At 66.2% G+C, this 114,084-nt stretch carries 114 protein-coding genes and 1 tRNA gene (1 of these 115 running past the window's edge); 29 read left to right on the top strand and 86 right to left on the bottom strand.

What is annotated here, in order from left to right; genetic code table 11:
* Positions 1-646 carry the final stretch of an InlB B-repeat-containing protein gene (locus LWC34_RS22995; protein WP_233727231.1) on the top strand. 1,571 nt of this gene lie to the left of the window's left edge, so 646 of the gene's 2,217 nt are visible here — the last part of the coding sequence; the start codon falls outside the window, past its left edge; it ends in the stop codon at positions 644-646.
* Between the two features lie 4 nt (positions 647-650).
* Here LWC34_RS22995 and LWC34_RS22990 read toward each other — a convergent pair whose 3' ends face one another.
* Entirely contained in the window at positions 651-1,196 is a 546-nt protein-coding gene (locus LWC34_RS22990) for an SDR family oxidoreductase (RefSeq protein WP_233727230.1), read from the bottom strand.
* Between the two features lie 299 nt (positions 1,197-1,495).
* On the opposite strand from LWC34_RS22990, the gene LWC34_RS22985 reads away from it, so the two are divergent.
* Complete coding sequence (locus tag LWC34_RS22985; RefSeq protein ID WP_233727229.1) at positions 1,496-1,705, top strand: hypothetical protein; 210 nt, start codon at positions 1,496-1,498, stop codon at positions 1,703-1,705.
* Positions 1,702-2,106, top strand: a complete 405-nt coding sequence (locus LWC34_RS22980) for a PIN domain-containing protein (RefSeq protein WP_233727228.1) — start codon at positions 1,702-1,704, stop codon at positions 2,104-2,106. Before LWC34_RS22985 ends, LWC34_RS22980 begins: the two co-directional genes overlap by 4 nt.
* A 181-nt stretch (positions 2,107-2,287) precedes the next feature.
* Here the strand turns inward: LWC34_RS22980 and LWC34_RS22975 are convergent, their stop codons facing one another.
* Complete coding sequence (locus tag LWC34_RS22975; protein WP_233727227.1) at positions 2,288-2,845, bottom strand: SDR family NAD(P)-dependent oxidoreductase; 558 nt, start codon at positions 2,843-2,845, stop codon at positions 2,288-2,290.
* Positions 2,846-2,934: 89 nt separating this feature from the next.
* Positions 2,935-3,015: transfer RNA gene (locus LWC34_RS22970), tRNA-Tyr, on the bottom strand.
* Between the two features lie 116 nt (positions 3,016-3,131).
* Between LWC34_RS22970 and LWC34_RS22965 the strand changes: the two genes are divergently transcribed.
* Together LWC34_RS22965 and rfbA are read left to right on the top strand one after the other, a co-directional pair.
* The gene (locus LWC34_RS22965; RefSeq protein WP_233727226.1) at positions 3,132-3,623 is read left to right on the top strand and encodes a YajQ family cyclic di-GMP-binding protein; all 492 of its coding nucleotides are present in this window, start codon (positions 3,132-3,134) and stop codon (positions 3,621-3,623) included.
* On the top strand, positions 3,623-4,507 hold the full coding sequence (gene rfbA, locus LWC34_RS22960; protein WP_233727225.1) for a glucose-1-phosphate thymidylyltransferase RfbA: 885 nt from the start codon (positions 3,623-3,625) through the stop codon (positions 4,505-4,507). The genes LWC34_RS22965 and rfbA overlap by 1 nt, the downstream gene beginning before the upstream one ends.
* Here the strand turns inward: rfbA and LWC34_RS22955 are convergent.
* The 6 genes from LWC34_RS22955 to ddaH all read right to left on the bottom strand — a co-directional run bounded on the left by LWC34_RS22955 (position 4,493) and on the right by ddaH (position 8,892).
* On the bottom strand, positions 4,493-5,437 hold the full coding sequence (locus tag LWC34_RS22955) for a maleylpyruvate isomerase family mycothiol-dependent enzyme (RefSeq protein ID WP_233727224.1): 945 nt from the start codon (positions 5,435-5,437) through the stop codon (positions 4,493-4,495). The genes rfbA and LWC34_RS22955 overlap by 15 nt on opposite strands.
* Positions 5,434-5,892: an RNA polymerase sigma factor gene (locus LWC34_RS22950; protein WP_233727223.1), complete on the bottom strand. Its 459-nt coding sequence runs from the start codon at positions 5,890-5,892 to the stop codon at positions 5,434-5,436. The genes LWC34_RS22955 and LWC34_RS22950 overlap by 4 nt, the downstream gene beginning before the upstream one ends.
* Positions 5,893-5,938: 46 nt before the next feature.
* On the bottom strand, positions 5,939-6,802 hold the full coding sequence (gene htpX / locus LWC34_RS22945) for a zinc metalloprotease HtpX (protein ID WP_233727222.1): 864 nt from the start codon (positions 6,800-6,802) through the stop codon (positions 5,939-5,941).
* Positions 6,803-6,876: 74 nt separating this feature from the next.
* Positions 6,877-7,641 (bottom strand): siderophore-interacting protein, encoded by a 765-nt coding sequence (locus tag LWC34_RS22940; RefSeq protein WP_233727221.1) that lies wholly within the window; start codon positions 7,639-7,641, stop codon positions 6,877-6,879.
* 70 nt (positions 7,642-7,711) lie between these two features.
* Positions 7,712-8,008, bottom strand: a complete 297-nt coding sequence (locus LWC34_RS22935; protein WP_233727220.1) for a hypothetical protein — start codon at positions 8,006-8,008, stop codon at positions 7,712-7,714.
* A 59-nt stretch (positions 8,009-8,067) separates the two neighbouring features.
* A complete protein-coding gene (gene ddaH / locus LWC34_RS22930; protein WP_372496569.1) occupies positions 8,068-8,892 on the bottom strand; it encodes a dimethylargininase in 825 nt (274 codons plus the stop codon).
* A gap of 75 nt (positions 8,893-8,967) precedes the next feature.
* Here ddaH and LWC34_RS22925 point away from each other — a divergent pair, with 75 nt between their 5' ends.
* The 4 genes from LWC34_RS22925 to LWC34_RS22910 all read left to right on the top strand — a co-directional run bounded on the left by LWC34_RS22925 (position 8,968) and on the right by LWC34_RS22910 (position 13,401).
* Positions 8,968-9,417: an Lrp/AsnC family transcriptional regulator gene (locus tag LWC34_RS22925; RefSeq protein WP_233727219.1), complete on the top strand. Its 450-nt coding sequence runs from the start codon at positions 8,968-8,970 to the stop codon at positions 9,415-9,417.
* Positions 9,418-9,483: 66 nt separating this feature from the next.
* Positions 9,484-10,233 carry an enoyl-CoA hydratase gene (locus LWC34_RS22920; RefSeq protein ID WP_233727218.1) on the top strand — a complete coding sequence of 250 codons (750 nt, stop codon included), beginning with the start codon at positions 9,484-9,486 and terminating at the stop codon, positions 10,231-10,233.
* A gap of 208 nt (positions 10,234-10,441) precedes the next feature.
* Positions 10,442-12,349, top strand: coding sequence for a 2-oxoacid:acceptor oxidoreductase subunit alpha (locus LWC34_RS22915; RefSeq protein WP_233727217.1), 1,908 nt, complete (start codon positions 10,442-10,444; stop codon positions 12,347-12,349).
* Positions 12,346-13,401, top strand: coding sequence for a 2-oxoacid:ferredoxin oxidoreductase subunit beta (locus LWC34_RS22910; RefSeq protein WP_233727216.1), 1,056 nt, complete (start codon positions 12,346-12,348; stop codon positions 13,399-13,401). The genes LWC34_RS22915 and LWC34_RS22910 overlap by 4 nt, the downstream gene beginning before the upstream one ends.
* A gap of 55 nt (positions 13,402-13,456) precedes the next feature.
* Here LWC34_RS22910 and LWC34_RS22905 read toward each other — a convergent pair whose 3' ends face one another.
* The 19 genes from LWC34_RS22905 to LWC34_RS22815 form a co-directional block, all read right to left on the bottom strand.
* Entirely contained in the window at positions 13,457-14,224 is a 768-nt protein-coding gene (locus tag LWC34_RS22905) for an ESX secretion-associated protein EspG (protein ID WP_233727215.1), read from the bottom strand.
* 54 nt (positions 14,225-14,278) lie between these two features.
* Positions 14,279-15,448, bottom strand: coding sequence for a GGDEF domain-containing protein (locus LWC34_RS22900; RefSeq protein WP_233727214.1), 1,170 nt, complete (start codon positions 15,446-15,448; stop codon positions 14,279-14,281).
* A 67-nt stretch (positions 15,449-15,515) separates the two neighbouring features.
* Complete coding sequence (locus LWC34_RS22895) at positions 15,516-17,084, bottom strand: sunset domain-containing protein (RefSeq protein WP_233727213.1); 1,569 nt, start codon at positions 17,082-17,084, stop codon at positions 15,516-15,518.
* Between the two features lie 61 nt (positions 17,085-17,145).
* The gene (locus LWC34_RS22890) at positions 17,146-18,165 is read right to left on the bottom strand and encodes a polyprenyl synthetase family protein (RefSeq protein ID WP_250109449.1); all 1,020 of its coding nucleotides are present in this window, start codon (positions 18,163-18,165) and stop codon (positions 17,146-17,148) included.
* A gap of 305 nt (positions 18,166-18,470) precedes the next feature.
* Positions 18,471-20,039: an NADH-quinone oxidoreductase subunit NuoN gene (nuoN, locus tag LWC34_RS22885; RefSeq protein WP_233727212.1), complete on the bottom strand. Its 1,569-nt coding sequence runs from the start codon at positions 20,037-20,039 to the stop codon at positions 18,471-18,473.
* 1 nt (position 20,040) lies between these two features.
* On the bottom strand, positions 20,041-21,642 hold the full coding sequence (locus LWC34_RS22880) for an NADH-quinone oxidoreductase subunit M (RefSeq protein ID WP_233727211.1): 1,602 nt from the start codon (positions 21,640-21,642) through the stop codon (positions 20,041-20,043).
* Positions 21,642-23,540, bottom strand: coding sequence for an NADH-quinone oxidoreductase subunit L (gene nuoL / locus LWC34_RS22875; protein WP_233728836.1), 1,899 nt, complete (start codon positions 23,538-23,540; stop codon positions 21,642-21,644). The genes LWC34_RS22880 and nuoL overlap by 1 nt, the downstream gene beginning before the upstream one ends.
* A gap of 65 nt (positions 23,541-23,605) precedes the next feature.
* On the bottom strand, positions 23,606-23,905 hold the full coding sequence (nuoK, locus tag LWC34_RS22870; RefSeq protein WP_042182552.1) for an NADH-quinone oxidoreductase subunit NuoK: 300 nt from the start codon (positions 23,903-23,905) through the stop codon (positions 23,606-23,608).
* Positions 23,902-24,735, bottom strand: coding sequence for an NADH-quinone oxidoreductase subunit J (locus tag LWC34_RS22865; protein ID WP_233727210.1), 834 nt, complete (start codon positions 24,733-24,735; stop codon positions 23,902-23,904). Before LWC34_RS22865 ends, nuoK begins: the two co-directional genes overlap by 4 nt.
* Positions 24,732-25,262, bottom strand: coding sequence for an NADH-quinone oxidoreductase subunit NuoI (gene nuoI, locus LWC34_RS22860; protein ID WP_233727209.1), 531 nt, complete (start codon positions 25,260-25,262; stop codon positions 24,732-24,734). The genes LWC34_RS22865 and nuoI overlap by 4 nt, the downstream gene beginning before the upstream one ends.
* Positions 25,249-26,541, bottom strand: a complete 1,293-nt coding sequence (gene nuoH / locus LWC34_RS22855) for an NADH-quinone oxidoreductase subunit NuoH (protein ID WP_233727208.1) — start codon at positions 26,539-26,541, stop codon at positions 25,249-25,251. Before nuoH ends, nuoI begins: the two co-directional genes overlap by 14 nt.
* Before the next feature lie 85 nt (positions 26,542-26,626).
* Complete coding sequence (locus tag LWC34_RS22850; RefSeq protein WP_233727207.1) at positions 26,627-29,071, bottom strand: NADH-quinone oxidoreductase subunit G; 2,445 nt, start codon at positions 29,069-29,071, stop codon at positions 26,627-26,629.
* The gene (nuoF, locus tag LWC34_RS22845; RefSeq protein ID WP_233727206.1) at positions 29,071-30,369 is read right to left on the bottom strand and encodes an NADH-quinone oxidoreductase subunit NuoF; all 1,299 of its coding nucleotides are present in this window, start codon (positions 30,367-30,369) and stop codon (positions 29,071-29,073) included. The genes LWC34_RS22850 and nuoF overlap by 1 nt, the downstream gene beginning before the upstream one ends.
* On the bottom strand, positions 30,366-31,229 hold the full coding sequence (gene nuoE, locus LWC34_RS22840; protein ID WP_233727205.1) for an NADH-quinone oxidoreductase subunit NuoE: 864 nt from the start codon (positions 31,227-31,229) through the stop codon (positions 30,366-30,368). The genes nuoF and nuoE overlap by 4 nt, the downstream gene beginning before the upstream one ends.
* Complete coding sequence (locus LWC34_RS22835; protein WP_233727204.1) at positions 31,226-32,569, bottom strand: NADH-quinone oxidoreductase subunit D; 1,344 nt, start codon at positions 32,567-32,569, stop codon at positions 31,226-31,228. The genes nuoE and LWC34_RS22835 overlap by 4 nt, the downstream gene beginning before the upstream one ends.
* A complete protein-coding gene (locus LWC34_RS22830; RefSeq protein WP_233727203.1) occupies positions 32,566-33,306 on the bottom strand; it encodes an NADH-quinone oxidoreductase subunit C in 741 nt (246 codons plus the stop codon). Before LWC34_RS22830 ends, LWC34_RS22835 begins: the two co-directional genes overlap by 4 nt.
* Before the next feature lie 4 nt (positions 33,307-33,310).
* A complete protein-coding gene (locus LWC34_RS22825; protein ID WP_233727202.1) occupies positions 33,311-33,871 on the bottom strand; it encodes a NuoB/complex I 20 kDa subunit family protein in 561 nt (186 codons plus the stop codon).
* A gap of 10 nt (positions 33,872-33,881) precedes the next feature.
* Complete coding sequence (locus LWC34_RS22820; protein WP_372496659.1) at positions 33,882-34,298, bottom strand: NADH-quinone oxidoreductase subunit A; 417 nt, start codon at positions 34,296-34,298, stop codon at positions 33,882-33,884.
* A 784-nt stretch (positions 34,299-35,082) separates the two neighbouring features.
* Positions 35,083-36,372, bottom strand: a complete 1,290-nt coding sequence (locus tag LWC34_RS22815; RefSeq protein WP_233727201.1) for a geranylgeranyl reductase family protein — start codon at positions 36,370-36,372, stop codon at positions 35,083-35,085.
* A 97-nt stretch (positions 36,373-36,469) separates the two neighbouring features.
* Between LWC34_RS22815 and LWC34_RS22810 the strand changes: the two genes are divergently transcribed.
* From LWC34_RS22810 to LWC34_RS22795, 4 genes are all read left to right on the top strand, one after another.
* A complete protein-coding gene (locus LWC34_RS22810; RefSeq protein ID WP_233727200.1) occupies positions 36,470-38,464 on the top strand; it encodes a hypothetical protein in 1,995 nt (664 codons plus the stop codon).
* Complete coding sequence (locus LWC34_RS22805) at positions 38,457-39,908, top strand: hypothetical protein (RefSeq protein WP_233727199.1); 1,452 nt, start codon at positions 38,457-38,459, stop codon at positions 39,906-39,908. The genes LWC34_RS22810 and LWC34_RS22805 overlap by 8 nt, the downstream gene beginning before the upstream one ends.
* Before the next feature lie 79 nt (positions 39,909-39,987).
* The gene (locus LWC34_RS22800; RefSeq protein WP_233727198.1) at positions 39,988-42,534 is read left to right on the top strand and encodes a hypothetical protein; all 2,547 of its coding nucleotides are present in this window, start codon (positions 39,988-39,990) and stop codon (positions 42,532-42,534) included.
* 159 nt (positions 42,535-42,693) lie between these two features.
* Positions 42,694-45,297 (top strand): alpha/beta hydrolase family protein, encoded by a 2,604-nt coding sequence (locus LWC34_RS22795; protein WP_233727197.1) that lies wholly within the window; start codon positions 42,694-42,696, stop codon positions 45,295-45,297.
* Here LWC34_RS22795 and LWC34_RS22790 read toward each other — a convergent pair.
* From LWC34_RS22790 to LWC34_RS22775, 4 genes are all read right to left on the bottom strand, one after another.
* The gene (locus LWC34_RS22790) at positions 45,294-45,980 is read right to left on the bottom strand and encodes a demethylmenaquinone methyltransferase (protein WP_233727196.1); all 687 of its coding nucleotides are present in this window, start codon (positions 45,978-45,980) and stop codon (positions 45,294-45,296) included. The two genes, LWC34_RS22795 and LWC34_RS22790, sit on opposite strands and share 4 nt — an antisense overlap.
* A 798-nt stretch (positions 45,981-46,778) precedes the next feature.
* Complete coding sequence (locus LWC34_RS22785; RefSeq protein ID WP_233722400.1) at positions 46,779-48,167, bottom strand: IS1380 family transposase; 1,389 nt, start codon at positions 48,165-48,167, stop codon at positions 46,779-46,781.
* Positions 48,168-48,630: 463 nt separating this feature from the next.
* A complete protein-coding gene (locus LWC34_RS22780) occupies positions 48,631-49,740 on the bottom strand; it encodes a glycosyltransferase (RefSeq protein WP_233727195.1) in 1,110 nt (369 codons plus the stop codon).
* The gene (locus LWC34_RS22775; protein ID WP_233727194.1) at positions 49,740-50,843 is read right to left on the bottom strand and encodes a glycosyltransferase family 4 protein; all 1,104 of its coding nucleotides are present in this window, start codon (positions 50,841-50,843) and stop codon (positions 49,740-49,742) included. The genes LWC34_RS22780 and LWC34_RS22775 overlap by 1 nt, the downstream gene beginning before the upstream one ends.
* 154 nt (positions 50,844-50,997) lie before the next feature.
* On the opposite strand from LWC34_RS22775, the gene LWC34_RS22770 reads away from it, so the two are divergent.
* Entirely contained in the window at positions 50,998-51,843 is an 846-nt protein-coding gene (locus LWC34_RS22770) for an inositol monophosphatase family protein (protein ID WP_233727193.1), read from the top strand.
* Here LWC34_RS22770 and LWC34_RS22765 read toward each other — a convergent pair.
* From LWC34_RS22765 to menD, 3 genes are all read right to left on the bottom strand, one after another.
* Positions 51,800-52,279 carry a DUF3592 domain-containing protein gene (locus LWC34_RS22765; RefSeq protein WP_233727192.1) on the bottom strand — a complete coding sequence of 160 codons (480 nt, stop codon included), beginning with the start codon at positions 52,277-52,279 and terminating at the stop codon, positions 51,800-51,802. The genes LWC34_RS22770 and LWC34_RS22765 overlap by 44 nt on opposite strands.
* 119 nt (positions 52,280-52,398) lie before the next feature.
* A complete protein-coding gene (locus tag LWC34_RS22760; protein ID WP_233727191.1) occupies positions 52,399-53,925 on the bottom strand; it encodes a M1 family metallopeptidase in 1,527 nt (508 codons plus the stop codon).
* A 115-nt stretch (positions 53,926-54,040) separates the two neighbouring features.
* A complete protein-coding gene (menD, locus tag LWC34_RS22755) occupies positions 54,041-55,717 on the bottom strand; it encodes a 2-succinyl-5-enolpyruvyl-6-hydroxy-3-cyclohexene-1-carboxylic-acid synthase (protein ID WP_233727190.1) in 1,677 nt (558 codons plus the stop codon).
* On the opposite strand from menD, the gene LWC34_RS22750 reads away from it, so the two are divergent.
* Entirely contained in the window at positions 55,718-56,647 is a 930-nt protein-coding gene (locus tag LWC34_RS22750) for a 1,4-dihydroxy-2-naphthoyl-CoA synthase (RefSeq protein ID WP_235729627.1), read from the top strand.
* A complete protein-coding gene (gene menE / locus LWC34_RS22745; protein ID WP_233727188.1) occupies positions 56,647-57,771 on the top strand; it encodes an o-succinylbenzoate--CoA ligase in 1,125 nt (374 codons plus the stop codon). Before LWC34_RS22750 ends, menE begins: the two co-directional genes overlap by 1 nt.
* Here the strand turns inward: menE and LWC34_RS22740 are convergent.
* Entirely contained in the window at positions 57,734-58,141 is a 408-nt protein-coding gene (locus tag LWC34_RS22740; protein ID WP_233727187.1) for a hypothetical protein, read from the bottom strand. The two genes, menE and LWC34_RS22740, sit on opposite strands and share 38 nt — an antisense overlap.
* A gap of 75 nt (positions 58,142-58,216) precedes the next feature.
* Between LWC34_RS22740 and LWC34_RS22735 the strand changes: the two genes are divergently transcribed.
* Together LWC34_RS22735 and LWC34_RS22730 are read left to right on the top strand one after the other, a co-directional pair.
* Complete coding sequence (locus tag LWC34_RS22735; RefSeq protein ID WP_235729862.1) at positions 58,217-59,254, top strand: DUF8814 domain-containing protein; 1,038 nt, start codon at positions 58,217-58,219, stop codon at positions 59,252-59,254.
* Between the two features lie 17 nt (positions 59,255-59,271).
* Entirely contained in the window at positions 59,272-60,147 is an 876-nt protein-coding gene (locus LWC34_RS22730) for a 1,4-dihydroxy-2-naphthoate polyprenyltransferase (protein WP_233727185.1), read from the top strand.
* Here LWC34_RS22730 and cds1 read toward each other — a convergent pair.
* Complete coding sequence (gene cds1 / locus LWC34_RS22725; RefSeq protein WP_233727184.1) at positions 60,142-61,233, bottom strand: L-cysteine desulfhydrase Cds1; 1,092 nt, start codon at positions 61,231-61,233, stop codon at positions 60,142-60,144. The two genes, LWC34_RS22730 and cds1, sit on opposite strands and share 6 nt — an antisense overlap.
* 70 nt (positions 61,234-61,303) lie before the next feature.
* On the opposite strand from cds1, the gene LWC34_RS22720 reads away from it, so the two are divergent.
* On the top strand, positions 61,304-61,702 hold the full coding sequence (locus LWC34_RS22720; RefSeq protein WP_233727183.1) for a hypothetical protein: 399 nt from the start codon (positions 61,304-61,306) through the stop codon (positions 61,700-61,702).
* Here LWC34_RS22720 and LWC34_RS22715 read toward each other — a convergent pair.
* Genes LWC34_RS22715 through LWC34_RS22695 form a run of 5 tightly spaced genes read right to left on the bottom strand, consistent with a single transcriptional unit; the run spans position 61,675 to position 64,950 of the window.
* Entirely contained in the window at positions 61,675-62,661 is a 987-nt protein-coding gene (locus tag LWC34_RS22715; RefSeq protein ID WP_233727182.1) for a mechanosensitive ion channel family protein, read from the bottom strand. The genes LWC34_RS22720 and LWC34_RS22715 overlap by 28 nt on opposite strands.
* A 57-nt stretch (positions 62,662-62,718) precedes the next feature.
* Complete coding sequence (locus tag LWC34_RS22710; RefSeq protein ID WP_233727181.1) at positions 62,719-63,855, bottom strand: RNA polymerase sigma factor; 1,137 nt, start codon at positions 63,853-63,855, stop codon at positions 62,719-62,721.
* Positions 63,852-64,193 carry a YciI family protein gene (locus LWC34_RS22705; protein ID WP_233727180.1) on the bottom strand — a complete coding sequence of 114 codons (342 nt, stop codon included), beginning with the start codon at positions 64,191-64,193 and terminating at the stop codon, positions 63,852-63,854. Before LWC34_RS22705 ends, LWC34_RS22710 begins: the two co-directional genes overlap by 4 nt.
* Positions 64,194-64,231: 38 nt before the next feature.
* Positions 64,232-64,492 (bottom strand): DUF4229 domain-containing protein, encoded by a 261-nt coding sequence (locus LWC34_RS22700; protein WP_233727179.1) that lies wholly within the window; start codon positions 64,490-64,492, stop codon positions 64,232-64,234.
* A 5-nt stretch (positions 64,493-64,497) separates the two neighbouring features.
* A complete protein-coding gene (locus LWC34_RS22695; protein WP_233727178.1) occupies positions 64,498-64,950 on the bottom strand; it encodes an Lrp/AsnC family transcriptional regulator in 453 nt (150 codons plus the stop codon).
* 274 nt (positions 64,951-65,224) lie between these two features.
* On the opposite strand from LWC34_RS22695, the gene LWC34_RS22690 reads away from it, so the two are divergent.
* The 3 genes from LWC34_RS22690 to LWC34_RS22680 all read left to right on the top strand — a co-directional run bounded on the left by LWC34_RS22690 (position 65,225) and on the right by LWC34_RS22680 (position 66,132).
* A complete protein-coding gene (locus tag LWC34_RS22690; RefSeq protein ID WP_308200165.1) occupies positions 65,225-65,581 on the top strand; it encodes a VOC family protein in 357 nt (118 codons plus the stop codon).
* 49 nt (positions 65,582-65,630) lie between these two features.
* Positions 65,631-65,843, top strand: a complete 213-nt coding sequence (locus LWC34_RS22685) for a BldC family transcriptional regulator (protein WP_233727177.1) — start codon at positions 65,631-65,633, stop codon at positions 65,841-65,843.
* 100 nt (positions 65,844-65,943) lie between these two features.
* A complete protein-coding gene (locus tag LWC34_RS22680) occupies positions 65,944-66,132 on the top strand; it encodes a hypothetical protein (RefSeq protein WP_233727176.1) in 189 nt (62 codons plus the stop codon).
* A gap of 9 nt (positions 66,133-66,141) precedes the next feature.
* On the opposite strand, the gene LWC34_RS22675 is transcribed toward LWC34_RS22680, so the two are convergent.
* From LWC34_RS22675 to LWC34_RS22575, 21 genes are all read right to left on the bottom strand, one after another.
* A complete protein-coding gene (locus tag LWC34_RS22675) occupies positions 66,142-67,719 on the bottom strand; it encodes a MinD/ParA family ATP-binding protein (protein ID WP_233727175.1) in 1,578 nt (525 codons plus the stop codon).
* Between the two features lie 61 nt (positions 67,720-67,780).
* Positions 67,781-68,746, bottom strand: a complete 966-nt coding sequence (gene ccsB / locus LWC34_RS22670; RefSeq protein ID WP_233728831.1) for a c-type cytochrome biogenesis protein CcsB — start codon at positions 68,744-68,746, stop codon at positions 67,781-67,783.
* Positions 68,743-70,275, bottom strand: a complete 1,533-nt coding sequence (resB, locus tag LWC34_RS22665; RefSeq protein WP_372496568.1) for a cytochrome c biogenesis protein ResB — start codon at positions 70,273-70,275, stop codon at positions 68,743-68,745. The genes ccsB and resB overlap by 4 nt, the downstream gene beginning before the upstream one ends.
* Positions 70,272-71,042 (bottom strand): cytochrome c biogenesis CcdA family protein, encoded by a 771-nt coding sequence (locus LWC34_RS22660; protein WP_233727174.1) that lies wholly within the window; start codon positions 71,040-71,042, stop codon positions 70,272-70,274. Before LWC34_RS22660 ends, resB begins: the two co-directional genes overlap by 4 nt.
* Before the next feature lie 109 nt (positions 71,043-71,151).
* Positions 71,152-71,727, bottom strand: coding sequence for a TlpA family protein disulfide reductase (locus LWC34_RS22655; protein WP_233727173.1), 576 nt, complete (start codon positions 71,725-71,727; stop codon positions 71,152-71,154).
* Positions 71,724-72,332 carry a histidine phosphatase family protein gene (locus LWC34_RS22650; RefSeq protein ID WP_233728827.1) on the bottom strand — a complete coding sequence of 203 codons (609 nt, stop codon included), beginning with the start codon at positions 72,330-72,332 and terminating at the stop codon, positions 71,724-71,726. Before LWC34_RS22650 ends, LWC34_RS22655 begins: the two co-directional genes overlap by 4 nt.
* A gap of 17 nt (positions 72,333-72,349) precedes the next feature.
* The gene (gene hemL, locus LWC34_RS22645) at positions 72,350-73,660 is read right to left on the bottom strand and encodes a glutamate-1-semialdehyde 2,1-aminomutase (protein WP_233727172.1); all 1,311 of its coding nucleotides are present in this window, start codon (positions 73,658-73,660) and stop codon (positions 72,350-72,352) included.
* A gap of 313 nt (positions 73,661-73,973) precedes the next feature.
* Positions 73,974-74,465 carry a hypothetical protein gene (locus LWC34_RS22640; RefSeq protein WP_233727171.1) on the bottom strand — a complete coding sequence of 164 codons (492 nt, stop codon included), beginning with the start codon at positions 74,463-74,465 and terminating at the stop codon, positions 73,974-73,976.
* 12 nt (positions 74,466-74,477) lie between these two features.
* The gene (locus LWC34_RS22635) at positions 74,478-75,674 is read right to left on the bottom strand and encodes an ABC transporter permease (protein WP_233727170.1); all 1,197 of its coding nucleotides are present in this window, start codon (positions 75,672-75,674) and stop codon (positions 74,478-74,480) included.
* Positions 75,671-76,378, bottom strand: a complete 708-nt coding sequence (locus LWC34_RS22630; RefSeq protein ID WP_233727169.1) for an ABC transporter ATP-binding protein — start codon at positions 76,376-76,378, stop codon at positions 75,671-75,673. The genes LWC34_RS22635 and LWC34_RS22630 overlap by 4 nt, the downstream gene beginning before the upstream one ends.
* On the bottom strand, positions 76,375-77,568 hold the full coding sequence (locus tag LWC34_RS22625) for an efflux RND transporter periplasmic adaptor subunit (RefSeq protein ID WP_233727168.1): 1,194 nt from the start codon (positions 77,566-77,568) through the stop codon (positions 76,375-76,377). Before LWC34_RS22625 ends, LWC34_RS22630 begins: the two co-directional genes overlap by 4 nt.
* Before the next feature lie 65 nt (positions 77,569-77,633).
* The gene (locus LWC34_RS22620) at positions 77,634-77,972 is read right to left on the bottom strand and encodes a hypothetical protein (RefSeq protein ID WP_233727167.1); all 339 of its coding nucleotides are present in this window, start codon (positions 77,970-77,972) and stop codon (positions 77,634-77,636) included.
* Between the two features lie 13 nt (positions 77,973-77,985).
* Positions 77,986-78,420: a transport-regulating membrane protein Mce1N gene (gene mce1N / locus LWC34_RS22615; protein ID WP_233727166.1), complete on the bottom strand. Its 435-nt coding sequence runs from the start codon at positions 78,418-78,420 to the stop codon at positions 77,986-77,988.
* A complete protein-coding gene (locus tag LWC34_RS22610) occupies positions 78,417-78,896 on the bottom strand; it encodes a hypothetical protein (RefSeq protein WP_233727165.1) in 480 nt (159 codons plus the stop codon). The genes mce1N and LWC34_RS22610 overlap by 4 nt, the downstream gene beginning before the upstream one ends.
* Positions 78,897-78,907: 11 nt before the next feature.
* Positions 78,908-79,354: a hypothetical protein gene (locus LWC34_RS22605; RefSeq protein WP_233727164.1), complete on the bottom strand. Its 447-nt coding sequence runs from the start codon at positions 79,352-79,354 to the stop codon at positions 78,908-78,910.
* Positions 79,355-79,370: 16 nt separating this feature from the next.
* Positions 79,371-80,348 carry a porphobilinogen synthase gene (gene hemB, locus LWC34_RS22600; protein ID WP_233727163.1) on the bottom strand — a complete coding sequence of 326 codons (978 nt, stop codon included), beginning with the start codon at positions 80,346-80,348 and terminating at the stop codon, positions 79,371-79,373.
* Positions 80,348-81,880 carry a bifunctional uroporphyrinogen-III C-methyltransferase/uroporphyrinogen-III synthase gene (locus LWC34_RS22595; protein ID WP_233727162.1) on the bottom strand — a complete coding sequence of 511 codons (1,533 nt, stop codon included), beginning with the start codon at positions 81,878-81,880 and terminating at the stop codon, positions 80,348-80,350. The genes hemB and LWC34_RS22595 overlap by 1 nt, the downstream gene beginning before the upstream one ends.
* Before the next feature lie 16 nt (positions 81,881-81,896).
* Entirely contained in the window at positions 81,897-82,868 is a 972-nt protein-coding gene (hemC, locus tag LWC34_RS22590) for a hydroxymethylbilane synthase (RefSeq protein WP_233727161.1), read from the bottom strand.
* Between the two features lie 2 nt (positions 82,869-82,870).
* Complete coding sequence (locus LWC34_RS22585; RefSeq protein WP_233727160.1) at positions 82,871-84,175, bottom strand: glutamyl-tRNA reductase; 1,305 nt, start codon at positions 84,173-84,175, stop codon at positions 82,871-82,873.
* Complete coding sequence (locus tag LWC34_RS22580) at positions 84,172-84,960, bottom strand: redox-sensing transcriptional repressor Rex (protein ID WP_372496567.1); 789 nt, start codon at positions 84,958-84,960, stop codon at positions 84,172-84,174. Before LWC34_RS22580 ends, LWC34_RS22585 begins: the two co-directional genes overlap by 4 nt.
* Positions 84,961-85,818: 858 nt before the next feature.
* Positions 85,819-87,324, bottom strand: a complete 1,506-nt coding sequence (locus LWC34_RS22575; RefSeq protein WP_233727159.1) for a molybdopterin-dependent oxidoreductase — start codon at positions 87,322-87,324, stop codon at positions 85,819-85,821.
* 130 nt (positions 87,325-87,454) lie between these two features.
* Between LWC34_RS22575 and LWC34_RS22570 the strand changes: the two genes are divergently transcribed.
* From LWC34_RS22570 to LWC34_RS22560, 3 genes are read left to right on the top strand one after another with little or no spacing between them, the layout of a single operon-like run.
* On the top strand, positions 87,455-87,859 hold the full coding sequence (locus LWC34_RS22570) for a hypothetical protein (RefSeq protein WP_233727158.1): 405 nt from the start codon (positions 87,455-87,457) through the stop codon (positions 87,857-87,859).
* 16 nt (positions 87,860-87,875) lie between these two features.
* Positions 87,876-88,253 carry a hypothetical protein gene (locus LWC34_RS22565; protein WP_233727157.1) on the top strand — a complete coding sequence of 126 codons (378 nt, stop codon included), beginning with the start codon at positions 87,876-87,878 and terminating at the stop codon, positions 88,251-88,253.
* The gene (locus LWC34_RS22560) at positions 88,250-88,840 is read left to right on the top strand and encodes a hypothetical protein (RefSeq protein WP_233727156.1); all 591 of its coding nucleotides are present in this window, start codon (positions 88,250-88,252) and stop codon (positions 88,838-88,840) included. The genes LWC34_RS22565 and LWC34_RS22560 overlap by 4 nt, the downstream gene beginning before the upstream one ends.
* Here the strand turns inward: LWC34_RS22560 and LWC34_RS22555 are convergent.
* Together LWC34_RS22555 and LWC34_RS22550 are read right to left on the bottom strand one after the other, a co-directional pair.
* The gene (locus tag LWC34_RS22555) at positions 88,827-89,066 is read right to left on the bottom strand and encodes a glutaredoxin family protein (RefSeq protein ID WP_233727155.1); all 240 of its coding nucleotides are present in this window, start codon (positions 89,064-89,066) and stop codon (positions 88,827-88,829) included. The two genes, LWC34_RS22560 and LWC34_RS22555, sit on opposite strands and share 14 nt — an antisense overlap.
* A gap of 9 nt (positions 89,067-89,075) precedes the next feature.
* Positions 89,076-90,506 carry an AMP-binding protein gene (locus LWC34_RS22550; RefSeq protein WP_233727154.1) on the bottom strand — a complete coding sequence of 477 codons (1,431 nt, stop codon included), beginning with the start codon at positions 90,504-90,506 and terminating at the stop codon, positions 89,076-89,078.
* Positions 90,507-90,703: 197 nt separating this feature from the next.
* Between LWC34_RS22550 and LWC34_RS22545 the strand changes: the two genes are divergently transcribed.
* Positions 90,704-91,330, top strand: a complete 627-nt coding sequence (locus LWC34_RS22545) for a sigma-70 family RNA polymerase sigma factor (protein ID WP_233727153.1) — start codon at positions 90,704-90,706, stop codon at positions 91,328-91,330.
* Between the two features lie 67 nt (positions 91,331-91,397).
* On the opposite strand, the gene LWC34_RS22540 is transcribed toward LWC34_RS22545, so the two are convergent.
* The 14 genes from LWC34_RS22540 to LWC34_RS22475 all read right to left on the bottom strand — a co-directional run bounded on the left by LWC34_RS22540 (position 91,398) and on the right by LWC34_RS22475 (position 104,494).
* On the bottom strand, positions 91,398-92,330 hold the full coding sequence (locus tag LWC34_RS22540; protein WP_233727152.1) for an HAD family hydrolase: 933 nt from the start codon (positions 92,328-92,330) through the stop codon (positions 91,398-91,400).
* A 27-nt stretch (positions 92,331-92,357) separates the two neighbouring features.
* Positions 92,358-93,395, bottom strand: a complete 1,038-nt coding sequence (locus LWC34_RS22535; RefSeq protein WP_233727151.1) for a DUF5667 domain-containing protein — start codon at positions 93,393-93,395, stop codon at positions 92,358-92,360.
* 48 nt (positions 93,396-93,443) lie between these two features.
* Positions 93,444-94,430 carry a lysophospholipid acyltransferase family protein gene (locus tag LWC34_RS22530; RefSeq protein ID WP_233727150.1) on the bottom strand — a complete coding sequence of 329 codons (987 nt, stop codon included), beginning with the start codon at positions 94,428-94,430 and terminating at the stop codon, positions 93,444-93,446.
* Positions 94,423-95,451: an NAD-dependent epimerase/dehydratase family protein gene (locus LWC34_RS22525; RefSeq protein WP_233727149.1), complete on the bottom strand. Its 1,029-nt coding sequence runs from the start codon at positions 95,449-95,451 to the stop codon at positions 94,423-94,425. Before LWC34_RS22525 ends, LWC34_RS22530 begins: the two co-directional genes overlap by 8 nt.
* A gap of 133 nt (positions 95,452-95,584) precedes the next feature.
* Positions 95,585-95,686: a 30S ribosomal protein bS22 gene (locus LWC34_RS22520; protein ID WP_076993459.1), complete on the bottom strand. Its 102-nt coding sequence runs from the start codon at positions 95,684-95,686 to the stop codon at positions 95,585-95,587.
* Positions 95,687-95,791: 105 nt separating this feature from the next.
* Complete coding sequence (locus LWC34_RS22515; protein WP_233727148.1) at positions 95,792-96,007, bottom strand: helix-turn-helix domain-containing protein; 216 nt, start codon at positions 96,005-96,007, stop codon at positions 95,792-95,794.
* A 509-nt stretch (positions 96,008-96,516) separates the two neighbouring features.
* Positions 96,517-97,326: a pyrroline-5-carboxylate reductase gene (gene proC / locus LWC34_RS22510; protein ID WP_233727147.1), complete on the bottom strand. Its 810-nt coding sequence runs from the start codon at positions 97,324-97,326 to the stop codon at positions 96,517-96,519.
* 19 nt (positions 97,327-97,345) lie between these two features.
* The gene (locus tag LWC34_RS22505; RefSeq protein ID WP_185845850.1) at positions 97,346-98,149 is read right to left on the bottom strand and encodes a thioesterase family protein; all 804 of its coding nucleotides are present in this window, start codon (positions 98,147-98,149) and stop codon (positions 97,346-97,348) included.
* Between the two features lie 20 nt (positions 98,150-98,169).
* Entirely contained in the window at positions 98,170-99,087 is a 918-nt protein-coding gene (locus tag LWC34_RS22500; protein ID WP_233727146.1) for a proline dehydrogenase family protein, read from the bottom strand.
* A gap of 384 nt (positions 99,088-99,471) precedes the next feature.
* Entirely contained in the window at positions 99,472-100,302 is an 831-nt protein-coding gene (locus LWC34_RS22495) for a sugar phosphate isomerase/epimerase family protein (protein WP_233728823.1), read from the bottom strand.
* Positions 100,299-101,600: an Rv0497 family membrane protein gene (locus tag LWC34_RS22490; RefSeq protein ID WP_233727145.1), complete on the bottom strand. Its 1,302-nt coding sequence runs from the start codon at positions 101,598-101,600 to the stop codon at positions 100,299-100,301. Before LWC34_RS22490 ends, LWC34_RS22495 begins: the two co-directional genes overlap by 4 nt.
* Before the next feature lie 49 nt (positions 101,601-101,649).
* Positions 101,650-102,579, bottom strand: coding sequence for a Ppx/GppA family phosphatase (locus tag LWC34_RS22485; protein WP_233727144.1), 930 nt, complete (start codon positions 102,577-102,579; stop codon positions 101,650-101,652).
* A gap of 50 nt (positions 102,580-102,629) precedes the next feature.
* Entirely contained in the window at positions 102,630-103,319 is a 690-nt protein-coding gene (locus LWC34_RS22480) for a response regulator transcription factor (protein WP_233727143.1), read from the bottom strand.
* On the bottom strand, positions 103,316-104,494 hold the full coding sequence (locus tag LWC34_RS22475) for a sensor histidine kinase (RefSeq protein WP_233727142.1): 1,179 nt from the start codon (positions 104,492-104,494) through the stop codon (positions 103,316-103,318). The genes LWC34_RS22480 and LWC34_RS22475 overlap by 4 nt, the downstream gene beginning before the upstream one ends.
* Positions 104,495-104,670: 176 nt before the next feature.
* Between LWC34_RS22475 and LWC34_RS22470 the strand changes: the two genes are divergently transcribed.
* Positions 104,671-105,282, top strand: a complete 612-nt coding sequence (locus LWC34_RS22470; RefSeq protein WP_233727141.1) for a helix-turn-helix transcriptional regulator — start codon at positions 104,671-104,673, stop codon at positions 105,280-105,282.
* Between the two features lie 74 nt (positions 105,283-105,356).
* Here the strand turns inward: LWC34_RS22470 and LWC34_RS22465 are convergent, their stop codons facing one another.
* The 7 genes from LWC34_RS22465 to LWC34_RS22435 form a co-directional block, all read right to left on the bottom strand.
* Positions 105,357-106,097, bottom strand: coding sequence for a phosphoglyceromutase (locus tag LWC34_RS22465; RefSeq protein ID WP_233727140.1), 741 nt, complete (start codon positions 106,095-106,097; stop codon positions 105,357-105,359).
* 404 nt (positions 106,098-106,501) lie between these two features.
* Entirely contained in the window at positions 106,502-107,371 is an 870-nt protein-coding gene (locus tag LWC34_RS22460; RefSeq protein ID WP_233727139.1) for a DUF4349 domain-containing protein, read from the bottom strand.
* Positions 107,372-107,850: 479 nt separating this feature from the next.
* The gene (locus LWC34_RS22455; RefSeq protein WP_233727138.1) at positions 107,851-108,330 is read right to left on the bottom strand and encodes a type III secretion system chaperone family protein; all 480 of its coding nucleotides are present in this window, start codon (positions 108,328-108,330) and stop codon (positions 107,851-107,853) included.
* A complete protein-coding gene (mshA, locus tag LWC34_RS22450; protein WP_233727137.1) occupies positions 108,327-109,601 on the bottom strand; it encodes a D-inositol-3-phosphate glycosyltransferase in 1,275 nt (424 codons plus the stop codon). Before mshA ends, LWC34_RS22455 begins: the two co-directional genes overlap by 4 nt.
* Before the next feature lie 3 nt (positions 109,602-109,604).
* Positions 109,605-110,471, bottom strand: a complete 867-nt coding sequence (locus LWC34_RS22445) for an alpha/beta fold hydrolase (RefSeq protein ID WP_233727136.1) — start codon at positions 110,469-110,471, stop codon at positions 109,605-109,607.
* Entirely contained in the window at positions 110,435-111,613 is a 1,179-nt protein-coding gene (locus tag LWC34_RS22440; protein ID WP_233727135.1) for a L,D-transpeptidase, read from the bottom strand. The genes LWC34_RS22445 and LWC34_RS22440 overlap by 37 nt, the downstream gene beginning before the upstream one ends.
* A gap of 80 nt (positions 111,614-111,693) precedes the next feature.
* The gene (locus LWC34_RS22435; RefSeq protein WP_233727134.1) at positions 111,694-112,782 is read right to left on the bottom strand and encodes a UDP-N-acetylmuramate dehydrogenase; all 1,089 of its coding nucleotides are present in this window, start codon (positions 112,780-112,782) and stop codon (positions 111,694-111,696) included.
* Positions 112,783-112,807: 25 nt separating this feature from the next.
* On the opposite strand from LWC34_RS22435, the gene LWC34_RS22430 reads away from it, so the two are divergent.
* Together LWC34_RS22430 and LWC34_RS22425 are read left to right on the top strand one after the other, a co-directional pair.
* On the top strand, positions 112,808-113,299 hold the full coding sequence (locus tag LWC34_RS22430; RefSeq protein WP_233727133.1) for a DUF2505 domain-containing protein: 492 nt from the start codon (positions 112,808-112,810) through the stop codon (positions 113,297-113,299).
* Positions 113,278-114,084, top strand: coding sequence for a class I SAM-dependent methyltransferase (locus LWC34_RS22425; RefSeq protein ID WP_233727132.1), 807 nt, complete (start codon positions 113,278-113,280; stop codon positions 114,082-114,084). The genes LWC34_RS22430 and LWC34_RS22425 overlap by 22 nt, the downstream gene beginning before the upstream one ends.

The raw sequence follows: 114,084 nt of genomic DNA, 5'->3' as shown, positions 1-114,084 counted from the left end.
CGTACGACTCAACGCCACAGCCGCGCAGGACTACCAGTTCTCCGGTTGGTCCAACGCGTGCACCGGTACCGGTCCGTGCACAGTGGAGATGTCCAGTGCACGTGCGGTTTCGGCGGCGTACAAAGCGACGATCGCGAACATCACGGTCGAAGTCAGCGGCACCGGTTCGGTGAACTTCAACGGAACGAACTGCACCACAACGTGCAAGAAGACACTGCCACTCGACAGCGAGATCAACTTGTCGGCCACCGCGACCGGCGACAACGAGTTCGTGTCCTACACGGCACCCTGCGGCGCCTCATCGACATGCAAGACGACCGCGACCGGCACGAAGACGATCAGGGCGACCTTCAAGGCCAAACAGAAGCAAACCTTGACCGTGAAAATCGAGGGCTACGCGCACGAGCTCTACAAGGTCACCCTGAAAACCCCGGCGAAGGCCGAAACCTGCCCCGGCGCCAACCGCACGTGCACCTTCAGCTTCGTCACGGACACCGAGGTGGAACTGACCGGGGTGGCCAGCGGCGGCGACTACTTCCATTACTGGTCTGGGGCATGCCAGGCCGCATACCAGTACAAGAACCCTTGCTACCTCAAGATGACCGGCCCGTTGACCACAACTGCGGTCTTCGGCCGAGTCAACTGACCGCTCAGGCGGTGTGGCCACCGTTCGAGTCGATCACGGCACCGGTGCTGTACCCGGCACCAGGCCCGGCGAGGAACGTAACCACCGACGCCGTCTCAGCCTGCTCGATGGACAGGTTGGCCACCATCTGATCGAGCGCTTCGGCTGACGGCGGCGTCATGGCGGTGTCCATCAGCCCTGCTTGCAGCATGTTGACCGTGATCCCACGAGACGCCAGGTCGCGCGCGGCACCCTTGGTGTAGCCGACAATCCCGGCCTTGGTGGCGGCATAGTCGGCGAACCCAGGCCCGCCCGCGCGAGACGCGATGCCAGACCCGATGTTGATGATTCGGCCGCCATCCCGAATCATCGGCGCGGCGGCCCGAATGATCGCGATAACGTCGTCGATCAGCTGCGGGGCAGAGCTTGCATCGGCTTGGTCCGATTGGAAGGCGGCGGCTTTCACGCCCCTCGCTTCGAACTCCTTGACCGCAACCACGCTGAAAACCCCAAGCCCCAAAATGCTGGTCAAACCCCAAGCAACCAGCGCTGGGTCATAAGGAGCACGCACCGTGGGGGTCTGGGGCTCGGCCCCCCAAAATAAGGGGTCTGGGGCTCGGCCCCCAAAATAAAGCGGCCGTGGCGGGTGACGGATTTGAACCGCCGTAGCTTGCGCGGCTGATTTACAGACTCCCACGCGGTGACGTCATGACCTGCGGAAACCCTGGTTTGAGACTGTGTGGCGCCGCCGCAGGGAACGAATAGGGAACACTATCCCGACCGCGCGTCACGGCTGGCGGTGGCTCAGCAGGTCGCCAGGGTGCGATACTTGTGACAACGGCCGAGTTGCCACAGGTGGAGGTGACCACGATGAGCGAGAGCGCACAGCACGCGACCGGCGGCACTCCGTACGTGTCACCCCGAGGGCGCGCCCTGGTCGACCAGCTCTTGAGGGACAAGAACGTCCAGCCTGTCCAGTCGGCTGATGACCTGGCATGCGATGGTCTGTTCGAGACAGACGAGGAACTGGCTGAGTTCCTGGAGTACACCTACACCGAACGGCGCGCCAACCTCGTATGACGGACCCGGTCGTTCTAGACACTGACGTCGCATCGAAGAGCTTCAAGCGGGAACTTCCGCCGACCTTGCTGCGCCAGCTCATCGGGCGCCACCCGGTCATTACGTTCGTGACCCTGGCCGAGATGACGCACTGGATGGAACGGCGCAGGTGGGGCCGTCAGCGGCGAGACCTGCTCAACCGCTGGCTTGACGGTATCGCCGTGATTCCGGGAACCGACGACGTCGCGCGGATGTGGGGCGAAATCTCGGCCCGTGCCGTTCTACGCGGCCAACCCCGTCCGCAGAACGACACGTGGATAGCGGCGTGTTGCCTGACAACTGGACTTCCCTTGGCGACGTTGAACATGAAGGACTTCGAGGTCTTTGCTGACCACGACGGGCTCACGATTGTTAGCTCGTGACCGCGATCGTCACGGACGACGAGCCAGCACTCTGGGCGCGGTAACTCCGGTAACCGAGTAACAACGCACGTCACGGCTAGTTTCGCCCAGAATCATCACGATAACCCGGTAACCAGTCGGGCCACCGGTTACCACAGTTACGGAGGCAGTTACCGCCCCAAACACGCGTTGACCTGCACAGTTACCGCCAAGCGCTCTGCGTCGGCGACGGCTTGTCCTCGTCGCAGCGTTCCGGTGTGGGCGGCGAGCTGCTCGGAGTCAGGCGGGGCGCGTGTCCGCCGCTTGACAGGCTAAGCGGATGCAACGACTTGCGGGGGCACCGGAATCGCCTACCGGGAGACGCACGTCTACTGAACGGCACGGCACCCTTGGTGTAGCCGACAATCCCGGCCTTGGTGGCGGCATAGTCGGCGAACCCAGGCCCGCCCGCGCGAGACGCGATGCCAGACCCGATGTTGATGATTCGGCCGCCATCCCGAATCTTCGGCGCCGCCGCGCGGATGATCGCGATGACACCCGTGTAGTTGGTGGCGTGCATGCGATCGAGCGCTGAGTTGTTCGCGGTCGTGTCATCGATCAGCTGCGGGGCAGAGCTTGCATCGGCTTGGTCCGATTGGAAGGCGGCGGCTTTCACGCCCCTCGCTTCGAACTCCTTGACCGCAACCACGCTGAAAACCCCAAGCCCCAAAATGCTGGTCAAACCCCAAGCAACCAGCGCTGGGTCATAAGGAGCACGCACCGTGGGGGTCTGGGGCTCGGCCCCCAAAATAAAGCGGCCAAGCCCCCTGCGAAGTTGCGAAGCAACGAGCAGGGGGCTTGGCTTGGCCGTGGCGGGTGACGGATTTGAACCGCCGTAGCTTGCGCGGCTGATTTACAGTCAGCTCCCTTTGGCCACTCGGGCAACCCGCCGTGGTGAGCAAACTGTACCGAACCCCCTAAGTCGCGTGCCAACGGGTATCCCGTCGCGGGTTCAGCGGTAGCATCGCCTGGGCTTTTTCCCTGGATCGACTCGGAGGTGCGGTGACGTGGCGGACCCGTCGTTCGACGTGGTGAGCAAGGTCGACCGGCAGGAGGTGACCAACGCGATCAACCAGGCGGGCAAGGAGCTGACGACCCGGTTCGATTTCCGTGGCACCGGTGCGGAGATCGACTGGACGGGTGAGGAGACGATCTCCATCCAGGCTGAGACCGAGGAGCGGTGTCTTGCCGCGATCGAGGTCTTCAAGGAGAAGTTGATCAAGCGGAACATCTCGTTGAAGGCGTTCGAGGCGGACGAGCCGAAGCCGTCGGGCAAGATCTACAAGGCGTCGGGCAAGATCCTGCAGGGCATCGCGGCCGACAAGGCCAAGGAGATCGCCAAGGCCGTACGTGACGAAGCTCCCAAGGGCGTTCAGGCGCAGATCCAGGGTGACCAGCTGCGGGTGTCCGGCAAGAAGAAGGACCACCTGCAGGATGTCATCGCCTTGTTGAAGAACAAGGATTTCGGGATCGCTCTCCAGTTCACCAACTACCGCTGATGCGCGGGATCGTCCTCGCTGGCGGCAGCGGGACCCGGCTGCATCCGATCACGCAGTCGATCTCCAAGCAGCTGCTGCCGGTGTACGACAAGCCGATGATCTACTACCCGATCTCCGTGCTGATGCTGGCAGGGATCCGGGACATCCTGATCATCTCGACGCCTGCCGACCTGCCGAATTTCCGGCGGCTGCTCGGTGACGGGTCGCAGTTCGGCGTGAACTTCTCGTACGCCGAGCAGGCCGCGCCGAACGGGCTGGCTGAGGCGTTCATCATCGGTGCCGATTTCGTTGGCGACGATTCTGTCGCGTTGGTGTTGGGCGACAACATCTTCTACGGCCAGGGATTCTCGAAGATCTTGCGCAACGAGGCGTGGGCGCTGGATGGCGCCACGCTCTTCGGTTATCCGGTCAAGGATCCGCAGCGGTATGGCGTCGGCGAGGTGGACAGCGACGGCACTCTGATCTCCATCGAGGAGAAGCCGGCGGTGCCGAAGTCGAACAAGGCGATCACCGGCCTGTATCTCTACGACAACCAGGTCGTGGAGATCGCCAAGGGGTTGTCGCCGTCACCGCGCGGTGAGTTGGAGATCACTGACGTCAACACGACGTACCTGCGGCAGAGCCGCGCGAAGCTGGTCGACTTGGGCCGTGGCTTCGCCTGGCTGGACACGGGCACGCACGATTCGCTGTTGGAGGCTGGCCAGTTCGTCCAGGTGATCGAGCACCGGCAGGGCGTGCGGATCGCATGCCTCGAGGAGATCGCGTTGGTGATGGGAAACATCACAGCCGACGAGTGCCACGCTCTCGGCGCGAAGCTGGGCAAGTCGGGTTACGGCGAGTACGTGATGGCGGTCGCCAAGGCGGCTGGGTCAACGGGGAGCTAGTGCTGGGCCTGCGTCCAGCAGGTCGTAGCCGAGTTCGACGTCGCCGCGGATCATCACGTCGACCGCGCGCGGCTCCCGCCTGTCCGCCATGAGCAGGCAGAACTGGATCACGTCCATGGTCATCTCGACTGTGACGCCAACGTCCTGGCCACCAAGCGGCAGCGTCCACGTGCCGCCGCCTGGTCCGGCCAGGACGAGCCGGACGGCGTTGCCTGGCCGTGCGACGCGGCGATAGGCGGCGGCGTGTGGGAGCAGGCGCGCGGCGAAGTCCGCGATGATGTGCAAGTGATCCGGCGGCGGTGGCGGTAGGTCTTTGTGCGTCACCGCCGCGATGTCTCGCGCGTGGATCCAGGTTTCGTACGCACGCGAGAGCATCAGGTCCGGCGGTAGCGTGCTGTTGGTCAGCGCCTGGCAGATCGCTTCGGCTTGTTCACGCCAGTCCCGCCACGCCATGTCTTGGCTGCGCGGGATGGCCAGCAACACTTCCGTGCGTGAGTCCGGGTCCTCGCCTGGTTGCACCGCAGGATGCACGGGCAGCCCGAGGTGATCGGCGACGAGGTTGTCGGTCGCGGTCAGGTGCACCACCAGATCCAGCACACTCCACGGTTCGTGCGCCACAACTCCGGTCCATTGGTGCGCGTCGATTTCCTTGAGCAGCGCGTCAAGTGCGGCGACAGTGGCCGCGTAAGCCTTGGCGTGACTCGGGATGTCGAGTGGCGCCGCGACCGCGATCACCTTGTCCCGCACCTGCGTTGGCGGCAGGGTTCCTTTACCGGCAAGGGATTGAGCGGCTTCGGCGAGCAGCCGGACCTCGGCGCGGCACGTCTCGCAGGTGTTCAGGTGAGCTTCTACGGCATCCGATTCGTGCCGGTCGCACGCGTACATCGTCCAGGCAGCAAGCAGTGATGACACTGCCGCGTGGTCACTCACAGCACCGCCGCCAGCTCACGCAGACCGGCCCGCAACCGGGATTTCGCCGTGCCAGCCGGGATGCCGAGCTCGATCGCGATCTGCTGGTACGTGCGGCCGCTGAAGTAGGCGAGCTCAACGGCCTGCCTGGTCAGGTCGGGCAGCGAAGCCAGCGCGACCGGCCGGTCGACGATCACCCGCTGAGCGGGAATGGTGTTGTGCCGCAACCATTCCACCGCGCGCCGATGCGCCATCATGGCCAGCCAGCACTGAAGGCTCGCCTGGCCGGGGTCGTAGGACAGCGGACGGTTCCACAGGCTCACGAACACATTGACGGAGATGTCCGCGGCGACCGTTGCATCACCCGTCACGCTGAGGGCGACCGCGTACACCGTTGGGCTGTACAGGTCGTACACCTCGGCGAGCGCGTCGTGGTCGCCGTAGGCCAACCGTCGCCGGATGTCACCGTCCACCATGACTCGGACCATCCCAGTGCGAGCGGTCCGGTCACACCGCCAGACGTCACAGTCCGCGACGTGCCATGTCCTCCAGTCGCCGGATTCGCTCGGCGATCGGCGGATGTGTGTCGAACAGCCGTGCAAGTTGTTCACCCGGCCGGAACGGGTTCGCAATCATCAGGTGCGACTGCGACGCGATGGCGGGCTCCGGCGCCAGCGGTGCCTGCTGCGTGCCGATCTCCAGCTTGCGCAATGCCGACGCCAGAGCGAGCGGATCACCGGTCAACTCGGCACCGGACTGGTCAGCTTGGAACTCTCGCGAACGGCTGATCGCCATCCGCACGACGCCTGCGGCGACCGGGCCGAGAATCGCGATCGCCAGCATCGCCAACGGATTCGGCCGGTCATCGTCGTCCCCGCCGAAAAGGCCGAAGAACATCGCGAAGTTGGCCAGGAAGCTGATCACGCTGGCCAGCGCGCCCGCGACACAGGAGATGAGGATGTCGCGGTTGTAGACGTGCGACAGCTCATGCCCGAGGACGGCACGCAGTTCACGCTCGTTCAGGATCTCCAGAATCCCTGTGGTGCAACACACTGCGGCATTGCGCGGGTTACGACCCGTGGCAAACGCGTTGGGCGCCTGCGTCGGGCTGATGTACAGCCGTGGCATCGGCTGGCGCGCGGCGTTCGCGAGCTCACGCACGATCCGGTACATCGCAGGCTGTTCCCATTGGGATACGGGGCGTGCACGCATGGCCCGCAGGGCGATCTTGTCGGAGTTGAAGTACGCGTAGGCGTTGACTCCGAGCGCGATCAGCAACCCGATGACCAGTGCGGTGCGCCCGAACAGCGAGCTGATCAGCAGGATGAGAGCACTCATGCCGCCCAGCAGGAGCGCGGTTTTCAGGCCGTTGTAGTGACTGTGCACGGTGAGATGCCCTCCTTCCCGGGTCTTGTGACGTCTCTTCGAAAACAACGCTCTGGTAGGAAAGGAAGTTCCTGTTAGGACCCGGCGTGGCCGAGCCGCCAGTAGCTGGCCGGTCGCACGCTGGCCCGGTCGACACCCCGCCCGACCAAGACCTCACGGACAGCCTGCATGACCTGGCGCTCACCCGCGGCCCAGACAGCAGGCCTGCCCTGTGGGAACTCAGCTGCCTCGAGCGCCTTCACCAACGGCTCAGGACTGCCCGCGGGAACACCGTTTCGATGCACCCAGACAACGTCGAGATCCTGTTCCTCGGCAGCGTCCTCGATCTCGACGAACGCCTTGATCTCGGCGGTGGGCAGCGCCTGCATGATGGCGCCGATAGCGGGCAGGGCGGTCTCGTCCCCGATGAGCAGATGCCAGTCGGCGTCCGGATTCGGCTGATACGCGGGCGACGGACCGACAAAGATCACCTCGTCACCCGGCTTGGCATTGGACGCCCACTTGGACGCCGGACCATGATCGCCATGCAGCACGAAGTCGAAATCGATCTCATTAGCTGCCGGGTCATGCCTGCGGATGGTGTAGGTGCGCATGTACGGCCGGACCCGTGACATCGCGACTCGCGCGGACTCGAGGGTGAGCGGCTCAGGCAGTTCGGCACCGGGCTCGTAGAGGTAGAGCATCACGTTCTCGTCCGTGCCCGCGCCCGCGAAGTCCTCGATCTGCGGGCCGCCGACCGTGATCCTGGCCATCCTCGGAGTGATCCGCTGGGTGCGAACCACCGGCACCCGCCACAGTTTGGTGGGCTGCCTGCGTGCCCGCCGCCGTTCAGTACTCATCGCGCCCAATGTAAGCCGCCCAGCGCACCCGAGGGCACTGCGGGTTGCGTGGGCGGCGATGGGTGAGTGTCTATTTTTCGGGTAGACGATCGAGTACCTGGCCGACCATCTGAGTCAGCGATCGAAGCTGACTGTCGACCGAGTCGAACCGGGCGTCGTGCTCCTGCAGCTTGGCGCTGTGCTCGTTCAGAAGCGCCGTGTGCTCGTTGAGCACCGTCGTGTGAACCTGCTGAGTCGCCTTGACCTCACGGAGATCCTCACGCAGTTCTTTGACGTCGTCGTCCAACCGCAGCGTCAGCCAGCGGGTCTCGGCGTGCTGGACTTCCAGCTTCCTTACCTTCCGCTCAAGGCTTTCGTCTTCGGCCATGAACCTAGTGTCGCACAATCGAACACATGTACGGCAGATCACAGTCGGGTGATTTCCGATCAGCCGCGGATCTCCATCGTGCAGCACTTCGGGCCGCCGCCGGACTTCTTCAGCTCTGAGATGTCCACGAAGATCGGCTCATAACCTCGCGTGGCCAACTGGGCCGCCAGGCTGGTGGACTCTGTGGGCAGGATGACGTTGCGGCCGTCGGATACGGCGTTCAGGCCGAAGGTTTCCGCGTCCTCCGCTGTGGCTATGACGGCCTGGGGGAACAGTCGGCGCAGGACTCGCTGGGATCCTTCGGAGAAGGCCTCCGGGTAGTAGGCAACGTTGGGTTCGTCCTCGTTGAGTACGAACAGCGCCGTGTCCAGGTGGTAGTAGCGCGGGTCCACCAGGTGCAGCGAGACCACGGGCACGCCCAGGACTTCCTGGGCCTCGGCGTGGGCTCCTGGGTCAGTTCGGAAACCGGTACCCGCCAACAGGTACCTGCCTGTCCACGCGAAGTCGCCTTCGGCTTCGTTTATGCACGTGGGCATCACCACGTTGTGGTAGCCGTTTTCGTTGAACCACCTGCGGTAGTGATCAGCCTCCGGCGCACGCTCCGCCGCGCGGAAGCGGGCGCCTAGGACGCGGCCGTCGATCACTGTCGCCGAGTTCGCGGCGAAGACCATGTCGGGGAGGCCTGGTTGGGGCTCGATGGTCTCCACTTTGTGGCCCAGTTCGGCGTAGGTGTCGTGCAGCTTTTGCCACTGCGCCAGCACCAGGTCGTGGTCTACCGGCTTCGTTGGGTCCATCCACGGGTTGATCGAGTAGGCGACCTCGAAGTAGGTCGGCGCACACATCAGATACCGCCGTGTCGTGGGCATCCGGTCCGCAGATGTCATGGATCGAAATGTAGGACCCGCATCCACAGGCGATCAAGCTCGTAGTATTGCGCTTTGGCATGCAGAATGTTGCGTGTGGACTCGATAGATCAGCGAATCGTTTCGCAGCTCGTGGCTGACGCCCGGTCAAGCTATGCCGAGATCGGCAAGGTTGTCGGCTTATCCGCTCCCGCGGTCAAGCGGCGGGTCGATCGTCTGCTTGACCGGGGCGTCCTTCGTGGATTCACCGCGGTTGTCGATCCGGAAGCACTCGGATGGGGGACGGAGGCGTTCGTCGAGGTCCGCTACCGGGGCAACGTCTCACCCGGACAGATCCGCGCCAGCCTCGAACCGCTGCCTGAGGTCGTCGCCGCGTACACGGTCTCTGGCGCGGCCGATGCGATCGTGCACCTGCGGGCCGCGGACATTCACCATCTCGAGGACGCGCTCGAACGGCTGCGTGGCGTCGACATGATCGACCGGACGGTGTCCACTGTGGTGCTGTCGACTCTGCTTGAACGGTCGCCGACGCCCGAGCCGCGTTGACACTCCCGTCCAACCGGGCGGAACGTCGAAGCGGCCGACGGACGGGCACCTCGTACCGTTCTTGCTATGACCGAAGTGGTGCTCGAGCGTGAGGACGGCGTCGCTGTCGTCACGCTCAACGTCCCGGAACGGCGTAACGCGTTGACGTTGGCCATCTCCGACGCCCTCGTCGACGCGGTCCAGACCTGTGAGAACGACGAGAGCGTGCACGCGATCGTTGTCACGGGCGCGCCGCCCGCGTTCTGCGCGGGCGCGGATCTGTCCACGCTCGGCGATGCGCAGGAAGAGGGGCTTCGCAGGATCTACGCGGGTTTCCTCGCGTTTGCTGACTGCAGCCTCCCGACCATCGCCGCGGTCAACGGTGCCGCAGTTGGCGCGGGGCTGAATTTGGCGCTCGCGTGTGACATGCGCATCGCTGGTCCGAACGCAAGGTTTGATGCGCGGTTCCTACAGATTGGGATTCACCCCGGTGGCGGCATGACCTGGATGCTGCAGCGGGCCGTCGATTCCCAGACAGCCGTCGCGATGACGTTGCTCGGGTCCGTTCTCGACGCGGAAACCGCTGTTCAGAAAGGCCTTGCATGGCGGTTGGCCGACGATCCGGTCGCCGCGTCCGTCCAGTTGGCGGCCGGTGCCGTGAACGCTCCACGTGGTCTCGTGCGTACAACGAAACAAACTTCGCGAGCGACTTCCGGCAATGTCGATCATGCGACGGCCGTTGACATTGAGATACGAGCGCAGGTGGCGTCTATGACCTCATCGGAGTTCACGCAGCGGCTGGACAAGCTGCGAACGCGGATCACCGGCCGGTCGTAGGTGTTACCGGCGGTAACATATACTTATGGCATGTGACGTAGACCGCTTAGGCAGTACCGGTCCAAGCCCGGTATCTACCTTTGGTAACAGGTAAGGACTAGTCCGTCTGCAGCTAGGTGCGAGGCCGACGCGAGGTTCGAGGACTAGGCTCGAAGCGGGGCAAGCAACTGAATTCACGGTTGCGACAGAGAGGGATCAGGCGAGCCCAATGAGCACAGGTGTCGAGGGTGAAACCAACGGCCACGCGCTGAAGACGTCAAGGCACACCGAGATCACGAAGCTCGACCGCGTGGTCATCCGGTTCGCCGGCGACTCTGGCGATGGCATGCAGCTCACCGGTGACCGCTTCACATCCGAGGCCGCGGCCTTCGGCAACGACCTCGCGACGCTGCCGAACTTCCCGGCCGAGATCCGCGCTCCACAGGGCACGTTGCCCGGTGTGTCGAGCTTCCAGCTGCACTTCGCTGACTACGACATTCTCACGCCAGGCGACCGGCCGGACGTCCTCGTCGCGATGAACCCCGCCGCGCTGAAGGCCAACATCGGCGACCTCCCACCAGGTGGGACACTGATCGTCAACACCGACGAGTTCAACAAGCGCAATCTCCAGAAGGTCGGCTACGACGCCGACCCGCTGGAAAACGAGTCGCTCGAGTCCTACCAGGTGCACAAGGTCGCGATGGCCACGATCACCCGTGGCGCGCTCGAGGAGACCGGCCTTTCCAAGAAGGACGCCGAACGCGCGAAGAACATGTTCGCGCTCGGCCTGCTGTCCTGGATGTACCACCGGCCGACCGAGGGCACCGAGCAGTTCCTGCGGGAGAAGTTCGCCAAGAAGCCGGACATCGCCGAGGCCAACATCTTTGCCTTCCGCGCGGGCTGGAACTACGGCGAGACAACGGAATCCTTCGCGACGACCTATCAGGTCGCGCCGGCCAAGCTGAACAAGGGCACGTACCGCCAGATCACCGGGAACACCGCGCTGGCATACGGAATCGTCGCCGCTGGGCAGCGCTCCGGGCTGGAGATCGTGCTCGGCACGTACCCGATCACACCAGCGTCGGACATCCTGCACGAGCTGTCCCGGCACAAGAACTTCGGCGTGACGACCATCCAGGCCGAGGACGAGATCGCCGGTATCGGTATGGCGCTCGGCGCCTCCTACGGCGGCGCGCTCGGCGTGACCTCGACCTCCGGTCCCGGTATCGCGCTGAAGTCCGAGACGATCGGCCTCGGCGTGATGACCGAGCTCCCGCTGGTCGTGATCGACGTCCAGCGCGGTGGCCCGTCGACCGGTCTGCCGACCAAGACCGAACAGGCCGACCTGTTGCAGGCGATGTTCGGCCGCAACGGTGAATCGCCGGTGCCGATCATCGCGCCGCAGTCACCCGCGGACTGCTTCGACGCGGCCGTCGACGCCGCGCGGATCGCTTTGGAGTACCGCACTCCCGTGCTGCTGCTGTCGGACGGCGCGATCGCCAACGGTTCGGAGCCGTGGCTGATCCCCGATGTCGAGACGCTGCCGGACCTGCGCGTGACCTTCGCCTCCAAGCCGAACGCGACCGACGGCTCGGACGAGCACTGGCCGTACGTACGCGATCCGGAGACGTTGGCCCGCGAGTGGGCGATCCCGGGAACACCCGGCCTGCAGCACCGGATCGGTGGTCTGGAGAAGCAGGACGGAAAGGGTTCGATTTCCTACGATCCGGCTAACCATGACTTCATGGTGCGGCTGCGCCAGCGCAAGATCGACGGCATCAAGGTGCCCGACCTCGAAGTGGACGACCCGTCCGGCAAGGCACGGGTGCTCGTGCTCGGCTGGGGATCGACGTTCGGGCCGATCGGGGCGGCCTGCCGTCGCGTCCGCAAGCTCGGGCAGGCCGTGGCACAGGCACATTTGCGGCACCTCAACCCGTTCCCGGCGAACCTGGGTGACGTGCTGCGCTCGTACGACCGGGTAGTGATCCCGGAGATGAACCTCGGCCAGCTCGCCCTGCTCCTGCGGGCCAGGTACCTGATCGACGCGATCAGCTACACCAAGGTCGCTGGCCTGCCGTTCAAAGCCGAGGAGCTGCAAGGGGTGCTCACAGACGTTGTGAAGGGGGTCTCGGCATGACCGCCATCGACCTCGGTTTGCCCGGCCTTGCCGGCATTCCGACCACTGACGAGAAGCAGACCGCCAAGGACTACAAGTCGGACCAGGAGGTCCGCTGGTGCCCTGGGTGCGGTGACTACATCGTGCTGAACGCCGTGCAGGCGTTCATGCCGACGCTTGGCCTCAAGCGCGAGAACATCGTGTTCGTGTCCGGGATCGGCTGCTCATCGCGGTTCCCGTACTACATGAACACCTACGGCATCCACTCGATCCACGGCCGTGCGCCGTCGATCGCGACCGGTCTCGCGGTGGCTCGCCCCGACCTGTCGGTGTGGGTCGTGACCGGCGACGGTGACGCGCTGTCCATCGGTGGCAACCACCTGATCCACGCACTGCGCCGGAACGTGAACCTGAAGATCCTGTTGTTCAACAACCGGATCTACGGCCTGACCAAGGGGCAGTACTCACCGACCTCGGAGACCGGCAAGATCACCAAGTCGACGCCGATGGGGTCGCTCGACCACCCCTTCAACCCGATCTCGCTGGCGCTTGGCGCCGAGGCGACGTTCGTCGGGCGCGCGCTGGACTCCGACCGCAAGGGCCTGACCGAGGTCCTGCAGGCCGCGGCGCAGCACCGGGGTTCGGCACTGGTGGAGATCTACCAGAACTGCCCGATCTTCAACGACGGCGCGTTCGACGTACTGAAGGACCAGGGCGAGAAGGAGCGCAGGCTGATCCCGCTGCGGCAGGGTGAGCCGGTGCGCTTCGGCCCGGACGGCGACTACGGCTTGGTGCGCGCCGGATTCGGCGGCCTGGAAGTGGCCAAGGTCGCGGATGTCGGCGAGGAGAACCTCGTCGTGCACGACGCGACCATCGAGGACCCGACGTACTCGTTCGCACTGTCCCGGATCGGTGGCGAGGACCTGTCCCACACGGTCACCGGCATCTTCCGCAACGTGCAGCGGGCGACGTACGACGACCAGGCGCGCCACCAGGTCACCACCGCCAAGGCAGCGAAGCCCGCGAACCTGCAGGCCCTGCTGAACGGCCGCGACACCTGGACCGTCGACTAAGAACCTCGTGAGTGGTTATTCGGGTTAGAACCCGAATAACCACTCACGAGGTCTTTCAGCTCACGGACTTCAGGAGTTCGTTGAGCTGGTGGATCATTCGCTGGCTGTCGGCCGGGAAGTACGTGCCGCCTTCGACTTCGTCGCTGTCGATGGACTGGACGAGGTAGCGACCCGCGTCCGTGTCGATCCAGCCCAGGTTCGGCTCCTGCGTGATGTGACCGTTGCGATCCCGGCCGAGCACCGCGAAATGGCCTGAGCCGAGGCGTTTGCGGCGCAGCATCTCCTCGGCGCCACGCAGCTGGGCCGGGTTCACGGTCTGGACCGGGCGCGCGACCGGCTGACGGAAGCCGCCCTCGTCGTCCGTGGGCGCTGGATGGGCCTTGGGGCGCGTCACGGTCACCGACTGGCCAGGACCCGCGTTGAGGGGCGGCAGGAGCGCCGCGATGCTGCGTGCCAGGCCTTCCGGCCGGATCATCTCGAACTTCAGCAGCTGGTCGTCCTGGACGACCACCATGCCGCGCCTCGCCGTGACCGCTCCGCGCGCGTAGACCTTCCGGCCGCCGTCGACATCGCCCATCACAGCGATCGCGACTTGGAAGTCGTTGAACAGCCGCAGTGCGGCCGTGACCTCAGGGCCGAGGCCTTGGTGGTCCGCCAGGCCCCGGTTGATCAGATCGTCCTTGATCGCGCCCGCGATCCGTACCCGGTCGTCCGCGAATTCGCCGAAACTCGGGATGGTGAACGGGTAGACCCGGCAATTGAGCTCAAGTCCCTCAGACAAGATGTCGATCGCCGCGAACGACAACCCGAACGTCGTGGGCATTTCCCGCCAATCTGCTGCTGCGCTCTCCCCCGCAGCACGTTACCAACCGGCGTGTCACGGGGCAGCGAAAAGCAGGGTTCGGTTGCGGCCAGCGGCCTTGGCGGCAAGCAAAGCGAGATCCGCCGCGTTCATGACCTCTTCAAGGCTTGTGCCGTGGTCAGGATGGGCGGCCACACCGACCGACACGGTCACGGCGTCTTCGACGGCGAACCTTTCGACGCGGCGGCGGATGCGTTCGGCGACGGCCATCGCGTCCTGCTGCGAGGTCGCCGGTAGCAGGATGACGAATTCCTCGCCGCCGAACCTGCCGAGGATGTCCGTACCGCGGACTTCGGCCCGCAGCACCTCGGCGACTCCTTTCAGGTGTTTGTCGCCGACCAAATGGCCGTATCGGTCGTTGATCGACTTGAAATTGTCGAGGTCGAGCATCAGCAGTGCCGCTTTCTCGCCACGCTTGAGGTGGGCTTCGGCATCGTTCGACCACGAGGCGGAATTCAGCAGACCCGTTTTCGGATCCGTCCGCGCCTGATCCCGGAACTGCACACTTCGATGCATCACAAGGGTTATCCCGATGATCAACAGCAGTACAAACGGCCAGTCGACAAGTGCCCACCCGACCACGATGCCGAGCGCGATCGTCGACGCCTCCAAGGCGTAGTCCCCAGGCGTGGCGGTCGCGTGGCAGAAATAGCACAACGCCCATTTGAAGATCAGGAAAACCAAGCCAGCGCCGACAACGAGACTGAATGACACGATGTCGCGCGGCGCGTCATCGAACTTGCCGTGACTCAACACCGCGTAGCCCGCGCTGGCCGCGTAACCTGCGACGATCGTGGCCGATGCGAAGAAAGCCTTGCGGTACAGCCGGTCCGGCCGGACACGAACCCATTGCGCGAAGTACGAAACCGCGATCACCACCGCCGACAGTGCCGGGTGCAGCAGCAGGATCGCCGCGAACATCCACACCGCATTCAGGTCGATGAACGGCCGGGAGATCCTCGACCGTTCGATCGGCCGAGACAGTTCCGGGTAAACCAGCGCACAACTGATGAGCAGCACAAACGGAAGCAAATCGGCGGACGGTACCGGAATCAGCGACAAAGCGAAGACGACACCCGTGACCGCGAGTATGTCGACGGCAAGCACATATCCAATCCGGGCACGGTTGGACAGCTGCCACAAAGCCCAGCGCCGAACCCCCATACGGCCGATCTGGTCCGCCATGCAGGAACCGTAACGGACCCCATCGTGTGCGTCACTCCGACATTAGGGGCATGGATTCTTGTTAACGCTACGACAGAACACGGAAACCAACACGTTCAGCATCACTCGGCGACCGGAACCACACCTCCGCCACAATCCGGTCAAACTGCGGGTTGTCCTGCGTGCAGTACCGAAGTGCGGTCACGCTGGCCTTGACACTGAACTCAGGCGCCGGGGCGCCACCGCCGGGCAGAGGCATCGCGGACCCTGGGCCGAACGGTCCGGGTGGGACGAACTCGTCACCGGCTTCTTCCCCTTGCTCGCCGGGGACCGGGAGGACGGGTTCGAAGAGGGACCGGCTCGAGTCGTGCTGTGGCTCGGCGTCCGCGGGTGGGGCCACGGGCTCGAAGCGCTGCGTCGGGCCCGGCTCGACGGGGATCACCGGGTCGGGATCCGGCAGCTTCGGGGGCTCGATGCGGTCCGGCAGCTCAGAGTCGAAATGCTGGGTGGCCTCGGGCTGGTAGTGCGGCGCGGGCTGGGGCTCGTAGTTCTGCTCGGGGTCCGGCAGAGACGGGTCATAGTGTGGGACGGGTTCGGGTTCCGGCAGCTTCGGTGGCTTGATGGGCTGCGACGGCTCCTCGAAATGCTGGCCGGACTCGAAGTGCGCGGCCTGAGGCTCGTAGCTGTGACCGGGCTCGGGCAGCGGCGGGTCGAAATGCTGGGTGACCTCGGGCTGGTAGTTCTGAGCGGGGTCCGGCAGAGGCGGGTCATAGTGCTGAGCGGACCCCGCTGCGGCCGATTCGTAGCTCTGGACAGGCTCCGGCAACGGCGGGTCATAGTGCTGAGCGGACCCCGCTGCGGCCGGTTCATAGCTCTGAGCAGCCTCCGGCAACGGTGGGTCGTACTGCTGCGCCGGGTCCGGCTCGTGGTCCTGCGAACGGATCATCCCATCCGGGATCGGCGTCGTGTGCTGGGCGAAGATCGTGCCCCGCGCGTCGACCTGCTCGTCGTCCTCGACGTCGGTGATCAAGTGCGGGTCCGGGTCTTCTTCCTTCGCGAACCAGTCATCCCCCGACGACTCAGCCTTTTCCGGCATCCGCAGGTCCGCGGGCGGCACGAAAACCGTCGTGCTCTCGGTGAACTGGCGGAACGGGCTGTCCGACAGCTCGGTGTCGCTCTCGTCCGGGATCGGCGGCTCGGGTGGAGCCTGCGGATCCAACCGCGACGAGAAGGGCTGCGGAGCGAATGGGCTCGGCTGGTCCTGTGGACTGCCGAGGCCCGGCTGCGCGGCGATCGTCATCGGCGGCGGAGGCAGCTCCGGAGGCGCCGTCAGACCGGGCTGCGCGGAGGCTGGCATTGGTGGTGGCGGCAGCTGTGGCGGGCGGATCGGCTGGTGGGGCGTGCCCTGGGGCTGCGGTGTTGCCTTAGGCGTGTTGAAGAGGTCGTCGAGGAACCGGTCCGCTTCTTTACCGGTCGGCGGACCGACCGGCTCGGCGACCCGAGTCGGCTGCTTGACCTCACGCGGCCGGTTCTCGCCAGCTTCCTCCAGCTCGATCACGCGCTTGCGCATCGGCCGGACCAGCAGCAACCACGTGAACAAGACACCAAACAGGAACGACCCTAGGCTCCATAGCCAGACCTGGCCGAAGATCTGCATGCACTCGCTCCCTCGTGGACCCCACCCCTTTTCAACACTACGGGGTTAATGGATCACAGACTTAGCGGGTCCGCTCGATGACGTACCGCGTCAGCAGCTCAAGGGCATCGCGGGCGGGGCGGTCCGGCAGTACCGCGAGCGCGGTCTGCGCACGCTCAGCGTACTGCTCGAGCGTCTCCCGTGCCCGCTGCATGCCCGTGGAGGCGCGCAGCAGCTCGAGTGCTTCCTCGACCTCGGCGTCGTCGGAGATCGGCCCGGCGAGCAGCTCGTTGAGGCGGTCGTTGCCGTCCACGGCCAGTGCGTAGATCATCGGCAGGGTTTTCACGCCTTCCCGCAGGTCCGTACCGGGGGTCTTGCCCGATTCGGCTGCTGGCGACGCGATGTCGATGATGTCGTCGGAGATCTGGAAGGCCGCGCCGATGATCTTGCCGTAGCGGTGCAGGGCCTCGGTCTGCTCGGGTGTCGCGTTGGCGAACATGCCCGCGTAGCGGCCTGCCGTCGCGATCAGTGAACCGGTTTTCTGGCCGATCACCGACAGGTAGTGCTCGACGGCGTCCTCGCCGGGCGCTGGGCCCACCGTCTCCCGCATCTGGCCGGTGACCAGCTCGGAGAACGTTTCGGCGATGATCCGGGCGGCATCCGTGCCAAGGTCGGCGACCAGGCCGGACGCGTGGGCGAACAGGAAGTCGCCGGTCAGGATCGCGATGGTGTTGTCCCACCGGGCGTTCACGCTGTCCGCGCCGCGACGCATGGTCGCTTCGTCCATCACGTCGTCGTGGTACAGCGTTGCGAGGTGTACCAGCTCGACAGCCGCGGCCGCCGTGATGACGTCGGGCAGCGGGCCGTCGGCGATGTGCGAGGAGATCAGGGTGAAGAGCGGACGGAAGCGTTTGCCACCCGCGTTGACCAGGTGCAGGGCGGCCTCGTCGATGAACGAGACATCGCTGTCCGCGACCCCGTGCAGGATCTTCTCCACATCGGAGAGGGCAAGGCCAACGGCCTTCACCAGGTCAGGATCCGCCGCGCTCAGCCCCAAGGGCAGGCGCGGGTCTCCAACGGCCGGCGTCTGTTCGGCTGTCACGTCGTTGTCGCTCCCCGGCAGCAGTTTTACCAAGTCCCCTCAGCGTAAACGCTGAGGGGACCATGAGGCTGTCCAGTCAGGGGGACCGTGGTGTACAGCACTGTGTTGAATTGCCTCGCTCCGCTCGGCGGGCTTGGTCGCCAGAGCCAAACTGTCACATTCCGACCCCCTACGGGGGCCGCCCACCCCCAACCGCAGGTCCACCACGCCCCACGCGACCAGCATCGCTCACGCGCTGGTCGACAGCGTAGGCGGGGCGATGCTGGGCGTGTTGCGTGGCGTAAATGATCGGCGCGACCAAGCCGTTAGAACGCGAAGGTCCCCGTGCTGGCCCAGTCCAGCGCGAACGCGGGCACCAGGCCCAAGACCAGCGTGACCAGCACGCCAAGGGTGATCGCGACTGTCGTGAACATGCCAGGCACGGTCACGGACGGGCCGTCGGGTGCCGGGTCGCTGAAGTACATCAGCACGATCACCCGCAGGTAGAAGAACGCGGCCACGGCCGAGGCGATCAGCGCGATCACCACGAGCGGGGTCATGCCCTCCTGGATACCCGCCTGGAACACCACGAACTTGCCGATGAAGCCGCTGGTCAGCGGGATGCCGGCCATGGCGAGCAGCAGGAACGTGAACACCGCGGCCAGCACCGGCGACCGCTTGGCCAGACCAGCCCACTTGGACAGGTGCGTGGCCTCGCCAGCGGAGTCACGCACCAGGCTCACCACACCGAACGCGGCCAGCGTGGTGAAGCCGTAGGTCAGCAGGTAGAACAGCGTGCCCGACAGGCCTTCCTGGCCCAGCGCGATCGCACCGACGAGCAGGAAGCCCGCGTGCGCGATCGACGAGTACGCCAGCATCCGCTTGACGTCGGTCTGGGTCAGACCGAGGACCGCGCCGATCACCATCGACGCGATGGCCACGACCCACAGCACACCGCGCCATTCCCAGCTGGTGGACTCGAACCCGACCGTGAGCACACGCAGGATGCCGCCGAACGCGGCGACCTTCGTGCACGCGGCCATGAAGGCCGTGATCGGGGTTGGCGCGCCCTGGTACACGTCCGGCGTCCACGCGTGGAACGGACCGACCGATGCCTTGAACAGCAGACCCACGACCAGCAGACCGAAGCCACCGAACAGGAGCGTGTCGGACGCTGCCGAACCGGCCGCCGCGTTGGCGATGTCGGCCAGCTTGACCGAGCCCGCGTAGCCGTACAGCAGGGCCAGGCCGTACAGGAAGAACGCCGAGGCGAACGCGCCGAGCAGGAAGTACTTGACCGCGGCTTCCTGCGAGATCAGCCTGCGACGCCTGGCGAGACCGCACATCAGGTACAGCGGGAGGCTGAGCACCTCGAGTGCGATGAACATGGTCAGCAGGTCGTTGGCCGCGCAGAAGATCATCATCCCGGACAGCGCGAACAGCGTCAGCGGGAAGACCTCGGTCTGCATCCCGCCGGACTGGGCCTGCACCCGGTCCTGCACGGTGCCCGGCCGGATGCCCGCGGTCGCGACGAACGCACCTCCGCGCTCCACGGTCCGGTCGGCGATCAGCAGGACCGCGCCGAGGCCGAGGGCCAGCAGCGTGCCCCACAGGAACAGCGCTGGCCGGTCGACCGCGATCGTCCGGTACAGCGTGGTCAGCCCACGCTGTGGCGGCGCGTCGGTGACGTAGAAGATGAACGACGCGCCTGCCGCGACGATCGCCAGCAGCGACAGGGTGACCTGCGCGGCCCACCGGTTCGCCTTGGACACGAACGCCTCGACCAGCACCCCGGCACACGCCGCGCCCAGCAGGATCAGGATCGGCAGGATCGCCGAATACTCGATCTCCGGCGCGCCGATCGGTGCCTGCGTCGGTGGTTGTAGAGCCAACACGTCACTTGCCTCCCACTGGGTCGGCCAGGCCGACCGACTGCAGCGTTGCGTCCACCGTCGGCTGGAGCACGTCCAACACCGGCGCCGGGTAGAAGCCCAAGAAGATGATCAAGATGACCAGCGGGGCCAGTACGACCTTCTCGCGCACGCCAAGGTCCTTGATGCCGACCTTGGCCGGGTCGGTCGCGGTCCCTGGGCCACCGGCGACGCTGACCAGCGCGTTGCCACGCACCGGGCCCTGGAAGACCCGCTGGTAGGCCCACAGCACGTACGCCGCGGCCAGGATCATGCCGACCGCGCCGAGGATCGCGTAGACCGGAGCGTTCGGGTACGACCCGACCAGCACGAGGAACTCGCTGACGAACGAGTTCGTGCCGGGCAGCGACAGCGCCGCGAGACCACCGAACAGGAACAGCCCGGCGAGCAGCGGCGTGACCTTGGAAAGGCCGCCGTAGTCGGAGATCAGCCGCGAGTCACCACGCGCGATCACCATGCCGACGACAAGGAACAGCATTCCGGTCGCCAGGCCGTGGTTGACCATGTAGAGCGCCGAACCGGCGATCGACTGGGTGGAGAAGGCGAAGATGCCGAGTCCGATGAAGCCGAAGTGGGCGATGGAGATGTACGCCATCAACCGCTTCATGTCGTTCTGGCCGGTCGCCAGGATCGCGCCGTACAGCAGGCCAAGCACCGACAGGATGAGCACGAGCGGCGCGAGTTCCTTGCTGGCCGCGGGGAAAAGCGGCAGGCAGTAGCGCAGGAAGCCGAACGTGCCGATCTTGTCGAGCACACCGACCAGCAGCACACCGGTGCCGATCGGAGCCTCCGCGGTCGCGTCGGGCAGCCAGGTGTGCAACGGAACCAGCGGCGCCTTGATCGCGAACGCCACGAAGAAGCCGAGGAACAGCCAGATCTGGGTGCTCAGCGGCGCCTGGTCCATCACGTTCGACAGCGTCTGCCAGTCCAGCGTGCCGACGCCGCCGTTGTAGTCCTTGCTGACCACGAAAAGGCCGATCACCGACGCGAGCATGACCAGCCCGCCGAGCAGTGAGTACAGGAAGAACTTCATCGCCGCGTACTGCCTGCGCGGCCCGCCGAAGCGGCCGACAAGGAAGTACATCGGGACGAGCACGGCCTCGAAGAACACGTAGAAGAGGAACACGTCGGTCGCGGCGAACACGCCGACCATGCCGGTCTGCATCACCAGCAGCAGCGAGTAGAACCCTGCCGCGCCACGGCCTTCCGGCAGTTTGTCGGCCCACGACCCGCCGATCACGATCGGCGTCAGGATGCCGATCAGCGCGATCATCGTCAGCGCGATGCCGTCGATGCCGAGCGAGAAGTGCACGCCGAACGACGGGATCCAGTCGGCCGAGAGGGCCAGCTGGATCCGGGAACCGTTGGGCACGAAGGCGATCCACGCGGGGACGACGAGGACCAGCTCGATCAAGGAGACCGTCAGCGCGGTCACCTTGGCCATCCGGTCGTCCTTCATGAAGGCAACCACGATGCCGCCGAGCAGCGGCAACAGCAGCAGGGCCAGCAGGAAAGCCGCGCCGCTGCCAGAAGTGCCCGCAGCCATTGGGGCCGGCACAGTGTTCATCAGGAGAACCTCACCATCAGCAGCGCGGCGATCACGAGGATCCCGCTTGCCAGCATGCTCAGCGCGTAGGAACGCACGAACCCGGTCTGCAGACGGCGAAGTCTGCCTGAGCTACCGCCCAACGAAGCCGCGATCCCGTTCACCATGCCGTCGACACCCTTGTTGTCCACATAGACCAGTGCGCGGGCGAGCCACGTGCCCGGCCTGGCGACCAGGGCCTCGTTCAAGGCGTTGCCGTACAGGTCGGCACGAGCGGCGCGGACCACCGCGGACACCCTGGCCGGCTTGACCACCGGAACGTCCTTGCGGCCGACAATGAGCCAGGCCAGCAGGACACCGAGGACCGAAAGGCCGATCACCAGGATCTGAATCGTGCCGTGCGACAGGACGCCGTGCTCGACTTCCTGTAGCGGCTGCAGCGACGGGGCCAGCCAGTTGACGAACCGGTCACCGCTGGTGAAGAAGAAGCCAGCGCCGATCGAGCCGATCGCCAGGATGATCATCGGAACGGTCATCACGGACTTGGCCTCGTGCGGGTGGAAGTCCGAGCCGTCCTCGGCCTTCAGCTCCTTCCAGCGCTGCTTGCCGAAGAACGTCATCAGCACCAGCCGCGTCATGTAGAACGCGGTCAGCCCCGCACCGAGCAGTGCCGCGCCGCCGAACACCCAGGCGCGCCAGCCTTCCTGGCCGAACGCGGCCGCGATGATCGCGTCCTTGGTGAAGAAGCCGGAGAACGGCGGAATGCCGATGAGGGCGAGGTAGCCGAGCAGGAACGTGCCGAACGTGACCGGCATGATCCGCCACAGGCCGCCGTACCTGCGCATGTCCACTTCGTCCTTCATGGCATGCATCACCGAACCGGCCCCGAGGAACAGTCCGGCCTTGAAGAAGCCGTGGGCGACGAGGTGCATGATGCCCAGCGCGTACCCGAACGGGCCGAGGCCGACCGCCAGGATCATGTAACCGATCTGCGAAACGGTCGAGTACGCGAGGACTTTCTTGATGTCGTCGTACGCGCACCCGATGATGCACCCGATCAGCAACGTGATCGCGCCGATCACGACCACGACCAGGCGGCCGTCGGCGGTCAGGTTGTAGAGCGGGTTGGCACGGGCGATCAGGTAGACGCCCGCGGTTACCATCGTCGCGGCGTGGATCAGGGCCGAAACCGGAGTCGGGCCCTCCATCGCGTCCGGCAACCACGCCTGCAGCGGGAACTGGCCGGACTTACCGCAAGCACCCAGCAGCAACAGGATCGCGATCGCGGTGACCGTGGCGGGCGACAGCTCGCCGACCCGCGCGAACACCTCGGTGTACTGCGTGGTGCCCAAGTTCTTGAACAGCAGGAAGATCGCGACGGCCAGACCGACGTCACCGACGCGGTTCATCAGGAACGCCTTCTTCGCGGCGGTGGCCGCGGACGGACGGTTCTGGTACCAGCCGATCAGCAGGTAGGACGCGAGGCCCACGCCTTCCCAGCCGAGGTACAGCGTCACGAAGCTGTTTCCGAGCACCAGGATCAGCATCGCCGCGACGAACAGGTTCAGGTAGCCGAAGAACCGGCGCCTGCCGTCGTCATCGGCCATGTAGCCGACCGAGTAGATGTGGATCAGCGAACCGACACCGGTGATCAGCAGGACGAACGTGATCGACAGCGGGTCGAGTCGCAGTCCGAAGTCGACAGTCAGCGCGTTCACGTCGATCCAGGTGAACAGCTTGGCTTCCTGGATCTGGCTGCTGCCCGAGTCGAAGAACAGCGCGATGCCGTACGCGAACGACGCGACGATCGTGAGGATGCCGAGCAGGTGGCCCCACGCGTTGGTGCGACGGCCGCCTACCAGCAGAACGAGAGCGCCGATGGCGGGCAGCGCGATGAGAAGCCACGCCGAGCTAGCCAGTCCGCTCGCCGGGATCACCTGCTCGGCGGCGGCAAGGCTGAGTTTCTGGGACACCTGCTACCCCTCTAGTACTTCAGCAAGTTCGCGTCGTCGACCGAGGCCGTGCGACGGGTGCGGAAGATGGACATGATGATCGCCAGGCCGACGACGACCTCGGCCGCGGCGACGACCATCACGAAGAACGCCATCACCTGGCCGTCCAGCGAACCGTTGATCCTGGCGAAGGTCACCAGGGTCAGGTTCACCGCGTTGAGCATCAGCTCGACGCACATGAACACCACGATCGCGTTGCGCCGGACCAGCACGCCCACCGCGCCGATGGTGAACAGCAGCGCGGAGAGCAGCAGGTAGTACGTGGGGGTCACTCGTCACCCTCCTTTGAGGACGCCTTGAGCGCGTGGGCGTCGGGGCCGGGGGCCGAACCCGCGACGGACTCGACGTCCTCAGCGAGCTCGCGCGAGGCCGTGGCCTCGATGATCGCGGAGACCGACTCCGGCGCGATCGAACCGTCCGGCAGCAAGGCCGGAACCGCGACCGAGCTGGCCGTCGCGTACACACCGGGACCGGGCAGCGGGCTCGGCCGGTCGTGCTCGCCGCGGAAGCGAGCGTCGGCCAGCTCACGCTGGGTCGCACGCTTCTTGCCGGTGTAGCCGAGGACCATCGCGCCGACCGCCGCGGTGATCAGCAGTGCGGAGGTGAGCTCGAACGGGAACAGGTAGTCGCTGAAGATCGCGCGACCGATGTTCGCGACGTTGGCACCGCCCGCGTTCTGCTCGTTCAGCCCGACCGGCCGGACCGAGGTCAGCGCCTCGGCCACGCCGGAGACCAGCAGACCAGCCAGGCCGATGCCGAGGATCGCGGCCCAGACCCGTTGCCCGCGAAGGACTTCCACGACCGAGTCGGAGGAATCTCTGCCGACGAGCATCAGCACGAACAGGAACAGCATCATGATCGCGCCGGTGTAGACGATGATCTGCACGAAGCCGAGGAACGGCGCCTGCTGGATCATGTACATGATGCCGAGCGACAGCATGGTCATCACCAGGAACATCGCCGAGTGCACGGCGTTGCGGGCGAAGATCATGCCGAGTGCGCCGGCCAGCGCGAGCGGGGCGAGGATCCAGAACGAGATCGCCTCGCCCTGCGACACCTTGGCCACCTCGGCGGCCTGTGCGAGCAGCAACGGGGAGTTCACTTGGCCTCCTCCTGCGCCTGCTTGGCCAGCTCAGGACCCTTCACGTAGTAGTCCTGCTCGTTGTCGCCCAAGCGCATCGGGTGCGGCGGCATCTCCATGCCGGGCAGCAGCGGGGCGAGCAGGTCTTCCTTGGTGAAGATCAGTACCTGGCGGTTGTCGTTGGCCAGCTCGTACTCGTTGGTCATGGTGAGCGAGCGGGTCGGGCACGCCTCGATGCACAGGCCGCAGCCGATGCAGCGCAGGTAGTTGATCTGGTAGTCCGCGCCGTAGCGCTCACCGGGGGAATAACGCTCCTCGTCGGTGTTGTTGCCACCTTCGACGAAGATCGCGTCCGCCGGGCAGGCCCACGCACAGAGCTCACAGCCGACGCACTTCTCCAGCCCGTCCGGGTGCCGGTTGAGCTGGTGCCGCCCGTGGTACCGAGGCGCGGTGACCTTCTTGACCTCCGGGTACTTCTCGGTGGCCACCTTCTTGAACATCATCCCGAAGGTGACGCCGAAACCCTTTACCGGATCAAGAAACCCCATCGTCGCCCTCCTTTGCGCCAGCCGCGACGGTCTGACGCCTGCCGGCACGCGAGCGGGCCTGCTTGGTCCGCCTCGGTTTGCTCGGAATCTGCAAGTCGATCGGCGGCACCGGGAAGCTGCCGCCGGACATCGGCACGCGGCCGTACCGTGGGTCCCTGCGGTCCGGGATCATCATCACCAGCGCGATCAGCAGGAGGACGGCGAACCCGCCGATGATCAGCCATCCGGTGACGGTCATCTGGTCGGCCACGTTGACAACGGTGAGCGCGACGATGAACACCAGGCTGATCGGCACGAGGAACTTCCAGCCCAGCTTCATGAACTGGTCGTAGCGGTAACGCGGGAGCGTGCCGCGGATCCAGATGAAGAAGAACAGCGCGAGGCCGATCTTGCCGATGAACCACAACATCGGCCACCAGCCGGTGTTGAAGTAGCCATTGTTGATCTGGTCGATGCCCCACGGCGCCTTGTAACCGCCAAGGAACAGCGTCGCGCCCATCGCCGAGACAACGATCATGTTGATGTACTCGGCGATGTAGAAGATCACGAACTTCATCGAGCTGTACTCGGTGTGGAACCCGGCGACCAGCTCCGACTCGCCTTCCGGCAGGTCGAACGGGGCCCGGTTGGTCTCACCGACCATCGCGATGATGTAGATGATGAACGCGGGGAACAGCGAGAGGCCGAACCACAGGCCGTGCTGGCCGTCCACGATGTCGCCGAGCGACAACGAGTGCGTCTGCAGGATGACCGCGACGATCGCCAGGCCCATCGCGATCTCGTACGAGATCACCTGCGCGGCCGACCGAAGGCCACCGAGCAGCGGATACGGGGTGCCAGACGACCAACCCGCGAGCACGATGCCGTACACACCGACCGACGAGGCCGCCAGCACCACGAGCACGCCGACCGGCAGGTCGACCAGCTGCAGCACGGTCTGCTCACCGAAGATCGACACCTGCCCGCCGAACGGCATCACCGAGAGGCCGATCAGCGTCGGCGCCAAGGCGAGCACCGGAGCCAGCCGGTAGGTCACCTTGTCCGCGGTACGCGGGATGACCTCTTCCTTGAACGGCATCTTGATCGCGTCGGCGATCGGCTGCAGCAGACCGAACGGACCGACCCGGTTGGGGCCTGGCCGGTTCTGCATCCGGCCGATCAACCGCCGCTCGGCCCACACCGTGATCATGGCGGTGAGCAGCGCGAACAGGAAGATGAACAGCACCTTCAGCAGGATCAGCCAGATCGGGTCGTCGGCCAACAGCTCTGCCCTGGTCATGCCACATCTCCCCAGGTCATCAGTCGTGAGTGGTTATCAGTGTTAGAACACGGATAAACACTCACGAGGTTTTCAGGGCCCTTGGTCATGCGGTCCCTCCTGGGTGGACGTTCACAGCGCTGCCGTGAACGGCTCCGAGAGTGCGGCGAACCGTTACGTCGCCGGAGTTTCCTGGTAGCCACACGACGCCGTCAGGCAGGTCCGCGTACTCGAACGGCACGGTGACCGCACCACGGTCGGTCGAGACCGTCACGGTTTCCACCTTGTCGACACCGAGGACCGCGGCGGTGTGCTCGGACAGCCGGGCCACGACCTTGCGGGCAGTGCCTGCCAGGTGCGGCTCTTCCTCCTGCAACGAACCGTTGTCCAGCAGCTGGCGCCAGGTGGCGAGCAGAGCTTGGCCGTCGCTGTGCGGCAGGCTCTGCTGGCGCGACTCGACCTCAGGCGCGGATGCCTTGGCAGTGCTCGTGGTTCCGAGTCTCGCCAGGTCACCGGCGGCTGCGGCGGGCGTCTGGGTGAACAGGTCCGCGTCCATCTCGACCGCGAGCGTGTCCAGCACCCGGCAGTCCGGCAGTGCGCCGGTTGCGTCCAACGTGGTGCCGAACTCGCGGCGACGGCCTTCCCAGTTCAGGAACGTTCCGGCCTTCTCGACCGAGGGAGCGATCGGCAGGACGACGTCCGCGAACGCGGTGACCGCGCTTTCCCGCAGTTCCAGGCTGAGCACGAAGTCCGCTGTCTGCAACGCTTCCAAGGCCCGGTCCGGGTCCGGCAGGTCGTACGGGTCGACACCGCCGACCACCAGCGCGGTCAGCTCGCCATTCGCGGCAGCCTCAATGATTCCGCTGGTGTCACGCCCTGGTTGCGAGGGCAGCGAACCGGCCTCAAGGCCCCATGCCTGCTCAACCTCGGCACGAGCCGCGGCGTCGGCGACGAGCCGACCACCGGGCAGCAACGTCGGCAGCGCGCCGACCTCGACCGCACCACGCTCGCCCGCGCGCCGCGGGATCCACGCGATCTTGGCACCGGTCTTGGCCGACAACCGAAGCAGCGCCGAGAACAGGCCCGGGATCTGCGCGGCACGCTCGCCGACCAGAACAACCGAACCCGGCTTGCCGAGACCGTCGGTCACGTCGGCCGCGTGCTGGTCGAGCGCGTCCACCGCGGCTGCCTCGCCGCCGGGCGGCGTGGCGAGCAGCGTGCCGAAGGTCTTCTCGACACCTGGGGACGTCCACTGTCCAATGTGGAACACCTTGGTCCGGCCCCTGCGAGCCGCTTTGCGCAGCCGCAGGAAGACGATCGGTGCTTCCTCTTCCGGCTCGAACGCCACGCACAGCACGGTCGGCGCGTTCTCGATACCGGTGAAGGTCACGCCGGTCTCCGGCGTCGTACCGACGACAGTGGACGACAGGAACGCTAGCTCCTCGGCCGAGTGCGGCCGAGCGCGGAAGTCGATGTCGTTGGTGCCCAAGGCTATCCGAGCGAACTTCGCGTACGCGTACGCGTCCTCGACGGTCAACCGGCCACCGGTGAGCACACCGGCGTTGCCACGGGCCTTGCTCAGCGCCACCGCGGCGACCTGCAGTGCCTCGGTCCACGAGGCGTCCTTCAGCTCACCGGTCGCCTTGTCCCGCACCTTCGGCCGCAGAACGCGGTTGGGGGCGGTGGCGTACCGGAACGCGAAGCGGCCCTTGTCGCAGATCCACTCTTCGTTGACCTCGGGGTCGTTGCCGGCGAGCTTGCGCATCACCTTGCCGCGCCGCCAGTCCGTGCGCTCGGCACAGCCGGAGGAGCAGTGCTCGCACACGCTCGGCGTGGACACCAGGTCGAACGGCCGCGACCGGAACCGGTACGCGGCGCTGGTCAAAGCACCGACCGGGCAGATCTGGATGGTGTTGCCGGAGAAGTACGACTGGAACGGCTTCTCCTGCGCGATACCGATCTGCTGCTGCGCACCACGCTCGAGCAACTCGATGAACGGGTCACCGGCGATCTGCGCGGAGAACCTCGTGCAGCGCTGGCAGAGCACGCAGCGCTCGCGGTCGAGCAGCACCTGGGTGCTGATCGGGATCGGCTTCGGGAAGGTCCGCTTCGTGTCGTGGAACCGGGAGTCCGCGCGGCCGTGCGCCAGTGCCTGGTTCTGCAGCGGGCACTCGCCGCCCTTGTCGCAGATCGGGCAGTCCAGCGGGTGGTTGATCAGCAGCAGCTCCATCACGCCCTGCTGCGCCTTGTCCGCGACCGGGGACGTGACCTGGGTCTTGACGACCATGCCGTCGGCGACCGTGATGGTGCACGAGGCCTGCGGCTTGGGCATCGGCCTGCCGCCCATCTCCACCTCGACAAGGCACTGGCGGCAAGCGCCTGCCGGGTCGAGCAGCGGGTGGTCGCAGAACCGGGGAATCGTGATCCCCATCCGCTCGGCGGTCCGGATCAGCAGCTCGCCCTTGGGAGCCACCACCTCGATACCGTCGATGACGAGCTTCACGTGCCCTTCCGGGACAACAAGCTCGTTCTTCTCGGGTGCAACGGTCATCAGTTCGCTCCCGCCAGTGCAGGCTTACGGTTCTTCTCGCGGTTTTTCTGGCAGAGCGCGAGGAACTCGTCCCTGAAGTACTTGATCCCGCTCTGGATCGGGCTCACCGCACCGTCACCGAGCGCGCAGAACGACCGGCCGAGCACGTTGTCGCAGACGTCCAGCAGCGTGTCGATGTCCTCTTCGGTGCCGTTGCCGTCGACCATCCGCTCGAGGATCTGCGTCAGCCAGTACGTGCCCTCCCGGCAGGGAGTGCACTTGCCGCAGGACTCGTGCTTGTAGAACTGGGTCCACTTCATCACGGCCCACGGCACGGACACGGTCTCGTTGAAGACCATCACGGCCGTCGTGCCGAGGATCGACCCGGCTTCCACCGCGCCCTCGAAGTCCAGCGGAACATCGAGGTGCTCGGCGGTGAACATCGGAGTGGACGAGCCACCGGGCGTCCAGAACTTCAGCGGGATGCCGTCCTTCATGCCACCGGCCATGTCCAGCAGCTGGCGAAGGGTGGTGCCGAGCGGGGCCTCGTACTGGCCCGGCTTCTCGACGTGGCCGGAGATCGAATAGATCTTCGGGCCCGGCGACTTCTCGGTGCCCATCTTGCGGAACCACTCGGCGCCGCCGTTGATGATGAAGGGAACCGACGCGATCGTCTCGACGTTGTTCACGGTGGTGGGTGCGGCGTAGAGCCCTGCCGCCGCCGGGAACGGCGGCTTCAGGCGAGGCTGGCCACGGCGGCCCTCCAGCGAGTCGAGCAGAGCCGTCTCCTCGCCGCAGATGTACGCGCCCGCGCCCGCGTGCACGGTGATCTCCAGGTCGAAGCCGGAGCCGAGGATGTCCTTGCCGAGATACCCGGCGGCCTTAGCCTCCGCGACGGCCTGGTTGAGCCTGCGGATGCAGTGGATGACCTCACCGCGTACGTAGATGAAGCAGTGGTGGGAGCGCATCGCGTAGGACGCGATGATGCAGCCTTCGATCAGCGAGTGCGGGTCCGCCATCATCAGCGGGATGTCCTTGCAGGTCCCCGGCTCGCCCTCGTCGGCGTTGATCACCAGGTAGTGCGGCTTGTCCTCGTTGGGCGGCATGAAGGACCACTTCAGGCCGGACGGGAAGCCAGCGCCACCGCGACCGCGCAGCCCGGAGTCCTTGACCACCTGCACGATCTGCTCCGGCGTTGCCGCCAGAGCCTTGCGTACGGCGGTGTAGCCCTCCAGCTGCTCGTAGGTCTGGATGGACCAGGAGCGGGGAGACAGCCAGCGCTTGGTGAGTACCGGCGTCACCGGGTCGACTGTGCTCATTTCTTCTCCAGGTCGGGGAACGCCACGTTCGCCGGCATGACCGGCGCGGTCCAGCCGCGGTCCTGCGCCAACTGCGCGCCCGCGAGCGTCTCCGTCGCCTGCGACGGGCCGTCCACATCGGACTCTCGCTCGAAGAAGCCTGCCAGCTGCAGCGACACGTCCTTGAAGTCGGTCAGCGGGGCGCCCCGGGTCGGCGCGGGCTTCTCCCCGCGCCGCAAGGCATCCACCAGCTCGACCGTCTTCTCCGGCGTCTGGTTGTCGTAGAACTCGTAGTTCACCTGGACGACCGGCCCGAGGTCGCAGGCCGCGAGGCACTCGGCGTGCTCGATCGTGATCGAGCCGGGTTCGCCTGGTGTGCCGACGGTTTCCTCGTGGCCCAGCGGCTTGCCCGGCTCGCCGAGGTGCTCACGCAGCTTGGCGTAGATGCTGTCGCCGCCGAGCGCCGCGCACAGGGTGTTCGTGCACACGCTGACCAAGTGCTCGCCGCATGGCTTGCGCTTGTACATCGTGTAGAACGTGGCCACCGCGCTGACCTCGGCCGCGGCGAGCTCCAGCTGAGCCGCGCAGAACTGGATCCCCGCCTGGCTGACGTAGCCCTGTACCGACTGCACCAGGTGCAGCATCGGCAGCAGGGCCGAGCGGGACTGCGGGTAGCGGGCGATGATCGCCTGCGCGCGCTCCACGATCCCGTCGAAGACGCTCAGGTCCTCGGCGATGTCGGTGACCAGTTTCTTGGTCTGATCTTCGGAGAGCACGGACGCGACCGTGGCTTCCCGTGAGTCGTCCACAGTCGACTGGAAAGTGGGCTCGCTGCCGACGGTGGAACCGCCGTAGGTCTGCCCAGGTCCAGAAGTGGTCATCGGTCCACACCACCCATGATCGGATCGATCGAGGCGACCGCGGCGATCAGGTCCGCGATCAGCCCGCCCTCGGCCATGGCGGGCATCGACTGCAGGTTCACGAAGCTTGGTTCGCGGGCGTGCACGCGCAGCGGCCTGGTGCCGCCGTCGGACACCAGGTGGTAGCCCAGCTCGCCGCGTGGCGACTCGATCGGCATGTACACCTGGCCCGCAGGCACGTGGAAGCCCTCGGTGACCAGCTTGAAGTGGTGGATCAGCGACTCCATCGACTGACCCATGATCTTGCGGACGTGCTCGAGCGAGTTGCCCATCCCGTCCGGCCCGATCGTCAGCTGCGCGGGCCAGGCGATCTTCTTGTCCTCGACCATGACCGGGCCCGGCTCATCGAGCAGCTTCATCGTCTGCTTGATGATCTTGAGCGACTCGTCCATCTCCCACATCCGCAGGAGATACCGCGACCAGCAGTCCGCGCCGGTGTCGGTCGGCACCTCGAAGTCGACCTCGTCGTACGCCAGGTACGGCTCGATCTTGCGCAAGTCCCACGCCAGACCGGCCGACCGCAGCACCGGGCCGGTCACCCCGAGCGCCAGCGCGCCGTCCAGCGGCAGGTACCCGACGCCCTTGAGGCGGTTGCGCCACACCGGCTGTCCCGTGAACAGCTTGTGGTACATCGGGATGCGCTCTTCCATCGTCTTGACGAACTTCGTCAGGTATTCCTTCCAGTCAGCCGGAAGGTCCTGAGCGACGCCGCCCGGCCGGATGAAGCCGTGGTTCATCCGCAGGCCGGTGATGTACTCGAGCGTGTGCAGCAGCACCTCGCGCTCACGGAAGCCGAGGGCGGCAGCCGTTGTGGAGCCGAGCTCCATACCGCCGGTGGCCAGGTAGACGAAGTGCGACGAGATCCGGTTGATCTCCAGCAGCAGCTGGCGGATCAGCTGGGCGCGGCGCGGCGCCTCGATGCCGAGCAGCTTCTCGACACCCATGCAGTACGCGGCCTCGTGCGACAGCGGCGCGAGGTAGTCGGTGCGCGTGATGAACGTGACCGCCTGCGTCCAGGTCCGGAACTCGCAGTTCTTCTCGATCCCGGTGTGCAGGTAGCCGATCACCGAACGGGCCTGGGTGACGGTCTCGCCCTCGATCTCGATCACCAGGCGGAGCACGCCGTGCGTGGACGGGTGCTGCGGGCCGAGGTTGATCACCATCCGCTCGTCGTGCGTGGCGTCCTCGAGCACCTGGTCCCAGTCGCCACCGGTCAGGTGGTACACCGGTCCCTCGGTGGTCTGCCTCGACTCGGCCTCGTACGGGTCCGTGGTGGTGGAGTCAGTCGGGTTCGTGGTCACGAGTAAGACCTCCGCTGGTCGGGCGGGGGGATCTCCGCGCCCTTGTACTCAACCGGGATGCCGCCGAGCGGGTAGTCCTTGCGCTGCGGGTGGCCGTCCCAGTCGTCCGGCATGAGGATGCGGGTCAGTGCCGGGTGGCCGTCGTAGACGATCCCGAACATGTCCCAGGCCTCGCGCTCCTGCCAGTCGGCCGTCGGGTAGATCCCGACGACGCTCGGCACGTGCGCGTCCTCGACATCCAGCGCGACCTCGAGGCGGATCCGGCGCCGGTAAGTCATCGATGTCAGGTGGTAGACCGAGTGCAGCCGCTGCGGCACGTCGACGCCGTAGTCGACGCCGGACACCGAGCTGCACAGCTCGAAGCGCAGCGCGGGCTCGTCACGCAGGGTCTGGCAGATCTTCAGCAGGTGCTCACGGGCCACGTAGTACGTGATCTCGCCGCGGTCGACCGTGACCTGAAGGATCGCCTCCGCCGGGACGTTGCGACGGGAGAACGCCGCCATCATCTCGTCGGTGAACTCGTCGAACCAGCCGCCGTACGGGCGCTCGGCCGGGGGCGGGCTGTACGCGGGCAGCTGCAGACCGCCGAAGCCGGAGGTGTCACCGGAACCCGTGACACCGAACATGCCCTGCCGGGACTTGCCCGCGACCACACCTGGTTGTGGTGCGGCGTCACGGGTTTCGAGGCCCTCCTCGGGCCGTTCGGCACTCGACTGCTCGTCGCCTGGGGTAGTCACCCGCTCAGCCCTTCTTCTTGGCGTAGCGCTCGGACGACGGGATCAGCTCGGCCTTCTGGAAGCCCTGCTCAACCAGCGTCGCGGCGCGGCGGGCACCGAGCGGCTCCTCGGAGATCCGCTGGTGCAGCTTGAGGATCGCGTCGAGCAGCATCTCCGGGCGCGGCGGGCACCCCGGCAAATAGATGTCAACGGGCACGACGTGGTCGACGCCCTGCACCACCGCGTAGTTGTTGAACATGCCGCCGGACGAGGCGCAGACACCCATCGCGATGACCCACTTGGGCTCGGGCATCTGGTCGTAGATCTGGCGAAGGACCGGGGCCATCTTGTTGGTGACCCGGCCGGCCACGATCATCAGGTCGGCCTGCCTAGGGCTGGCGCTGAAGCGCTCCATGCCGAACCGCGCGTAGTCGTAGCGGGCACCGCCGACGGTCATCATCTCGATCGCGCAACACGCGAGACCGAACGTGGCAGGCCACACGGAGTTCTTCCGCGCCCAGTTCACCAGCTTTTCCAAGCCGGCCAGCATGACTCCGTTGGGGAGGAGCTTCTCTTCGATTCCCATGCTTGCCCCTCTAGTTCCAGTCCAGCCCGCCGCGGCGCCAGACATACGCGTACGCGAAGCCGACGGTCGCGATGAACAGAACGATCTCCACCAGGCCGAACACGCCGAGAGCGTCCGCGGTGACCGCGAACGGGTAGAGGAAGACCATCTCGATGTCGAAAAGGATGAACAGCATCGCGGTCAGGTAATACGCGACCGGGACACGCCCACCGCCGACGACCGGCTGCGGTGACGGCTCGATGCCGCACTCGTAAGCCTCTAGCTTCGCCTTGTTGTAGCGCTTCGGCCCGACAAGGGCGCCGAGCGTGGCCGAAACCCCCGCGAACAGCGCACCAAGTGCGAGCAGGAACACCAAGGGGAGGTACGAGCCAAGCTCAGAACTGCCACTCTGGGCCAAGGTCTGGGCCAACTCGGTCTGGGCCACCACTCCCACGCCGCCGACCATTGACAACGCCGTCCTTTCCCCGCGCATCGATCGCCCTCGTCGGCACCCTAAGGGGTCTTCCTCACACCCCTGGTGGTTAGGCACGCCTAACAAAACATGCCTCAGCCAGCCCATTCAGGCACCGACCAGCGCGAACGCTTGCCGCCGAGCTTGTGAAAGTCTTCACAAGCTGTCTCATGACTCTGTGAAGCGATTCACAAGACGTGACGGAAGTGTAGGACTTGCCTCACAAGAAGGAACCCCCAGGCCTGTGAAGCGCGGATGTGAGGCGTACCACCGAACAACACAACGCAGGCCCGCGAGCGAAGCGAGCGGGCCAAAAGTAAGTGAGGGGGGCCGCCAGACCAGCGCGTGTCTGCCGCTCCGGCATGGCGTATTGAACCCGCGAGCGGCGCAACGTGGCGGGTGACCCGGCTGGTGGCGAGTCGAGCAGTTTGACACGCCGCGCCGGTGGGGCGGACACGCGGTAGTTCAACCTATCCAACCCTGCTGGAGGTGGAAGCCAGTCGGACGTGGGCCTGTCGGTCAGGCCGGGCCTGAAAGGATCGGGGCTCGGCACTTCAGGGCGTCTTCCTTCGCCCGCGAGCCGGCGTGTGTCCACCATTCCTTCACGGTGAGTCAAACTGCTCGACTCGCTTCCAGCCCTGCTGGTACCCGCCGGGCGCCGCTCGCGGGTTCAACTCACCACAAGGAATGGTGGACACACGCGCTGTCGCGGGGTATCCCGTCGCTTCGCTCCGGGGGTTTGGGGCCGCACATCCAGTGGTTATCGGAGGTTGGGGGCGATCTTGCTGGCTACTGCGATCATTCTGTCCACTACGTCCCCGTCTTTGGGGTCGAAGCAGCCTGATAGGCCTTTGTGGATCAAGGGGATCAGGGAGTTCACGCGCAGGCCGTACTTGGTGGCCGCGCGCATGATTTTTGGTTTTCCGATGATTTTCGCGAAGATGTTGCCCAGACGGTAATACCCGCCGTAAAGGTCACGCATCGCGACCGGGTAGGCCTCAAGCGCGCGTTCCCGCGACGGCCCTTCCGCCCGGGCCAAAGCCTGAACAACGATCTCGGATGCGATCTTGGCCGACTCCATCGCTGACTGGATGCCTTCGCCGTTGAACGGGCTCACCATTCCGCCCGCGTCGCCCAGCAACAGCATTCCGTCTCGGTAGTGCGGGGTTCGGTTGAAGCCCATTGGCAGTCCGGCTCCGCCGACTTTTCCGATCGCGTTCTCTTCTCGGAAGCCCCATTCTTCCGGGGTTCCGTCGAGCCATTGGCGGAGCAGGGCTCGGTAGTCCGTGCTGCGGAAGGAGGATGAGGTCGACAGCATTCCCAGGCCTACGTTGACCGTGCCGTCGCCGAGGGGGAAGACCCAGCCGTAGCCCGGGAGCAGTTTCGGGTTCGCTGGGTCGCTTCGGTCCCACAGTTCCAGGTGGCCTTCGATGAAGTCGTCTTTGGAACGTGGCGACGAGTAGTAGCGGCGGACCGCTACTCCCATCGGGCGATTTTCGTGTTTGTCGATTCCGACCGACAGGGCCAGCCGGGCGGACACGCCGTCGCACGCCAACACCAGCGGCGCCGAGTACGTCACCTCGGTTTTGTCGCGACCGACGCGGGCACGGACCCCGGTCACGCGACCCGTGCGATCTTGCACGGCTCCGGTCACCGTCGTGTTCTGCTGCAGGCGGGCTCCGTCGCGCTCGGCCACTTTTGCCAGTAGCTCGTCGAAGTCCTGACGGGTGCGGGAAACGCCATAGGGCGGCATCGAGGACAGCTCGGGCCATGGGAGGTGCAGCTGCAGGTCACCGGTGATGATCCGCAGGGCGTTGTTGTGCACCCAGCCTGCTTCTTCGCTGGTGTCGATGCCCAGGTCGATCAGTTGCTTCACGCCTCGCGGGGTCAGGCCGTCGCCGCAGACCTTCTCGCGGGGGAATTGGGATTTCTCGAGCAACAACACGTCCACGCCTGCTCGGGCCAGGTAGGCCGCGGCGGTTGAGCCGGCTGGGCCTGCTCCGACGACGATCACTTCGGCGTCGTCGCCCTGCCGTCGTCGCGTACCCACAGCGGCTCCCTTGTGAACGGTTTCACGATCTCCCCTTCGCGCAATTCTAGCTGCGCTACCGACGTGACCTGGGACACGATGGTGCACGGAGGTACCCATGACCCTGGACCGGTTGCGGTCGGCGTTGTGGCAGACGCCGATTCCGACCTCGCCCCTGCCCCACAACAGCTACCAGGAGGCCCTCGGTCTGAACCTGCTCGCGTTGGCGTTGCGGCTCGAACACGTCGACCGGATGACCGAGGCACTCACATTGGTCGACTCCACCCATATGACCCGCTCGGTCAGCATCGACATCAACCTCACCGTCCTGACACCCGACCAGATCCAGGCGTTGCGGACCGACCCCAACGCCGTCAAAGCTCCGGAAACCGTGTGGCTGCCTGTCGCGCGTCAGGCCCGCACCGATCAGGCGCCCGTTGTCGTGCGGGACGCGACCAACGTCGTGCTCCCGCGGGCGACCCATGAGGAGACCGCGGGCGCGTTGATCCAAGGCATGTCCAAGGCGTTCCGGATGTTCCTCGAAGCCGATCCGCGTACCGGCGACCCCGGCGAGACGCTCTACAGCGTGCGGCACGAACTGCATCGCTCCCGCTGGCTGATCCAGGCCGCGATCGCGAACATGATCGACAAAGGCGTTCAGCCGCCGAGATCGCATGCGGAGCAAGCCTCACGCCGGGGCGCGACCGACTCCGAGAGCATCAGGGAACGAGCCGAGCAGGCGATCAACGACCTGTTCCCTGAAGACAGCGCTTTCCTTCGGCTGCTTGACATCGCTTCGTCTGAGTACCTGCTGGTGACCGAGGTCCCGACGAACAAGCCACAAGTGTTCATGCAGTTCGACGCGCCCGTCATGCCTGCACGCTCACAGGACTTACGGGACCGCGCGACGATCCGTCGCGGCCTGACTCCCCGGCACGAGTTCACCGTGCGGTACCAGACGGTCATTCCACGCGCGGTGGACTCGTATCACGTGACCATCGAAGTTCCGTCGGAAATCGCGGTACGGCGGTTCTTCCTGACCAGCGATGTGGACGGGCCCGCGCTGAGCACGCTCGTCGATGACATCCGTGCCGTCGCCGACGAGTACGACGAGCTCAAATCCGTGTCGCCCAAGCTGCTTGAACAGGAGTTGCAGAGCATCGGGTCGCGGCTGGCCGAGTTCGGCCGCAGGCGCCAGCGGGATCTCGACTCGTTCAAGACGTACCTCGAGGAGTGCTACGCGGGTTTCACCAACCGCCGCCCGACATTTCCGGAGAACGGGCAACTGATCGGCTGGCTTGCCGAGTTCTCCCGCAAGTACGAGGCCGACCACTACCGCAAGCTGGCGGACGGCGTGTTCACCGCGCCGATGTTGCGGCAACTGGCCGACGACCTCGAATCGTCCGATGTGGACAAGGACTTGTACGTGGACAACGACCCGAGGGACAACGCCGGGCACGCGCACTGGCGGCGCAGGCCGTTCGGGTCCGATCCGCAGTCGGTCGAGCCGGTCGAGGCCAACCTGTACATCGCGCTGGTCGACGATCCGCCGTCGCTGGCCACGAACGTGTCCAAGATGCTGCTCGCGGTCACCCTGCTGGTACTCGCGTTCGGAGTGATCCTGCAACCCGATCTGTTCCGCGGGATTCTCTTTCTCGACGATTTCGGCGACAACCTCAAACCGGCCTTTGACGAGCGGTCCCCGGTTTCCTCAGCGGACGCCATCGTCACTGTTCTGTTGCTTGTGCCGGGCCTGTTGCTGGCCAGGCTGGACATCCCGTCGGCGCGGTCGGTACTCGGTCAGCTCAGGCTCTTTCCCAGATATATAGCGTATCTCTCGATGATCATCGCGGGTGCGCTCGCGCTGTTCGTTGCCGCCGCGCAGGCGAACGCGCTGGGGCTGCCGTTCGAGGTCGCCATCTGGCTGCTTGCGGTGCTGGCCGCCTCGATGGTCGTGAACAACATCATCAGCTCGGTGAAACGGCGAAGCCGGGTGCCGTTCAGCACGGTCAGCCCGAACTGGCTGATCACCGAGCTGACCGGCGCGGTCAAGCGCCGGAAACGGGACTGTGTCGTGAACTTCTCGACTTTGGGGCGTGATGCGCGTGTCTGACGTGACCCGCCAGTACCCCGCGCTGGCCAAGATCGCCGCACGGGCCGCCGGGTCGGCGAGCGCGGCGATCCAGTTCAGCGTGGGACATTTCGCGGACGAGCAAGCCGACTACGAACCGCCGGACCACGAACCGCCGCAAGGCATCGGCGAGATCATGACGGTCCGGATCGGCGGTGTCGGCTTCGAACTGCACACCTGGTCGCCAGTAACACCAGGTCACCCGCCTGCTGGTGTGCTGGCGGACGAGCTCGGCGCTGGCCGGTTCGGCGGCAGCGTGATGATCAACCCGGATTTCCTGTACGACTCCGCGTACAGCACAGAGATCCTGCTGACGCTGGGACACGACCCGTGGCGCCCGGACTACGCGGACTCGCTGATGGTCACGTTGGCGTACAAGGTGATGACCACGGCAGCTGGCGGCGACGTGCCGATCTTGTTCCTGCAATCGCCCGTGGCGCCGTTCAAAGATCCGCCGCCGCGCTTCCGGGTCGACGGTTCCGGCGAGGCGCCACGCGTGTCGAACGGCCTCGCGCTGCGCATGCTGATCGCGCTGGACACCAGCAATCCGCGGAAACGCCTGGCACTGGTCCGCAATATCGCCTGGGTAGCGGCCGAGTACGGGATGGGATTGCAAGTCACTGACCGCCGGTTCGGCCGGGTGCGCGGCGAATGGTGGTCGGTGTTGCGCCACGAACCGGACATCTATCAGCGTAAGAAGACCGAGCTGTTCGGGTGGGCGCCAGACGGTGTGCCGGATTGTGCTCAGCTGCTGACGTTCGTCGGACCTGCGCGGATCGGCGCTTCCGCGGCGATCGCGGCCGACCTGCTGGCACGCAACGTGGGGCTGCTGTCCATCTCGGAAGCCACTTTGCAAGAGGTCGCGTTTGTCAACGTGGTCGTGCCGGTTGCCCCGGCACGCAAAGGACCCACTGCGGCGAGTGGCAAATGTTTGCCGATCGGTGCCGGGCTCGGCGCGCTTGCCCGCGATTGTGGGCTGACAGCACGGCGTGGCGCCCGGCGTACCGGCCCGATCGAGGACACGCCCGCGACGGACTACCAGTTGCTGCGAACCGGCCCGGTCGATCCGCGGGTTGGCGAGCCGGATGACGCGGTCTACCGGCCAATTTGGGTCTCGTGGCAGCTGTCCTCGGCGCGTGACGTCCCTTCGCTGGTGCTCGCGCATCTGTTGGCCGACAAGCACGTCGTCGACGGACGCGTGGACTACACCCGTGCCAGGGCTGCCCCGAACCGCCAGATCCGTGGCAGAGCAAAGATTTCCGTCGCGCTCGACCCGGTGATCGACCGCGTCGATGTCCCAGGTCGGTTGTCCGACTTGTGTTCCCGCGCGGAACGCGACGTCGTCACGCACCTGCTCGGGGAAGGAGTCATCCTGCGGACAGTCGAACTGGCCATCGCGTGGCGGGAGCGTTGGATCAGCCGCTGACCACGCGATGCCGAACACTTTGTGACCGATTGCGCAAGTGGATACCGGGGACCGGAAGGACGAGACCGGAGGGATCCACTTGCGTTCGCTCACATGGGCGCTGCCTGTGCTGCTCGCCATCGGACTGGCAACACCGGCACAGGCAGCTCAGCCGCCCACAAGGGAGAAATCAGGCTTCATCGTGCAGGACGGCACATTGGTGTGGCGTGCACCGAAGCCGCTGCCGATCGGTGACGCCGCGGTCGAGTTCTGGGACGGCGACCGTCTGCTCGGCAGACCACGTGCGTCATTCGACCACCGCACGTTCACGCTCGACGACACGACAGTCGCCAACCCGCAGGCACCACAGGTGCGGGTGGGCGGAAAGCGTGTTGACGTCGAGGAAAAGCCGCGTCCACGGGCGTTGGCCCCAATGCAGGCACCCGCTGCCCCGCTACCTGCGGCGCAGGTCGACCCAGGCACGCCAGGGCCGTTCAAGACCACGTCCGGCGAGTACACGCTGGACCCGGTCACGCTGCCGAACTATCCGACGTCTGTCGAGATGCAGGCGCTTGTGGTCGCGCCGGTCAACGCACCAGGCAAGCGTTTACTGGCGCTCTTCCTGCACGGCAGGCATGGCACGTGCTACATCCCCGGTGGCGCGGAGGGTTTGTCGTGGCCATGCCCGCAAGGCATGAAGCCCACGCCGAGCCACAAGGGGTACCAGCAGGCCCAGCAGCTGCTCGCCTCGCAGGGTTACGTGACCGTCTCGATCTCCGCCAACAGCATCAACGCGCAGGACGGCGGCATCATGGACGCTGGCTCGCAGGGACGTTCTTCCCTGGTACGCCAGCACCTGAGCCGATGGGCCGATTGGGCTGACACCGGACGCGGTTCCGCGCCCGAGATCGTCAAGGCCGCACCGGTCGCCGACCTGTCGAACGTGTTGCTGATGGGCCACTCGCGCGGCGGCGAGGGCGTCAACCGCTCGGCGGTGGACAGCCTCAGCCCGCCACCCGGCGAGAACCTGCCGACCAGATGGAACATCCGTGGTCTTGTGCTGATCGGTCCGACGGCGTTCGGCCAGAACCCGGCAGCCGACGTGCACGCGGTGACGTTCCTGCCTGGCTGCGACGGTGACGTGTCCGACCTGCAGGGCCAGGAGTACGCGGATGCCAGCCGTGGGGTCAGCCGGGGCAAGGCGCTGCACAGTTCCCTGTACTTCGCGGGCGCGAACCACAACTTCTTCAACACGGAGTGGACGCCTGGCCAGGCCGAAGCGCCTGCGTACGACGACTTCCCCGGCGGCGACGCCGTGTGCTCGGAAGGAACGCCCACCCGGCTGACCCCGGCGCAGCAACAGACCGCCGGTGCGACGTACATCGCCGCCGCGGCAAGGCTTTTCATCGGCGGTGACCAGCGGGTCCTGCCGTTGGTGGACGGCACGGGAGTCCGTGCACCTTCGGCGGACCCAGCACGCGTGATCAGCCAGGCAGTCGGTGGCGCGCGCGTTCCGTTTGTCGTGCCCGAGAACACGACGCAGGTCAGCGGCGGGGCAAAACTGTGCAAGCTGGTCACCATGGGCGCCGACTCGTGCTTCGACCCGGCGATCGCCCAGTTCGAGCCGCACTCGACGCGGCTTCAGGGCTCGGTCAGCGAGGACCCGGACCGGGTCGCGGTGACGTTGGCCGGTTCCGGTGCCGTTCGTCCGGCCAACACGGTTTCCCTTGCCGGCTCCCGGAATCTGGCGCTGCGATTGATCGTTCCGCCGAACACCAAAGACAACCAGTTCGCTGTCGCCATCACGGACAGCAACGGCCGTAAGGCACAGCTGGGCACGGTCAAGCTGGACGGGTTGACCGCGACCGAGAAGATGGTGTCGCTCTGGGCGCAGGAAGTCCGCGTACCGCTGCCGGTGTACGGGATCGACCTGCGGCAAGTCGCGTCGCTCGAGATCGTTCCGAGCGGCACCGGCCAGGCATGGCTGATGGACGCGTACGGCTGGAACACCGGCTTGCCCGAGCCGGAACCGGTGGCGTTGTCCCGTGTCGACGTGAGCGATCTGTTCGTGCCGGAAGGCGACTCCGGCACGCGGACCTTCCAGGTCAAGGTCACTGCGTCGGGCAACACCGCAGGCACCGCACGGCTGTTCGTGTCCGACGGCGCAGGCGGGTACACCACCCGCGTCATCACTGTCCAACCTGGACAGCAGACAGTCGACGTCCCGTTCGCCATCACCGGCGATACCAAGTGGGACCCGTTCTCGATACGGCGGTCGGTCTTCGCCAAGGCGCTGCACGGCGTTGTCGCCGCGGACTATGCCGGTGGCCTGATCGTGCAGAACGACGACCCCGAGCCCGCGATCACGGTCACGCCGATCACCGACAAGGTAACCGAGGGCGGGACGTTGGCATGGCGGGTGACGCTCGCTGCCCCGATGGATTTCCTGTACGCACAACGGGTCCAGGTGGTGGCGCCAGCGTCCGGCACGGAGCTGTCCAGTACGGACGTCAGCACGGAGTGGTTCGCCCAGTGGTCAGGGCAGAATCCGCAGCCGTCACGGCCGCTGTCGGGCACGGACCCGCATCCCCACCGGGCAGCTGACCGCGGACTTCACCATCCCGACTGTCGTGGACAGTGCCGCTGAAGGCACGGAAACCGTCCGGATCGCCGTGATCAGCCCGTACACCGGCGACGTCAGGGCCGAGGTGGCCGGCGAGGTGAGCGACCCGACGTAAGCCTCTTGTTGACGCATGATCACCGACGGTAGAACCAGTTGCCGAGGGACAACTGGAGGGAAAATCACATGCGTCTGCTCAGGCTCACGCTTCCTGCGCTGGTCGTGGCGGCTCTTGCCACACCAGCGCAGGCAGCACAACCGCCGACTGGCCCACCATCAGGTTGGTCGGTCACCGGCAACGATCTGATCTGGGAGTCAGCCGAACCACTGCCGGTCGGCGACTCGGCCGTCGAATTCTGGGACGGCGAAACGTTTCTCGGCCGCCCGATCCCGTCGGGCGATCACCGCACATTCACACTCACGACAACGAGCGTGGTCAACCCGCGTGACCTGTCCGTTCGCGCGTCTGGCAAACGGCTTGACATCGAAGAACAGACACCGCCGCTGAAGACACAGCCAGTGTCGCCGCCCGCACCACTTCCGGCGAGCGCTGTCGATCCCGGTACGCCTGGGCCGTTCAAGACGACGTCCGGCGAGTACACATTGGACTCAATCTCGCTCCCGGATTATCCCGCAGCCATTGAGATGCAGGGCCTTGTCGTGGCGCCGGTGGGCGCGCCCGGCCGACGCCCGCTCGCGCTTTTCCTGCACGGCAGGCACATCTCCTGCTACGACCCGGCAGATCCGAAGTACCAGAACATCAACTGGCCGTGCCTGCCAGACAAGAAGCCGGTCCCCAGCTACACCGGCTACCAGCAGACCCAGCAGCTGATGGCGTCGCAGGGATACGTGACGGTGTCGATCTCGGCCAACGGGATCAACGGACAGGACGCGCGTGTCCTCGATCTTGGCGCGCAAGGACGTTCTTCGCTGGTACGCCAGCACTTGACGCACTGGGCCGAATGGGCAGGCGCTGGCCGGGACTCGGCGCCGGACATCGTCAAGGCCGCGCCGATCGCTGACCTGTCGCAGGTGTTCCTGATGGGGCACTCGCGTGGTGGCGAAGGTGTCAACCGGGCCGCGATGGACAGCATCAACCCGCCGCCGGGCGACACACTGCCCACGCGGTGGAAGATCAAGGGCACACTGCTGATCGGCCCGACGATCTTCGGCCACAACCCGGCGGCTGACGTGCCATCGGCGACGATCCTGCCTGGCTGCGACGGCGATGTGGCCGACCTGCAAGGCCAGATGTTCATCGACGGAACCCGTGGCATCAGCCGTGGTGCCGCGTTGCACAGCGCGCTGTATTTCGTCGGCGCGAACCACAACTTCTTCAACACCGAGTGGACGCCTGGCCAGTCTGTGGCGCCTTCGTCGGACGACTTCCGCAGCACCACAGACCCGGTGTGCTCACCGGGCACGCCAACCCGGCTCACCGCCGCACAGCAGCAAACCGCTGGTGCGACGTACATTGCCGCGGCCGCACAGCTCTTCGTCGGCGGAGACCGGCGCGTGCTTCCGTTGCTCGACGGCAGCGGGGTTCGCGCACCTTCCGCCGATCCGGCTCGGGTGCTGGCGCACGCGGTTGGTGGCGAGCGCGCCTCTTTCGTCGTCCCTGACTCGTCGACCAAGACCGAAGGCGCGGCACGACTGTGCAAGCAGGTCACCAGGGTTGAGGGTTGCGGAACACCGTCCAGGACGCATTTCGTCACGTTCCGAAGCATCGCTGAGGACCCGGACCGGTACGCAGTGTCGTTGACCGGCGCGGGAGTCGTGCGGCCCGCGAAGCCGGTGTCGTTGGCGGGATCACGCAGCCTCGCGCTGCGCCTGATCGTGCCGCCGAACACCAAGGGCAACCAGTTCGACGTCGCCATCACCGACACCCACGGCCGTAAAGCCCAACTGGGCTCGGTAACGCTCGACGGCTTGCCTGCGTCGTCTGCTGTGTCCGCGCACTGGGGCCAGGAAGCACGCGTCCCGCTGCACGGTATAGATCTGCGTCAGGTGGCCTCGCTGGAAGTGGTGCCGCGTGGCACCGAACCAGCTTGGCTACTCGACGCGTACGGCTGGAACACCGGTTTGCCGGATCCACGGCCAGTTCCGTTGTCCCGCGTTGACCTCGGCACGTCTTCGGTTCAAGAAGGTGACTCTGGCACTCGGACGGTTCAGATCCCGGTGTCCGTGTCCGGCGACCGGGAAGGCGCGGTGCGACTGTTCCTCACGGGTCCGAGCGGTGAGATGACCACTCGTCTGGTCACCGTCCAGCCTGGCCAGCGCACGATCGATGTGCCCATCGAGGTCGTCGGCAACACCCGGTGGAGCCGTGGCGCGAATTACACCCTGTTCGCCAAGGCTGTCCGGGGCACCGTCGCGGGCGCTTACCGTGGCGGGCTCGCGGTGGTCGACGAGGACCCGATGCCCCAACTGACGATCTCGCCTGCGGCCACAACCACCGAGGGCGGCACGTTGAAATGGACCGTGACGGCGTCCGCAGTCGCGGATGCGCCGTTGTCGGCTTCAGGCCAGGTCATCGTCCCGGCCCAGGGGCCGGAACTGTCGAGCACCGACGTGGACCCCGTGTGGTTCAAGGAGCAGACCGGCCGGGACCCGGTGCCCGCGACACCGCTGTCCAGCTCGCGGCTCGGCTTCTTCGCCGCAATCCCGCCGGGCTCGCTGACCGCGGAAATCACGGTGCCGACCGTGCGGGATTCCGAGGCTGAACCTGCCGAGCACATCTACGCCAAGCTGCAGCCTGGGCTCGAACTCGTCGGTTCGGTGACGGACTAGCGTTTCTTGGCCCGGTGCAGGGCCACCATCCCGAAGGTGAGGTTCATCCACTCGACGTCATTCCAGCCGGCCTTGGCGACGATCTCGGCAAGGCCGCGCTGGGAGTGCCAGTCCTTGATCGACTCACCGAGATAGCTGTACGCCTCGGGGTTGGAGGAGACGACCTTGGCGATAGCGGGCGCGACCCGCTTCATCCCCCAGTGGAAGACAGACCGGAAAGGCTTGAACCGAGGCTGCGAGAACTCACAGACAAGAAGGCGCCCACCAGGCTTGACCACCCGGCGCATCTCACTGAGAGCAAGCTCGGTGTCGAAGAAGTTCCGAATGCCGAACACGACGGTGACAGCATCGAACGAATCGTCGGCGAACGGCAACCGCATGGCGTCAGCAGCGACCTTCGGCACCTCACGCGAAGCCCCACTTGACAGCATCCCGACGGAGAAATCGGCAGCCACGCACCAGGCGCCGTTGCGCGCGAACGCCACCGTCGACACACCGGTGCCCGCGGCCAGATCAAGAATCCGCTCGCCCGGCTGAGCGTCGAGGACCTTGCGAGTCATCTCACGCCAGCGCCGGTCATACCCCAAAGTCAAGACCGAGTTGGTCCGGTCATATCCGCGCGCGACGCCATCAAACATCCTGGCGACCTCGCGCGGCTTCTTCTCAAGGCTGGCACGGGACATGACCGAACTTTAAGCGAGAACGAAGGTGCGCATGATGCCACCTGAGCACCCGCCAAGCCACACAATCCCCGATCGTGCGAAACCCCTGTTCCGGTCAGGTTTGCGCCGGTAACTTGAACATGTGAGCGAAAACGCCGTTCCAATAGAGGATGAACCATGAAGAACTACGCGCAGCCATCAAGGACTGGAACCGCCGCGCCCGGATGCTCGATCTCGATCTGGCCGCCTGCCTCGGCCACCTCAGCCAACTCGACCAAATCGACCACCTCCCCACCTTTGCCGCCCGCGCCCCTACCCGCCCCATGCCCACACTTCAACGAGCCGGATACCAACCTCACCCCACCAATCCGGCTCCCACCCACCCTCATCTAGATCACCGCACCCGCCTAACCCGGCGTCACTCACCGCCCCCTGGCATGAACAGCCCCAGACACACCCACCTCCCACTCACCCAAGCCAAAGCCCGCGCGAACACCCCAGGTATGCCCACCATGTGCGCCACAGGCCTACCCACCTCGCGCGCCCATCCGGCTATATCCCTGGCCTCGCGGGTTTGGCCGATCGTGTGCGAGCCCATCTCGCTATGCCCACCTCCCGCTGGCCTCGCGAGTTTGCCCACCTTTGGCCGTGGCCTCTAAGCCTGAATCCACCGATAGACCTTGTGTTGATCTTCCGGGGTGTTCTGGTCATGTGTGGATCTTGGGTTTTGGTGGTGGGCATGGTGAAACGGCTGGCTTGTCCAGCGTGTCCACGGGAGGTCTCCGGTCGGGCCCTGGCGGGCGGGTGGTGAAGAAAAGGTCAGGCGGCGGGTGGGCTGGCGGCGGTGTGCAGGGTGGTGAAAGCCTCGGCCCAGGGCCAGTGCTCGGGTAGGTGCAGGACCGGGCGGCCTTGAGGGCGGGCAAGGCGGGCTGGGACGCAGACGAGGTGTTTGCGCAGTGTCGCGCCGCGGGCTTTGGCGTGGAAGGTGCTGGTGAGGCTGCCTGCGGCGCGCAGCAGGTTGTGGGCGAGGGCGGTGCAGACGACCCACGCGGCGTTGGCGTCGAACTGCCCCGATGGCAGATGCGCCAGCGGGCCGTCGATGAGGTCGGCGAAGGTCGTTTCGACGATCGCGTGCTGCCGGTGGGCGAGATCAGCGTCTACTGTGGATAGTTCGGTGTTGGTGAAGAACGCGTGGTAACGCCAGATCGGGAACAGGGCGTTCTCGGAGTTCTTGTCCTTCACCCGGCGTACCACCAGCCGGGCGGTGATGACGTGGCGGGTTCCGGCGAAGGCGGTATAGCCGGTCTCGGCGACCTCGGCGTCAGAGATCAGCTCGCCGGTATCGGGATCTTCCACCGAACCCGGGTAGCGCACCGCGACCCACGCGTCCTCGGCGATCGCCGTGATGGCGGCCTGGATTGACGGGTTGGTCGCCACGGTGATCGAGAACATCGCCCCGGCGCGGCGTGCGGCACTGACCACTGTGCCGGCGTAGTAGGCGGAATCGCCGCGGACCAGGATCCGTCCCGCGCGTGCCCCGGCGGCTTTCGCAGTGTTCAGGGCTTGGGTCAGTAACCTCGCCGCGCCCCGCGCGGAACCGGCGTTGCCTGCCCGCAGACGGATCGCGGCGACGAGGGGTGCGGCCAGCCGGGTGGAGATCGTGACCACCAGCGGCGAGAGCCCTCGCAGCAACAATTGGTAGCCACCGACTTTGGCCGGCCCGAACCGCGCACCTCGTTTCTGGGTGCCGTACACGCGGCGCAGCAGCGAGTCGATGTCCACAAAGGTCATCTGATCCGCCCCGGCCAGCACCGGGGTCTTCGCCGCCAGCGACACCAGCATCGCGCGCAGCACCGCGGCCAGTTGCAGCGCATGGCCGTGGGTGAACGAGCGCAGAAACGATCCCAGCGTCGAGGGCGCGTACACCCCGGTGAACAGACGTTTCATCCCGCCGTGGCGGATCACGTCCAGGTCATCGATACAGTCCGCGCCCGCGAGCATCCCCGCGACGATCGAGGCGACCTTGCCTGCCGGGCTGGCCCCAGTCGACGGGATCGGAGCGTTCGTGATCTCTACCTTCTGCGCTACCAGTTCCGACATGCCCGCCCGCTCGGCCAGCGCCATCACCGGCACGATCCCGGCGCAGGACACGAGATTCTCCTCATCGAACCGCACCGCCGCCCGCGACCACCTGTGCGATAATTTCACTGAAAGTGCCTTCCATCCCCGGGTGATAATCGAGCCTCAGTAACTCGTATTATCACAGGTCAGAAGGCACTTTCACTTGTAACACGCCGCCCCGAACACCCACTCATCAGTGGATTCAGGCTAAGGCCATACCCACTTCGCGCTTGCCATTGCCCTGCCCAACCCCCGGAGCGAAGCGACGGGTTACGACGCGACAGCGCGTGTGTCCACCATTCCTTGTGGTGAGTTGAACCCGCGAGCGGCGCACGGCGGGTACCAGCGGGGCTGGGAGCGAGTCGAGCAGTTTGACTCACCGTGAAGGAATGGTGGACACACGCCGGCTCGCGGGCGAAGGAAGACGCCCTGAAATGCAGAGACCCAATCTTTCAGAACCCGCGCCTTCAGCCCCAAGCCGCAATCCCCACACCCAACCAACCCAGGCAGAACCCAAACCCACACGAGCCAACTGCACACCCACCCCCAACTAGGCCAGGCACAGCGCCTGCAGCATGCCCTCGACCGACGTGGGCCAGCTGAACTCCTCCGCCCGCGCACGAGCCGCTTCCCTGCGCCACGATTCCGGCGCCGCGAGCAGGTCTTCGACCGCGTCGGCGAATGCGTCCGCGTGGTCATCCACTGCGGCGCCGCACCCTGGCCGGACAATTTCACGGAGAGCCGATGATGCCGACACCACTACCGGTGTACCCGACGCGAGCGCTTCCAGTGCCGCGAGCCCGAATGTCTCATGTGGCCCTGGCGCCAAGGAGACGTCCGCCGTGGCAAGTAGTTGGGCGACGTCGGTGCGGGACTGAACGAACCCAAGGAACGTCACGGGCAAGCCCGTCGCACGGCGGCGCAGTGCCCCCATGCTCGGGCCGTCGCCGGCGACGACCAGTCGCGCACTGTGGCCCTCGGAATGTAGTTGTGCCAACGTGTCCACACTGCGCTCCACGTGCTTCTCCGGGGAGAGGCGTCCACAGTGGATCAGCAGGGTGTCCGCTCCGTCCGCCAGATCCTGCCTTAGCGACACCGATCTTCTGGCCGGGGTGAAGGTCGACAAATCCACACCCAGCGGGACTCGCCGGACGTTCGTGACACCGATGCGGTCGAACTCCTCACGGGCGAACTCCGTTGTGCACACCACTGTGTCGTAGTACCCGGCCATTCGGCGATTGGCCCGGTCGGCGACGCTGCGCGCCCACGTCGGCGGGAGGAGGAACTGTTCGAGCAATCTGTCCAGGCGTTCGTGCGAGATGACCACGCTTGGCACGCCGTTGCTTCGGGCCCAGCGGCCCATGCGGCGCAACGTCAGGCGGTCGGAAACCTCGAGGCGGTCGGGTTCGAGGCTGGTCAGCAATGCCCGCACGCGCCACGGGTCCACCGCCCGGTAGCCCCCGGTGCCCGGGATTCTGGGGGCAGGCAAGGTGATCCGGCGGACGCCGTTGGGCATTCGTTCGTCGGCGAGCCGCGAGCCGGGCACAACCAGGATCACGTCGTGGCCCTGCGCGCAGTAACCGGCGCCAAGGTGATGCAGCGCCGTCCGCAACCCGCCGGACTTCGGACCGTAGAAGTTGGCGAGCTGGACAACGCGCATCACGCCACCTGAACCAGCTGGGTCACCGCGCTGTAGTGCCCCATCAGTTCGTCGCACACCGCCGTCCATGTGCGGTCTTGGACGGCACGGTGGCCCGCTGTGGCCAGGCGGGTCCGCAGTGCCGGGTCAAGCAGTTCCGCGATGGCCGGACGCAGTTCCGTGTCCATGTCCCGAAGGAGGAAACCCGTTTTGCCGTGGTCAACCAGGTCACGAGGTCCGCCGGTGTCAGGCGCGAGCACCGGCACGCCGGAGGCCATCGCCTCTTGCACGGCTTGGCAGAACGTCTCGTGCGGTCCTGTGTGCACGAACACGTCCAGGCTGGCGTAGGCCTCGGCGAGGGGAACCCCGCTACGGAACCCGAGGAAGGCTGCCCCGGGCAGCTTGTCCCGCAGGTTGTCCGTGTCGGGACCGTCGCCGACGACCACCAGCCGGACACCGGGCATGTCGTTCAGCACGGCCAGCTTGGCGACCTGCTTCTCGGGAGCCAGCCTGCCGACGTAGCCGACGAGCATCTCGCCGTTGGGCGCGAGCTCCCGGCGGAGCTGGGCATCCTGGCGGCGCGGGGTGAACAGGCTGGTGTCCACGCCTCTGCCCCAGCGGTGGACGCGAGGAATGCCGTGCTCGACCAGGGACCGTACGGCCTCGGTCGATGGCGCCAAGGTCCGGTCGGCCATGGTGTGCAGCCTGCGGATCCAGCGCCAGGCCACAGCCGCGCCTCTGGCAAGGCCGTACGAGGACGCGAACCCGGCCACGTCAGTCTGGTAGACCGCGACGGTTGGCACGTCCAGCAGGCGCGCGGCCCGTAGCCCGCCGGCGCCGAGCACGAAGGGCGATGCCAGGTGCACGACGTCGGGCTCGAAATCCAGCAGGGCTGAGGTGATCCGCGGCCCTGGCAGTCCGATCGGAAGGGAGGTGACAACTGGGACGTCGACCGCAAGGGTCCGCACGACCGGGGCATGCAGGTAGCTGTCCGGCCCTGGGCCGGGAGCGACCACGAGTGCCTCGTGACCGTGGTCACGCAGGTACTCGACAACACGGAGAACGGAGTTCGTCACGCCGTTCACCTGCGGAAGAAAGCTCTCGGTGACGATGGCGACTCGCACGGCCTCACGATGATCGGAGATGCAAGCACACCGGCGACAGGCGAATGACGTGCCGGGGAACGAAGCCGAAACTTCCAACGTGTGGTTTTGCGATCCTTCGCTGGTCACCTGACGGTCGCATACCGGACACCCAGCGCGGTCACTCTAGGTCGGCATGACCCTCTTGTCGTCACGCCCGCCCAGGCCAGTAGAGCCAGGACTCCTGTCACGGGCACTGGAAGTAGCAGGCCGGCTGGCGAACGACGCCACCGACGTGATCACCGCGACCGCTGGCCGAGGCGCACGCCCCGGAGGCAAGGACTCACCGTTCGACTGGGTCACCGACACCGACCTGACCTTGGAACGACACACCCGCCGAGTGCTGACGGCCGAGTTCCCAGGCATGCCGGTGGTCGGCCAGGAGTTCGGTGCCGACATCGGCTCGGACGCCGCGGAGTACCGCTGGGTCGTCGACCCAGTGGACGGAACGGCGAACTATGTCGCGGGCGTGCCGTGGTGCGCGTACAGCCTGGCGCTGGTCGACGCGTCCGGCCCAGTGGTGGGGGTCGTAGCTGACCCATACCGCGGGCAGATCTATGCGGCCGCGCGAGGCCGTGGCGCCCGAGCCAACGGGGTCAAGGTGTCGCTGACCGACAGGTTCAACACCGCAGGCTCGATCGTCTGTACAGAGCTGACCCGGACAGGCCCATGGCCAGGGATGGGCGGGTTCATCGAGCGCGCGGCACGGGCGCACGCGGGCGTACGAGTCCTGGGCTCAGCGGCCTTGGCAATCGCCCAAGTCGCACTGGGCCACGCGGCCGCGGCCGTCCTGCACAGCTACCACGAGTGGGACGTGGCCGGAGCGGTCGCGTTGGCGATCGAGTCGGGAGCTTCCGTGCTCGACCGGCACGGCGAGGACGCGGCATTGCCGGTGGACGGCCTGCTGGTCGCGGCGCCGGGAGTGTCCGACGAGGTCCTCAGTTGGTGGCAGGAGACAGCGACTGTGGTGGATTCCGTCTGAACAACGGCCCGTACCGCTTCATCCACCACAGAATCGGCCCAATCACGAGCCACATGAACAACACCAGCGTGCCCGCGGGCATCAAGGACAACCACGCGCCTCGGCCAGCAACCTTCACCAGGTCCGGCCTGGCCGCGTCATATTCGACCTCGACAAGCTGGCCCTTCTGCAACCCCGCCGGATACCCAACCCCATCCGGTGGAATGTGGTCAGCGCCATCGGGAGTCTGGTAGCGCACCAACGTGCGGTCGAAGGAAACCGACAGCACCTCAGCAGTGGTCCGCACCGCCCGCGAGTTCAACCCCGCATCCTCCCGGTACGCCCCAATCACCAGGACGATCGCGAGCAGCGTGACGGTCGCACCGATCGACACCAAAGTGATCGCCGCGATCCGGCGAACGCGCGCCGCCCTACCCTCTGCCGCTTCAACTGGCACGCCCGCACTGTACAGAGCGGCACGTAAAGCCCTGCCCCACCGGCAGGTCGCCGATGGGGCAGGGCAAGGACGAACGCTCAGGTGCGGTCGCGACCGAGGTGGCCGCGACCTGTCTCCACCTAGTTGTGGTCGTGACCTGCGTGGTCGCGCTCCAAGTGGTTCGAACGCACCAGCACGTCACGGGTCAGGTCCAGCTTCTCGATCGCCTTCGGCGGCGCCGCGACGCTGGCCGCGCGGGCGGCCGGGGCCTCGTTGCCGAGGTCGGCCGGGGACGGCTTGCCCGCCGTGAACAGCCACGTCTGGAACAGGGCGAACAGCGGCTTGCCCGAGATCCGCTCGGCCAGCGCGATGAACTCCTCGATCGTGCCGTTGCTGTACTTCTTCGTGGCCTGCCACCTCTTCAGTGTTTCGAAGAAGGCCTCGTCTCCCACGGCGTTGCGGAACGCGTGCACCGCGAGCGCGCCACGGTCGTACACCGCGCCGTTGAACTCGTTGCCTGCGCCGGGCTCACCGACGATGAACTGCCAGAAGGGGTCCGAGGCTGGCCTGCGGTCGTAGTAGAACTGGGCGATCTCCGCTGCCGTTCCTTCCGCTTGGCTCTCGGCCCACAACCATTCCGAGTACCGCGCGAAGCCTTCGTTCAGCCAGATGTCTCGCCACTTCTTGACCGAGACCGAGTCGCCGAACCACTGGTGGGCCAGTTCGTGGGCGACCACACTGGTGTTGGCGCCACGCGGGAAGAACAACGTGCTGTACACCGGACGGGTTTGGGTTTCCAGTGCGAAGTTCAGGCCGGTCGACGCCACGCCACCCTGTGCCTCGAATGGGTACGGGCCGAACTGGGTCTCCAGGAACTCCGTCACCTCAGGGGTCCGCTCGATGCTCGCGCGGGCCGCTGAACCGTTGGCGCCGAGGTCTTCGCCGTAGGCGTTGATCACGGGTTGGCCGTTTGGCGCTGTGCTGCTGCGGATCTCGTACTGGCCGATCGCGAGGAATGCTAGGTACGTTGCCTGCTGGCTGGTCGTCCGCCAGTTCCAGCGGACCCAGCCGTTGAGGGTCTGGGTCGTGCCCGCGAACGTTCCGTTGGACAGGGCCTCAACGCCTTGCGGCACAACGATTGAGACGTCGTAGGTGGCTTTGTCCGTCGGGTGGTCGTTGCTGGGGAACCACCACTGGGCGATGTGCGGCTCGTCCACCGCGAGCGCGCCGTCTGGCGTCTTCTTCCAGTAGTTGGCGCCCTTCGCGTCCCGCACAGTGGTCGGCTTGCCTTCGTACTGGACGACAATCGTCAGGTTCTGGTTGTTGCCGATCGGCGCTGGCGGTGTGACCGTCACTTCTCCTGCTGTCGCGCTTGTGCGGGCCAGGAAGTTGTTGACGCGCACCGACTTGATCGGCAGCAGCAGGTCGAGGTTGAAGCTCGACAACTCCTGCGTCGAGCGGGCCAGGATCGTTGTGGACCCGGTCAGCAGGTCCGTCGCAGGGTTGTAGGTGATCCGGATGTTGTAGTGGGAAACGTCATATCCGCCGTTGCCGTCGTTGGGGTAATATGCGTCCCCGACGCCTGCCGCGCCTGGTGTCGGCGCGGCGCTCGCACTAGTCCCGAATAACGTTGTGACGAGTACTGCCGCGGTCGCGACAATCGCCACTCTGGATCGCTGAAGCAATTGGGTTGCCTCCTCCAATTCACGCAAGGTGCAGTCGAACCTAATCGTGTGAAGGGACAGGGAATACCCGCCAAAGTGCCTATCTCACAAAATGAGATCACCCGAACACAGCATCGGCGACCGCTGCTCGCAGCCGAGCGTGCAGGTCTCGCAACCGTGCGCGATCGGCGCGTACTTCGATAACACGCAAACCAGGTTGTTGCCGGAGCGCATCGCGCAACTGTTCGGGAGATTCGACAAGAACGTGTGGTACGCGATAGCCAGCGCACAATGCCGCGAGATCTGCCCCATGGGGCGTTCCGAAGACGCGCTCAAAACTGTTCTTGTGTTCCGCCGCACCTTGTTCGAGCAACGAGAAAATCCCGCCGCCGTCGTCGTTCAGCACCACGATCGCCAGGTTCGGCCGTGCTTCATCCGGGCCGATCAGCAAACCGTTGGAGTCGTGCAGGAAGGTCAAATCGCCGAGCAGCGCGTAACCGGGGCGGTCCGGTTCGCCCAATGCCAAACCGATTGCGGCGGACACGTTCCCGTCGATGCCCGCGACGCCTCGGTTGGCGTGGATCGCCAGGTCGGTCCGGGTCTCGGCGACCAGGTCGACGTCACGGACCGGGTTGGACGACCCGAGGAAAAGCATTGCGCCGGAAGGCAAAGCGTCGACGATGTCACGCGCGATGCGCAGCCCCGATGGCCACGCGTCCTCTTCCAGAAGCTTGTCCGCGACCGTCGCGGCGCGCTCGGCCGCGGTGCGCCAAGCCGTGAGCCATTCGGGGTCATGCCCTTGGACGTGTGCGAGATCCGTTGTGTCAAGCCATCCTCGGACGTGGATCGCGACATATTGCGGATCCGTCCACTGTGGATGGTCGCCGATCCCGTACACCGGCGCACGGCCCATCAGGCCACGCACACCGCGCGACAACGTCGGCCTGCCAACGACAACGACCGCCTCGGGTCGCAGATCCGGTGCCTTGTCAAGGGATCCGAGCAGCAACGGTCCGCAGCGCAGTACGCTCGCCCCGCCCGTGGTCGCCACCGGCTCGGCGATGATCGGCCACCCGGCACGGGTCGCGACCTCGCAGGCCGCGGCGGCACGATCCGGACGGCCGCTGCCGACGACCATCAGCGTCCGCGCGGGCAACGGGAAGTCGACACGGCTGCTCGCGACCAACCGAGGCGGCGCCGAGGTCGTCCAGCGCTGGCCGTCCGGCCTGCCGTCGAGCTCCTCCGGCCAGCTCGGCTCGAACGTGGGCACGAGCGGCTCCCGGAACGGGATGTTGATCTGCACCGGGTGCCCGGCTTCTGCCTGGGCGACCGCACGCGACACCAGGCCACGCCACACCGGGTTCTGCCCGGTCCGCCGCTCGGCCACCGGGAAGTCCACGAGGATGGCCGCCGGCGCGAAGAGGTTGCGCTGGTCGATCGTCTGGTTCGCGCCGGTGCCGTGCAGCTCGGGCGGGCGGTCCGCGCTGATCACGATCAACCCGACGCCCGCGTGATAGGCCTCGAGGACAGCCGGGTGCATGTTCGCCACAGCGGTGCCGGACGTGCAGACCACAGCCGCGGGACGACCGGTCGCGATGGCAAGGCCCATGGCCAGGAAGGCGGCGCTGCGCTCGTCCACCCGGACGTGCAGCTTGAGCTTGCCCGCGGCGTCCGCGTCGACCAGCGCCATGCTCAGCGCCGCGTTACGGGAGCCGGGACAGACAACGACGTGCCGCACGTCGTTGCGCGCCAGCTCGTCGGCGATGACCATGGCCTGCGCAGTCGACGGGTTCACATGCCTATCCTCGCAAATGTGTCTGACACCGTTGTCTCGGAGCTGTTCGATCCGGCCGCATGGCGCGAGATCCCCGGCTTCGACTTCACTGACATCACCTACCACCGCGCCGTGGACCAGGGGACGGTACGCATCGCGTTCAACCGTCCCGACGTGCGCAACACCTTCCGGCCGCACACGGTCGACGAGCTCTACAAGGCGCTGGACCACGCCAGGATGAGCTCCGACGTCGGCTGTGTGCTGCTGACCGGCAACGGACCGTCGCCCAAGGACGGCGGCTGGGCCTTCTGTTCCGGGGGTGACCAGCGAATCCGCGGCAAAACCGGCTACCAGTACGCCAGCGGTGAGACGTCGGACACCATCGACCCGGCGCGCGCGGGCAGGCTGCACATCCTGGAGTGCCAGCGACTGATCCGGTTCATGCCCAAGGTCGTTATCTGCGTGGTGCCCGGCTGGGCCGCGGGCGGCGGGCACAGTCTGCACGTGGTGTGCGATCTCACAATCGCCAGCGAGGAGCACGCGCGCTTCAAGCAGACCGACGCGGACGTCGGCAGCTTCGACGGCGGCTACGGCTCGGCGTACCTGGCCAGGCAGGTCGGCCAGAAGTTCGCGCGCGAGATCTTCTTCCTGGGCCGCAGCTACACCGCTGAGCAGATGCATCACATGGGCGCCGTGAACGCGGTCGTGCCGCATGCGGAGCTGGAGAAGACCGCGTTGGAGTGGGCACAGGAGATCAACGGCAAGTCTCCGACCGCGCAGCGGATGCTGAAGTACGCGTTCAACCTGATCGACGATGGCCTGGTCGGCCAGCAGCTGTTCGCGGGCGAGACCACCAGGCTCGCGTACATGACCGACGAGGCGGTGGAAGGGCGGGACGCGTTCCTGGAGAAGCGCAGCCCCGACTGGTCGGCCTTCCCGTACTACTACTGATGAGAACCGTCGTCGCGATCTCGCCAGCCGAGGTCTACGAGCACCTGCCCGCCGCACTCGACGGGTCGGGACCCGCACTGCTGCCCGGTGGTCCTGAGTCCTTGACGGGCCCGCTCGAGCCCGGCGAGGACTCTCCAGACGACCCCACGGCGGTCGTGGTCGCGACGTCGGGCTCGACCGGCGAACCCAAGGGCGTTCTGCTGTCGAAAAGCGCCTTGCTGTCGTCCGCGGAGGCGACGCACAAGCGTCTTGGCGGCCCTGGCCGATGGGTGCTGGCGACCACCCCGCGCTACATCGGCGGAATCCAGGTGCTGGTCCGGTCGCTGCTCGCGGACAGGCCGCCGGTGACGATCGACCTGGAAAACGGGTTCCGTGTCCCGGACTTCGTGGCCGCGGTGCACGAAGTCCTCAAGACCCCGGGCAGGCATTACACGGCCCTGGTGCCGACTCAGCTGGCCAGGATCGTGGGCGTGCCTGAGGGCCTGGAAGCGCTGGAAAACCTGGACGGCGCCGTGATGGGCGGCGCCCAGCTCTCACCCGAGCTTCGAGCCGCCGCCAAAGGCGCGCAGCTCGTGTCGGCGTATGGGATGAGCGAGACCGCAAGCGGTTGCGTCTACGACGGCGTGCCCCTCGAAGGCGTCGAGGTGAAGCTCGTCGACGACCGGGTGGCCATCGCCGGACCCGTGCTGGCCAGGGGATATCGCTCGCGCCCTGACCTCACCGCGGCGAGTTTCGTCGACGGCTGGTTTATCACCTCCGACCTCGGCCGGTTCGTCGACGGCAAGCTGGAGATCCTCGGCCGGGCCGACGACATGATCAACACCGGCGGGGTGAAAGTCCCGGCAGGCGCGGTCGAACGGCTGCTCGAGCGGCACGTCGACGCGGCATGTGTGGTGGCGCTCGACGACCCCGAGTGGGGCCAGATCGTGGCCGCTGCGGTGGTCGGCGAGGCCGATATCGAGCTGTTGCGCGGGCACGTCCGCGCTGAACTGGGCGCGCCAGCCGTGCCCAAGGTGCTGACCAGGATCGAGGAAATGCCGCTACGCGGGCCAGGCAAGATCGACCGGGCGGCGGTCCGCCGGATACTCAACCCGATCGAGCACGACGCGCCCGGATCCAGCTGACCGACACCTCGGCGACGAGGTAGCAGACTGCGAACATGATCGTGGCGGCGACCGAAGGAAACGCTGGTCTGGCGACCAGCCAACTGGCCAAGACGAGCACAACGGCGCCAGTGGTGATCACACCGGCCGCTTCGACACGCATCAAACGCAGCAACAACCAGCTCACCACGGGCACGAACGCCAGCGTGAGCACAAGCGGGAACAGCACGCCAAGCACGACGTCGATCACAGCAACACTGGACTTGGCGAACAGGCACGAGAGGAAATCGCCAGCACAGCTGTCCACTGCCAGCCGCGGCCGCAGCAGCCCCGCGGCCCATGGGACCAGGCTCATCACCGCTCCCACCAGAGTCGCCAGGACTGTTCGCACCCGCCCATCCTGGCGGCCGGAGTGAACCGCTGGGCCGTGTTCGCGCTGGTTGCCCTCGGACTAGCCACAACAGCCATGCCAGCACAGGCTGACACGGAGTTCGAACTGGACATCCCGGTCGCCGAGTACAGCCAGGAGAGTACGGGCGTCTTCCGTACCGCCGACGGCATCTCGACCAACGACACGGGCATGGCCATCTATCCGCCCAAGGATCTGCCGATGGCTGTGAACGCCTTCGCGGCCAAGGTTTCCGGTGCCCAACTCGACCTGCGCGGCAAGCTCCCGGACGGCGGGTGGACCGAGTGGACGGACACCGGTTTCCTCGACGCGTCCACCAAGACCGTGCAGGTTCGCCTGGTGGTCAACGAAAGTGTGCGCACTGCGCACCTGACATTGCGCAACGTCCCCAGCAAACCCAGGGCAGGGGCGAAAACACCACTGTCCTATCGGGTCTTCGCGACCCGCGAGGGTCTGGTCGGCGGGAAGACCGCGAACGGGCACATCATCCGCGAACGCGACCACTTCGCCGCCTTGCCATCACGGCGTGGCTTGTCGCCCAAGCAGACCGGCAGCTACAGCGTCCAGGTGTGCGCGGCGAACGGGCGCTGCGCGTGGGCGCCGGTCTGGGACGTTGGGCCGTGGAACACCCGGGACGACTACTGGAATCACCCGCGTCAGGAGTGGCAGGACCTGCCGCAGGGCACGCCACAGGCTCAGGCCGCGTACCAGGAGTCGTACAACCAAGGCCTTGACCAGTTCGGCCGGGATGTCCGCAATCCGGCAGGTATCGACCTTGGCGACGGCACGTTCTGGGACGCGTTGGAGCTCACCGGGAACGCCTGGGTGACCGTGACCTACCTGTGGACCGGATCCGGCCCGCACGGGTACATCCGCACGCCAGACGACACGTTGAACGTGCGCAGTGGCACCGACTCGAACGCGCCGATCGTCGGGATCGCGGGACATCTGGCCCAGGTCCGGGTCGAATGCGAGACCGTGGGCGAGGAAGTGACCGGCACCCAGGGCACGAGCGACCGCTGGTTGCGGATCGCGCGGGGCAGCTACGTGGCGCGGGCGTTTGTATCAGGGGTCACGAGCGTCGTCACCTGCTGAGTTGCCACACTGTCCGTATGGCGACAGTCGCGCAGTGGATGGCGGGCGCACGAGTCCGCACGTTGCCCAACTCGATCTCGCCGGTGCTCGTCGGCGCCGGTGCGGCGGTGGCGATCAACGGGTTCGTGTGGTGGCAGGCGGTTCTCGCTTTGATCGTGGCGCTGGCGTTCCAGGTCGGCGTGAACTACGCCAACGACTACTCGGACGGCATCCGCGGCACGGACACCGAACGCGTCGGCCCGTTGCGCCTGGTCGGCTCGGGTCTCGTACCGCCAGGAGCCGTGCGGACGGCCGCGTTCGCGTGCTTCGGTGTCGCGTGTCTGGCCGGGCTGGGACTCGTCATCTCCAGCGGCCAGTGGTGGTTGATCGCCGTCGGTATCGTCTGCCTGCTGGGCGCTTGGTACTACACAGGCGGCAAGAACCCGTACGGCTACATCGGCCTCGGTGAGCTGGCGGTGTTCCTGTTCTTCGGCCCAGTCCCGGTTCTCGGCACGATCTATGCCCAAACCGGACAGATCAGCTGGCTCGCGGCGACCGCGTCAGTCGCCCTCGGCAGCTTCTCCGCGGCCGTGCTGGCCGCGAACAACCTGCGTGACCGGCCGACCGACGCGGAGTCCGGCAAGCACACAATGGCCGTGCGCCTTGGCGACAAGGGCGCGCGCACGTTCTATTCGGTGCTCGCGCTGATCCCGTTCGTGGTCACGTTCGCGCTCACATTCATTGCCAGCCCGTGGTTCCTGCTCGGCCTGTTCGCCGCGCTGAAGATCTCGCCGTGCATCCGATCTGTCTACAGTGGAGCCGTCGGGCCCGCGTTGATCCCGGTACTCAAGGACACCGCGGTGGCCATGCTGATCTGGGCGGTCGCGACCACGGTTGCCGCGATCGTGTCATGACGGCCACCGGCCGCTTTCGAAGAACTCGGCCAGGATCCGGTGGTGTGGCTCAAGTTCGAGCTCGTTCTTGGCGACCCAGCCGTCGTCGTAGTACGTCTGCCCGTAGCGCTCGCCGCCGTCGCACAGCAATGTGACCACGCTGCCTTGCACGCCCGCGGCGATCATTTCGGAGATCACCTCGAACGCGCCCCACAGGTTCGTGCCCGTCGACCCGCCGACCCGACGGCCAAGAATCGGCTCGACGTAACGGATCGTGGCGATGGACGCGGCATCCGGCACCTTGATCATCCGGTCGATCACCTGACCGATGAACGAAGGCTCGACGCGCGGCCTGCCGATCCCCTCGATCCTCGACCCCCGGCACCCGGTCAACTCAGGCAAGGTGTCGCGCCAAGCGTCGAAGAAAACCGACCGCTCCGGGTCAACGACAGCAAGGTGCGTACGCATCGACCGGTACCTCAGGTAACGGCCGATGGTCGCGCTCGTGCCACCCGTGCCCGCGCCGACGACCACCCATGCCGGTTCCGGGTGCGGTTCCATCGCCATCTGCTCGAACATCGATTCGGCGATGTTGTTGTTGCCGCGCCAGTCCGTGGCCCGCTCGGCGTGCGTGAACTGGTCGATGAAGTGCCCGTTGAGCTCGGCGGCCAATCGCCGTGACTCGGTGTAGATGGCGCTCGGCTCGTCAACGAAATGGCACTGGCCGCCTTGGCGCTCGATCAACGTGACCTTCTCGGTGCTCGTCGACGCGGGCATCACCGCGATGAACGGCAGGTCGAGCAGGCGGGCGAAGTACGCCTCGGAGACCGCGGTCGATCCGGAGGAAGCCTCGATCACCGGGGTCCCCTTGGTGATCCAGCCGTTGCACAGGGCGTAGAGGAAGAGGGAGCGGGCGAGGCGGTGTTTGAGCGAGCCGGTCGGGTGGGTCGACTCGTCTTTGAGGTAGAGGCGCACGCCCCATTCCGGTGGGAGCGGGAACGTGAGCAGGTGGGTGTCCGCGCTGCGGTTGGCGTCGGCCTCGATGATCCGCACGGCCTCGCACACCCAGTCCCTGGTGGTCTCACTACATCGATCGACTGTGGTCACGGGTGCACAGTAAGCAGAAGTCACGCGACGCGACCACCCGCCACCTGGTACTTGTCACAGCATGCGCTCTGTGATCGTGTTCCCGATCCGGGACCGGGCCGACGTCGAAGCCATGCTCGACGCGATCTCGCCTGGCCAAAACGAGCCATGGCTGGTGGACGGCAACCTGTACGTGTACATCACCGCACCGGGCGACGAGTACTGGGAACTGGACGAGATCGTGACCGTGATCGATGCCGTCGGCGAGTGGCCGGACTGGGCCGTTGGCATCGACGTGTCCGGCCGGATCGACGGCACCGAGGAGGTTCGCCGCCTGGTCCTTGCCTTGCTCGACCGTGGCGGGGTGGGGTTCGACGACTTCTCGGAGCACGCCTGGACGGCCGCCGAGATCGAGTCCGGTGCCCGGTTCGAGGGGCTGTCGTTCTTCGACTTCCGCGGTTATCACGAGTCCAAAGGGGTCACCCGCTGACCTCCGCCTGGCAGGAACTCCGGGTAGTTGTCGCGCATGTAGACGATCAGCTTCTCCCGGATCTCGCAGCGCAGATCCCACGCGCTCGGTGCATCCGCGGCCGACGCCAGAACCCGGACAACCATGGTCAACTGGGTCGAGTCGACCACCTGAAGCACCCATTCGCGCCGGTCCCACAGGTCCGAGGCCTCGACAACCCGCTGAGCCTCGACCCGCAAGGCGTCGATCGGCGCACGGTAGTCCAGGTGCAGCAGGACCGCGCCGATCACGCGGGTCTCGTGCCGCGTCCAGTTCTGAAATGGAGTCTTGGTGAAGTACGTCGTCGGCAGGACCAGCCTGCGTTCGTCCCACAGGTGCACGACAACATAGGTCAGAGTCATCTCTTCGATGCGGCCCCATTCCCCTTCCACCACAACGACATCGTCGTAACGCAGGGAGTCCGTCAGCGCCAGCTGCATGCCCGCGAACACGTTCGTCAACGTCGTCTGCGCGGCGAGACCGGCGATCACACCGAGGATTCCGGCCGAGGCCAGCAGGGACGCACCAAGGGTCCGCAGTTCGGTGAAGGTCATGAACATCGAGGCGATCGCGATGATCGTGATCGTCGCACCGGTCAGCCTGCGGATCAGCGCGACCTGCGTACGCAGCCGCCGGACCCGCCGGTTGTCTGGCACGTCGACGTTCAGCCGCTGCAGGACGAAGTCCTCGATCACGAACATGAACCGGATGACCAGCCAGGCCGCGACCACGATCAGCACAAGCAACAACGCGTGCCGGATACCGTCGATGACACGGTTTTGGTACTCGAACAGCACGATGTAGTTCGCCGCGACTACGAGCACAGCAACGAACGGCTTATGACAGTTCTCGTGCAGCTTGGTCAGCGTACGCCGGTAGCGGCGTCGCGCGACGAAGCGAACCACGGCCCCTGTCAGCCAACCGGCAAGCAGAGCAGCCACGGTCGCGATAGCAACAGATAGGACAATTCGCCACAACACCCGTCCCAGCCTGACTGATCATGCTCGCGCTCGCGAATCGAAGAACGCGGCCTCCGCGGCAGTCGGGGCCAACGCGGCCGCTTCAAGATCGGCCGATGCGGCCTCGTCAACACGGCCGAGAGCACGCAGGAACTCCGCACGGGCCGCTGGGAGCAGGTAATACTGGCTCAGGTCAACGGAAAGCCGGTCAGCCTCGGCCAAACCCGCTGCGGGACCGTGGATCTCGGCCAACGCCACCGCACGACCCAAGGCAGCCGTTGCAGACGGGTACACCGCGACCAGTTCGTCGTACAGGGCAAGGATTTGCGGCCAATCTGTGTCTTCATAGGTAGCAGCAGTGGCGTGCAGCGCGGCGATCGCGGCCTGCACAGCGTACGGCCCGCCGCCGCGCAAAGCCTTCTCCACCAACGGAAGCGCCGAAGCGATAGCCTCGTGATCCCACAACGAGCGATCCTGCGCAGCCAACGGAACCGGCTTGCCGTCAACGAACCGCGCAGCCGCACGTGCCTCGGAAAGCCGGACCAACGCCAGCAAGCCGAGAACCTCCGGCAACGGCAGCAGCGAAGCCAACAGCGACGCCAGTTCCACGGCGCGATCGACAGAACCAGCCGTGTAGACCAGGTAGACCACAGCCAGCACGGCAGGCAGGCGGGACGTGAGGTCGTCGGGCACCTGGAACGGAATCCCGGCCGCGCGGATCTTCTTCTTCGCCGTGGTCAGCCGGGCCGCCATGGTCGCCTGTGGCACGAGGAACACGTGCGCGATCTCACTGGTCGGCAAGCCGCACACCAGCCGCAAAGTCAACGCCACCCGCGCGTTCAACGACAGCGCGGGATGACAGCACATGAAGATCAACCGCAGCCGCTGGTCCGGGATCACCTCGCCCGGCTCCTCGGGCACGACGAGCAACGGCAGCTTGCGCGCCAGCAAGTCCGCGCGCCGCATCCGGTCGAGGGCTTTACGTTTGGCAGTCGTGGTCAGCCAGCCGCCCGGATTCGGCGGCACGCCGTCACGCTGCCAGACGACCAGCGCGGATTCGAAGGCCTCTTGGACCGCGTCCTCGGCAGCGTCGAAGTCCCTGGTCAGGCGCATCGTCGCGGCGAGCACGGCTGCCCACTTGCGGCGATGCGCCTGGTCAAGCGCTTCGAAGGTCATGCGTCCCAGATCGGCCGGATCTCCACGCCCGACCCCAATGGCACGTGTTTGGCGACCTCGATCGCCTCGTCGAGGGTGTCCGCCTCGATCACGTAGAAGCCGCCTATGTGCTCCTTGAGCTCAACGAACGGCCCGTCTGTCACGAGGACCTCGTCGCCCTTCGGGCGCAGCGTCGTGGCGGTGTAGGAGGGCCGCAACGCCTCGCCGGAGAACGGGCGTCCGCGCGCGGTGAGGTACTGGATGAACTCGGCATGCTCGGCGAGCGCCTTGTCCAACTCCTGCTGGGGGACCGAAGCCCAGTCGGTGTCCGGTTCGTGCAACAGCAACATGTATTTCATGTCCACCTCACGAACGGGACCACCCCGAAATCGAAGTCCTACGACTCCTTGTCGCCACGAAGTTCGGCACGCAGCCGGGCACGCTCGGCGCCACGCTCGGCCATCCCCGCGGCAACGCGCCGGTTCAGGCCTTTGAACAGCACAAGGCTGAGCGGGAACGCCACCACTACGGCGACGGCCAGCCCGACCAGCAACGGAGTCTTGACCAGGACGAGCACCGCCGTCAGCACAGCGATCAGCGCGATGCGCACGGCCGTGTACAGCGCGAGGTCCCTGCCGAAATGGGCTTCCACAGTCACGCAGCCTACTCGCCGGTTTCTGTGTTCGGACGCCCCTCGAACCTCGTGGACAGCACGACCGTGGTCCGGGTCCGTGCCACGCCGTCGATCCGGCGAAGACGGCCGAGCGTGCGTTCGAGCTCGTCGACCGTGGGGACGCGGACTTTCACCACGAACGCCTCGTCGCCCGCGACCGCCCAGCAGGACTCGACTTCGACCAGTTCACCCAGCTTGATGGCTACTTCGTTGTCCTCGGCGTTGTCCGACGGCTGGATCCCGACGAGCGCGGTGACGCCGAGTCCGATCGAGCTCGGGTCGACCGTGGCGTGATAGCCGGTGATGACACCGCCGGATTCGAGCTTGCCGACTCGCTCGTGCACCGCCGACGCGGACAACCCAACCGTACGGCCGAGTTCTGCGTAAGTGGCGCGCCCATTGAGCCTGAGTTCGTTGATGATGTGACGGTCCAAGTCGTCCACGCCAAGCAGCCTACGACAGCGCTTAATCGCCCTCGCTCCGCTCGGGCGGGCTTTGTCGCCAAAGCCGGACTGTTTACATTCCGACCCCCTGCGGCGGCCGCCCAACCCCAACCGCGGGTCCACCCCGCCCCACGCTGCCGACACCGCTCAGTGCCTGATCACCGCTGTGGCTGGGGCGGCGTCGGGCGTGTTGCGTGGCGTAAACGACCGGCGCGACAAAGCCGTCCCGAAATGTCGAAGTCCGGCAGATGGCCGACGAAGGTAAAGCGTCGGAATCCGACACAGGACCCACAACGGTGTCCTGGTTTGGCGCGTTGGCCAGGCGATCGCGCATCCGGAGACCGGCCAACGGATCCTGTTCCAGCTCGTTCCCGAGCCCAAGACCAGCAAAAACAAGGTGCATCTCGATGTCAGGGCCGGTGACCAGAAGCGGGCAGCCGGAGTGACCAGACTCACGGCTCTCGTGGCGAGAATTTCGCGCCGCGGATGGGGCGGACCGTTTGAATGGGTCACGATCGCGGCCCCGCAAGGCATAGAAACCCGCAGGTCAGAGGCCTGGTGTCCAGAGTGGGCGTTTTGCCCCTTACTACCTCTTTACCTTTACTTAGCCGTTCGAGTACCCGACGGGTGAGATGACACGATGCGACCGGTACGCCGGGAATTTGTGTAAGGAGGCTGAGATGACTGCCACCATTGGCCACGTCGGAGAGCGGCTGCTCACCCCTGGAGAGGTGGCCGCCCTGTTCAGGGTGGACCCCAAGACCGTGACCCGTTGGGCCACCGCAGGGCGGATCGGCTCGATCCGTACCCCGGGTGGACACCGTCGGTTCCGCGAGTCCGAGGTGAAGACCCTGCTGGCCGAGCTGACCACCGAAGTCAGTCATAACGACTGATACCACTGTCCGTCACATTCGGCCATCGCCTGCATGGGGTGGCGGCGCAAGTCGGACGAACGGGCTAACCTCGGGTACGGAAACTCGAGGAGGTGGCGACATGCTGTATTTGCTCGCCGCGGTCGGAGCGCTGACCGTCGCAGTCCTGCTGTGGCGTGCGTTCGGAGCGCAGGCAGCCGGCGTCACGGCACGCCGGGAGCGTGGCACGGTCGCACCCGATGATGACCCGGAGTTCTTGCGCGGGTTGGACGAACGCAACAAAAAGGCCGGCGAGGATCCGCCGGCCTGACAAGAGCCGCTACTGCTTCGTGGCGAAGTCGTCCGCGACAGTGGCTGCCATCTCGAGCAACGCCATCTTGGTGGCGTGCTCCAGCCGGTCCAGTTCGATCTCCGCACCTTCTTCCAGGTGCGGATCGAACGGGATCAGGCTTACCGCGCGGCATCGCGACGCGAAGTGCGCTGACAGCTTGTCCAAATCGACCGAGCCGGATCTCGGCCGGACCGAGTTGATCACCGCGACGGACCTGGCGACCAGGTTCCGATAGCCGTGCGCATCAAGCCAGTCCAGGGTCGCGGACGCGCTTCGGGCGCCGTCGACCGAGCCGGACGACACGATCACCAGCGAGTCGGCGATGTCCAGCACGCCGCGCATCGCCGAGTGCATCAAGCCCGTACCGCAGTCGGTCAGCACGATGTTGTAGAAGTGCTCCAACAGCGCGACCGTGCGCCGGTAGTCGTCCTCGCTGAACGCCTCCGACACGGCTGGATCTTGCTCGCTGGCAAGCACTTCGAGCCTGCTCGGGCCCTGCGAGGTGTACGCGCGCACGTCGCTGTACTTCGTCACGCGGCTCGCGTCACGCAGAAGGTGGCGAACAGTTGCCGTGGTCTCCAGCGGGATTTTCTGGCTCAGCGTCCCGCGGTCCGGGTTCGCGTCGACAGCGATCACGCGGTCGCCACGCAGTGAGGCGAAGGTCGAGCCGAGCGTGGTGGTGACCGTGGTCTTGCCGACGCCGCCCTTCAGGCTCAGCATCGCGATCTTGTAGCAGCCGCGCAGAGGCTGGCTGACGCGGGCGATCAGTTCACGGCGGTGCACGTCCTCGGCACTCTCGCCCATGTTGATCGTGCGGCCGGAGGCCACGTAAAGCGCCTTGCGCCAGCCCGACTGTGGCGTCTTCTTGTCCTGCTTGATCAGCCGGGAGCTGGCCAGATCGTGCGGCACAGGGTGGCCGGCGGGCTGCTGCGGCGGAGGATACGGCTGCTGCTGGGGATACGGGTATCCCTGGCCAGGCGCCGGGTAAGAACCCTGCGGGACCTGGTACGGACCCGATCCGCCCGGCGGGACCTGGTAAGGGCCGGAGGCACCCTGCGGAACTTGGTACGGACCGGAACCGCCTGGCACCTGGTGCGGGCCAGAAGCGCCCTGAGGAACTTGATACGCACCGGAGCCAGCAGGATCAGAGCCGCCAGGCACCTGATACGGACCCGAGCCACCAGAAGCCTGCTGCTGGTCAGCGACGCCCGGCACCTGATAGGGCCCGGAACCACCCGGGACCTGGTAAGGACCGGAGCCACCTGGCACTTGGTAAGGACCCGATCCGCCCTGCGGAACCTGGTAGGGCCCAGAGGGGACCTGGTGCTGACCCGACTCGTTCGCGTCCGACGGCGGCGCCGGGTAGGGCGCCGAGTCGGTTGACGGTTCGACGTACAGCTCGGGTTGGTCAGCGGCCGTCTGGTCGGCAGAGGTCTGATCCGCCGGAGGGCTTTCTCCGCTAGGCGGCTGCCACGCGGCGTCGGGCCGCTGAGCGGAGTCGTCGTAGCGTCCAGTCACCCCGGTGTCCCTCCTGCGATCGTCAAGGATCGAGACCTCCTCGACCACCGCTTCCGACGGTAGCTGTAGCTGTGCGCGCAGGTCGAACGGGGTTACCCGATCGTTCGGGTCATCCGTTCGCGTAAGAGTGCAGCCCGACAGTCACCAAGTTGACGAAGAACAGGTTGAAGACCGTCGCGGAGAAACCGAGGATGTTGATCCACGCCGCCCGGCTGCCGCGCCACCCGGCTGTCGCACGAGAGTGCAGGTAGGCCGCGTAAACCACCCATGCGACAAAGGCGACGGTCTCCTTCGGGTCCCATCCCCAGAACCGTCCCCATGCCGCCTCGGCCCAGATTCCGCCGCAGATGACGCCGAAGGTGAAGATCGGGAAGGCGATGATCGTGGTCCGGTACGCCACCCGATCGAGGACATCCGCACCCGGCAGACGCTCACCGAGCCGGACAAACTTCGTCTGATCGTGGTCATAACGATTGCGGATCAGGTACAGGATGCTGGCCACACCGGGCACGAGGAACAAACCTGACGCGATGATCGCCGCCGCGACGTGAATGATGATCCAGTACGAGCGCAGCGCGGGCTGCAACGGCGCGGCCTCGGAGTACAGCAGCGTTCCGCCGAGGAACATCAGGATCACGATCGGCAGCAGCACGAACACCGACAACCGGCGGACCGGGAACTTCCTGATCAGCACGAGCCACGTGACCACCGCGACGAGGCACACCGCGGACATGTACTCGTACATGTTTCCCCACGGCACGCGCCCGACGGCCAGGCCGCGCAGCACAAGCGAGCTGAAGTGCAGCAGCGCGCCGAGCGTCAGCAGCGCGGCGGCCATCCGGCCGTAGCGTGCCGAGCGGTCCACCTTGGGCCGGGCGCCGATGGCCTGCACGGGCGCTTCCTCGACCACGCTGGGGCCGCCGACCGTGGCCAGCTCCCGTGCCATCGCACGTTTCGACTTGACCTTGCCGAAGGCCTGCTCGATCAGGGCGAATGCCATCGCGAAGACGTAGACGAAGACAGTCGCGCCGTACATCCAGTCACCGAACTGGGCAAACGTCTCGTTGACCATCAGTTCTTTCCTCCGGTTACCGCACCCGAGAGCCGTTCGAATTCTTCGCCGTATCCGGCCTGGTCAGTACGGGCGAGCCCGCCGACCTCGACCACGGTACGGCCATCGGCCGAAGGTCCGGCACGGACCCACAACCGGCGCCGCTTGATGATCAGCGACGCCCCGATGCCCAGGATGATCGCGATCGCGAACACCAGCACCCACACCTGCGCGGGATCGTGCGACACCTGCAGGTACACCCAGCGCTTCACGCCTTCGAACCGGACAACCGTGCCGTCGTCCAGCTTGATCTCGCCGCCCGGTTCGAGGTTCTGCCGCGCGACCTTCTGCAGCCTGCCGGTGTCGATCATCCGCTGGTCGACCACGAAGATGTTCTGGCCGCGGCCATCGTCGATGCCGAGGTCGCCACGCAGGACGTCGATCGCGACCATCGGATTGCGCAGGTCAGGGAAGCTGGAGTCGAGCAGCGTGCCGTGTAGCCGCGCGGTCGGCGCGAGCAAGCCGGTCACCGCGATCTGCTTGGTCCGGCGCTCTTCCGCGTTGGTGATCCCCGGCGGGTCGAACTTCGTCGCGCCTTCCGACAGCAGCGTGGTCTGGTTCGTCGGCCGCCACTGGGTATCCATCGTGCGCTTCTCGCCGCTGGGGTACGTCACCGAGAACACCGGTGCGTAGCCGTGGCCAAGCAGGTAGATCCGGTCGCCGTCGGTCCGCAGCGGCGAGTTGACCTCCAGGCCGTAGTTCTCCCACTTGCCCGATGTGAGGTCCTTTTCGGACTGGTATTCCAGGTTCGCCCTGTACAGGTCGGGCTGCCCGGTGTCCAGGAAGTTCACGTCGAAGGATTTGACCTTCATACAGAACGGCGACCCGCCCGTGCCGTCGACCAGCAGTCCTGGTTGGAAGGAGTCGTACGGCAGCACGCCCGCGTTGCAGAACTCCTGGCTGCCGTCGGCCTTGATGATGACCTGGCCTTCGTAACCGAAGAGCTTGCCGATGGCCAGCGCGATGATCAGGCCGAGCATGGCGAAGTGGAAGACCAGGTTGCCGGTCTCCCGCAGGTAGCCGCGTTCCGCGGAGATCGTGCGGGTGCCGTCGTCCTCGATCCGCTCGGTCTTGCGCCAGCCGGACAGTGCCTTGTTGGCCCGCGCGATCACCTCGTCCGGCGACGTGTCCACAGTGGACTCACTGTGGTGCGGCATCCGGGCGAGGTTGCGCGGAGTGAGCACAGGCTTGGTGCGCAACGCCTTCGCGTACTCGAACGTCCGCGGCAGCAGGCAGCCGACCAGCGAGATCATCAGCAGGATGTAGATCGAGGCGAACCACACGCTGGCATAGACGTTGTAGAACTGGAGCTTGTCCAGCAGCCGTCCCCACCAGCCGTGTTCGGCGATGTAGTCGGCGACCTTGTTGGCGTTCAACGTCCGCTGCGGCAACAACGCGCCGGGCATCGCCGCGAGCGCGAGCAGGAACAGCAGGATCAGCGCGGTGCGCATGGACGTCAAGGCACGCCATGTGTTGCGCAGGAACGGAATCACAGTGGCAACTCCGTGTCAGAGATGAAGGCGTAGCGCATCCAGGCGATGGCCTCGCCCCACAAGCCAGTGACCAGCAGCACGCCGACCGCGAACATCAGCACACCGCCGAAAATCTGGACCTTGCGGCCGTTGTTACGCAGCCAGGCCGTGGCCCGCACCGCCCACCGCGCACCCAACGCGATCAGCAAGAACGGCACGCCAAGGCCGAGGCAGTAGACGAGCACGAGGAGAATGCCGCGCGCGCTCGTGGTTCCGGTGCTCGCGGCCATCATCAGCACGCCGGACAGCGTCGGCCCGATGCACGGAGTCCACCCGAGACCGAAGACGCCGCCAAGGATCGGCGCGCTGATCAGCCCGCCGCGGGGAAGTTTGTGGAACCGGACGTCCCGCTGCAGCATCGGCACAAGGCCGACGAACACCAGCGCCATCAGGATCATCACCACGCCGCCGACGCGTTGCAGCAGATCCTGGTTGATCAGGAACTGATCGGACAGCCACACCAGGCCGCCGACCGTGACCGTGAAAACGACGGTGAACCCGAGCACGAACAGGCCGACCGCGCCGAGCACCCGGTAGCGGCCGCGCTTGGTCTGCTCATCGGCGTTGACCGCGGGGGCGTCCGCGCCGACCAACGCGGCCAGATAGGCGAGGTAGCCGGGGACCAGCGGCACAACACACGGCGACGCGAACGAGATCATCCCCGCGAGCAGGGAGAGGCCACTGGCGAACAGCAATGGCCCCGACACCGCGATCTCGGTCGGATTCACACATCAGAGGGTATGCACGGCTCCCACCAGGCCTCGAACCGGCACCCAGGACCTAGGTCCCTGGTCACACCTCGTGAGTGGTTATGCGTGTTCTAACCCTGCTAACCACTCACGAGGCCTCAGCAGCCAGTTTGTCCAGCAAAGGATCAAAGTCCGACTTCAGCTTCGCCAGCAGGAACACGTGCGCCACCCGGTGCTGCTTGTCCAAGATGATCGTGCTCGGTACGGCGTTGCGCGGGTACCCCTTGAGGCCAAGCAAGGACCGGCTGCCCGGGTCGTAAATGGACGGGTAGGTCAGCTGGTAGTTCCGGACGAAGTCCTCCGGCATCGAGCGGACGTCGTCCCGCACGTCGATGCCGAGTACTTGGACTTGTCCCTGGCGTTCCTCGTGCACTTTCTGCAGCTCAGGGGCCTCGGCACGGCACGGCCCGCACCACGCGCCCCAGATGTTGATCAGCACGACCTTGCCGGCGTAATCGGACAGTTTGATCTGCTTGCCCGGTTCCATCAGGCTCTCGCCGGTCAGATCGGGCAGCGGCTTGCGGTCCGGGCTGTTGTAGGCGATCTCCAACTGGCCGCCGGGCGCGACGAAGTCGAACTCCGTGCCGCGCACGACCGCGTCCGTCCCGGTCGAGCATCCGGCGACGGCCGCGAAGACCGCCGCGATCACGAGTGCCTTCCTCATGCGCCGGTCACCTTCGGGTCCGTGTGACCAGCAGGCTCCTGGTACGTGATCCGCATGAGCCGCTCGTCGTCGAACTCCAGGGTGGTCAACGAGGCCAGCGAGCACTCGCGGTGCCGCGGGTCGTGCCACAGGCGCTTGGCCTCAAGAAACCGGCGCAACGTCCAGATCGGCAGCTGGTGCGAAACGCAGACCGCCTCGTGGCCTTCGGCGATTGCCCGGGCGCGGTGCGCGGCGCCAAGCATCCGGTGTGCGATCTCCAAATAAGGCTCGCCCCACGACGGCAGGAACGGGTTGGTCAGATGCCGCCAGGCACGCGGCGAACGCAGCGAGCCCGCGCCGACCGAGACCCGCTGACCTTCAAAGACGTTGTCCGGCTCGATCAGCCGGTCGTCCGTGGCCAGCTCGAGCTGGTGCGAATCCACGACCGGCGCCGCAGTCTCCTGGGCCCTCTGCAGAGGCGAGGACACGACATGCGTGATGTCCCGGTCCTTGAGGAACTCCGCAACCGTCAACGCCTGCCTTTTGCCCAGGTCAGACAGACCAAACCCGGGGATGCGGCCGTAGAGGATGCCCGTCGGGTTGTGAACCTCGCCGTGGCGCAGCATGTGGACGATGGTGCGAGTCACTTGACAGCCTCCGCGGCGGCAGCGGCTGCGTGGGGCAGCGCTTCGGCAATGATGGTGAACGCGTCGTCGTCGAGGGCAGCGTTGACGAACCACGCCTCGAACGCGCTCGGCGGTGCGTAGACACCGCGGTCGAGCAGCGCATGGAAAAAGGCGGGAAATCGCCAGGTCTCGGCCTTCTTGGCGCCTTCGTAACTGGTCACCAGGTCCTCAGTGAAGAACACGCTGACCAGGTTGCCCGCGTACTGCACGCGGTGCGGGACGCTCTTCTCGGTGAGCGCGTCCGTGAACAGACCGCCGAGCCGGTGCGCGTTGGCGTCGAGCTTTTCGTAGACGGCAGCGTCGGCGTTCTGCAGCGTGGTGAGCCCGGCAGCGACCGCGACCGGGTTCCCGGAAAGGGTTCCGGCCTGGTAGACGGGCCCCTGCGGAGCCAGCCGGGACATGATCTCCTTACTGCCGCCGAACGCGGCCGCGGGCAACCCGCCGGACATGACCTTGCCGAACGTGTACAGGTCGCCAGCCACGCCCTCCAGCCCGAACCAGCCAGAGCTCGACACCCGGAACCCGGTCATCACTTCGTCGATGATCAGCAAGGCGCCGTACTGAGCGGTCAGCGAACGCAGGCCCTCGTTGAACCCGTTGATCGGCGCGACGGCACCCATGTTCCCGGCCGCGGCCTCGGTGATCACAGCCGCGATGGTGTCGCCATGCTGTTCGAAGGCCGCCCGGACCGCGTCGATGTCGTTGTACGGAAGCACAATCGTGTCGTTGGCCTGCGCGCCCGTGACACCCGGCGTCGTCGGCAGCCCGAGGGTCGCGACACCCGAACCCGCTTCAGCCAGCAGTGCGTCGACGTGACCGTGATAGCACCCAGCGAACTTGATGATCTTCGAGCGCCCGGTGTACCCGCGCGCCAGCCGAATCGCGCTCATGGTCGCCTCGGTACCCGAGTTGACCAGGCGTACCTGCTCCACCGGCCGGACCCGGTTGACGATCTCCTCGGCCAACTCGACCTCGCCCGCGGTTGGCGTACCAAAGGACAGGCCGTTCAGTGCGACCTCCCTGACAGCCTCGACGACCTTCGGGTGCGCGTGCCCAAGGATCATCGGCCCCCACGAGCTGACCAGGTCGACGTAGCGATTGCCGTCCGCGTCCCAGAGGTACGTGCCTTCGCCCTTGACCATGAACCTCGGCGTGCCACCGACCGAGTGGAACGCGCGAACCGGCGAGTTCACCCCGCCAGGGATGAGGGCACTCGCGCGCTCGAACAACTGGGCCGAGGTCTTGACCTGCTCAACACCTGTGCTCACAACTTCAGTCTTACAGGTGAGGGGTTGTGGTCTGACGCACGGGCTGTCGGGCAACAGGCGGTCCCGTGCGCCAGGGTCAAAGGTCCTCAAAGCCCACGGCTACCCCCACCGGCCCCAGAACATCCCCCACCACTCCCGGGGGGACGACCCCTGGCCAGTCTATCGGTGGGGCTTGATCAACAGTGGGGTTCCGCGGCTCTGTGGACAACTGGATTTGCGAACTATCCCTTTGGGATCGGAGTCCGCGGGTCAACTCGACCTTTGGGATCGGAGTCCGCGGGTCAACTCGACCTTTGGGATCGGAGTCCGCAGGTCAGCTTGGCCGTTTGGTGATGGTGTTCGCGGTCACTCCATCCTCGGCGCGTTGGCCCTGCACGAGCACCGACGAGCCGGGGGTGATGTCGGACAGCTTGCCCTCGACGGTCGTCTCCACCTTGGTGGTGTCCGATGTGGTCACCTTGGTTTCGGTGCCGTCGGGCAACTTCACGTAGATGGCGTTGCCCTCGATACGGTCCACCGTCCCCATGGTGCCGCCACGGAACTGGCCGCCACCTTGGCCTTGGCCGCCGCCGCCAGGGCCAATACGCATACCGCCGCCTCCCCCAGGCCGTTGTGGCTGAGCCGCCGCAGCGGTGGAGGAGCCCGCCACAGCGGAGTGTGTCCACACGCCACCGAAGAACGCGACCAGCGCCAGCACCACGACGCCGAGCCCGATGGTGACCTTGGACAACCCGCGTTTGGCCTGGCTGAGCTCCTGGTCCAGATCGCCGGGCAGCGGGGCCGGGGTCTGCTGTGGTTCGGTCATGAGTCCTCTCCTCTAGTCGTGACGCAGGGCTTCGATCGGGCGCAGCGACGCGGCCCTGCCCGCGGGATAGCTGCCGAAGAACAGGCCGATCAGCGCGGACACGCCGAACGCGAGGAAAATCGAGCCGGGCACGACCACTGGCGTGATCCCGGCGATGGTGAACTGGCTGCCGATCACCCCGGCCGCGACGCCCAAAGCACCGCCGAACAAGCTCAGCAACGTCGCCTCGGTCAGGAACTGCCCGAGGATCACGCCCCGCGTCGCGCCAATCGCCTTGCGGATTCCGATCTCACGAATCCGCTCGGTCACGGTCACCAGCATGATGTTCGTAACGCCGATTCCCCCAACCAGCAAGGAAATCGCGGCAACCGAGGCCAACAGGACAGTGAACGTGTCGGTCGCGGTCGTGCGCGTCGCCAGCAGCTGTTCCTGGCTCAGCACACGGAAATCCGCGGTCTGGTTGGCGGCGATCCGGTGCCGTGCGGTCAGAATCGCCGTGATCTCGGCCTGTGCCGCGGACATCGAGTCGGAACTCGTTGCCTGCACGAGGATCTGGTTGACCTGACCATAGCCGGTCAACGAATTCTGCACGGCAGTCAACGGCGCGATCGCGGTGTCGTCGGCGTTGTTCAGGCCGGACGAACCCTTCGACTGCAGCACGCCGATCACGGTGAACTGGATGTTGTCGGCCAGCACCTGTTTGCCGATTGGATCGGCACTGCCGAAAAGTTCCTGCGCGGTCGTCGGGCCGAGGACCATGACCTTGCGGCCCGAGGTCACATCGTCCGAAGTGAACAGCGAGCCGTTGGCGACCGCGCTGTTGGACGTGGTGAAGTACTCCGGGTTCGTGCCGATCAGTTGCGGCACCTGGTAACTGGTGCCCTGGTAGACCGCGGTGACCGGAGTGGACACAACGGGCGAGCTGGCCTTCACGTCCGGCGCGCCAAGCGGATCGGCCAAAGCCTTGGCGTCCTCGACGGTCAACGGCCGCGCGTTCGCGTTCTGCCCACCGGCACGCGAAACGGTCAGGACGTTGGTGCCAAGGCCCGCGATGCTTTGCTCGATCGAAGCCGACGCCCCACTGCCCACCGCGACAAGCAGAATCACGGCAGCGACACCGATCATGATGCCAAGGGTCGTCAGACCGGAGCGCAGTTTGTTGGCCGCGAGCCCACGCAAAGCGAACCGCAGCACCTCGCCGAACTTCACGACAGCGCTCCCGTCATGTGCCACCGCGCGGTGTCTTCGACGATCTGGCCGTCGGAAACACGGACCATTCGAGCGGCGTGCCCAGCGACGTGGTCCTCATGGGTGATCATCACGATCGTCCGGCCGATCCGGTTGAGCCGGTCGAACACGGCCAGTACCTCGGCAGTGCTTTCGCTGTCCAGGTTTCCGGTCGGTTCGTCGGCAAGCACCATCGCCGGGCCGGTCACCAGCGCACGCGCCAACGCGACGCGCTGTTGCTGGCCACCGGAAAGCTGGTTCGGTTTGTGGCCCGCGCGGTCGACGAGCCCAACCATTTCCAGGGCCGCCATTGCTCGCTCACGTCGCTGCTTGCGGCCGACACCAGCGTAGACAAGTGGTATCTCCACATTGGACAGTGCGGAGGTTCGGGGTACCAGGTTGTATGACTGGAAGACAAAGCCGATCTTTCGGTTACGTACCAATGAGAGCTGTCGTTCGTTGAGATCACCGACGTCGATTCCGTCCAGTTTGTACGTTCCACTGCTCGGCACGTCCAGGCAGCCGAGCACGTTCAGCAAGGTCGATTTGCCCGAACCGGACGCGCCCATGATCGCCAGGTATTCGCCGGGCCACACGGTCAGATCCACGCCACGCAACGCGTGCACTTCGGTCTCACCCGTGCCGTAGGTCTTGTGCAGCGCGCTGACTTCGATGACCGGCTTCATCGCCCGGTCCCGCCGCCGCCAGGCTGCTGGATCCGGACGCCACCGCCTCCGCCGCCACCAAAGCCGCCACCGCCGAAGCCACCACCGCCACCGCGTTCCTGCTGGCCGGTCGTGGCCGGAGCCGTCGGCAGGACGACCTGGTCGCCGACGTTCAGCCCGGACGTCACCTGCACCAAGGACTCGCTGCGCACACCGATCTCGATGGCACGGCTCGTCTCCTGACCGTTGGCGAGAATGTTCACCGTGTGCGACGTGCCGACCGTGCGCATCGCGGCCGACGGAATCGCGATCACGTCATCCGCCCTGGCAACCGTGATCGCGACGCTCGCGGACTGTCCCGGCCGCAACTGCGCGGGAGGCGTGTTCAGCGTCAGCGTCACGCCGTAGGTCACAACGTTGTTGGAGCCCGTCGTGGCGGTCAGGTCGATCGCCGACACCTTGGCCGCTTGCGGGGTGTCGGGCAACGCGTTCAGCGTGACCGTGGCGTCCTGGCCCGCTTTGACCTTGGCCACGTCGATTTCCGCGAGGTTCGCCTTGACCTGCAGGCCAGCAAGGTTCGTGATCGTGATGAACCCGGACGAAGTGGACGACGAAGACGACGAACTGGCCACGCCCCCACCAGACGAACCGCTACCGGATGAAGATCCGGATTTCTGCCCCACAGTGCCGTTCACCGAGGTCACGGTCCCGTCGCCGGGTGCGGCCAGCGTGGTCGCGTTGACCACCTCCTGCGCCTGCTCGACGCTGACCTCGGCCTGGTCCACCTGTGCCTGTAAGGACTTCGTGCTCTGCGACTGTCCCTGCTGAGAGGTCGTGGTGCCCGCGTTGGCCAGGTTCTCCCGTGCCGCGCTCAGGCTGGACTTGGCCGCCGCGAGCTGTAGTTTCGCCTGTTTGTCGTCCAGTTTGGCCAGCTGCTGGCCCTTGGTGACGGTGTCGCCGACCTTGACGTTGATCTGCGTGATCGTGCCGCCCGTGGCGAAGTCCGCGGTCCCGGTGTAGCTGCTTTCCACGTTGCCAGCGGCGGAAACCGTTTCCACGACATCGGTCTGTGTCGCCGCGACGGACCGGACGCCGGTCGGCGTTGCCGCGTTGGAACTCGGCCACAAGAAGGTGTACGCACCCCAGCCCGCGGCGACAAGAGCCACCACGAGTACCCCATTGATCACCCACGCACGGCGTCCGCGTCTCATGCCGCAATATTTGGCGCGGCACTTCCGAGCTCCCTAGAAACAAGCTGGGAGTTAGCTGGGAACGCTCACGCCCGATGCTTGGGGCGAGTCCGAGCCGCCAGCACCAGCTGGCGCAAGGCGTCGACCACCAGCAGACCTGCGATCGTGCCGGAGAAGATCGCCAGTGACATCCAGTGACCGTAGTAGCGGTGCGACACGAGCGTGCGGCCGTCGTCGAACACCGTGGTGATGGTCGCGATGCCCTTCGGCCACAACCAGAAGCCCAGCCAGACCAGCGCGGCGGCGACCAGCAGCTCCGCAGCGGCGACGAGCGCGCGCTTCGGCTGGTTCAGCTTCGCACGCACCGGCGGCAGCGCGGGAAGCTCGGGTTCCTGCTCCGGGGCGGCCTTCGGCTGGGCAGTCACACTAAGCAGCTTCTCACGAGTCGATTCGTTCGCGCAGGGCAGCCCGCAAGGCTTCGCCGTCCTGCGCCCACGCGAGCACGGTCGTGCCGTCCCACAGCTTCAGCGGAACAGACTCGAATTTGCGCGGCACGGCCAGGCCACCACCGAGAACACGCGCCGCCATCGGGGTCCCGACCTCCTCGTCAGCCGCGGCGATCTGGTCGAGCGGCAGCTCCTCGCGGCCCTGGCGCAGCGTCAGGTGGGTCAGCTCGACCGAGCAGATCCTGCGCCTCGCCTGGACCCATACCGCGGCGGCACCGGCGAACAAGAACGCGACGATGACCCACGCGACGACGTGCACCGGCCCGGTCGTCCACTCGACGGTCGCGCCGACCAGCGCGAAAACCGGTCCCCACAGCACCGGCCACCAGGTGGAACCGGGTTCGGAGTAGAAGACCGGCGCGGTCATCGCGGCGGCGGCACCTTGCGGAACTGGCGGAAGTACGCGTTGGACGGCGGCATGAACATGTACACAAGACCAGCCGCGGTGATCACAACCGAGACCAACGCGAGCCAGTCGGAAAACCCGACCGCGGAAGCCTGCGAGAACAGACCGGCGACCGCGAACGCGGTGATCACGATCCGGGCCCAGTTACGGCCGGACCGCATCTTCCATGCGAAGAACACCATCAGCAGCGCGCCCGCGATGAACCCGACGTAGAGCATCGTCTTGATCGTGCTCGGCGGCAGCTGCGCCTCGGGACGGCCAACGGACTGCTGGAGGAACTGCTGGACCACGACGTCGACGTCGATGGCCTGCAGCACCGTCGACACCACCGCGGACAGCACCCACACCCAGAAGGCGATGTTCACTTCCTTGGGCACCGCGGGTTTCGGCGGTTTCTGCTCGGTGTACTTCGGTGCGGGGAAAAGCGGGTCGGACACGGGAAAGACTCCTAGACCTCGGCCGAAAAGTAGGTCTTGGCTTGGTACGGCACGAACATCAACAACGCACCGACCACCGACAGCAGCACGCCGAGCAGCACGATATAGCTGACCGGGAACAGCACGCTGATCACCAGGTGCACGATGCCCGCGATGAGCAGCCTGGTGCGCGCCTTGCGCACGCCTATACGCATCTGCCTGCCGAAATACACGTACAGCGACCCGAACAGTACCGCGAGGATGAGCGTCAGCCAGACGAACGAGTTGGCGCCCGAACGGACCTGATCGACATTCAACGCCGGGTTCTGCCGAATGGTCGTCTCGATCAACTGGTCCTTGAAATAGAAGAACAGCACGGCGTCGAGCAGGCCGACAACGGCAGCACCCACCCAGAACCAGAACGACACGCGAACCATCAAAGGCGCGGCCGTCTCACCGTCCGAAATGCGCATCTTCACGACACGCACGCTACTCTCAGCCCTCGCGGAGCCAGCCCGCGACCTCGACTGCCCAGTACGTGAGCACAATGTCGGCTCCGGCGCGCCGGATCGACGTGAGCGCCTCGGTGATCGTGCGCCGCCGGTCGAGCCAGCCGTTCGCGGCCGCCGCCTCGATCATCGAGTACTCGCCGGAGACCAGGTACGCGGCCACCGGGACGTCCGAGATCTCCGCGGTCGCCCTGATCACGTCGAGGTACGCCAGCGCGGGCTTGACCATCACCATGTCCGCGCCTTCGGCGAGGTCGAGCTGGACCTCGCGGAGCGACTCACGGATGTTGCCGGGGTCCTGTTGGTAGGCCTTGCGGTCGCCTTTGAGCTGCGAGTCCACCGCGTCGCGGAACGGGCCGTAGAACGCCGATGCGTACTTCGCCGAGTAGGCGAGGATGCCGGTCTCCTGGAAGCCCGCGTCGTCGAGCGCGCTGCGGACCACGCCGACCTGGCCGTCCATCATCCCGCTCGGGCCGAGCACGTGAGCTCCGGCACGGGCCTGGGCGACCGCCATCTCGGCGTAGATCTCCAGGGTCGCGTCGTTGTCGACGTTGCCCTGCGCGTCGAGCACGCCACAGTGGCCGTGATCGGTGAACTCGTCGAGGCACAGGTCGGACATGATCACCGTGCTGTCGCCGACCTCGTCGTAGACGTCCCGCAGCGCGACATTCAGGATGCCGTCCGGGTCCGTCGCGCCCGAGCCGACAGCGTCGTGCTTCTCCGGCACGCCGAACAGCATCAAGCCGCCGACACCGGCCTGAACGGCCTCGACGGCGGCTTTGCGCAGTGAGTCACGGCTGTGCTGGAGCACGCCGGGCATGGAGGAAAGGGCGACCGGCTCGGTCAGCCCTTCCTTCACGAACATCGGCAGGATCATCTGCTCCGGCCGCAGCGTCGTCTCGCTCACCATCCGCCGGAGCGCCGCAGTGCGGCGCAACCGACGGGGACGATGACTCGGGAACATCAGCGACGCGCCCGCTTCGTCTTGCGGGGCGGCGGCAACGCGCCTTCGGCACGCAGCCGGGCCGCGTGCTCAGCGAGAGCGTCGACCAGCGCCGGGATCTGCGGCACCTCGGGCTGAACGTCAACCCGCAGGCCGAATTCACGGGCGGTTTCCGCGGTCTTCGGGCCGATGCAGGCAACGAGCGTGCGAGCGTGCGGCTTTCCTGCGATACCAACAAGGTTACGGACCGTGGAGGACGAGGTGAAGCACACCGCGTCGAAGCCACCGGTCTTGATCATCTCGCGGGTCTCGGCTGGCGGCGGCGCGGCGCGCACCGTGCGGTACGCCGTCACGTCGTCGATCTCCCAGCCGCGGTCGCGCAGACCGGCCGCGAGGGTCTCGGTGGCAATGTCGGCCCGTGGCAACAGAACCCGGTCGACCGGGTCGAGAATGTCGTCGTACGGCGGGAAGTCCGCGAGCAGACCCTCACTGGACTGCTCACCCGACGGGATCAGCTCGGGGATGATGCCGAACGACCGCACCCTGGCCGCCGTCGACTCACCGACACAAGCGATCTTCACGCCGGAGAACGCGCGAGCGTCCAAACCGAACTCGGAGAACTTCTCCCACACCGCGCGAACCGCGTTGGTCGAGGTGAACACGACCCACTGGTAGCGGCCGTCAACCAAACCCTTGACCGAACGCTCCATCTGCGCCGGGCTACGCGGCGGCTCGACGGAGATCGTCGGGACCTCGGACGGGATCGCGCCGTGGATCCGCAGCCGCTCGCTCATCTCCTGCGCCTGGTCCTTGGTGCGCGGCACGAGGACCTTCCAGCCGTAGAGCGCGCGCGACTCCCACCACGACAGCTTCGAGCGACCGGCCACCTCTTGTCCCACAGTGACAATGAGGTTGCCAACGAGCTCACCAGCGTCCGCCGCAAGGGATGCGAGCGTGGTGTCGATCGTGCGCTGCGACGAGCCCGTGCCGTCGGAGGTGACGGCGACCGGGGTCTGCGGCGCAAGACCGTGCTCCACCAACGAAGACGCGGCCTCGGCGAGGTTGCTTGCGTTGGCGTGCAACACAAGCGGACCGTGCACGCCGGCCAGACCGGCCCAGTCGACCGTGCCGCGAATGTCCACTTCGGTGTGTTGTGAGCCGAGCGCGACACCCGCGTACGCCGGAACCGCAGTGCCCGCAGGCACTCCAGGCACGACGTCGTAGGAGGTGGCGTTCTTGGCAACCGCTTGCGTCTCGGCGACGACAGCGGTCTGCGTCAACGGGTCACCGGCGACCAACCGGACAACCGAACGCCCGGCCTTCGCCTCGTTCGCGAGATCCTTCGCCACGTCGGCGGGCTGGCCGACGGCAGGCCGTACCTCGGCGTCGGCCTTGGCGTACGCGAGTACGCCAGCAGGCACGTCGGGGTCGGTCACCACCAGTTCGGCGCGCTCGATCAGCTCGCGTGCGCGAACCGTGAGCAGCCCGGCGTCTCCGGGGCCGGAGCCTACGAATGCGACGCGGCCAGGGGCCTTACGTGCATTGGTCGTCATTTCAGGGCACTTCCCATCAACTACGGCTCTCGGGGCCGGAAAGCACACCGGCGCCGAGGTCGAGCAGTTCCGCGGCCAGGTCACGGCCAAGCTGCTCGGCAGCGGTCAGGTCACCAGTGGCCGAGGCGCGAAGAAGATCGACGACGACGGGGTTGCCGTCCTCGCCCTTCGCGTAAACCGCGGCGACGCCACGCAACGACAGGCGCATCACCACGCGCCCGTCGTCGTCGAGGTCCTCCACGACATCGGCCAGTGCGCCAACGGGCGCGTTGCAGCCGGCTTCGAGCTTGGCCAGCATGGCCCGCTCAGCGGCTACAGCAGCCCTGGTGGCTTGATCGTCCACAATGGAGCGAAGAAGGTGTTCGACGTCAACGTCGTCGACACGGCACTCGACCGCGAGCGCACCCTGCGCGGGCGCGGGCAGCATCTGGATCGGCTCGAGTACCTCGGTGATCACGTCGAGGCGGCCGAGCCTGGAAAGGCCGGCCTTGGCAAGGACGACCGCATCCAGCTCGCCGTCGGTCACCTTGCGCACCCGAGTGTCCACATTGCCCCGCAGGCCGACGATCCGCAGCCCGAGCCCCAGCGCTTCCAGCTGAGCGGCCCGGCGCGGGGAACCCGTGCCAACGGTCGATCCGGGAGGCAGCTCGCCGAGCGTCAACCCGTCCCGCGCCACCAACGCGTCCCTCGGATCCTCACGTAGCGGCACAGCCGCGAGCGCGAGCCGAGGGTCCGGCGCGGTGGGCAAGTCCTTGTATGAGTGGACAGCGACGTCCACTTGGTCGTCGGCGAGCGCGTCGCGCAGCGCCGAGGTGAACACGCCGACACCGATCTCCGCGATCGGCTTGTCCGACCGGTCACCTGGCGTCGACACGGTGACGATCTCGACGTTCACGTCGCCCTCGCGCTCAAGCGCGTCGGCGACCATCCGCGTCTGCGTCAACGCCAAAGCGCTGCCGCGGGTCCCAATCCTGATGGTCCGCTTCATTTCTACAGTTCACCGTCCACACGGGACTTCGTGATCGCGTCCGGCTTCGCCGGGTCGAGTGCGAACAGTTCCCGCAGAGCGTCGGCGTAACCGGCGCCAGCGGGGTTCGCGGCGAGCTGCTTCACCCGCACAGTCGGGGTGTGCAACAGCTTGTCCACAACACGTCGGACCGTGCGCGCGAGCTCATCACGCACCGCACCGTCCAAATCGGGCAGCTTCGAGTCGAGCCGGAGCAGCTCGGAGTCAACGACTTCGGCGGCACGGCGACGCAACGCCGTGACGGTCGGCGTGACCTCAGCGGAACGCTGCGCGGCAAGGTACGCCTGAACTTCCTCGGCGACGATGCTCGCGGCCCGCGCGGCACCCTGGCCACTCGGCGCGTCGGCAAGCCGCCGCTGCAGGCTTTCCAGGTCGACGACCGTGACGTTGTCGATGTCCGCGACACCGTGCTCGACGTCCCTCGGCAGACCAAGGTCGCAGACGACCAAAGGCTTGTCGCGCTTGAGAATGTGGGCCTGACGGATAACCGCGGTCACCGCACCGGTGCACGAGACAACAACATCCGCCTCGGCGATGCGCTGTTCAAGGTCTTCAAGACCAACAGCGGTCGCCGGGATGCCGTCTTCGACGAGCGTGTTGGCAAGCCGGGAACCGTTGGCCTGCGAGCGGTTCGCGATGACAACCTGTCCGATTTCCGCGCGCTTCAAAGCAGCGACGGCAAGACCACCCATCGAACCGGCGCCAACGACAAGCGCTTTCCGCCCAGCGAGGCCATTGAGCGTGGTTTCCGCGTCCAACAAGGCTTCCGAGACAACGGAGCCACCGGCCTGGTCGAGATCGGTCTCCGAGTGAGCACGCTTGCCAACGCGCAAAGCCTTCTGCGTCAACTCATGCAGAACGCGACCGACCGTGCCGTGTTCACGCGCGGTGTTGTACGCGGTGCGCACCTGACCGAGGATCTGCGCCTCACCGACGACCATCGAGTCAAGGCCCGCGGTGACGGTGAAGAGGTGCTCGACGGCAGCGCCCGCGTAGTGCACGTACAGGTGCCGGTAAAGCGAAGCAGTTGGCTGACCGGAATGCCGGGACAGCACGTCGACCACGTCCGACAAACCGCCGTGGAACGCGTCGACGACGGCGTAGATCTCAACCCGGTTGCAGGTCGAAACGAGAATCGCCTCGGAAACGTTGACGCACTGCAGAAGGTCGGCGAGCACCTTGTCGGTCTTGTCGGCGGGTACGGCCACCCGCTCGAGCAGATCGACATCGGCGGTGCGATGGGAAACCCCAACCGCGAGAACACTCATCGCCCGATCACCACCCCGTCGACAGTGCCCAGTGCCGGGGAGTTGACGTTCATGCTGTCCGCCCTGCGAGCGACGTGGAACGACAGAATCTGAAGTTCGACCGCGAGATCAACCTTGCGAACCTCGACATGGTCAGGAACCTGGAGCACAACGGGTGCGAAGTTCACGATGCTCGCGACACCCCCAGCGACCAACCGGTCGCACACAGCCTGCGCGGCGGCTGGCGGAGTCGCGATGACGCCGATGGAGATCTCCCGCTCGGCGCAAACCTTGGGGATGTCATCGATGTGGCTGACGGGAAGGCCGCCGACGGGCACCCCGACGAGATCGGGGTCGACATCGAAAAGCGCGGCCACGGGGAACCCCCTGCTCGGGAACCCGCCGTAGTTGGCGAGTGCATGTCCGAGGTTACCGATTCCGACGACCGCGACGCTGTGGCTGCGGGTCAGGCCGAGGATCCGTTCGATCTGATCGACAAGCACGCTGACCTCGTAACCAACACCACGCGTGCCATAGGAACCGATGTACGAGAGGTCCTTACGCAATTTCGCGGAGTTCACACCGGCCGCGGCAGCCAACTCCTCGGACGAGAGAGTGACGATGCCCTGTTCGGCCATGCCACTGAGCACTCGGAGGTAGACCGCGAGCCGCGCGACAGCCGCCTCAGGAATGGCACGCGCGCGCTGCATAGGCGTGTCCGACACCGGCGGGATCGGCATGGTGACTTCGGCTGCGTTGGGTGCAGCATCCCGGTCACCGCCACGCTGCCCACGCGCTGCCGCCACGCTGCTACTCCTCACCGAAACCCGGACTGATCCCGGAGACATGTCCGGGCTGATGTGCTTACGGTAGCCATTTGTGAACGAATGCACAAAGTGGCTGGAACTGGGCTTGACGCGGTTCACATCGCGTCTCACCGGAGGACACACCAGCGACCCCATCGGATCAGCATCCCCCGTCGCGGCCGCCGACGGAATGTGACGTCCCACCCAAGTAAGAACGACGTTCCGGCGAGCGAAGCGAGCGGGAAAAGTCGCTGATGGGTGGCAGCGCGTGTCTGCCGCTCCGGCATGGTGTGTTGAACGCGCGAGCGGCGCACGACGGCGACCAGCGAGGCACGTAGCGAGTCGAGCAGTTTGACTCACCAGGCCGGTGGGGCGGACACGCGAGAAACCCGCCAACCCAACCCACCTGGAAAGCAGCGAACCACCACGGCCCGAAAAGCCCGAACTCAACCCACCCGAAAAATCCCCCATGCCAGCTCCCCCAACCGACGAAAAACCCCAGCTCAAACCCAATTTCCACCCCAAAAACGCCCCCAACGCATCCCCCACCACTCCCGGGGGGACGACCCCTGGCCAGTCTACCGGCGGAGGGGGTTGAGCTGGGGGTTCGCAAGAGTGATCGCCGAGCGAACGGACCGTTCGCTCGAAGTTCACTCGGCTGGGCGACTACGGGTGCACGGGAGTAAGTGCTGGTCAGGGGCGCGAAGGCCAAGGTGCCCTGGTCGGCGGAACCATGGCTACCGCGGGCAACGGCGATCAAGGCCCCCACAAACATGGAGGCAACCAGGCCACTCCAGCCCGCCGCGATCAAGGCCCCGCGCCCCACCCAGATCAATGCACCCAGCGGGCCTGCTTCGATCAGCGCACGCTGATGGGCACCGTGTGCCAGCCGGTCGCACCATCCGGCACGGGGTCGGCAATCGCATCGGTCTGCGTGTACCCGCTCCGATCGGTCGCGCGGCATTGCAGCGTGTACTCGCCGGGCGCCAACTCCAGGTCTGCTTCCCACATTCGCCACGTGTCCAGGCTCACCTCCGCGGCCAGGCGCGCGGGCACCCAGTCCCGCCCATCGGCACGGACTTCGACCTTCGCGATCCCCCGAGTCTGCGCCCACGCCACCCCAGCGACGGTTACGCGCCCGGCCTGCGCCGAGCCCCGAGGGGTGTCGATGCGCGACTGGGTCTTGATCGGTCCGCGAGCCGCCCAGCCGCGCTTGAGCCAATAGGCCTGTTTGTCAGCAAAGGTAGTGAACTCCATGTCGACGACCCATTTCGTCGCCGAGACGTACCCATACAGGCCGGGAACGACCATCCTGGCTGGAAATCCGTGCTCCACGGGCAGTGGTTCGCCGTTCATCCCGATCGCGAGCAGGCCGCGTTCCATGATGTCGGCGACGGGCGTGCCGCAGGTCCATCCATCCGCACTGGTGGAGAACAGCTGATCCGACCCCGGTTGCACACCCGCGGCGGCAAGGATGTCCTTCAGCGGCACCCCGATGAAGTTGGACGTCGAGATCAAGTTCCCGCCAACCTCATTCGATACGCAAGTCAGCGTGACGGTCCGTTCGACCAGCGGGAACTGCCGGATGTCTGCGTACCGCAGAGTCATTTCCCTTGACACGGCGCCGTGGATGCGCAGCGCCCAGTCCTCCGCACGCACCTTCGGCACACTCAACGCCGTGTCGATCCGGTAGAAGTCGTGGTTGGACGTCAGAAACCGAGGTGTCCGTGGAACGAAGTCAGCGCCAGAAGGGACCGCCGGAGCAGGCTGGGCCGGGGTCAACTGGCCAATCGCGGCACGCGAACCCTCCACGTCCGTACGGCTACCGAGCAGTTGCCCGCCAAGCCCTGCGACACCAATCCCGGCGACAACCCCGGCGGAAGCCTGCAGGAACTTCCGGCGCTCGGAAGACGAAAGCGGCGGCTGCGCCAACCGGTGCATCCACCGGAACACGAAAACGCCCGCGAACAGGCTGGCGAGCGGCGCCAGAATGGCCAACTGGCCAAGGTCGGGCCGGACCATCACCGCGATCAGCCCGAGCGCGCCGACCACAACCGCCACCACGGTCCCAGGTGCGGGGCTCCGCCTGGACAGCAGTCCGGCGATGGCCGCGAACCCAAGCAACACCACCGCCATCCCGATCAGCAGAACGAGTTTGTCCGCGGTGCCGAAGGTGGCGATGGCCCAGTCCTTCACCGGGTCCGGGGTCAGATCGACCGCGGTGTTGCCGACCGCGAGAAACGGCGACGCGTTGGCGTCGAGCAGACCCGCGACGAGGTGACCGGCGGCCACTGCCGCGACCACGCCGAGGACGCCCGCCCACACCGCGCGCCACGGCGACAGCCTGTTGTCAGAGTTCTCCACGCCATCTATTCGACGCCCTCGACCGGTTGGTTCGCATCTGTGACCTACAAGCGGTAAGAAGTCCGTTACGTTCCGGTCCCCTCGAGCGATGTGGCGCATCGACGGTTTGTTTCCAATCAGGGGGGACCTGATGACGAACGACAACATCCCTGCGGAATTACCGCAACCGGCCCAACCACCTCCGGCCAGCTGGAAACCTGTTGCCCTCTGGGCGACCGCCGGGGTTTTCCTACTGGCGACAACGGCTTTCGTGACGCTGTGGTTCCTCGAGCGCGGCGATCACCGAGCTACAGTCGATCAGCTGGGCACGGCGCGAACGGAGCTCGACGGCACGAAATCGAGATTGGCGGTTGTGGAGAAACTCCACGCCGACACCGAGAGCTCGATCAAGAAATCCGAGGAAGACCGGCAGAAATTCGAGGCCGAAGCCGCGACCCACAAGCCTTGTGCCAAAGCTGGCCGTGAATTTCTTGCCTTCAGGGACGCTCAGTCGGTCCAAGCCGCTGTCGGGCTGATTTTCGTGAGATGCCGGTAACTCAGGGGGATTGATGATGACTGAACAGCGCAGGCGCCCGATCGTCCCACTCGTCGCCGTGGCGCTCTTTGTACTGACAGCAGGGACATTCGGCACGCTGTGGCTGCTCGAACGAGCAGAGCACAGCACGGTTTCCGAGCAACTCACGGCCGTCGAGGCCGAGTCGAACGACGTCAAAGCGAAGCTGGCCGTGGCCCAGGAGAAGCAGGACGGCTTGGACAAGCGGAACGTCGAGGTTTCGAACGCGAAGCGGACAGCCGAGACCGCCGCGTACAACAACCGGGATTGCGCCAAAGCGACCAGGGAAATGCACATCGCGGGAGCCGCGGGCAACGTCGCTGAGTATCAAACCAAATGGGAATACGCGTATTACTACTGTGAGACGGACCGATGACCGAGAACACACCGGCCGCTCAGCAGCCTGATGACGCTCCGCGACCAGACCTGCCGCCGTTGACCATCACGCCGCCGCAGAACACCGCGCAGCAGCCCGTCGATACCGAGTGGCTGCCGTTGCCTGGCGAGCAGTTCCCCGCCGCGGTACTGCCGCAGAGTCCTTACCAGGAGCAGCAAACTCCTTACCAGGAAACGAATCCGTACCTGAGTGGACCGTTGCCTGCGGTCGGCTATCCGGCGCCGGTGCCACGCAAGCCGCGGAACAAACCGGCGATCGTGATGTCGGCGCTGGCGATCGTGTTCTTCCTTGCCGCAGGCGCACTTGGCGCGCTGTGGCTGGTCGAGCAAGGTGATCACAAGGGCACCAGCGGCGAGCTGCAGACCGTTCAGGCCAACCTCGCCAAGACCGCGAAACGCTTGGAGGACACCGAATCCGAGCGGATCAAGGCGGTCTCGGACAAGCAGCGCGCCGAACAGAACGCGCAGGCCACCAAGCCGTGCACGGATGCCGCGAAGAGCGTCATCCGGTCCATCAACGAGGAAGAGTTCCGCAAGGGATTCCAGGAGATGGTCAAGCAGTGCTGAGGGCCGCGCGCAGGCGCGGCTCCTCGACCTTCCAGTAACCGTGTTCCCTGTCGTCGATCAGGATGACAGGGACCCGGTCGCCGTATTCGGCGCGCAGTTCCGGGTCGGCGTCCACGTCCTTAGCCGACCAGGAAACGCCGAGCTCGTCACAGATGCGTGCGATGTCAGCCTCGGCGACCTCGCACGCGTGACAGCCTTCCCGGGTCATTACGGTCACATGAGCCACAGGGACACGCTAGCGAAGCGACGCGCGCCGCAGCTTGCCGGTGATGGAGTGCGGCAACGTGGTGACGAATTCGACGGGCCCGGGGACCTTGAATTTCGCCAGCCGTGCCGCGCAGTGCTCGCGGACCTGATCCTCGGTCAGCTCAGCGCCTTCACGCAGCACAACGACCGCTTTGACCCGCTCACCCGTGCGCTCGTCAGGCACACCGACGGCGGCCGCTTCGAGGATCCCGTCCAGTTCGGACAGAACCTGCTCGACCTCGTGCGGGTACACGTTGAAGCCGTTCACGATGATCAGGTCGTTCGCCCGGTCAACCAGGTGCAGGTCGCCGTCGTCGTCGAGGTAGCCCACGTCGCCGGTACGGAACCAGCCCTCGTCGTCCGGACCGTGCGCGCCGTCCGGCCAGTAGCCGCTGAACAGGTTCGCGCCGCGTACGGACACAACGCCCGCGTCGTCGTCGCCATCCTCGTCACCGCCGGGCGTGCCGTCGCTGTCGACGAGCCGCAACTCGACGCCAGGTATGGGACGTCCCACGGAACCAGGTTTCGCAACGCCGCCAACGAGGGTCCACGTCAGCACTGGGCCGGTCTCGGTCAGGCCGTAGCCCTCGTAGATGTGCAGGCCAGTTGCTTGGTACATGGCCGTGAGCACGCTCGGCTCCAGCGGCGCCGCGCCGGAGGTGAGCAGGCGCAGCGTCGACATCGCCGACGCCAGCCGTTCCGCTGGGACCTGCGCGAAGGCCTGGTACATCGGCGGCACACCGACGATCACGGTGATCCGGAAGTCCTCGCAGAGCTTCAACGCGGGCTCGACACTGAAGTGGTCCATCAGCACCGCGCTCGCCGCAGCCGAGGCGATCTGGAAAAGCCCTGGGCCGAGGCCGTACGCGTGGAAAAGCGGCACTGCGAGCAGCACGCGGTCCGTCGACGTGATGGGCGCGGGCTTCAGGGAGGCGCACTGCTCGACGTTCGCCAGCAGCGCGCGATGCGACAACATCACGCCACGCGGCGTCCCGGCGGTGCCGGAGGTGTAGCAAAGCAGCGCGATGTCCTCGCCGCCCGGCGCGCCACGAACAGCGTCAGCGGAAGCGTCGAGGTCAGGGGACTGGTCGGTGACGACTTTCGGCTTGCTGTCGTCGAGGATGCGGTCACGTTCACGGTCAGGGAGTCCGACGGCCATCGGCACGGCGGTCGCGCCCGCTCGCAGCGCCCCGAACAGGGCAACGGCGAATCCGATCCCCGTCGGCAGTTGGATGGCCACGCGATCACCAGGCTGGATGCCGGCGTCCAGCAGCCTGCGTGCCTCCGCGTTGACCGCGTTGTCCAGCTTTGCCCAGTTCACGGCTTTGTCGCTGGTCGCTTCGGCGAACGCGAGATGGTCCGGCGCCTTCTCGGCCGCGTTGGCGACCAGATCCGACACGTTGCGCGGCGCCTCGGGCATGCGAAACCTCACTTCATCTATCGGGGCCATCTCGCGACACGCAGTGTGGCATGCCCCACTCGCGTCACGCAGGTGCTCTTATCGTGTCTCATCCTCATACTTCGACCCGCTACCTACTTTGCAGTAACAACACGTATGCTGCGTTACGGCTCTGGTGCGGCGGTGCGGTCGCCCAGAGAACCGACGAGGGAGTACCGATGCCTTCACCGTCGTGGCAGGCGCGTTCCAGCGCCGAGACACGGCCGGAGACCGGCTCGGATCACGAGCCGGACGCCGAGCACCGCCAGGCGTGGGACCTGGTGCACAGTGCTCAGCGCGGCGACACCTCGGCGTTCGGCAAGCTCTATGGGCGTTATGTCGACGTTGTCTACCGTTATGTCCTGATCCGCGTCGGCGACAAGGAACTCGCGGAGGACGTCACCAGCGAGACCTTTCTGCGGGCCCTGCGGCGCATCACCTCGGTCACGTACCAAGGCCGCGACGTGGGTGCCTGGCTGGTCACCATTGCCCGAAACCTCGTGCTCGACCACGTGAAATCCAGCCGCTACCGTCTCGAAGTCCCCAAGGCCGAAGTCGACGACGGCCGCACGGTCCAGCAGGGGCCGGAGCAGCAGGTGCTGTCCAAGATCACCAACACCGAGCTGCTCAAGTGCATCCAGCAGCTCGGCGACGACCAACGCGAGTGCATCGCACTGCGCTTCCTGCAAGGCCTTTCGGTCGCCGAGACCGCGGAACTGATGCACCGCAACGAAGGCGCCATCAAAGCCCTGCAACACCGCGCAGTCCGCCGCCTGGCCCAGCTCCTCCCCACAGGTTTGCGCTGATAAACCCTCGTGAGTGGTTAGCCGCGTTCTAACACGCATAACCACTCACGACAGATGACCTGGGGTTTTAGGATGCCCGCCGCCGATACGCCAGCCCAGCGGCGATCGCACCAGCAAGAGCTCCGGCACCCAGGACCGAAGGGACGCCGATCTTGGCGGCCTTCCGACCGGTGCGGAAGTCGCGGATCTCCCAGCCGCGCTTGCGGGCTTCGTCCCGAAGGTCGCTGTCCGGGTTGATCGCCACAGCCGTGCCGACCACCGACAGCATCGGCACGTCGTTCACCGAGTCCGAGTACGCCGAGCAGCGCCGCAAATCCAAGCCCTCACGAGCGGCGAGCGCGCGCACCGCGTGCGCCTTGCCACGGCCGTGCAGCAGGTCGCCAACGAGCTTGCCGGTGTAGACGCCGTTCTCGCTTTCAAGAACCGTGCCTAGTGCGCCGGTCAGCCCCAACCGCCGGGCAATGATCGCGGCCAGGTCCACCGGGGTCGCGGTGACCAGCCACACACGCTGTCCCGCGTCCATGTGCATCTGGGCCAGGGCGCGTGTGCCTGCCCAGATCTTGTCCGCCATGAGCTCGTCGTAGATCTCTTCGCCGTGGGCGCGCATCTCCTCGACGCTGTGGCCCGCGATGAAACTCAGGCCGGTTTCGCGGCTCTTGCGGATGCCTTCTTTGCTCTCGCTGCCAAGCAGGCGGAACTTGGCTTGCTCCACGGCGAATCTGGCCAGGTCACCAGTGGTGAAGAACTTGCGCTGGGCCATCCCGCGAGCGAAGTGGAAGATCGACGCGCCCATCATCATCGTGTTGTCCACGTCGAAGAACGCGGCCGCGGTGAGGTCCGGCGGGCCAGTGACCGGCGGAGCCTCGCTCTCCATCGCGACAGCGGCGTCCGCGGACGCCGCACCGGCGAGCGCGGCCAGCCGCTCAAGCTCCGGTTGCCTGTCCTTGTCGCGCCTGCGGGTCACCACCGAGCCTCCGGGAAATTCGCGAGTTACCCCCATCCCCACAGGGTACTGACCGCGACAGGCTCACCCGATGCGGATCGCCGGGAGCCCGGACAGCAATGGTGGAAGTTCGAGAATCGGGACCGGCAGCTGCGGCACGGACGGCAACGTCGGCGTCGGCAGGCTCGGTGTAGGCACAGGGACCGGCACCAACGGGACCGCCGGAGGAGCGCTCGTGACGGGCGGTGTCGGCTCCGTCGACACAGGCGGCGGGGCCGTGTACGACGCCTTCACACGAGGTGGCACGGGTTGTCCGGGAGCGCTCGGGGCACCGGGCGCGACGCTGGCAGCCGTGTCGCGGTGGCACTCGTCGGCGGCGGGGAGCGCGCCCACTTCGTCGGAGCTGCCAGTGGTCATCTGATAGCAGTTGGCACGGCCGAGCAGCGCGGTCGCACGCTCGGTGATCTTGTCCAGAAGTTGCCGGGACGCGGTTGACCGCGTCTGCACCTGCGCGGGCACGCGCGGGGTCAACGCGGCCAAGCGGGCGTTCTGCTGCACGGTCCATTGCCGCAGTGAGTCGAGCTGCTGCACGTCGCCGTGCGTCGCCGAGGCGATGAGCTGACGGGAGGCCTGCGCGGCATCGGTGTCGAAGTCGGTCAAGGCCGTGAGGTACGAGCCGGCCGGGACATCGGCCGGATCCATGTACCGCTGGGCCAGGGTCTCCATCTCGCCGATCCTGGCATTGGCGAACTCGAGGTGCTTGAGCGCTTTGGACTCGTCGCCGAACGTCAGCCCGAGCGACGCGGCCTCGGCCGTGCGCTTGATGCCGTACAACGTGTCGCCGGGCAATGCGTCACGTGACAGCAGCAAGCTCATCCCGGCGAGCGCGAACATCAGCACGACGGCCGCGGCCAGCGCGACCAGGAACCGGCTCCGGCGTGAGCTGACCACGGGCGTGGCCTTGGCCAGCATCCGCTTGCGGGCCAGCTCGTCCGGGCCGATGTCCAGGTCCTGCAGTGCTGCGACGATCGCGAGCTCGCGTTCGAACTCGGCATCGACAGCGTCGGATTCCAGCGCGCGAGCAAAGCGCTCGGCCTGGTCGTCACGCGGTCCGCTGTCCACACCTGAATAACGAATCGGGAAGAACAACAGTTACGCGATGTCTTTCTTTTAGCCCCGGAAGATCCCCGGACGCTGCGCCAACAGGCGGTACAGCGTCTGCTGGATGGTTTCCCTGACCTGGTCGGAGAGGTTGAACACGGTCATCGGATCATCGGCTTCGGCCGGGTCGTGCTGGTCCGTCCTGATCGGCTCGCCGAATTCGATGTACCACTTGGAAGGAAGCGGGACCGCGCCCAATGGACCAAGCAGCGGGAAGGTCGGCGTAACCGGGACGTACGGGAAACCGAGCAGCCTGGCCAGCGGCTTGATATCACCGATCTTCGGGTAGATCTCCTCGGCGCCCACCACCGACACCGGGATGATCGGAACACCCGTCCGCAGCGCGGCGGAGACGAACCCGCCACGGCCGAACCGTTGCAGCTTGTACCGGTCCTTGAACGGCTTGCCGACGCCCTTGAACCCTTCCGGCCACACCCCGACCAGCTCACCCGCGGTCAGCAGGCGCTCGGCGTCCGCGTTGCACGCCAGGGTCTGGCCGGTTTTACGGGCCAGCGCGCCAAGCAACGGCACCTGGAACACCAGGTCCGCGCCGAGCATACGGAGGTAACGCGTCGGCGACGTGTTGTCGTGCACCGCGATCCCGGTCATCACCGAGTCCAACGGCAAGGTCCCTGAATGGTTCGACACGATCAGCGCGCCGCCATCGGACGGCAGGTGCTCGGTGCCGATCGCCTCGACCCTGAACCACTTCTCGTAGATCAGCCGCAGCGGCGGCAGGATGACGTTCTCAGTCAGCTGCTCGTCGAACCCGAACTCGTCGACCGCGTACTCACCGGTCAGCCGCTTTCTCAGAAACCCGAGCGCGTTGGCGAGATGTTGTTGCACGCCAGTGGGTTCTGGAGCGGGACGCAGCGGAGTAGGCGCGACAACGGGACGGCTGTCGACACGATCCTGGTAGATGCGGTTGGACCGACGACGCTGTTCGGGGCTGTGCAGCGGAATCACTCTGGCTTCCTGCATAAGCCTTTCACCCATCGGTTCGGCGGATCCTGTTCTCCAGTACGGCGAGGCGCTCCGGGTTCAGTACTGGGTGCATGCCTCGGCCATGTACGTAGTCATCGAACGCCTGTCGCGTGCTCCACCTCGGTGTGAAGCCGAAATCCTGCTTCAGCCGCGTGGTGTCCACGACGCGGCCGTAGTTCAGGAACTGGATCTGGTCGTTCGAGAAGTCCACCCCTCGCGCGCTACGGAACACACGCGCGGCGGTGGGCATAGCGATTCGCGGCACCGGCACGGCGACACGGCCAGCCCGTCGGATCGCTTGGGAAACTGTGAGCACACCGTCCCCACCAACGTTGTACACGCCAGCGTGGTCGGTTGTAGTCGCGCGCTCGAGCACAGCGAGCGCGTCCTCGGGGTGCAGCAACTGGACGCGTGCGTCATAGCCGAGCACGGTCGGCACGAGGGGCAAGGCGAAATACCGCGTGAGCACGGTGTCGATGCCCGGGCCGATCATGTTCGTCAGTCGCATGGTGGTCACGCGCACGTCCGGACGACGGCGTGCGAAACCGCGCACGTATCCCTCGACCTCGACCGCGTCCTTGGCGTAGCCGCTACTCGAGATGTCCTTCGGCGCCATGTCCTCAGTGCACACAGCGGGCACGCGCGCACCCGCGCCGTAGACCGCGGCACTGGACTTGACCACGAGCTTGCCGACCTGCGGGGAACGCTGGCAGGCCGCCAGCAGCTGCATGGTGCCGATCACGTTCATCTCTTTGATCGCCGAACGACCGGCCGGTCCCGCCGGGGCGGCGTTGGTCGCGGCATGCACGACCGTGTCGACCTGAGCCGAGGAGATGACCTTGGCGATCAGTGGATTGCGGATGTCGGCGCGGACGAACTCCGCCCGTCCCATGGACTTCAACAGGTCCTTGGCGGGCGGAGCGGTGTCCACTCCGAGTACTCGTTCGATATCCGGGTTGGCGGCGAGGCGTGCGGCCAGATGTGCTCCGACGTACCCGCCTGCTCCGGTGACCAAGACGACCTTGGGCGTCATTCGATCCCCTCTACAGGCGTACTGACCGCCGGTAGCCTACTCGCCCACAGCCTGGAAACCTGCCCGGAGATACGAGCTGTTAACGCAGGTCACACCGGGTTAGCAGAGGTTTCACCCGATCGGCTCAAGCCGGTTACTTGCCCTGCTTGCGACGCGCGTGACGAGTCTTGCGAAGCAGCTTGCGGTGCTTCTTCTTGGACATGCGCTTACGTCGCTTCTTGATAACCGAGCCCATACGGGTTCCTTGCCTTGTCTGTCGGTGGGTCGTATGCGCGCTGGCCCACGTTCAGGGCACACGCACGAGCGACCGCCGAGTTTACCCGGCGGTCACCCGGTAGGTTCATCCAGCGTCGAAGTACGCGTTCTCCAGGTAGCTGTGGACTTCCTTTTCCGGCACTCGGAACGACTTTCCGACGCGCACCGCGGGCAGTTCGCCGGAGTGCACGAGCCGGTACACAGTCATCTTGGAGACCCGCATCATCTTGGCCACCTCGGCCACGGTCAGGAACTGCACCTGAGTGATCGAGGTCGGTTCACTTCGCTTGTTGGTCGGCATGGTTCACGCGTCCTTAGCCACGCGTCGCGCTGCCGATCTTCCCCATCGACAGTATCGACACGCACGTGCTTCTGAAGAGAGTAGCGGGACACATGTGACACATGCGACCTCCATGAGAGCTACGCCCTCTCCCCCCAGGTAGAACCAGCATTCAGCCCCCGCCCCGCGCTGGCCCCAAACCCCCGGAGCGAAGCGACGGGTTACGGCGCGACAGCGCGTGTGTCCACCATTCCTTGTGGTGAGTTGAACGCGCGAGCGGCGCACGGCGGGTACCAGCGGGGCTGGGAGCGAGTCGAGCAGTTTGACTCACCGTGAAGGAATGGTGGACACACGCCGGCTCGCGGGCGAAGGAAGATGCCCTGAAGTGCCGAGCCCCTAAGCGCAAAAAACACCGCTGGAACAGGACACGTCCGCAAGCAACGTGCAACACGGTGTGCCGGAACGGTGGACACGGTGTGCCGGAACGGTGGACACGGCGTGGGGTGTGGCTTGGGGGTGGGGTGTGATGCTCAGGCTTCGTGGGCTTTGCCGAGTTCCTGTGAGCGGTCCCGTGCGGCTTCGATCGCGGCGAGCAGGGCGGCGCGTACGCCGTGCCGCTCAAGCTCCCGGATCGCCATGATCGTGGTGCCCGCGGGCGATGTCACAGCCTCACGCAGGATCACCGGATGTGTCCCGGTCTCGGCCATCATCGCGGCCGCTCCCACAGCCGACTGGATGATCAGCTTCTCCGCCACATTGCGTGGGATCCCGAGCAGGATGCCCGCGTCGATCATGGCCTCGACCAGGTAGAAGAAGTACGCCGGACCTGAGCCGGACAACGCGGTCACGGCGTCCTGCTGTGCCTCGGGCACCCGCACGACCTCACCGACCGACGAAAGCAACTCCTCGACCAACTCCAAGTGCTGGGCACGAGCATGTTTGCCCGCCGAGATCACACTCATGGCCTTGCCGACCACCATCGGCGTGTTGGGCATCACCCGCACGACCGGCACGCTGTCCGGCAGCTTGCGCTCATACAACCCGGTCGGCAGGCCAGCGCACAGCGAGACGATCAGGTTCCGGTCGCTGACGACCGGCGCGAGCTCGTCCAGTACCGGGTCGATGTCCTGTGGCTTGACCGCGACCACGAGCACCTCGGCCTCAGCCGCTGCCGTTGGCACGTCGACCGCGCGGACGCCGTACTGCTTGGTCAGCTCGGCCGCCCGCTCTTCGTAGCGCTCGGTGAACATCAGCTCTTCCGGCCGTCGCCCGCCGGACAGCAGTCCGGACAGCAGCGCCTCACCGATCTTGCCTGCCCCCAGCACAGCGATGGTCGTCATGACCCGTAAGCGTGCCAGATCAGCCCGTTGTCGCGGTCAGCGCCAGCTGCCGTGCCTGGCAGACCAGACGGCCCGTCGAGTCGACCACGGTAGCGTCCGAGTCGAACCACGCGCCATGTACGGCCCGACAGTCGACCTGGATACGCAGCCACCCTGGCGCGGGCCGTGATCGCAGCAACGCCGTCAGCTGTACGGCAGGCGACCAACCCATACGGCCGAGGTTGAACGTGACCGGCATCGAGATGTCACCGGCGACAAGCGCGAACAACGGGTCCGCGTGCTCGCCGCGCGGGCGCGCCCACAGCCGCAGCCGCAACGGGTCACCGACGTGCCCGTGCAGGAATCCCGCTCCGGACGGGTCGAGGCGCACGTCGCAGCCTTCGGTCAGCCGGAACATCGATGCCGACGGCAGCGTCGAGATGTCGATGGCGTTGCCTGGCGGCTCGGCCGGTTGGTTCGGCAGATCCGTCCATGCGGCACGGTCGCGCGGCAATCGACCCGTCGTGATGACAGCCTCGACGCAGCTACGGCCGCGTTGTTCGAGGTTGACCGCGACCACGGTGGCTTGTCTGCCGGTCTTACGGACCTCCGTACGCAACAACGCGGGACCGACACCGGGTGAGTGCAGGAATTGCGCGCTGACCGCAAGAGGATCCACCAACGGCGTGCCGTTGCCGGTGTGCAACGCGACTGCCGTTTTCGCGAGCAGTGCGAGCAGGAAACCGCCGTGCGGTTTACCGCCTACCGTCCACTCGGCGGGCAATTCGGCGGTGAAAGTGCCATCGCCAAGCGGACGGATGGCAGCGGCTGTACTGAACGAGATCACGTTACTTCCTCGCCCGTTCACGAATGGCTGACCAGTGCACGCGCGAAGAACGTTGTATTGGCGGGTCTTTCGGCCAACCTGCGCATCAGGTAGCCATACCACTGAGATCCGTAGGGCACGTAGACCCGCACAGTCTCCCCCTCCCGCGCCAGCCGGCGCTGCTCTTCTTGCCGGACTCCGAAAAGCATTTGGTACTCGTAGGTTCCCGGCTTCCGGTCGTACCAACGTGCCCGTTCAGCGACGATACGCACCAGACGGGGATCGTGGGTTGCGAACATCGGGTAACCATCACCGGTCAGCAGCGCGTTTACACACCGCACGTAGCTCAAATCGACTTCATGACCATCGAAAGCCACTGAATCCGGTTCAGCGTAAGCGCCCTTCACAAGCCGGACCCGGCTGCCGGCGAGTGACTTGCAGTCATCGAACGTGCGGCGGAGGTAGCTCTGCAACACCGCACCGGTCGACGGCCACGACCGGCGAAGCTCGGCGAGCACGCGCAGGGTCGAGTCGGTGGTGGTGTGATCTTCCATGTCCAGCGTGACCGTTGTGCCACATTGTTCAGCGGCAGCACATACGCGCGATGCATTGGCCAGCGCCAGCCGCTCACCGAGTTTCTGCCCGAGAGCGGAGAGCTTGACACTCACCTCGGCCTTCGGCGCGAGGCCCTCGGCATGCAGCGCGTCGAGCAGTTCGAGATAGGCCCGTACGTTCTGGTCGGCGTGCTCGGCGTCGGCAACATCCTCGCCGAGGTGGTCGAGCGTGACGGAACGTCCAGAGGCGACGAGCTCGCGCGTCACGTCGATCGCGTCGGACGTCTGCTCGCCCGCGACGAACCGCCGGACGACGTCTCGGCTGACCGGAGCGGTGGCGACCAACCGACGGATCGCGTCGTTGCCAGCCGCCGCCAGGATCAACGATCGCAGCGGGTGCACGGAAAGACTCTACGACCACGCAGCAAGATCATTTTGAGCCGTATCCCGTTTGTGCTCGGAAGATCCGGTGTCAATCAGGCAATCAGGCGAATCCCCGCGTGTCCACCGTTCCAGCACACCGTGTCCACCGTTGCGGCACACCGTGTCCACCGTTGCTGAAGGCCGTGTCCGCCTTTGCGACACAGGGAGATGCACTTCGCCTCAGCCTTGGCTATCTCTGCTTTCAGCTGGGTTGGGCTGGGTGAACTACCGCGTGTCCGCCCCACCGGCACGGTGAGTCAAACTGTTCGACTCGCTTCCAGCTTGCTCACTCGCCGCCGTTCGCCGCTCGCGTTCAACACACCATGCCGGAGCGGCAGACACGCGCGGCCACCAGTCACCTCGTCACTCGGTCGCTTCGCTCCCGGTTCCGCTGTTGCCCTGGTGGTGGTCTAGATGTAGACGGGCAAACAGCAAGGATTCCGCCAGATCTTTCGCTCGTTCTGCTGGGTTGCGAGCATTGCGAGTATTGATCTCCAGCACCACTTGGCCGTCGAAACCGTTTGCTGCCAACATTTCCAGGACCTCGCCGCACGGTTGCGTGCCGCGGCCGGGGACGAGGTGCTCGTCTCGGGGAGCGCCGGAACCGTCCGCCAGGTGCACGTGTTTGAGGCCTGTGCCCATTCGTTTGGCCAGGGCCAGTGCATCTTCCTGCGCGGCCGCTGTGTGGGACAGGTCGATTGTGTAGTGGCGGTGTCCTGCTTCCGTCGGGTCGATCGATGGTTTGAATGCCGAGACGCTTCTGGCGCGGGCCAACGGTTTGACCGGGAACATGTTCTCGACCGCGATGGCCACGCCGGACTCGTCTTCCAGCGATTCCACCAAATCACTGAACTTGTCGGCATAACGACGTTGCCAACGGAACGGCGGGTGCACAACGACTGTGGGCGCGTTGAGGTCCATGGCGGCTTCAACGGCTCGGCGCAGCCGTACCTCTGGGTCGGGTGACCAGACCCGTTGCGTGATCAGCAGACAGGGCGCGTGCACGGCAAGGACCGGCACACCGTGGTTACGGGCGCAGCGGCGTAGGGCGTCGACGTCTTGGCTGATCGCGTCGGCCCAGACCATCACTTCGACGCCGTCGTAGCCGAGGGCGCCGGCGATCTGGAAACCGGCGGCCGCGTTCTGCGGCCATACCGATGCCGTGGACAGTCCGACCGGGATGGGCGCCACTATCTGGCGAGCAGCAGCATTGCCGCTGGCGAGACCGTGACGACCAGGCCAACCAGCACCGTGAGGATCGTGGTCTGCAGGTCGTCGGCGCGCCGGATCTTCCGGACCACCCAGACCAGGCCGACGATCACCACGAGCGCGACGATCAGCGCCGCCGCTGGCAGCTGGCCCCACAGCCAGTTGAAGCCGAGCCAGAGAGCCGCGCCACCGATCACGCCGATGGCCAACTGCCCGGCCATGGACAGCCATTCCTTGACCGGCGAGCCGGACTTCTCCCCGTCCCGATCCGGTTCGTCCACGTCGTCGAAGTCGTCGTCGGCGACCGGACGGTCCATTTCGATCGACGGCATAGACGGGCGGGAGTCGTACTGGTCGTCTTCCTCGCGTTCGAGGCCTTCGACGAACTGGGTCGCCTCGCCACCGGGCGCCGCGCCGACTGGCTCGAAACCGTGGAACTCGGTCGGGTAGTTGTCCTGCTCGTCCGGTTCCTGCTGCGGGAATCCGGGCTGCGGCATCTGCATGGACCGCTGGGTCCGCGCGACGCGGTGCGGCGCCGGGTGCTGGCCCGGGCGGGAGCCGGGCGGCAGCTCGTCCGGGATGCGAGGCATCTGCTCGGTGACGCCCTCGATGGGCATCCGCGGCGGCGGCTCGACGGGAGGACGCATGTCACTGCGGCTGCCCGCGTCAAGGCGTGCCGCCAGACCACCCGGTTCAGCGGTGGGAGCGCCGGGTGGTGGCGTTGGCCACTGCGAGCTCTGCTGCGGCTGCGGCTTGGGCCGTGGCATCGACTGGGAGTTCTGTGGCGGCCTGCGCTGCTCGGTGGGCACGCGGCGCTCGGGTGGTGCGACCGGCGGCATCTGCCGCTGGGTCGGCTGCGCGGCCTGCGGTGGCGTTGGCTGCGGTTTCGGCAGCTGAGCCGACGACTGCTGGCCAGACGCAGGGAACTGCGCTGACGACTGCTGCCCAGGTGCGGGGAACTGGGCCGAGGAGTGCTGCCCCGGCTGCGGGAGCTGGGCTGAGGACTGCTGTGCCGGTTGCTGAGGGCTTGGTGCGGGCCGATGTCTGCTCGGCGGGGCCTGCCTGTGGTCCGCCGGTGGCGGCTCCTCGGCCGGCAGTCTCGGCAGGTTGCCGCTGTCGGAAAGGACCCGGTCGATGATGGCCTGTGGAGCGGTCTCCTCGGCGTCGTCCGCACGGCGACGGCGCCGTCTCGGCGCAGCCTCCTCCGAGCTGTTGCCATACTTGGCCAGCAGCTCGGCAACCGTGCGCTGAGCGCGCTCCGGCCCTTCCTCTCCTCGTGTCATCTCTTCCACCGTGCCCAATACGGGCGCAACAGTCCAGTGCTCCGCGCCGTCATTTCGGTTCCTGGTCCAACCGCCGCAGGATGACACCTTCGCGCAACGCCCACGGGCAGATCTCCAGTTCCGGCTGTCCTAACGCACGCATCGTGGCTTGTGCCACCAGCGCACCCGCGACCAGCTGATGTGCGCGACTCGCGCTCACGCCCTCCAGCTCCGCCAGGTCGCTCGCGGACATCCGGGAGATGAACGCGAGCAGCTGGCGCAGGCCGGCCTCGGTGAGCACCCGCCGCACCCGTGGTCCGGACGAGGATGGCGCGGCACCGGTCAGCCTGGCCAGTGACCGGAAGGTCTTGGATGTCGCGACCACCCGATCGGGTTCGCCGTACTTGAGCATCTTCTTGGCCACCGGCGCAAGCTGATCTTCCAGCCAGCCCGAGGTCTCGGCGATCTCGGCGCGGCTCGGCGGGTCACTGTGGAACCTCGTCCTTGTCAGCCTGCCCGCGCCGAACGGGACGGACAACGCCCGCTCAGGGCTCTCATCTCGGCCGACGGCGAGCTCGAGCGAGCCGCCGCCGATGTCGAGCACCAGCAATCTGCCCGCCGACCAGCCGTACCACCGGCGCGCGGCGAGAAATGTGAGTCTCGCCTCGTCTTCACCGGAGAGCACCTTGAGGTCCACTCCGGTCTCGGTACGAACGCGGTCGAGCACGGCCGCCGAGTTGTCGGCCTCACGGACTGCGGATGTGGCGAACGCCATCAGGTCCTCGCAGCCGAGATCGGCTGCCGACCGCTTGGCCGTCGCCACGGTGCGGACCAGCTCGTCCGCACCGTGTTTCGACAGGTCACCCGCCTTGTTTATGCGCTCGGCGAGTCGCAACACCGTCTTCTCGGAGCGCGCCGGGAGCGGGTGGGCACCCCGGTGCGCGTCCACCACCAGCAGGTGGACGGTGTTGGAACCGACATCGAGTACGCCAAGGCGCATAAACCGAAACGTTACCTGGCGGTTGTACCGGCCCGCCTGGCACATGCTCGTCAGGACTCGAATTTGTACCCCAGGCCACGCACGGTCACGAGGTGGCGTGGGGACGACGGGTCCGGTTCGATCTTCGAGCGCAGCCGCTTGACGTGCACGTCCAGCGTCTTGGTGTCACCGACGTAGTCGGCGCCCCAGACCCGGTCGATCAGCTGGCCACGCGTGAGCACCCGGCCGACGTTGCGCAGCAGGTACTCGAGCAGGTCGAACTCCTTGAGCGGCAACGACACCTCGATGCCGTCAACGGTCACGACGTGCCGTTCGACGTCCATCCGGACCGGGCCGGCCGCGAGCACCTGCGGCAGCAACTCGCCTTCGGGGCCGCCCTCGCCGCCACGCCGCAGCACGGCGCGCACGCGCGCGATCAGCTCACGTGACGAATACGGCTTGGTGACGTAGTCGTCCGCGCCCAGTTCCAGGCCGACGACCTTGTCGATCTCGCTGTCCCGAGCGGTCACCATGATCACCGGGACGGCCGAGCGCTGGCGCAGCGCCTTGCACACGTCAGTACCGCTCATGCCCGGCAGCATCAGGTCAAGCAGCACGATGTCCGCACCATTGCGGTCGAACTCCTCGAGCGCCTGCTGACCGGTCGCGGCAACGGCCGCGGTGAAGCCCTCCTTGCGCAGCAGAAAGGCAAGCGGGTCGGCGAAGGACTCTTCGTCCTCGACAATGAGAACCCTCGTCACAGCGCTCCTCCAGTTTCGATTTCCGCACCCGGCGCGGGTATGCGCGCGAGGACCTTGTCTCCGTTGACCCGTCGTGCCGGGATCCGGAGGGTGAACGTGGAGCCCGTACCCGGTTTGCTCCACAGCTTGACCTCGCCGCCGTGGTTGGCGGCGACGTGTTTGACGATCGCCAGGCCAAGGCCGGTACCGCCGGTGACCCGCGAGCGCGCTTTGTCGACCCGGTAGAACCGTTCGAAGACGCGCTGCTGGTGCTCGTCGGCGATGCCGATGCCACGGTCGGTCACGGCGATCTCGACATACCCGTCGTGCATGCGCCGGCTGATCGATACGGGGCTGCCGGGCGATGAGTACGCGACCGCGTTCTCCAGCAGGTTGCTCAGCGCGGTGACCAGCAGCATGCGGTCGCCGTCCACGAGCAGGCCGCTGGGTTCGTCGGTGGCGATCTCCACACCGCTCGACTCCAGGGTGAGAGTGGCGCGGCCGAGGGCTTCCCGGATGACCGCGTCGACGTCGACCGAGTTCAGCTCGGGCAGCTTCTCCGCGCCGGTCAGCCTGGACAGCGCGATCAGCTCGGTGACCAGCGAGCCGAGCCTGGTCGCCTCGCGCAGGATCTTGCTGCCGAACCGGCGGACCTGCTCGACGTCGTCGGCGGCGTCCAGCACGGCCTCGGCGAGCAGCGCCATCGCACCGACCGGCGTCTTGAGCTCGTGGCTGACGTTGGCGACGAAGTCGCGCCGGGTCGCCTCCAGCCGCACGGCCTCGGACTCGTCGGCCGCGTCCACGACGGTGAACCCGTCGACAAGCGGCCGGATCTCCGCGCGCACCGCGTCCGGCTGCCGGCCCCGGCTTTCCACCGGAGTGAGGTCGATGTCGACGGCTTCGCCCGTCTCGGCGACGCCCTCGGCGGCTTTGCGCGCCCGGTCGTCCAATCTGTTGTTGCTCACCACGCCGAGCTCAGCGGCGCGGGAGTTGTAGAGGACGACACCCCCGAACGGGTTGACGACGGCGATGCCGTTCCGGGAGTCGAGGACGAGGCGTTGGATCAGATCGGCCACTGTCGGACCGGTCGGCTTGCGCACCGTGTTGCGGCTGCGAGCCCGTCCGACGAAGTAACCGACGATGCCGCCGATCAGCAGCACGCAGATCGACAAGGCCAGGTAGGCCGCAGCGGTCACAGCCGAATGGTAAGCAGGTGAGGGGCTAGTTGTACTAGTCCGACAAGCCCTTCCGTGATCCCCGCGACACCGAATGGCACGAAGTTCGCCCGTAGGTCAATCCCAGTTCACTCAATCGTGTCCAAAAGACCGGCCGTTGACGTACCGGGGTTGGCGAGACAAGACTCAGAAGCCTCATGGAAACACGTGCTGGAGTCGTCGTGCTACGCGGGCACCGCGAGCTGTACGAGCGCACGTGGCACCTCTTCGACAAAGCTCGGGAAGTCACGTTCGCGGCGAGCGATGTGCGGACCTGGGCATCGCACAATCAGCCCCCGACGCAGGGAAAGATCCGCAAGCTCTACCGCCCGGGGGTGCTGCTCGACCCGACGAGCGCGCAGCACGCCCGGCATGTCGCGACGACCGGGGCGCAGGTGCGGATCACGACGGCTGATCTGAACGAGACGATCATCGTTGACCGGCGGGTCGCGATCCTTGCCGGGAGTGACCGGACGTTCACCGTCGTGTGGATTCCCGGCGTTGTTCAGGGCGTGCTGACGCTGTTCAACACGATCTGGAGCCAGTCAAAGAGCTTGTCGGAGTATGAGCTTGCCCATGGGGAGCTGTGGGAGGTCGCGCCGCGGATCCTCGAGCTGCTGGCTTCCGGGGCTTCGGACACCAGGGCCGCCAAGGCGATGGGGATTTCCTTACGGACTTACCGGCGCCGCGTCGACTCCCTGATGACCACACTTGGCGCCACCTCCCGCTTCCAAGCCGGAGTCCGGGCTCGGGACCTGGGCCTGCTCTAGCCACAGCGCCCCCTCGTGAGTGTTTTCGGCCGGTTAGAACCGGCGAAAACACTCACGAGGTCTGACCTGGGTTTTTAGCGGCCCTGGTTGGCGACGGCCTTGATCGCGTCGGCCGCGGCGTCCGGGTCGAGGTACGTGCCGCCGGGGTTGGTCGGCTGCAACGCGTCGTCCAGGTCGTAGCGCAGCGGAATACCGGTCGGAATGTTCAGACCGGCGATGGCCTCATCCGAAACCCCATCCAGGTGCTTGACCAGGGCGCGCAGCGAGTTGCCGTGCGCGGCCAGCAACACGGTCTTGCCCGCACGCAGGTCAGGCACCACAGCCGACTCCCAGTAAGGCAGGAACCGGGCAACGACATCCTTCAGGCACTCCGTGCGAGGCACCTCGATGTCGGCATACCGGGGGTCAGCGTCCTGGCTGAACTCCGTGCCGAGCTCGATCTCCGGCGGCGGGGTGTCGTAGCTGCGGCGCCAGAGCATGAACTGCTCCTCGCCGTATTCGTCCAGGGTCTGCTTCTTGTTCTTTCCCTGCAACGCTCCGTAGTGGCGCTCGTTGAGTCGCCAGTCTCGGCGGACCGGGATCCAGTGGCGGTCGGCCCCGTCGAGCGCGATGTTCGCGGTCGAGATCGCCCGCCGCAGCAACGAGGTGTGCACGATGTCGGGCAGGATGCCCGCGTCGCGCAGCAACTGCCCGCCTCGCTCGGCTTCCTTCACGCCCTTCTCGGACAGGGGGACGTCCACCCAACCGGTGAACAGGTTCTGTGCGTTCCACACGCTCTCGCCGTGGCGGAGCAACACCAGGGTTCCGACTGACATACCGCAGAGCCTGCCAGATCGGCTGGGTTTCACCCGAACAGGTGCGCGTCGGCAAGGCCTTTCGGCGCACCCGCCCACAGCCAGTTGACCAGCTTCGAGAGTCCGAAATAGAACTGTGACTCGTTTTGCGGGTTAAAACCCGAATGGGTTAAGCGGCAGGCTTGAAGTCATCGCATGACTCTGCCAAGTTGACAAAGCTTCCACCGACCGGCTCCCACGCACTCCCCGGCCGGCAGAAGCAGACCGCGGCTCGTCTCCCCTGTCGAGCCGCACCCCGCTGGGGACGCTGGGGTGCCCCCCGCCCCATGCGTACGGTGCGGGACCTGTGTCACAGGGCGGCTCGAGAACGCGACTCCCCCTCGCTCGGGCCGTCCTGTGAAACGTATGTGGGAAACGCCTTGAGTTCAAACACTTTCCGTGACCGGCGGCGTGACTTTCCTACGCTTACGTCGGAAGTAGAACCACAGACCGGCTGGTATGCCGAACAGCGCGAGGAAAGGCAGCATCGCGCCGAGGACACGCGTGGTCACCGTGAAGAACTCACCGAACGCGCCCCACCCGTCAGTCAGCCCTTCGAAGAACCCGCCGCTGGCTTTGACCGGCGCCGGCGGCGCGCTCTTGAGCGCGAACTGAACGGTCACTGTGGACAGTGCGGCCTTACTCCCGAGCGCGTCCCGCCTGCCCTGCAACGATTCCAGGTCGCTCTGCCGACGGGTGAGCTCGCTTTCGATCTGCGCGATCTCGCTGACACTCGTCGCCTTCGCCAGCAGTGCCTGGATTCGCGCGACGCTTTCGCGCTGCGTGCGCAGCCTTGAGTCAAGGTCGACGACCTGTTCGGTGACGTCCTCGGCCTGCTTGTGCTGCAGGGTGATGTCGCCGAGCTCGTCGAGCTGTCGCAGTGCCGGGTCGAACTTGTCGACCGGGATACGCAGCGTGATGGACGCCCTGTCCAGGCGGGATTCCTCCTGCCCGGTGAATCCGCCGTTCGTCGTAGCGATGGCACGGGCGCCGCTGACCGCGTCGAAGATCACGTCAACGGCCATCTCAACGCGCGCGGTCTGCACGAGCTGGCGTTCCTGGACCGACGCTGGCGGCTGCGCAGGAGCCGCCTCCTTGGCGACACCGCCACCGCCCGCAGGGTTCGCTTTGTCCGGCACGGCCGCGTTGCCCGAGGTTGCCTCACCGAAGTCACCACTGCTGGAACACGCGCTCAACCCCAGAAGCAGAGCCGCCCCGGCGACCGAGATGAATAAGCCACTCTTTCGTCTGCTCATGCACCTTCAGACGGAAGCGGGCCAGAGAGTCGTTGTCCGGAACGGATTACGACTCAGACACCCATTGGTCACAGAAACCGATCGCGAGGGGAACATTTCAATGCCAGGAACTGGACCAAGTCCGCGGGGCTGCCCGCTTCCGAGCACCTCAAGGTCCACTAAGGACAAAAGATCGCCTCATCAGTCACACATGCCACACCAGCCCCACCTACCACGGAACACAATGCCGTGAAGGCCACCTTCACGGCGTTCAACGCACCCAACTCGGCCCTCACACCCCTGAACGTCACGCAATGCCCACACCCCTCGCCCGAGCGGCCAGTCCCACCCACGCCAGCCACAGATCATCGCAGGTCAACCGCCCGCGCCCGCCTACAGTCTCGATCGAACTCCGAACCTTAAATTCCTGGCATTGGCATCCAACGCGCCAAGGGAGGCCCTCGCGCGTCTAACGCCGCGAAGGTGACCTTCACGGCAAATCAGTCCTTGAGATGCTCGAAGGCCTTGAGGTTGGCCAGCGACTCGCCGCGCGAGGTGCGCCACTCCCACTCGCGTTTGATCGACGTGGCGAAGCCGATCTCCAGCAGCACGTTGAAGTCGCCGTCGGCGGCTTCGAGGACCTGGCCGAGCAGGCGGTCAAGCTCGTCCGGCGTGATCGCGTGCAGGCCGATCCTGCCCAGCAGGTAAATGTCGCCGACGCTGTCGATCGTGTAGTGCACGCCGTACAGCTTCGCGTTGCGGCGCAACAGGAACCGGTAGACCTCTTCGTGCGCCTCGTCCGGGCGGCGGCAGACGAACGCCTCGACCACAAGCGCGTGGTCGCCGACAATGAGCCAGCAGTTAGTCTGCAGCTTCTTGGTTCCCGGCAGGGTCACGAAGAACTTGCCCGGCTCCGGCCGGCCGTAGGCGATCTCCCGATCGTCCAAAGTGGACCTGATCACTTCGTCCACATCGGTCACGACGCCACCTCCGAACGCTCCTTACGGAACGTTACCGCAGCCTGCATGTACGCACCGATCAGCTCATCGGTGGTGTGGTCCCACGAGAAAGCCCTGGCGTGATTACGCGCGCCAACAGACAACTTCTCGCGCGACTCCGCGGATCGAGCCAATGCGTGCGCCCAATCAACCGACGAATGCCCCGGCACGAGCAGTCCGGAAACGCCGTCGTTCACCGCGACCCGCAAGCCGCCCACATCGGTCGCGACGACCGGCGTGCCGCAGGCCTGAGCCTCGATGGCAACGAGCCCGAACGACTCGTTATGACTAGGCACCGCGATCGCGTCCGCGGCACGGTAGACCTTCGCAAGCGCGGGCCCTGGCAAGGGTGGCATGAACCGGACCAAGTCCTCAATTCCCAGCCGTACAGCCAAATCCTGCAACGCGCGCGGCTGCTCAAGACCAGTCCCCGAAGGGCCACCGACGATCAGGACGACCAGCTTCGACCGGTCGACCCGGCACTGCGCCAGCAGTTCGGCGGCCGCGTGCAACAGCACATCCGGCGCCTTCAACGGCTGAATCCGCCCGACAAAAGCGAAAATCGTGGCATCGCGTGGGAGGCCCAACGCGGCCCGGGCGTCGCGCTGCGAGCCGGGCGTGAACTGCCGCAGGTCGACGCCGGGCGAGACCGTGCTGACCTTGGCCGGGTCGGCGTCGTACTGGCAGATCAGGTCGTTTGCTTCCATCTCGGTGTTGGCCACCAGGCTGTCGGCCTGGTCGACGACTTGCTGCTCACCGATCTCACGCGTCCGCGGCTCAGGAGTGTCGCCCTCGGCAAGCGCGGCGTTCTTCACGCGCGCCAAGGTGTGCGCGGTGTGCACGAGCGGGACTCCCCAGCGGTCCCGTGCCAGCCAGCCGACCTGGCCGGACAGCCAGTAATGCGAGTGCACGAGGTCGTAGAAGCCAGGTTCGTTGTTCGCCTCGGTCTGCAAGACACCCGCGGTGAAGGCGCACAACTGCGCGGGTAGTTCGCTGCGGTCGAGCGGCTCGTACGGGCCAGCGTGCACGTGCCGGACCAAGACCCCTGGCGCCAATTCCGCCACCGGGGGTAACTCGGACGAGGTAGCCCGGGTGAAGACCTCGACTTCGATCCCACGCTCGGCCATCCGGGTCGCGGTCTGGGCGATGTACACGTTCATTCCACCCGCGTCGCCCGTCCCAGGCTGCTCGAGCGGTGACGTGTGCACCGACAGCAGCGCCACGCGGCGTGGTGGCCGAAGCCAACGAGTCACTCTTCATGCCCCCATGACTCGGTCGGCGAACTCCAGCAACATCCCGTCGAACTCCTCGGTCCGTTCGGCGAAGGGCATATGCCCGGTCTTGGAAAACCAACGCAGTTCGGCCCCTGGAATCTTCCCGACTGTGTACTCCGCCACAGCGGGATTGACTACCGCGTCCAACTGACCGTGCGCGACCAAGGTCGGCACAGTAACCAGCTGCAGTACCGCTGAGCTGTCGAAATCCCGCCGGAACATGGCTCGCCGGACCTCCCATGGCACCCGCAGGGCGTCGCCGACGATTCGCTGGCTCACCTCACCAGGCAGGTGTGTTTCAGACATGCCCCGCACGAACTCGGTGAAACCCCGAGCGGCCATGTCGAGGTCTTCGAGGTTCACGTACGGCACCACCGCACGCATCGCCGTGCCTGGTCCGGCGCCTGGCCGGTCGCGGCCGACCTCGACGGCCGCTGAGGCGAACACCAGCCCGGCCAGGTCCTGGTCGCCGAACGACCGCAGGTAGTCGGTGATCACGGCGCCGCCGTAGGACCAGCCGACCAGCACGACCGGCTTGCCGACCAGGTCGATCACGGCGGCGACATCGTCGGCCCACGCTTCCGGGTCCGAATAGCCGCCGTCCGGGTCGGCGACGTCCGAATATCCGTGTCCACGCAGGTCAGGGGCGGCAAGGCGATACTTCGACGTCAGCGTCGAGTCGGCCAGCTGAGCCGACCAGGCGGCGCTGGACTGGGCCCAGCCGTGCAGCAGGACGATCGCGGGCGCGCCAGGCGGCCCGGCTGTCCGGACCGCGAGGCGAATCCCGTTACCCCCGACGACCTGGTGCAGGGTTACTTGATCGCTGACATGCTCTTCCACTTGTCCCACGAGAACAGCCAATCATTGACGTCCGATGTCGTGGGGAAGTTTGCCTTCGATCCGGTGACCTCGACCGGGTCACCGATCAGGACGGCGTCGAAAACGGCCTTCGCGTCGTTCTCGAAGAGGTTCACGCAGCCGTGCGACGTGTTGTTCTTGCCGATGTTGGCCCGGTTCTCCTCGTTCTCGTGGATGAACTCGCCGTGGTTGGAGATCCGCACGGCCCACTTCTTCTTGACGTTGGTGTAGCCGTAGCGCGGGTTGGAGAAGTCGCCGACCTCTTCCTTGGCCATCACGATGACCGTGCCGTTCGGCGTGTTGAGGTTCGGGTCGTCGTCCTTGCCGTTGCTCGACGGGTACGTGTTGACCAGGTTGCCGTCCCGGTAGACCTTGAGGTTGTGGTCCGGGGTGTTGACCTTGAGCACCTGGTTGCGGCCGATCTTGAACTTGCTGGTGACGTCCGCGCGGCCGTGCCCGTTGCCGTAGTTCACGCCGTAGAGCGACGCCGTGACCTTGACCTGGGTGTTGGCCGGCCAGTACTCCTTCGGCCGGTAGTCGACCTGGGTCGCGGAGATCCACGCCCACGAGCCTTCGATGTTCGTCTTCGGTGAGGTCTCGACCTTGAGCGCCTTCTCGGCCGCGGCCTTGTCCTGCGGCGCGCTATCGAACTTCACGCTGATCGGCATGCCGACGCCGACCGTGGCGTTGTCGACCGGGTTGAGCGTCGCGCGGACCTGCTTGGCCGGGGTCATCGTGGTGAAGCTGCCCTTGAGCTCGACGTCCTTGTTGTCGGTGCCCTTGGCCTTCGCGACGTAGTTGTACGTCTTGCCGTAGCCGGGTTTGTCGGTGTTGGTCCAGCTCAGCTTGTCCGCCGAGATCTCGCCCTTGAGCGCCTTGCCTTCGGCGTTGGTCACCGTGGCCTCGGTGAGCGTGCCGTCGGTGACGGAGAACTTGATGGGCTTGGCGACCTCGACGTCCTTGGCCTCGCCAGCCGGGTCGGCGACGATCTTGGCCACTGGGCGTGTCTCACCGTCTCCGGGAGCCTCGCCAACGGCGTTCGGGTTGCCAGCCTCCGTGGTGGAACAACCGGCTACGACGACTACGGCCGAGAGCAGGAACGCACCGATGACCGTTCTTCGTCCTGCCCGCACGGCTACCTCCGTCTATCGCATCGTCCATCTACTCGTAAAGACGCACAAAAGGGCGCCTGGTGTGCCTAAAGTGAGCTGGGTCACAGTGCGACACCCACCAAGACCGGCTCGGCTTCGAGCCGTACGCCGAACACTTTGTGCACGCCGTCGCGGACTTCCCTGGCCAGCGACAACAGGTCCGCCGTTGTGCCGTCGCCCCGGTTGGTCAGCGCCAACGTGTGACTGTGCGACAGCGACACACGGTTGCCAGGACCTGGGTACCCCTTTACGAAACCCGCACGCTCGATCAGCCACGCGGCGGACAACTTGCCGCCGCCATCGGCCGGATACTGCGGGATACGCACGTCCTCGCCCACATACGCGGCGATGCGCTGCACGGCCTCGGCCAGTTCGTCATGTGGCAGCACAGGGTTGGTGAAGAACGAGCCCGCGCTCCACGTGTCATGGTCGTCCTCGTCAAGGACCATTCCCTTGCCACGCCGTAGGTCGAGCACGGACTGACGGACGCGGTCGACAGGCACGCGCTCGCCCGGCGCGACACCGAGCGTGTTGGCGAGCTCCGAGTACCGGATCGGCGCGGACATACCCGTGTCCGCCAGTTCGAACCGCACGCGCAGCACGACCGCACGGTCTGTGCCTTTGAGCACGCTCGTGCGGTAGGCGAGCCCGAGTTGGTCAGCCGTCAGGGTGCGGACCTCGCCACTCGCGCGGTCGAGCAGGTCGACCGACAGGAGCACCTCGGAGATCTCGACGCCGTACGCGCCGACGTTCTGCACCGGCGTGGCACCGACCAGACCGGGGATGCCGGACAGGCACTCCAGGCCGCCGAGCCCCGCGGAGACCGTCTTGGCCACGACGTCGTCCCAGTTCTCACCCGCCTCGGCGGTGAGCTGGACGCGGCCGGGCGTCGTGCAGTCCTCGGCGACGCCCTTGGTGGCGATGTGCACGACCGTTCCGTCGAAGCCCTCGTCGGAGACCAGGACGTTCGATCCGCCGCCGAGCACGAGCAGCGTCTCGCCCGCGTCGTCGGCGGCGCGGACGGCGTCGACCACCTCTCGGGCGGTTCTCGCTTCGATGAACCTGGTCGCCGGCCCGCCAAGGCGTAGCGTCGTATAACCGCTCAGCGGTACCGCCGAGCGGACGTCAGTGCCGGGACGCGAGGTCGTCACGGGCGTCAACGGTAACCTCCGGTTCATGCCTAGCCGTATGGAGCACCGGGCGCGGTTCGCCGCCCCTGCCGATTCCGTGTACGCCGCGGTCGTCGACCCGGCGTTTCTTACCGACCGGCTCGAAGCTCTCGGCGGCAACAACGCCTCCGTCGTGGACCGCACGGAGTCGGCACAGGCCACGACGTTCCAGGTACGCCAGGGGCTTGCCGCGGAACATCTTCCCTCAGCCGTCCGGACCTTGCTGAAGGGTGACCTGGTCGTTGATCGGACTGAGACCTGGCGCCCGGACAAATCGGGCACGGTGAAGGCCTCCGTGCAGGGCGTGCCCGGCGAGATCAACGGCACAATGCGCCTGTCCGACCTTGCCGACGGCTCGGAATGGGTGACATCGCTCGAGGTCAAGGTCAGCATCCCGCTTGTCGGTGGCAAGATCGAGAAGGCGATCGGCGAGCAGGTGCTGAAGCTGCTGGCCAACGAGGCGACATTCACCGAGAAATGGCTCGCACACCGCGGCTAGCGGCGGGCCGGGCCCGTGCGCTCGGCGTCCCGACGCGCGGTACGACGAACCCGAACCGGCTGCGCAAAGTAGACCGGTGGATGACCGGCACGCCATGGGTCGCGTCTGCGCTGCGCTCCACGCCCGATCCGCTCGTGGTCGACCTTGGCTATGGCTCGTCGCCTGTGACGACGGTCGAGCTCGCGGCGCGGCTGCGTACCGTCCGGCCGGATGTCCGGGTGCTGGGTCTCGAACTGGACCCGGAACGGGTCGAGGCCGGTAAGGCCGCCGCCGATCCACCGTTTCTGGACTTCCGACGCGGCGGCTTCGAGCTTGCGGGCGCCCTGCCGACGGTGTTGCGCGCGTTCAACGTGCTGCGGCAGTACACCGAGCCTGACGCGGCGGCGGCGTGGCAGACGATGTTGTCCCGCTTGGCTCCGGGCGGTTTGCTCGTCGAGGGGACATGCGACGAGATCGGCAGGCGCTGCTGCTGGGTGACCCTGTCTGCCGACGGACCGTTCCTGTTCACGTTGGCGTGCTTGCCTTCTGACCTTGCCCAACCGTCCGATTTGGCCGAACGTCTGCCGAAGTCGTTGATCCACAAGAACATCCCGGGCGAGCGAATTCACGACCTGCTGACGGCGTTGGACACCCATTGGGCCGCAGCAGCTCCTTTGAGCCCGTACGGTCCACGCGCCCGCTGGGTGGAGACAGTGCGGCGGCTTTCCTCGGACTGGCCGGTACTGGACAACAGGAAGCGCTGGCGGCTCGGCGAGGTCACCCTGTCGTGGGAAATCTTCCACTAG

Source organism: Kibdelosporangium philippinense (genome assembly GCF_021390435.2).
GTDB classification, from domain to species: Bacteria; Actinomycetota; Actinomycetes; order Mycobacteriales; family Pseudonocardiaceae; genus Kibdelosporangium; species Kibdelosporangium philippinense.
This window is presented reverse-complemented; position numbering and strand designations above follow the sequence as displayed.

What these genes read in the sequence shown, in the direction of transcription:
- LWC34_RS22940 (WP_233727221.1), bottom strand. Translation starts at nt 7,641, where the DNA reads ATGAGTACTGAACGGCGGCGGGCACGCAGGCAGCCCACCAAACTGTGG.
- rfbA (WP_233727225.1), top strand. Translation starts at nt 3,623, where the DNA reads ATGCGCGGGATCGTCCTCGCTGGCGGCAGCGGGACCCGGCTGCATCCG.
- LWC34_RS22520 (WP_076993459.1), bottom strand. Translation starts at nt 95,686, where the DNA reads ATGGGCTCGGTTATCAAGAAGCGACGTAAGCGCATGTCCAAGAAGAAG.
- LWC34_RS22525 (WP_233727149.1), bottom strand. Translation starts at nt 95,451, where the DNA reads ATGACGCCCAAGGTCGTCTTGGTCACCGGAGCAGGCGGGTACGTCGGA.
- LWC34_RS22730 (WP_233727185.1), top strand. Translation starts at nt 59,272, where the DNA reads ATGGCGACAGTCGCGCAGTGGATGGCGGGCGCACGAGTCCGCACGTTG.
- LWC34_RS22850 (WP_233727207.1), bottom strand. Translation starts at nt 29,071, where the DNA reads ATGACCGTTGCACCCGAGAAGAACGAGCTTGTTGTCCCGGAAGGGCAC.
- LWC34_RS22900 (WP_233727214.1), bottom strand. Translation starts at nt 15,448, where the DNA reads ATGGCGGACCAGATCGGCCGTATGGGGGTTCGGCGCTGGGCTTTGTGG.
- LWC34_RS22585 (WP_233727160.1), bottom strand. Translation starts at nt 84,175, where the DNA reads ATGAGTGTTCTCGCGGTTGGGGTTTCCCATCGCACCGCCGATGTCGAT.
- LWC34_RS22640 (WP_233727171.1), bottom strand. Translation starts at nt 74,465, where the DNA reads ATGACCGAACCACAGCAGACCCCGGCCCCGCTGCCCGGCGATCTGGAC.
- LWC34_RS22790 (WP_233727196.1), bottom strand. Translation starts at nt 45,980, where the DNA reads ATGTCCCGTGCCAGCCTTGAGAAGAAGCCGCGCGAGGTCGCCAGGATG.
- menE (WP_233727188.1), top strand. Translation starts at nt 56,647, where the DNA reads ATGAGAACCGTCGTCGCGATCTCGCCAGCCGAGGTCTACGAGCACCTG.
- nuoH (WP_233727208.1), bottom strand. Translation starts at nt 26,541, where the DNA reads ATGACCAGGGCAGAGCTGTTGGCCGACGACCCGATCTGGCTGATCCTG.
- LWC34_RS22680 (WP_233727176.1), top strand. Translation starts at nt 65,944, where the DNA reads ATGCTGTATTTGCTCGCCGCGGTCGGAGCGCTGACCGTCGCAGTCCTG.
- LWC34_RS22425 (WP_233727132.1), top strand. Translation starts at nt 113,278, where the DNA reads ATGGCTCGCACACCGCGGCTAGCGGCGGGCCGGGCCCGTGCGCTCGGC.
- LWC34_RS22985 (WP_233727229.1), top strand. Translation starts at nt 1,496, where the DNA reads ATGAGCGAGAGCGCACAGCACGCGACCGGCGGCACTCCGTACGTGTCA.
- hemC (WP_233727161.1), bottom strand. Translation starts at nt 82,868, where the DNA reads ATGAAGCGGACCATCAGGATTGGGACCCGCGGCAGCGCTTTGGCGTTG.
- LWC34_RS22915 (WP_233727217.1), top strand. Translation starts at nt 10,442, where the DNA reads ATGAGCACAGGTGTCGAGGGTGAAACCAACGGCCACGCGCTGAAGACG.
- LWC34_RS22705 (WP_233727180.1), bottom strand. Translation starts at nt 64,193, where the DNA reads ATGAAATACATGTTGCTGTTGCACGAACCGGACACCGACTGGGCTTCG.
- LWC34_RS22905 (WP_233727215.1), bottom strand. Translation starts at nt 14,224, where the DNA reads ATGCCCACGACGTTCGGGTTGTCGTTCGCGGCGATCGACATCTTGTCT.
- nuoI (WP_233727209.1), bottom strand. Translation starts at nt 25,262, where the DNA reads ATGGGGTTTCTTGATCCGGTAAAGGGTTTCGGCGTCACCTTCGGGATG.
- LWC34_RS22650 (WP_233728827.1), bottom strand. Translation starts at nt 72,332, where the DNA reads ATGCTGCGCCACGGCGAGGTTCACAACCCGACGGGCATCCTCTACGGC.
- LWC34_RS22795 (WP_233727197.1), top strand. Translation starts at nt 42,694, where the DNA reads ATGCGTCTGCTCAGGCTCACGCTTCCTGCGCTGGTCGTGGCGGCTCTT.
- LWC34_RS22470 (WP_233727141.1), top strand. Translation starts at nt 104,671, where the DNA reads ATGGAAACACGTGCTGGAGTCGTCGTGCTACGCGGGCACCGCGAGCTG.
- LWC34_RS22485 (WP_233727144.1), bottom strand. Translation starts at nt 102,579, where the DNA reads ATGCGCCTTGGCGTACTCGATGTCGGTTCCAACACCGTCCACCTGCTG.
- ddaH (WP_372496569.1), bottom strand. Translation starts at nt 8,892, where the DNA reads ATGACATCTGCGGACCGGATGCCCACGACACGGCGGTATCTGATGTGT.
- LWC34_RS22460 (WP_233727139.1), bottom strand. Translation starts at nt 107,371, where the DNA reads ATGAGCAGACGAAAGAGTGGCTTATTCATCTCGGTCGCCGGGGCGGCT.
- LWC34_RS22565 (WP_233727157.1), top strand. Translation starts at nt 87,876, where the DNA reads ATGACTGAACAGCGCAGGCGCCCGATCGTCCCACTCGTCGCCGTGGCG.
- LWC34_RS22550 (WP_233727154.1), bottom strand. Translation starts at nt 90,506, where the DNA reads ATGCCCGAGGCGCCGCGCAACGTGTCGGATCTGGTCGCCAACGCGGCC.
- LWC34_RS22750 (WP_235729627.1), top strand. Translation starts at nt 55,718, where the DNA reads ATGCCTATCCTCGCAAATGTGTCTGACACCGTTGTCTCGGAGCTGTTC.
- LWC34_RS22825 (WP_233727202.1), bottom strand. Translation starts at nt 33,871, where the DNA reads ATGGGAATCGAAGAGAAGCTCCTCCCCAACGGAGTCATGCTGGCCGGC.
- LWC34_RS22630 (WP_233727169.1), bottom strand. Translation starts at nt 76,378, where the DNA reads ATGAAGCCGGTCATCGAAGTCAGCGCGCTGCACAAGACCTACGGCACG.
- LWC34_RS22685 (WP_233727177.1), top strand. Translation starts at nt 65,631, where the DNA reads ATGACTGCCACCATTGGCCACGTCGGAGAGCGGCTGCTCACCCCTGGA.
- LWC34_RS22490 (WP_233727145.1), bottom strand. Translation starts at nt 101,600, where the DNA reads ATGACACGAGGAGAGGAAGGGCCGGAGCGCGCTCAGCGCACGGTTGCC.
- LWC34_RS22950 (WP_233727223.1), bottom strand. Translation starts at nt 5,892, where the DNA reads ATGGTGGACGGTGACATCCGGCGACGGTTGGCCTACGGCGACCACGAC.
- LWC34_RS22430 (WP_233727133.1), top strand. Translation starts at nt 112,808, where the DNA reads ATGCCTAGCCGTATGGAGCACCGGGCGCGGTTCGCCGCCCCTGCCGAT.
- LWC34_RS22880 (WP_233727211.1), bottom strand. Translation starts at nt 21,642, where the DNA reads ATGAACACTGTGCCGGCCCCAATGGCTGCGGGCACTTCTGGCAGCGGC.
- LWC34_RS22560 (WP_233727156.1), top strand. Translation starts at nt 88,250, where the DNA reads ATGACCGAGAACACACCGGCCGCTCAGCAGCCTGATGACGCTCCGCGA.
- LWC34_RS22770 (WP_233727193.1), top strand. Translation starts at nt 50,998, where the DNA reads ATGACCCTCTTGTCGTCACGCCCGCCCAGGCCAGTAGAGCCAGGACTC.
- LWC34_RS22655 (WP_233727173.1), bottom strand. Translation starts at nt 71,727, where the DNA reads ATGAGGAAGGCACTCGTGATCGCGGCGGTCTTCGCGGCCGTCGCCGGA.
- LWC34_RS22540 (WP_233727152.1), bottom strand. Translation starts at nt 92,330, where the DNA reads ATGGGGGTAACTCGCGAATTTCCCGGAGGCTCGGTGGTGACCCGCAGG.
- LWC34_RS22810 (WP_233727200.1), top strand. Translation starts at nt 36,470, where the DNA reads ATGACCCTGGACCGGTTGCGGTCGGCGTTGTGGCAGACGCCGATTCCG.
- LWC34_RS22735 (WP_235729862.1), top strand. Translation starts at nt 58,217, where the DNA reads ATGCCAGCACAGGCTGACACGGAGTTCGAACTGGACATCCCGGTCGCC.
- LWC34_RS22920 (WP_233727218.1), top strand. Translation starts at nt 9,484, where the DNA reads ATGACCGAAGTGGTGCTCGAGCGTGAGGACGGCGTCGCTGTCGTCACG.
- LWC34_RS22530 (WP_233727150.1), bottom strand. Translation starts at nt 94,430, where the DNA reads ATGGGTGAAAGGCTTATGCAGGAAGCCAGAGTGATTCCGCTGCACAGC.
- LWC34_RS22895 (WP_233727213.1), bottom strand. Translation starts at nt 17,084, where the DNA reads ATGCAGATCTTCGGCCAGGTCTGGCTATGGAGCCTAGGGTCGTTCCTG.
- proC (WP_233727147.1), bottom strand. Translation starts at nt 97,326, where the DNA reads ATGACGACCATCGCTGTGCTGGGGGCAGGCAAGATCGGTGAGGCGCTG.
- LWC34_RS22515 (WP_233727148.1), bottom strand. Translation starts at nt 96,007, where the DNA reads ATGCCGACCAACAAGCGAAGTGAACCGACCTCGATCACTCAGGTGCAG.
- LWC34_RS22570 (WP_233727158.1), top strand. Translation starts at nt 87,455, where the DNA reads ATGACGAACGACAACATCCCTGCGGAATTACCGCAACCGGCCCAACCA.
- LWC34_RS22545 (WP_233727153.1), top strand. Translation starts at nt 90,704, where the DNA reads ATGCCTTCACCGTCGTGGCAGGCGCGTTCCAGCGCCGAGACACGGCCG.
- LWC34_RS22935 (WP_233727220.1), bottom strand. Translation starts at nt 8,008, where the DNA reads ATGGCCGAAGACGAAAGCCTTGAGCGGAAGGTAAGGAAGCTGGAAGTC.
- LWC34_RS22710 (WP_233727181.1), bottom strand. Translation starts at nt 63,855, where the DNA reads ATGACCTTCGAAGCGCTTGACCAGGCGCATCGCCGCAAGTGGGCAGCC.
- LWC34_RS22625 (WP_233727168.1), bottom strand. Translation starts at nt 77,568, where the DNA reads ATGAGACGCGGACGCCGTGCGTGGGTGATCAATGGGGTACTCGTGGTG.
- nuoE (WP_233727205.1), bottom strand. Translation starts at nt 31,229, where the DNA reads ATGACCACTTCTGGACCTGGGCAGACCTACGGCGGTTCCACCGTCGGC.
- LWC34_RS22595 (WP_233727162.1), bottom strand. Translation starts at nt 81,880, where the DNA reads ATGACGACCAATGCACGTAAGGCCCCTGGCCGCGTCGCATTCGTAGGC.
- mce1N (WP_233727166.1), bottom strand. Translation starts at nt 78,420, where the DNA reads ATGACCGCGCCGGTCTTCTACTCCGAACCCGGTTCCACCTGGTGGCCG.
- hemB (WP_233727163.1), bottom strand. Translation starts at nt 80,348, where the DNA reads ATGTTCCCGAGTCATCGTCCCCGTCGGTTGCGCCGCACTGCGGCGCTC.
- LWC34_RS22465 (WP_233727140.1), bottom strand. Translation starts at nt 106,097, where the DNA reads ATGTCAGTCGGAACCCTGGTGTTGCTCCGCCACGGCGAGAGCGTGTGG.
- LWC34_RS22780 (WP_233727195.1), bottom strand. Translation starts at nt 49,740, where the DNA reads ATGCGCGTTGTCCAGCTCGCCAACTTCTACGGTCCGAAGTCCGGCGGG.
- nuoF (WP_233727206.1), bottom strand. Translation starts at nt 30,369, where the DNA reads ATGAGCACAGTCGACCCGGTGACGCCGGTACTCACCAAGCGCTGGCTG.
- LWC34_RS22910 (WP_233727216.1), top strand. Translation starts at nt 12,346, where the DNA reads ATGACCGCCATCGACCTCGGTTTGCCCGGCCTTGCCGGCATTCCGACC.
- LWC34_RS22980 (WP_233727228.1), top strand. Translation starts at nt 1,702, where the DNA reads ATGACGGACCCGGTCGTTCTAGACACTGACGTCGCATCGAAGAGCTTC.